General features: G+C 63.7%; 87 protein-coding genes, 8 tRNA genes and 2 pseudogenes (1 of these 97 only partly in view). 71 read left to right on the top strand and 26 right to left on the bottom strand.

Going from position 1 to position 93,790, the window contains the following annotated elements; translation table 11 throughout:
- A protein-coding gene (locus tag CR917_RS07715; RefSeq protein ID WP_100634413.1) for an acyl-CoA dehydrogenase crosses the window boundary here: on the bottom strand, positions 1-557 show its 5' portion. The gene continues 1,891 nt to the left of window position 1, outside the view; the window shows 557 of its 2,448 coding nt (coding positions 1-557); the start codon lies at positions 555-557; its stop codon lies off the left edge, out of view.
- A 187-nt stretch (positions 558-744) separates the two neighbouring features.
- Here CR917_RS07715 and CR917_RS07720 point away from each other — a divergent pair, with 187 nt between their 5' ends.
- The 3 genes from CR917_RS07720 (at position 745) to CR917_RS07730 (ending at position 3,221) form a co-directional block, all read left to right on the top strand.
- Positions 745-1,368 carry a glutathione S-transferase gene (locus CR917_RS07720; RefSeq protein WP_100634415.1) on the top strand — a complete coding sequence of 208 codons (624 nt, stop codon included), beginning with the start codon at positions 745-747 and terminating at the stop codon, positions 1,366-1,368.
- A 144-nt stretch (positions 1,369-1,512) separates the two neighbouring features.
- Positions 1,513-2,445: an ABC transporter ATP-binding protein gene (locus CR917_RS07725; RefSeq protein WP_043862894.1), complete on the top strand. Its 933-nt coding sequence runs from the start codon at positions 1,513-1,515 to the stop codon at positions 2,443-2,445.
- On the top strand, positions 2,442-3,221 hold the full coding sequence (locus tag CR917_RS07730; protein ID WP_058541067.1) for an ABC transporter permease: 780 nt from the start codon (positions 2,442-2,444) through the stop codon (positions 3,219-3,221). Before CR917_RS07725 ends, CR917_RS07730 begins: the two co-directional genes overlap by 4 nt.
- Here CR917_RS07730 and CR917_RS07735 read toward each other — a convergent pair.
- Positions 3,189-3,728, bottom strand: a complete 540-nt coding sequence (locus CR917_RS07735) for a DUF2062 domain-containing protein (protein ID WP_043862892.1) — start codon at positions 3,726-3,728, stop codon at positions 3,189-3,191. The genes CR917_RS07730 and CR917_RS07735 overlap by 33 nt on opposite strands.
- A 140-nt stretch (positions 3,729-3,868) precedes the next feature.
- Here CR917_RS07735 and CR917_RS07740 point away from each other — a divergent pair, with 140 nt between their 5' ends.
- The 8 genes from CR917_RS07740 to murB all read left to right on the top strand — a co-directional run bounded on the left by CR917_RS07740 (position 3,869) and on the right by murB (position 10,691).
- Positions 3,869-6,091 carry a DNA internalization-related competence protein ComEC/Rec2 gene (locus CR917_RS07740; RefSeq protein WP_104572094.1) on the top strand — a complete coding sequence of 741 codons (2,223 nt, stop codon included), beginning with the start codon at positions 3,869-3,871 and terminating at the stop codon, positions 6,089-6,091.
- Positions 6,092-6,153: 62 nt separating this feature from the next.
- Positions 6,154-6,789 carry a MotA/TolQ/ExbB proton channel family protein gene (locus CR917_RS07745; protein ID WP_162484877.1) on the top strand — a complete coding sequence of 212 codons (636 nt, stop codon included), beginning with the start codon at positions 6,154-6,156 and terminating at the stop codon, positions 6,787-6,789.
- On the top strand, positions 6,786-7,217 hold the full coding sequence (locus CR917_RS07750; RefSeq protein ID WP_078479738.1) for a biopolymer transporter ExbD: 432 nt from the start codon (positions 6,786-6,788) through the stop codon (positions 7,215-7,217). The genes CR917_RS07745 and CR917_RS07750 overlap by 4 nt, the downstream gene beginning before the upstream one ends.
- Positions 7,217-8,227, top strand: coding sequence for a tetraacyldisaccharide 4'-kinase (gene lpxK, locus CR917_RS07755; RefSeq protein ID WP_043862889.1), 1,011 nt, complete (start codon positions 7,217-7,219; stop codon positions 8,225-8,227). Before CR917_RS07750 ends, lpxK begins: the two co-directional genes overlap by 1 nt.
- Before the next feature lie 37 nt (positions 8,228-8,264).
- Complete coding sequence (locus tag CR917_RS07760) at positions 8,265-8,450, top strand: Trm112 family protein (RefSeq protein WP_003247142.1); 186 nt, start codon at positions 8,265-8,267, stop codon at positions 8,448-8,450.
- Positions 8,447-9,211 (top strand): 3-deoxy-manno-octulosonate cytidylyltransferase, encoded by a 765-nt coding sequence (gene kdsB, locus CR917_RS07765; RefSeq protein ID WP_078479737.1) that lies wholly within the window; start codon positions 8,447-8,449, stop codon positions 9,209-9,211. The genes CR917_RS07760 and kdsB overlap by 4 nt, the downstream gene beginning before the upstream one ends.
- Positions 9,211-9,675: a low molecular weight protein-tyrosine-phosphatase gene (locus CR917_RS07770; protein ID WP_104572095.1), complete on the top strand. Its 465-nt coding sequence runs from the start codon at positions 9,211-9,213 to the stop codon at positions 9,673-9,675. The genes kdsB and CR917_RS07770 overlap by 1 nt, the downstream gene beginning before the upstream one ends.
- The gene (gene murB, locus CR917_RS07775) at positions 9,672-10,691 is read left to right on the top strand and encodes a UDP-N-acetylmuramate dehydrogenase (protein ID WP_043862886.1); all 1,020 of its coding nucleotides are present in this window, start codon (positions 9,672-9,674) and stop codon (positions 10,689-10,691) included. Before CR917_RS07770 ends, murB begins: the two co-directional genes overlap by 4 nt.
- Positions 10,692-10,818: 127 nt before the next feature.
- Here the strand turns inward: murB and rne are convergent, their stop codons facing one another.
- Positions 10,819-14,031: a ribonuclease E gene (gene rne / locus CR917_RS07780; RefSeq protein ID WP_104572096.1), complete on the bottom strand. Its 3,213-nt coding sequence runs from the start codon at positions 14,029-14,031 to the stop codon at positions 10,819-10,821.
- 743 nt (positions 14,032-14,774) lie between these two features.
- On the opposite strand from rne, the gene rluC reads away from it, so the two are divergent.
- From rluC to sppA, 3 genes are read left to right on the top strand one after another with little or no spacing between them, the layout of a single operon-like run.
- Positions 14,775-15,731 (top strand): 23S rRNA pseudouridine(955/2504/2580) synthase RluC, encoded by a 957-nt coding sequence (gene rluC / locus CR917_RS07785; protein WP_043862884.1) that lies wholly within the window; start codon positions 14,775-14,777, stop codon positions 15,729-15,731.
- Positions 15,721-16,398 (top strand): HAD-IA family hydrolase, encoded by a 678-nt coding sequence (locus CR917_RS07790; protein WP_054915813.1) that lies wholly within the window; start codon positions 15,721-15,723, stop codon positions 16,396-16,398. Before rluC ends, CR917_RS07790 begins: the two co-directional genes overlap by 11 nt.
- Positions 16,399-16,404: 6 nt before the next feature.
- Positions 16,405-17,388, top strand: coding sequence for a signal peptide peptidase SppA (gene sppA, locus CR917_RS07795; protein ID WP_058541100.1), 984 nt, complete (start codon positions 16,405-16,407; stop codon positions 17,386-17,388).
- A gap of 64 nt (positions 17,389-17,452) precedes the next feature.
- Here the strand turns inward: sppA and CR917_RS07800 are convergent, their stop codons facing one another.
- A complete protein-coding gene (locus CR917_RS07800; protein WP_043862881.1) occupies positions 17,453-18,031 on the bottom strand; it encodes a nucleoside triphosphate pyrophosphatase in 579 nt (192 codons plus the stop codon).
- A gap of 95 nt (positions 18,032-18,126) precedes the next feature.
- On the opposite strand from CR917_RS07800, the gene CR917_RS07805 reads away from it, so the two are divergent.
- The 16 genes from CR917_RS07805 to CR917_RS07880 all read left to right on the top strand — a co-directional run bounded on the left by CR917_RS07805 (position 18,127) and on the right by CR917_RS07880 (position 31,296).
- Positions 18,127-18,654, top strand: a complete 528-nt coding sequence (locus CR917_RS07805) for a YceD family protein (RefSeq protein ID WP_054915811.1) — start codon at positions 18,127-18,129, stop codon at positions 18,652-18,654.
- Positions 18,655-18,667: 13 nt separating this feature from the next.
- The gene (rpmF, locus tag CR917_RS07810) at positions 18,668-18,850 is read left to right on the top strand and encodes a 50S ribosomal protein L32 (protein ID WP_010223221.1); all 183 of its coding nucleotides are present in this window, start codon (positions 18,668-18,670) and stop codon (positions 18,848-18,850) included.
- Positions 18,851-18,853: 3 nt separating this feature from the next.
- Complete coding sequence (gene plsX, locus CR917_RS07815; protein WP_078479736.1) at positions 18,854-19,861, top strand: phosphate acyltransferase PlsX; 1,008 nt, start codon at positions 18,854-18,856, stop codon at positions 19,859-19,861.
- A gap of 126 nt (positions 19,862-19,987) precedes the next feature.
- Positions 19,988-20,926, top strand: coding sequence for an ACP S-malonyltransferase (fabD, locus tag CR917_RS07820; protein WP_104572097.1), 939 nt, complete (start codon positions 19,988-19,990; stop codon positions 20,924-20,926).
- 16 nt (positions 20,927-20,942) lie between these two features.
- Positions 20,943-21,683 (top strand): 3-oxoacyl-ACP reductase FabG, encoded by a 741-nt coding sequence (gene fabG / locus CR917_RS07825; RefSeq protein WP_043862877.1) that lies wholly within the window; start codon positions 20,943-20,945, stop codon positions 21,681-21,683.
- A gap of 195 nt (positions 21,684-21,878) precedes the next feature.
- Positions 21,879-22,115 carry an acyl carrier protein gene (gene acpP, locus CR917_RS07830; RefSeq protein ID WP_003175607.1) on the top strand — a complete coding sequence of 79 codons (237 nt, stop codon included), beginning with the start codon at positions 21,879-21,881 and terminating at the stop codon, positions 22,113-22,115.
- A 104-nt stretch (positions 22,116-22,219) separates the two neighbouring features.
- On the top strand, positions 22,220-23,464 hold the full coding sequence (fabF, locus tag CR917_RS07835) for a beta-ketoacyl-ACP synthase II (protein WP_043862876.1): 1,245 nt from the start codon (positions 22,220-22,222) through the stop codon (positions 23,462-23,464).
- The gene (gene pabC, locus CR917_RS07840; protein WP_104572098.1) at positions 23,464-24,279 is read left to right on the top strand and encodes an aminodeoxychorismate lyase; all 816 of its coding nucleotides are present in this window, start codon (positions 23,464-23,466) and stop codon (positions 24,277-24,279) included. Before fabF ends, pabC begins: the two co-directional genes overlap by 1 nt.
- A 3-nt stretch (positions 24,280-24,282) precedes the next feature.
- Positions 24,283-25,434 (top strand): endolytic transglycosylase MltG, encoded by a 1,152-nt coding sequence (gene mltG, locus CR917_RS07845; RefSeq protein WP_054915808.1) that lies wholly within the window; start codon positions 24,283-24,285, stop codon positions 25,432-25,434.
- 19 nt (positions 25,435-25,453) lie between these two features.
- On the top strand, positions 25,454-26,086 hold the full coding sequence (gene tmk, locus CR917_RS07850) for a dTMP kinase (protein WP_054915807.1): 633 nt from the start codon (positions 25,454-25,456) through the stop codon (positions 26,084-26,086).
- Complete coding sequence (locus CR917_RS07855) at positions 26,079-27,065, top strand: DNA polymerase III subunit delta' (RefSeq protein WP_104572099.1); 987 nt, start codon at positions 26,079-26,081, stop codon at positions 27,063-27,065. Before tmk ends, CR917_RS07855 begins: the two co-directional genes overlap by 8 nt.
- A 43-nt stretch (positions 27,066-27,108) precedes the next feature.
- Positions 27,109-27,897: a TatD family hydrolase gene (locus tag CR917_RS07860; protein ID WP_054915805.1), complete on the top strand. Its 789-nt coding sequence runs from the start codon at positions 27,109-27,111 to the stop codon at positions 27,895-27,897.
- 434 nt (positions 27,898-28,331) lie between these two features.
- Entirely contained in the window at positions 28,332-28,970 is a 639-nt protein-coding gene (locus CR917_RS07865) for a TetR/AcrR family transcriptional regulator (RefSeq protein WP_054915804.1), read from the top strand.
- Positions 28,971-29,075: 105 nt separating this feature from the next.
- Complete coding sequence (locus CR917_RS07870; RefSeq protein ID WP_043862869.1) at positions 29,076-30,044, top strand: GTP 3',8-cyclase MoaA; 969 nt, start codon at positions 29,076-29,078, stop codon at positions 30,042-30,044.
- 78 nt (positions 30,045-30,122) lie between these two features.
- Positions 30,123-30,725 carry a DUF4823 domain-containing protein gene (locus tag CR917_RS07875; protein ID WP_104572100.1) on the top strand — a complete coding sequence of 201 codons (603 nt, stop codon included), beginning with the start codon at positions 30,123-30,125 and terminating at the stop codon, positions 30,723-30,725.
- 10 nt (positions 30,726-30,735) lie between these two features.
- On the top strand, positions 30,736-31,296 hold the full coding sequence (locus CR917_RS07880; protein ID WP_043862867.1) for a DUF1285 domain-containing protein: 561 nt from the start codon (positions 30,736-30,738) through the stop codon (positions 31,294-31,296).
- 124 nt (positions 31,297-31,420) lie between these two features.
- Here the strand turns inward: CR917_RS07880 and CR917_RS07885 are convergent.
- Positions 31,421-31,496, bottom strand: a tRNA-Asn gene (locus tag CR917_RS07885).
- Positions 31,497-31,557: 61 nt separating this feature from the next.
- The gene (locus CR917_RS07890; RefSeq protein WP_078479732.1) at positions 31,558-32,754 is read right to left on the bottom strand and encodes an amino acid aminotransferase; all 1,197 of its coding nucleotides are present in this window, start codon (positions 32,752-32,754) and stop codon (positions 31,558-31,560) included.
- 294 nt (positions 32,755-33,048) lie between these two features.
- On the opposite strand from CR917_RS07890, the gene uvrB reads away from it, so the two are divergent.
- Entirely contained in the window at positions 33,049-35,064 is a 2,016-nt protein-coding gene (gene uvrB / locus CR917_RS07895; protein ID WP_043862865.1) for an excinuclease ABC subunit UvrB, read from the top strand.
- 103 nt (positions 35,065-35,167) lie between these two features.
- Here the strand turns inward: uvrB and CR917_RS07900 are convergent, their stop codons facing one another.
- Both CR917_RS07900 and CR917_RS07905 read right to left on the bottom strand, forming a co-directional pair.
- Positions 35,168-36,658: an MDR family MFS transporter gene (locus tag CR917_RS07900; protein ID WP_173925078.1), complete on the bottom strand. Its 1,491-nt coding sequence runs from the start codon at positions 36,656-36,658 to the stop codon at positions 35,168-35,170.
- Positions 36,659-36,707: 49 nt separating this feature from the next.
- Positions 36,708-37,748, bottom strand: coding sequence for an HlyD family secretion protein (locus tag CR917_RS07905; RefSeq protein WP_043862863.1), 1,041 nt, complete (start codon positions 37,746-37,748; stop codon positions 36,708-36,710).
- A gap of 143 nt (positions 37,749-37,891) precedes the next feature.
- Between CR917_RS07905 and gltX the strand changes: the two genes are divergently transcribed.
- The 10 genes from gltX (at position 37,892) to CR917_RS07955 (ending at position 43,748) form a co-directional block, all read left to right on the top strand.
- Positions 37,892-39,373, top strand: coding sequence for a glutamate--tRNA ligase (gene gltX, locus CR917_RS07910; RefSeq protein WP_043862862.1), 1,482 nt, complete (start codon positions 37,892-37,894; stop codon positions 39,371-39,373).
- Between the two features lie 297 nt (positions 39,374-39,670).
- Positions 39,671-39,746: transfer RNA gene (locus CR917_RS07915), tRNA-Ala, on the top strand.
- Positions 39,747-39,824: 78 nt separating this feature from the next.
- Positions 39,825-39,900, top strand: a tRNA-Glu gene (locus CR917_RS07920).
- A gap of 53 nt (positions 39,901-39,953) precedes the next feature.
- Positions 39,954-40,029: transfer RNA gene (locus CR917_RS07925), tRNA-Ala, on the top strand.
- Between the two features lie 44 nt (positions 40,030-40,073).
- Positions 40,074-40,149: transfer RNA gene (locus tag CR917_RS07930), tRNA-Glu, on the top strand.
- A 161-nt stretch (positions 40,150-40,310) separates the two neighbouring features.
- Positions 40,311-40,850: a TetR/AcrR family transcriptional regulator gene (locus tag CR917_RS07935; RefSeq protein WP_078479730.1), complete on the top strand. Its 540-nt coding sequence runs from the start codon at positions 40,311-40,313 to the stop codon at positions 40,848-40,850.
- A gap of 14 nt (positions 40,851-40,864) precedes the next feature.
- Complete coding sequence (locus CR917_RS07940) at positions 40,865-41,698, top strand: alpha/beta fold hydrolase (RefSeq protein ID WP_043862860.1); 834 nt, start codon at positions 40,865-40,867, stop codon at positions 41,696-41,698.
- A 44-nt stretch (positions 41,699-41,742) separates the two neighbouring features.
- Positions 41,743-42,180 carry a thioesterase family protein gene (locus CR917_RS07945; RefSeq protein WP_043862859.1) on the top strand — a complete coding sequence of 146 codons (438 nt, stop codon included), beginning with the start codon at positions 41,743-41,745 and terminating at the stop codon, positions 42,178-42,180.
- A gap of 49 nt (positions 42,181-42,229) precedes the next feature.
- On the top strand, positions 42,230-43,189 hold the full coding sequence (locus CR917_RS07950) for a tRNA-dihydrouridine synthase (protein WP_104572101.1): 960 nt from the start codon (positions 42,230-42,232) through the stop codon (positions 43,187-43,189).
- A 115-nt stretch (positions 43,190-43,304) separates the two neighbouring features.
- Positions 43,305-43,748, top strand: a complete 444-nt coding sequence (locus CR917_RS07955) for an Hsp20 family protein (RefSeq protein ID WP_043862857.1) — start codon at positions 43,305-43,307, stop codon at positions 43,746-43,748.
- 110 nt (positions 43,749-43,858) lie between these two features.
- On the opposite strand, the gene CR917_RS07960 is transcribed toward CR917_RS07955, so the two are convergent.
- Positions 43,859-47,155 carry a PAS domain S-box protein gene (locus CR917_RS07960; RefSeq protein WP_043862856.1) on the bottom strand — a complete coding sequence of 1,099 codons (3,297 nt, stop codon included), beginning with the start codon at positions 47,153-47,155 and terminating at the stop codon, positions 43,859-43,861.
- Between the two features lie 62 nt (positions 47,156-47,217).
- Positions 47,218-48,096 carry a LysR family transcriptional regulator gene (locus CR917_RS07965; RefSeq protein ID WP_104572102.1) on the bottom strand — a complete coding sequence of 293 codons (879 nt, stop codon included), beginning with the start codon at positions 48,094-48,096 and terminating at the stop codon, positions 47,218-47,220.
- A gap of 142 nt (positions 48,097-48,238) precedes the next feature.
- Between CR917_RS07965 and leuC the strand changes: the two genes are divergently transcribed.
- From leuC to CR917_RS08060, 19 genes are all read left to right on the top strand, one after another.
- Entirely contained in the window at positions 48,239-49,672 is a 1,434-nt protein-coding gene (gene leuC / locus CR917_RS07970; RefSeq protein ID WP_043862854.1) for a 3-isopropylmalate dehydratase large subunit, read from the top strand.
- Positions 49,669-50,313 carry a 3-isopropylmalate dehydratase small subunit gene (gene leuD, locus CR917_RS07975; RefSeq protein WP_043862853.1) on the top strand — a complete coding sequence of 215 codons (645 nt, stop codon included), beginning with the start codon at positions 49,669-49,671 and terminating at the stop codon, positions 50,311-50,313. Before leuC ends, leuD begins: the two co-directional genes overlap by 4 nt.
- 44 nt (positions 50,314-50,357) lie before the next feature.
- Positions 50,358-51,125 carry a class I SAM-dependent methyltransferase gene (locus tag CR917_RS07980; protein ID WP_043862852.1) on the top strand — a complete coding sequence of 256 codons (768 nt, stop codon included), beginning with the start codon at positions 50,358-50,360 and terminating at the stop codon, positions 51,123-51,125.
- A gap of 55 nt (positions 51,126-51,180) precedes the next feature.
- Positions 51,181-52,263 (top strand): 3-isopropylmalate dehydrogenase, encoded by a 1,083-nt coding sequence (leuB, locus tag CR917_RS07985; protein ID WP_043862851.1) that lies wholly within the window; start codon positions 51,181-51,183, stop codon positions 52,261-52,263.
- A 64-nt stretch (positions 52,264-52,327) separates the two neighbouring features.
- Positions 52,328-53,440, top strand: coding sequence for an aspartate-semialdehyde dehydrogenase (gene asd, locus CR917_RS07990; RefSeq protein ID WP_043862850.1), 1,113 nt, complete (start codon positions 52,328-52,330; stop codon positions 53,438-53,440).
- Positions 53,441-53,588: 148 nt separating this feature from the next.
- Positions 53,589-54,599: an aspartate-semialdehyde dehydrogenase gene (locus tag CR917_RS07995; protein ID WP_043862849.1), complete on the top strand. Its 1,011-nt coding sequence runs from the start codon at positions 53,589-53,591 to the stop codon at positions 54,597-54,599.
- A 175-nt stretch (positions 54,600-54,774) separates the two neighbouring features.
- The gene (locus tag CR917_RS08000; RefSeq protein WP_104572103.1) at positions 54,775-57,669 is read left to right on the top strand and encodes a FimV/HubP family polar landmark protein; all 2,895 of its coding nucleotides are present in this window, start codon (positions 54,775-54,777) and stop codon (positions 57,667-57,669) included.
- A gap of 119 nt (positions 57,670-57,788) precedes the next feature.
- Positions 57,789-58,634 (top strand): tRNA pseudouridine(38-40) synthase TruA, encoded by an 846-nt coding sequence (gene truA, locus CR917_RS08005; protein WP_054916657.1) that lies wholly within the window; start codon positions 57,789-57,791, stop codon positions 58,632-58,634.
- Between the two features lie 38 nt (positions 58,635-58,672).
- Positions 58,673-59,293 carry a phosphoribosylanthranilate isomerase gene (locus CR917_RS08010; protein ID WP_054916652.1) on the top strand — a complete coding sequence of 207 codons (621 nt, stop codon included), beginning with the start codon at positions 58,673-58,675 and terminating at the stop codon, positions 59,291-59,293.
- A gap of 283 nt (positions 59,294-59,576) precedes the next feature.
- On the top strand, positions 59,577-60,497 hold the full coding sequence (accD, locus tag CR917_RS08015; RefSeq protein ID WP_043862846.1) for an acetyl-CoA carboxylase, carboxyltransferase subunit beta: 921 nt from the start codon (positions 59,577-59,579) through the stop codon (positions 60,495-60,497).
- Entirely contained in the window at positions 60,494-61,801 is a 1,308-nt protein-coding gene (gene folC / locus CR917_RS08020) for a bifunctional tetrahydrofolate synthase/dihydrofolate synthase (protein ID WP_104572104.1), read from the top strand. The genes accD and folC overlap by 4 nt, the downstream gene beginning before the upstream one ends.
- Positions 61,785-62,429 (top strand): SPOR domain-containing protein, encoded by a 645-nt coding sequence (locus CR917_RS08025; RefSeq protein WP_058541082.1) that lies wholly within the window; start codon positions 61,785-61,787, stop codon positions 62,427-62,429. The genes folC and CR917_RS08025 overlap by 17 nt, the downstream gene beginning before the upstream one ends.
- Positions 62,430-62,530: 101 nt before the next feature.
- Complete coding sequence (locus tag CR917_RS08030; RefSeq protein ID WP_043862843.1) at positions 62,531-63,085, top strand: CvpA family protein; 555 nt, start codon at positions 62,531-62,533, stop codon at positions 63,083-63,085.
- Positions 63,086-63,126: 41 nt separating this feature from the next.
- Complete coding sequence (gene purF / locus CR917_RS08035) at positions 63,127-64,632, top strand: amidophosphoribosyltransferase (RefSeq protein ID WP_043862842.1); 1,506 nt, start codon at positions 63,127-63,129, stop codon at positions 64,630-64,632.
- A 16-nt stretch (positions 64,633-64,648) separates the two neighbouring features.
- The gene (locus CR917_RS08040; RefSeq protein ID WP_043862841.1) at positions 64,649-65,860 is read left to right on the top strand and encodes an O-succinylhomoserine sulfhydrylase; all 1,212 of its coding nucleotides are present in this window, start codon (positions 64,649-64,651) and stop codon (positions 65,858-65,860) included.
- A gap of 11 nt (positions 65,861-65,871) precedes the next feature.
- Positions 65,872-66,630, top strand: a complete 759-nt coding sequence (locus CR917_RS08045) for an SDR family oxidoreductase (protein ID WP_173925079.1) — start codon at positions 65,872-65,874, stop codon at positions 66,628-66,630.
- Between the two features lie 181 nt (positions 66,631-66,811).
- Positions 66,812-66,887 (top strand) — tRNA-Val (locus tag CR917_RS08050).
- Positions 66,888-66,964: 77 nt separating this feature from the next.
- Positions 66,965-67,041 (top strand) — tRNA-Asp (locus CR917_RS08055).
- A 95-nt stretch (positions 67,042-67,136) separates the two neighbouring features.
- Positions 67,137-67,213, top strand: a tRNA-Asp gene (locus tag CR917_RS08060).
- A gap of 158 nt (positions 67,214-67,371) precedes the next feature.
- Here CR917_RS08060 and CR917_RS27985 read toward each other — a convergent pair.
- Both CR917_RS27985 and CR917_RS27990 read right to left on the bottom strand, forming a co-directional pair.
- Positions 67,372-68,085, bottom strand: a complete 714-nt coding sequence (locus CR917_RS27985; protein ID WP_371920448.1) for a methyl-accepting chemotaxis protein — start codon at positions 68,083-68,085, stop codon at positions 67,372-67,374.
- Positions 68,086-68,229: 144 nt separating this feature from the next.
- Positions 68,230-69,189 (bottom strand): annotated as a pseudogene (locus CR917_RS27990) (methyl-accepting chemotaxis protein); the annotation flags it as partial.
- Positions 69,190-69,552: 363 nt separating this feature from the next.
- Between CR917_RS27990 and CR917_RS08070 the strand changes: the two are divergent.
- Positions 69,553-70,431, top strand: a complete 879-nt coding sequence (locus CR917_RS08070) for a DUF2242 domain-containing protein (RefSeq protein WP_104572107.1) — start codon at positions 69,553-69,555, stop codon at positions 70,429-70,431.
- Between the two features lie 287 nt (positions 70,432-70,718).
- Here the strand turns inward: CR917_RS08070 and CR917_RS08075 are convergent, their stop codons facing one another.
- Positions 70,719-71,759, bottom strand: a complete 1,041-nt coding sequence (locus CR917_RS08075) for an AraC family transcriptional regulator (RefSeq protein ID WP_043862838.1) — start codon at positions 71,757-71,759, stop codon at positions 70,719-70,721.
- A 3-nt stretch (positions 71,760-71,762) separates the two neighbouring features.
- A complete protein-coding gene (locus tag CR917_RS08080) occupies positions 71,763-72,884 on the bottom strand; it encodes a carbon-nitrogen hydrolase family protein (RefSeq protein ID WP_078479725.1) in 1,122 nt (373 codons plus the stop codon).
- Positions 72,885-73,072: 188 nt separating this feature from the next.
- Here CR917_RS08080 and CR917_RS08085 point away from each other — a divergent pair, with 188 nt between their 5' ends.
- The gene (locus tag CR917_RS08085; RefSeq protein WP_104572108.1) at positions 73,073-74,209 is read left to right on the top strand and encodes a hypothetical protein; all 1,137 of its coding nucleotides are present in this window, start codon (positions 73,073-73,075) and stop codon (positions 74,207-74,209) included.
- Positions 74,210-74,226: 17 nt separating this feature from the next.
- Positions 74,227-75,279 (top strand): hypothetical protein, encoded by a 1,053-nt coding sequence (locus CR917_RS08090; RefSeq protein WP_104572109.1) that lies wholly within the window; start codon positions 74,227-74,229, stop codon positions 75,277-75,279.
- A gap of 25 nt (positions 75,280-75,304) precedes the next feature.
- Here the strand turns inward: CR917_RS08090 and CR917_RS08095 are convergent, their stop codons facing one another.
- The 3 genes from CR917_RS08095 to CR917_RS08105 all read right to left on the bottom strand — a co-directional run bounded on the left by CR917_RS08095 (position 75,305) and on the right by CR917_RS08105 (position 78,253).
- Positions 75,305-75,685 carry a RidA family protein gene (locus CR917_RS08095; RefSeq protein ID WP_043862834.1) on the bottom strand — a complete coding sequence of 127 codons (381 nt, stop codon included), beginning with the start codon at positions 75,683-75,685 and terminating at the stop codon, positions 75,305-75,307.
- 465 nt (positions 75,686-76,150) lie between these two features.
- A protein-coding gene (locus CR917_RS08100; protein ID WP_104571780.1) for an IS3 family transposase occupies positions 76,151-77,370 on the bottom strand; the annotation gives its coding sequence in 2 pieces (ribosomal slippage) (positions 76,151-77,022 and positions 77,022-77,370; 1,221 coding nt in all).
- A gap of 103 nt (positions 77,371-77,473) precedes the next feature.
- Positions 77,474-78,253 (bottom strand): exodeoxyribonuclease III, encoded by a 780-nt coding sequence (locus CR917_RS08105; RefSeq protein ID WP_043859862.1) that lies wholly within the window; start codon positions 78,251-78,253, stop codon positions 77,474-77,476.
- Between the two features lie 80 nt (positions 78,254-78,333).
- On the opposite strand from CR917_RS08105, the gene pyrE reads away from it, so the two are divergent.
- The gene (gene pyrE / locus CR917_RS08110) at positions 78,334-78,975 is read left to right on the top strand and encodes an orotate phosphoribosyltransferase (RefSeq protein WP_043859861.1); all 642 of its coding nucleotides are present in this window, start codon (positions 78,334-78,336) and stop codon (positions 78,973-78,975) included.
- 86 nt (positions 78,976-79,061) lie between these two features.
- Here pyrE and argB read toward each other — a convergent pair whose 3' ends face one another.
- The 5 genes and pseudogenes from argB to coaBC all read right to left on the bottom strand — a co-directional run bounded on the left by argB (position 79,062) and on the right by coaBC (position 83,923).
- A complete protein-coding gene (argB, locus tag CR917_RS08115) occupies positions 79,062-79,967 on the bottom strand; it encodes an acetylglutamate kinase (protein ID WP_043859860.1) in 906 nt (301 codons plus the stop codon).
- Between the two features lie 29 nt (positions 79,968-79,996).
- Positions 79,997-81,373: pseudogene (locus CR917_RS08120) on the bottom strand (phosphomannomutase/phosphoglucomutase); the annotation flags it as partial.
- A gap of 169 nt (positions 81,374-81,542) precedes the next feature.
- A complete protein-coding gene (locus CR917_RS08125) occupies positions 81,543-82,256 on the bottom strand; it encodes a hypothetical protein (RefSeq protein WP_058541940.1) in 714 nt (237 codons plus the stop codon).
- Complete coding sequence (gene dut, locus CR917_RS08130) at positions 82,253-82,708, bottom strand: dUTP diphosphatase (RefSeq protein ID WP_043859857.1); 456 nt, start codon at positions 82,706-82,708, stop codon at positions 82,253-82,255. Before dut ends, CR917_RS08125 begins: the two co-directional genes overlap by 4 nt.
- Before the next feature lie 6 nt (positions 82,709-82,714).
- The gene (gene coaBC / locus CR917_RS08135) at positions 82,715-83,923 is read right to left on the bottom strand and encodes a bifunctional phosphopantothenoylcysteine decarboxylase/phosphopantothenate--cysteine ligase CoaBC (RefSeq protein WP_058541939.1); all 1,209 of its coding nucleotides are present in this window, start codon (positions 83,921-83,923) and stop codon (positions 82,715-82,717) included.
- Between the two features lie 135 nt (positions 83,924-84,058).
- Between coaBC and radC the strand changes: the two genes are divergently transcribed.
- Positions 84,059-84,739 (top strand): DNA repair protein RadC, encoded by a 681-nt coding sequence (radC, locus tag CR917_RS08140; protein WP_043859855.1) that lies wholly within the window; start codon positions 84,059-84,061, stop codon positions 84,737-84,739.
- A gap of 21 nt (positions 84,740-84,760) precedes the next feature.
- Here the strand turns inward: radC and CR917_RS08145 are convergent, their stop codons facing one another.
- Positions 84,761-85,567, bottom strand: coding sequence for a hypothetical protein (locus CR917_RS08145; protein ID WP_104572110.1), 807 nt, complete (start codon positions 85,565-85,567; stop codon positions 84,761-84,763).
- Positions 85,568-85,715: 148 nt separating this feature from the next.
- Entirely contained in the window at positions 85,716-87,305 is a 1,590-nt protein-coding gene (locus CR917_RS08150) for an ABC transporter substrate-binding protein (RefSeq protein WP_054916672.1), read from the bottom strand.
- Positions 87,306-87,667: 362 nt separating this feature from the next.
- Between CR917_RS08150 and rpmB the strand changes: the two genes are divergently transcribed.
- Positions 87,668-87,904, top strand: coding sequence for a 50S ribosomal protein L28 (gene rpmB / locus CR917_RS08155; protein WP_043859852.1), 237 nt, complete (start codon positions 87,668-87,670; stop codon positions 87,902-87,904).
- Between the two features lie 11 nt (positions 87,905-87,915).
- Positions 87,916-88,071, top strand: a complete 156-nt coding sequence (rpmG, locus tag CR917_RS08160) for a 50S ribosomal protein L33 (protein WP_010225867.1) — start codon at positions 87,916-87,918, stop codon at positions 88,069-88,071.
- A gap of 68 nt (positions 88,072-88,139) precedes the next feature.
- On the opposite strand, the gene CR917_RS08165 is transcribed toward rpmG, so the two are convergent.
- Together CR917_RS08165 and CR917_RS08170 are read right to left on the bottom strand one after the other, a co-directional pair.
- Entirely contained in the window at positions 88,140-88,388 is a 249-nt protein-coding gene (locus CR917_RS08165) for a hypothetical protein (RefSeq protein ID WP_370409248.1), read from the bottom strand.
- Between the two features lie 90 nt (positions 88,389-88,478).
- A complete protein-coding gene (locus CR917_RS08170) occupies positions 88,479-88,841 on the bottom strand; it encodes a cupin domain-containing protein (protein ID WP_043859851.1) in 363 nt (120 codons plus the stop codon).
- 193 nt (positions 88,842-89,034) lie between these two features.
- On the opposite strand from CR917_RS08170, the gene CR917_RS08175 reads away from it, so the two are divergent.
- The 4 genes from CR917_RS08175 to tssI form a co-directional block, all read left to right on the top strand.
- The gene (locus CR917_RS08175) at positions 89,035-90,528 is read left to right on the top strand and encodes an aldehyde dehydrogenase (protein ID WP_043859850.1); all 1,494 of its coding nucleotides are present in this window, start codon (positions 89,035-89,037) and stop codon (positions 90,526-90,528) included.
- Positions 90,529-90,646: 118 nt separating this feature from the next.
- The gene (locus tag CR917_RS08180; RefSeq protein WP_043859849.1) at positions 90,647-91,786 is read left to right on the top strand and encodes an MFS transporter; all 1,140 of its coding nucleotides are present in this window, start codon (positions 90,647-90,649) and stop codon (positions 91,784-91,786) included.
- 360 nt (positions 91,787-92,146) lie between these two features.
- Positions 92,147-92,665: an Hcp family type VI secretion system effector gene (locus CR917_RS08185; RefSeq protein WP_043859617.1), complete on the top strand. Its 519-nt coding sequence runs from the start codon at positions 92,147-92,149 to the stop codon at positions 92,663-92,665.
- Between the two features lie 220 nt (positions 92,666-92,885).
- Positions 92,886-93,790: type VI secretion system tip protein TssI/VgrG (tssI, locus tag CR917_RS08190; protein ID WP_146095048.1), on the top strand; the 905-nt coding region annotated here is incomplete at its 3' end.

Here is a 93,790-nt window from a genome sequence, read left to right on the forward strand (position 1 = left end):
TGAGCGAAGGCGGAAAAGCCCTTGCCACCGTATTCCTTGGGAATGATCAGGGCAAAGAAGCCATGGGTCTTGATGTGCGCCCAGGCTTCGGCGGGAAGGTCCATGTCCTGGCCGATCTGCCAGTCGCTGACCATGGCGCAGAGCTCCTCGGTGGGCCCGTCGATGAAGGCTTGCTCTTCTGCGCTCAGTTGCACCTTGGGATAGGCCAGCAGGGTGTTCCAGTCGGGGCGGCCACTGAAGAGCTCGCCGTCCCACCAGACCGTACCGGCATCGATGGCCTCACGCTCGGTCTGCGACATCGGCGGCAAGGTTTTGCGAAACCAGCCGAACAGCGGGGCAGTCAGCCATTTGCGGCGCAGATCGGGCAGCACCAGGGGCACGGCAGTGGCCACCAGCAGCAGCCAGAAGATCGTCAACAGCCACCCGGGGGCATGGCTGAATGCGCCCATCGCCACCAGGTAGACGGCAACCACGCCCAGTGCGGGCAGGGGGGCAACCCGCCGGTGCGCCAGGTAGGCAATACCGACCACCAGCACCACTAACCACAACAGCAACATATGCTTTCCTCCGTGAGCTCCAGAAATAGCTATCCGACAGAGCTTAGACCGCCTGTGCCAAACAACCCGTCAGAACAGTGACAGGACGTGACCTGTGGAAGTTCGCGTTTTCGGGCCGCGGGCCAGCGATTGTCAGCCTCGCCAGCTCGGGTAGACTGAGTGCCCACCGCCTATGTCAGGAGCCGTCATGCTGAAGATCTGGGGACGCAAGAACTCGTCAAACGTCAGGAAGGCGCTGTGGTGCGCCCAGGAGCTGGGCCTGGATTACCAGTCGATCGATGCCGGTGGCGAGTTCGGCGTGGTCGATGAGCCGCACTACCGTGCCCTCAACCCCAACGGCCGGGTGCCGATGATCGAGGATGGCGAGCTGGTGCTGTGGGAATCCAATACCATCGTGCGCTACCTGTGTGGCCGGTATGCCCCAAACACTGACTGGTACCCCGCCGACCCGGCGGCCCGGGCCAGCGCAGACAAGTGGATGGACTGGACCACGTCATCGCTGGCTACGCCATTTCGCCCGTTGTTCTGGGGCATCCTGCGTACCCCGTCTGACCAGCAGGACTGGGTGCAGATCAACGCCGCGCACAAGCAATGCGCCGAACTGCTGTCGATCGCCGATCAGGCCCTGGCCACGCAACCCTACCTGTCGGGGGAAGCGATCGGCATGGGCGACATCCCGCTGGGCTGCTTCGTGTATGCCTGGTTCGAGATGCCCATCGAGCGTCCGGAAATGAAGCACCTGCGTGCGTGGTACGAGCGCCTCAGGCAACGGCCGGCCTACCAGGCGGCGGTAATGACCGCGCTGACCTGAACCTGTCGATTACCCTGATAGTCAATATCGATACACTTCACTGTACTTGCGTGGCCTGGGCAAGCACCATGGCCACATTCGTCGCGGTCGGCCCTGTCTGACCGCCTGCCTTGTGAACCCTTCAACCTGGTGTGTAGACCTGCTATGAGTTCTGCTCTGTCCATTCGGCAGCTAACCAAGACCTACGGCAATGGCTTCCAGGCCCTCAAGGGCATCGACCTGGATGTCGCCGAAGGTGATTTCTTCGCCTTGCTCGGCCCCAATGGCGCCGGCAAATCCACCACCATCGGCATTCTCTCGACCCTGGTCAACAAGACCAGCGGCACGGTGAATGTGTTCGGCCATGACCTGGACCGAGAGCCAGCCGCGCTCAAGCGCTGCATCGGCGTGGTGCCCCAGGAGTTCAACTTCAATCAGTTCGAAAAGACCTTCGATATCGTCGTGACCCAGGCGGGTTACTACGGCATCCCGATGAAGGTGGCCAGGGAGCGCGCCGAGCAGTACCTGACCCAGCTGGGCCTGTGGGACAAGCGTGACGTGCCATCGCGCTCGCTGTCCGGCGGAATGAAGCGCCGCCTGATGATTGCCCGCGCGCTGATCCACGAACCGCGCCTGCTGATCCTCGACGAGCCTACCGCTGGCGTCGACATCGAGCTGCGCCGTTCGATGTGGAGCTTTCTGACCGAGCTCAACCAGAAGGGCATCACCATCATCCTGACCACCCACTACCTGGAAGAGGCCGAGCAGCTGTGCCGCAACATCGGCATCATCGACCACGGCACCATCGTGCAGAACACCAGCATGCGTCAGTTGCTGGGCACGTTGCATGTGGAGACCTTCCTGCTCGACCTCAAGCATGACCTGGCCCAGGCGCCGCAACTGGCCGGCTACCCGTGCCGGCTGATCACCCCGCACACCCTGGAAGTGCAGGTGGACAAGGACGTGGGCATCACCGCGCTGTTCGGCCAGTTGGCCCTGCAGAACATCGAGGTGCTGAGCCTGCGCAACAAGACCAATCGTCTCGAGGAGCTGTTCGTGTCCCTGGTGGAAAAAAACCTGGCGAAGGTGGCGGTATGAGTTCGGAACTGCGCGCCAACCTGGTTGCCCTCAATACCATCGTCTATCGAGAAGTGCGGCGGTTCACGCGGATCTGGCCGCAGACCCTGCTGCCCCCGGCGATCACCATGGTGCTGTACTTCGTGATCTTCGGGAACCTCATCGGCCGGCAGATCGGCGACATGGGTGGCTTCACCTATATGGAGTACATCGTGCCGGGCCTGATCATGATGTCGGTGATCACCAACTCCTACGGCAACGTGGTGTCGAGTTTCTTCGGCAGCAAGTTCCAGCGTTCGATCGAGGAGCTGATGGTGTCGCCGGTGTCGCCGCACACCATCCTCATCGGCTACACCCTGGGCGGCGTGCTGCGCGGGTTGGCGGTGGGAGTGATCGTGACCCTGCTGTCGCTGTTCTTCACCCATCTGCAGGTGCATCACCTGGGCGTGACGGTGCTGGTGGTGGTGCTGACCGCGACGATCTTCTCGCTGCTGGGCTTCATCAACGCAGTGTTTGCGCGCAACTTCGATGACATCTCGATCATCCCGACCTTCGTGCTCACGCCGCTGACGTACCTGGGTGGGGTGTTCTACTCCATCACCCTGCTGCCGCCATTCTGGCAGACCGTGTCGCTGGCCAACCCGGTGCTGCACATGGTCAACTCGTTCCGCTACGGCATCCTGGGCGTCTCGGACATCCGCATCGGCGTGGCCATCACCTTCATGCTGGTGGCCACCGCGGTGCTGTACATCGGCTGCGTGCGCCTACTGGTCAGCGGGCGAGGAATGCGCAGCTGATTTCTGCTTGCGCCTGCGCCACTGCCTGCCCACCCACCAGCGCCAGTAGAGCATGGTCAGGCAGTAGGCCAGCGCCCCCAGCAGCACGCCGCACACCACCGAGCCCAGCAGAAAGGGCTGCCACAGCGTCGACAGCTGGTCGGTGATCCATTCGAAGGTGAGTTCCTCAGGCAGCGTGCGTGGCGGTATCTGCATCAGCCATGCCCCCACCTGGTAGGTGCAGTAGAACACCGGCGGCATGGTGATGGGGTTGGTCAGCCACACCAGGCTGACGGCGATGGGCATGTTGCCACGCACCAGAACCGCCAGGCTGGCGGCCAGCAGCATCTGCATCGGGATAGGGATGAAGGCTGCGAAAAGGCCTACGGCCATGGCCCGTGCCACCGAATGGCGATTCAGGTGCCAGAGGTTGGGGTCGTGCAGCAGCCGGCCGAGAAAGCGTAAGGATTTATGTTCCCGAATGCTCGTCGGATCTGGCATGTAGCGTTTGAAAAGTCGACGCGGCATGTGGGCTCTCGGCGTTCTGAAGTGGCCAGTATGCACGGATTGTAAACAGCGCCAATTCAGACTTTGTGACAATTAATAAGCAAGGTGCGGGCCTGGGTGATCTAAGCCTCTGGGGTGAGATCTGCTCAGGAGCTTTACCCATGCGCACAAGGATGTTGGCGCTGGCCTTGGGGCTGTTGGCGCTCAACGTGCTACCTGCCTTGCCGTCGGTCGGCTGGCTCTGGGGCATCGGCATGACGGGAATGTTATGCCTGGTGTGTCGATGGGCAGTGCCCGGTCTGTTCCTGCTTGGTTTTGCCTGGGCCTGTTGCTCGGCGCAATGGGCGCTGGACGATCGACTGCGGCCCGAGCTGGAGGGGCGCACCCTGTGGCTGGAAGGTCGGGTAGTGGGCCTGGCGCAGCAGGGCCCACATTCGGTGCGTTTCGAGCTGGCCGAAGCCTCCTCGCGCCGCGCCCAGTTGCCGCAGCGGCTGAGCCTGAGCTGGTTTGGCGGGCCGCCGGTCAACAGTGGCGAGCGTTGGCGCCTGGCGGTACAGCTGCAGCGCCCCTCCGGCCTGCTCAACCCCCATGGGCCTGACCAGGAAGCCGCCATGCTGGCCCGGCGAATCGGTGCCACCGGCCGTGTAAGGGCAGGTGAACGACTGGCCCCGGCCAGCCATGCGTGGCGTGATTCGGTGCGCCAACGCCTGCTCGTGGCTCAGGCCCATGGGCGCGAAGGTGCGCTGGCGGCGCTGGTGCTGGGTGACGGCGGGGCGCTGGCACAGGAGGACTGGCAGGTGCTCCAGGCAACCGGCACGGTGCACCTGCTGGTAATTTCCGGTCAGCACATCGGCTTGCTGGCCGGTCTGGTGTACGGCCTGGTGGCCGGGTTGGCACGTGTGGGGGCATGGCCCAGGGCGCTGCCCTGGCTACCCTGGGCGTGCGGCCTGGCGTTTGCGGCGGCCCTGGCGTACGGCTTGATGGCGGGCTTTCAGGTACCGGTACGACGCGCCTGCATCATGCTGGCGGTGGTGCTGTTGTGGCGCCTGCGTTTTCGCCACCTGGGGGCCTGGATTCCCTTGCTGCTCGCCCTCAACGGTGTATTGCTGGTGGAGCCATTGGGCAGCCTGCAGCCGGGGTTCTGGCTGTCGTTCGCGGCGGTGGCGGTGCTGGTGTATGTGTTCGGCGGCCGGCTGGGGGCCTGGAACCCCTGGCTGGCATGGTGCCGGGCCCAATGGCTGATCGCGATCGGCCTGTTGCCGGTGCTGCTGGCGCTGGGGCTGCCGATCAGTCTCTCGGCACCGCTGGCCAATCTGGTTGCGGTGCCTTGGGTCAGTATCGCGGTGTTGCCCCTGGCGCTGGCCGGCACACTGCTGCAGGGGCTCCCGTTGCTGGGGGAGGCCCTGTTGTGGCTGGCTGGAGGTTCGCTGGCAGCCTTGTTCTGGACACTGGCACAGGTGGCGCATTGGCAACCGGCCTGGACACCGGTCGCCTTGCCGATATGGGCATGGTTGATGGTGGGCGGTGGCACGGTACTGCTGTTGTTGCCGGGCGGGCTGCCGATGCGGGTGCTGGGCTGGCCCTTGCTGCTGCTGGCCGGCTGTGCGCCTCGCAACGAGATCGCCCATGGGCAACTGGAGGTGTGGCAGCTGGATGTCGGCCAGGGCCAGGCATTTGTGCTGCGTACCCGTCACCATGCGATGCTGTATGACGCAGGCCCGGCCACCCGTGGCAGCGACCTGGGGGAGCGGGTGGTCGTGCCGACTCTGCGCAAGCTGGGGGTGCGCGAGCTGGACCTGGCGCTGATCAGCCATGCCCATGCCGACCATGCCGGCGGCGCCCTGGCGGTGCAGCGCAGCGTGCCGCTGGTGCGCGTGGTGGGCGGCGACCCGGATGAGCTGCCCGGGCAACTGCAGGCCCAGGCCTGCGCCAGTGGCGAGCAATGGCAGTGGGATGGCGTGCTCTTCAGCCTGTGGCGCTGGCAGCAGGCCGGCGACAGCAATCAGCGCTCCTGTGTGTTGCACGTGGATGCCGGCGGGGAAACCCTGCTGCTGACCGGTGACATCGATGCCCAGGCCGAGCGCGCCTGGCTGCGCGAGTCGACAGCCGGCCCGGTCGACTGGTTGCAGGCGGCCCATCATGGCAGCCGCACCTCGTCGAGCCAGGCCTTTCTCGAGCGAACCCGGCCCCGGGGCGTGCTGATTTCGCGAGGGCGCCACAATGCATTCGGGCATCCGCACGCACAGGTGATGGCGCGTTACCAGGCGCTGGGTATCACCGTGCACGACAGCGCCCTGCACGGGGCGGTGCGCCTGGTGCTGGGCAGCTTTGGCCAGGCGGTCGGGCAACGCAGCCAGCGCCGCTTCTGGCGGGAGCCGACATGACGCTGTTCGGCCCCGTGGCCCCCTATGGTAAAGTGGCGGACTTTTTCGAGGGGGTCGCTACTGTGTGGGAATTGGTCAAGTCCGGTGGCTGGATGATGCTGCCGATCATTCTGAGTTCCATCGCTGCCATGGCTATCGTCGCCGAACGCCTGTGGACCCTGCGCGCCAGTCGTGTCACCCCGCCGCACCTGCTTGGCCAGGTGTGGCGCTGGATCAAGGACAAACAGCTCACCAGCGAGAAGCTCAAGACCCTGCGCGCCGACTCGCCGCTGGGCGAGATCCTGGCCGCAGGCCTGGCCAACTCCCGCCATGGTCGCGAAATCATGAAGGAGTGCATCGAGGAAGCCGCCGCCCGTGTCATCCACGAGCTGGAGCGCTACATCAACGCACTGGGCACCATCGCGGCCATGGCGCCGCTGCTGGGCCTGCTGGGCACCGTGCTGGGCATGATCGATATCTTCAGTGCCTTCACCGGGTCCGGCATGACCACCAATGCCTCGGTATTGGCGGGGGGGATCTCCAAGGCGTTGATCACCACCGCAGCCGGCCTGATGGTGGGTATCCCGGCAGTATTCTTCCATCGTTTCCTGCAACGGCGCATCGATGAGCTGGTGGTGGGCATGGAGCAGGAGGCCATCAAGCTGGTGGAAGTGGTCCAGGGGGACCGTGATGTCGACCTGAGCGAGGGCAAGGCGTGAAATTCCGGCGCAAGCCACGGGAGACCGTGGACATCAACCTCGCTTCGCTGATCGACGTGGTGTTCATCCTGCTGCTGTTTTTCGTGGTGACCACCACCTTCACCCGTGAAACCCAGTTGCGTGTCGAACTGCCCGAGGCGGTCAGCGGCGCTCCGGCGCCCGACACCGAGGCCAAGCAGCTGGAAATCACCATCAGCGCCGAAGGCGTGTACTCGGTCAACAACCACCTGTTGCCCAAGAGCGACCTGGGCACCCTGACCGAGGCCCTGCAGAAGGAATCACAGGGCGACACCAAGATGCCGCTGTCGATCAGCGCTGACGGCAAGACTCCGCACCAGGCCGTGGTCACCGCCATGGATGCCGCTGGCAAGCTCGGCTTCAGCCAGTTGCGCATGACCACGGTCGAGGCCGCCCAGGGGACACCTTGATGGCGCTTGCCGATCGCCTGTTGCATGCCTGGTATGCCGGCCACCCGGCATTGGTATTGTTGCGCCCGCTCGAGGCCCTGTACCGTCGGGTGGTGCGGGGCAAGCGCGAGCGTTTTCTGGCCGGGCAGGGCGACATCTATCGCGCACCGGTGCCGGTGCTGGTGGTGGGCAACATCACCGTGGGTGGCACCGGCAAGACCCCGCTTATCCTGTTTCTGATCGAGCACTGTCGCCAGCGCGGCCTGCGCGTGGGGGTGGTCAGCCGAGGCTATGGGGCCACTGCGCCGCAACTGCCGTGGCGCGTGCGTGCCGATCAACCGGCCGAACAGGCCGGTGACGAACCCTTGCTGATCGTGCAGCGCACCGGCGTGCCGCTGATGATCGACCCCGATCGCAGCCAGGCCGTGCGGGCCTTGCTCGACGCCGAGCCGCTGGACCTGATCCTGTGCGACGACGGCATGCAGCACTACCGCCTGGCGCGTGATCTCGAGCTGGTGCTGATCGACGCGGCCCGCGGCCTCGGCAATCGCCGCTGCCTGCCTGCCGGGCCGCTGCGTGAGCCGGTGGAGCGCCTGGATGAAGTGGACGCCGTGCTCTACAACGGCGCCCTCAGCGACCGTGATGATGGCTTTGCCTTCACCCTGGCCCCTACGGCACTGGTCAACCTGCGCAGCGGCGAGCGACGAGGCCTTGAGCATTTTGCGCCGGGCCAGGCATTGCACGCTGTGGCCGGCATTGGCAACCCTCAGCGATTTTTCAACACCCTGCAGGGGCTGGGCTGGCAGCCTGTGCCGCATGCGTTTGCCGACCATGCGGCGTACAACGCCCAGGCCCTGAGCTTCACCCCGTCATTGCCGCTGGTCATGACTGAGAAGGATGCGGTGAAATGCCGTGCTTTCGCCGCCGATGACTGGTGGTATCTTGCGGTCGACGCACTGCCTTCGCCGGCCTTCGTGGCCTGGCTCGACGCGCAGCTGGCGCGTCTGCTGCCCGGGCCTCGCCAGCCCTGACATTTTCTTTTTCCGGCCACAGGCCTGAGGAATATCCATGGACACCAAATTGCTCGACATCCTTGCTTGCCCGATCACCAAAGGCCCGCTCAAGCTCAGCGCCGACAAGACCGAGCTGATCAGCAAGGGGGCCGGCCTGGCGTACCCGATTCGTGACGGTATCCCGGTGATGCTCGAGAGCGAAGCCCGAACCCTGACCGATGACGAGCGCCTGGACAAATGAGCCTGGATTTCACCGTTGTGATTCCAGCGCGCCTGCGCTCCACCCGTCTGCCGGGCAAGCCATTGCTGTCGATTGCCGGCAAGCCGATGGTGCAGCACGTCTGGGAGCAGGCGCGCAGAAGCAGCGCCACCCGCGTGGTGATTGCCACCGATGACCCGAGCATCGTCGCTGCATGCCAGGGGTTTGGCGCCGAGGTGCTGCTGACCCGTGAGGACCACCAGTCGGGCACCGACCGCCTGGCCGAAGTCGCCACCCAGCTGGGCCTGTCGGCAGATGCGATCGTGGTCAATGTGCAGGGTGACGAGCCGTTGATTCCCCCGGCGATCATCGACCAGGTGGCGGCCAACCTGGCGGCGCATCCTGAAGCGGGCATTGCCACGCTGGCCGAGCCGATCGAAGACGTCGAAGTGCTGTTCAACCCCAATGCGGTCAAGGTGAGCACCGACCGCAACGGCCTGGCCCTGACCTTCAGCCGTGCGCCCTTGCCGTGGGCGCGTGATGCGTTTGCCCAGAGCCGCGAGCAATTGCCGGCGAGTGTGCCTTATCGCCGGCATATCGGCATGTACGCCTATCGCGCAGGCCTGTTGCAGGACTTCGTCGCCTGGGGCCCGTGCGGCCTGGAGCAGACCGAGTCGCTGGAGCAGTTGCGTGCGCTGTGGAATGGCGTGCGCATCCACGTGGCCGATGCCTTGCAGGCGCCGCCTGTGGGCGTCGACACACCTGAAGACCTGGAGCGCGTTCGGCGCTTGCTGGAGGCCTGATGCGCGTCCTGTTCGTATGCCTGGGCAACATCTGCCGCTCGCCGACGGCCGAGGGCGTGTTGCGCCATCAGTTGAAGCTGGCAGGCCTCGAGGATCAGGTCGAAGTGGCCTCGGCGGGTACGGGAGACTGGCATGTGGGCAAGCCGCCCGACAGCCGAACCCGCCGCGCTGCGCTGGCGCGCGGCTACGACCTGTCCGCACAGCGTGCACAGCAGGTGAGCGCGCAGGACTTCAGCCGGTACGACCTGATCCTGGCAATGGACACCAGCAATCTCGGCCACCTCAAGGCGCTGCAACCGTCTGCCGGTACCGCCGAACTGGACCTGTTCCTGCGCCGCTACGAGGGTGAGCTGGATGAAGTGCCCGACCCGTACTACGGCGGCGAAGAGGGCTTCGAACAGGTGCTTGATCTCATTCAGCTGGCTTGTAGCAAGCTGGTGGTCGAGCTGAAGGGCCGGCTATGAGCGTGCAGGTGCAATCGCAGGTTTCACTCAAGCCTTACAACACCTTCGGAATCGAGGTGAAGGCGCAGTATTTCGCCCAGGCACACAACGATGACGAAGTGCGCCAGCTGCTGGCGCACGCAGCCGAACAGCACCTGCCGGTGCTGGTGATCGGTGGCGGCAGCAACCTGCTGCTGACTGCCGATATCCAGGCGCTGGTGCTGCGCATGGCCAGTGTCGGTGTGCGGATACTGTCGGATGATGGCCAACGCGTGGTGGTCGAGGCAGAGGCGGGTGAGCCCTGGCATCCCTTCGTGCAGTGGACCCTGGCCCAGGGACTGTCGGGGCTGGAAAACCTCAGCTTGATCCCCGGTACCGTCGGGGCGGCGCCGATGCAGAACATCGGCGCCTATGGCGTGGAGATCAAGGACGTGTTTGCCGGGCTTACGGCACTGGATCGGGAAACCGGCCAGTTGCACGAGTTCGCGCTGGAACAGTGTGATTTTGCCTACCGTGACAGTGTGTTCAAGCGTAATCCCGGGCGCTGGCTGATCCTGCGGGTTCGCTTCGTGCTCAATCGCGCCGAGCACCTGCACCTGGACTATGGCCCGGTACGCCAGCGGCTGAGTGAGCAGGGCATCGGTCAGCCGACCGCACAGAATGTCAGCGATGCCATCTGCAGCATTCGTCGCGAAAAACTGCCAGACCCGGCCGAGCTGGGCAATGCCGGAAGCTTCTTCAAGAACCCGGTGGTGAGCGCCGAGCTGGCGCAGCGCGTGCGCGAGGCGTATCCGGATGCGGTAGGTTATCCACAGGCCGATGGTCAGGTAAAGCTGGCGGCGGGGTGGTTGATCGAGCAGGCGGGCTGGAAGGGGTTTCGCGAGGGCGATGCCGGGGTGCACCGTTTGCAGTCGCTGGTGCTGGTGAACTACGGGCAGGCCAGTGGCAAGCAGTTGCATGCGCTGGCGCAGCGGATTCAGGCTGATGTGCTGGCGCGCTTCGGCGTGGCGCTGGAGATGGAACCCAACTTGTATTGACTGGGCGGCTTGTTCGCTGGCAAGGCCGATTCCTGCGGGTTCGGCGTTGTCGGTGACACATCCACCACCAGGCATCAGGCAATAAAAAGCCCCGCCAGTTTGCACTGGCGGGGCTTTTTAATGGCCGTCAGACGAGCGGTTTATGCTCTTCTGCAGCTTCCTGCGACTGCTCGGCAGCAGCAGCGGCCGCTGCGGCTTCAGCTTCGCGCTTGCGGCGACGCACTTCACGCGGGTCGTTCGGTGCACGGCCGTTGGCCAGCGTGACGACCGGTGCCTCAACCTCGGCAGGCTCGGCGATCGGTGCCTGTGCCTCGGCGACCGGTGCTGGCTCAGCGGCAATGACCGGCTCGGCTTCGACTGCAGCCGGCGCTTCAGGCTCGCTCGGCAGGGCGATGACCGGCTCGGCAGCTACAGGTGCCTCGACGGGCGCTTCGACAGCTGGCGCCTGCTCAGGGGCTTGAGCCGGTGCTTCCACCAGAGCCTCTACCTTGGCCTCGGCCTCGATCTGGGCCTCGACTGGTTGCGGAGCAACTTCGACGACAGGCTCGATGCTCGACTCGACTGCCTGCACCGGTGCTTCGAACGGTTGTTCGATCACAGGGGCGATGGCCGCTTGTTCAGCAACAGCTTCTTCGGCAGCGGGCTGTTGAACGGTTTCGTTCGACTCGGTGCTGGTTTCGACAACCACTGGCTCGACGGTGCCGGCCTCGAAAGGCGTTTCGGCCACGACGGCTGGGGTGTCATCGACAGCAGCAGTTGCACGCTCGGCCTGAGCGTTGGCCTGGGCCTCGGCGTCGGCACTGATGTTGCTGGTGGCAACGGCGGCAGTCACGGCCAGGCCGGCAGCCAGTTCCACGCCCGAAGGCTGCGCATTGCCTTCGCTGCGTTTTTCCGCGGCAGCAGGTTGTTCGCCAGCTTGTTCGGCGCCTTCTTCGGTGCCGTCTTCGCTGCCTTCGACCACATTGCCGTTGGCATCACGCTGACGCTCACGACGGTTGCTGCGACGACGCTGACCGCGCGAGCGACGACGTGGACGATCGCCTTCGGCGCCTTCCTGGTTGTCATCCTGCAGCAGCTCTTCGTTTGGCAGTTGCTCTTCGGCCGCATCCTCGACCGGCTCGGCCGGGCGTGGCTGACGCTCTTCGCGTGGCGGACGCGGTGCGCGCTCCTCGCGAGGGGCACGTTCTTCACGTGGTGCGCGCTCTTCACGCGGTGCACGCTCTTCACGTGGCTGACGCTCTTCGCGCGGGGCGCGCTCAGGACGTTCTTCGCGAACGGCCGGGGCCGGGGTGGCATCCAGAGGCTCACGCAGTTCGCGTACCGGGCGATCTTCGCGTGGGCGACGGTCTTCGCGTGGGGCACGCGGCTGACGTTCTTCACGCGGGGCGCGTGGTGCGCGTTCTTCGCGGGTCGAGGTCTCTTCACGGGCTTCGCGAGGCTGGCGTTCTTCACGCGGCTCACGTGGCGCGCGCTCGGCACGCTCTTCGCGTGGCTTGCGCTCTTCATCGCGACGACCGTTGCGGTTGCGGCTCTGCTGGCGACCGTTGCGACGCTCCTCGTTGCGCTGAGGACGCTCGGTGGCAGGCTTCTCGGTTACCACCGGTGCGGCGGCCACAGGTTCTTCCTTGCCGGCGAACAGGCTGACCAGCGACTTGACCAGGCCCTTGAACAGGCTTGGCTCTGGCAGGGCGTGTACCGGGGCGGCTGGGGCAGCAGGGGCTTCCGGAGCCGGTACCGGAGCATTGGCGCGGGCCGGTGCAGTCTTGACCGCGGCTTCCTGGCGAACCAGGGTGCGGGTGGCGGCAGCCGGTTGCACTTCTTCGGTTTCGGTCGCAGCGATTTCGTAGCTGGACTGGTTGTTCAGGGCTTCCGGGCTGTCGTCGCGCAGGCGCTGCACTTCGAAATGCGGGGTTTCCAGGTGGTCGTTCGGCAGAATGACGATACGCGCCCGGGTGCGCAGTTCGATCTTGGTGATCGAGTTGCGTTTTTCGTTGAGCAGGAACGCGGCGACCGGGATCGGCACCTGGGCACGCACCTCGGCAGTGCGATCCTTCAGGGCTTCTTCCTCGATCAGGCGCAGGATTGCCAGCGACAGCGACTCGACGTCACGGATGATGCCGGTGCCGCTGCAGCGCGGGCAGACGATGCCGCTGCTTTCGCCCAGAGAAGGGCGCAGGCGCTGGCGGGACATTTCCAGCAGGCCGAAGCGCGAAATGCGGCCGACCTGTACGCGGGCACGGTCGGCTTCCAGGCACTCGCGCACCTTTTCTTCGACGGCGCGCTGGTTCTTGGCCGGGGTCATGTCGATGAAGTCGATGACGATCAGGCCACCGATGTCACGCAGACGCAGTTGGCGGGCGATTTCCTCGGCCGCTTCCAGGTTGGTCTGCAGGGCGGTTTCCTCGATGTCGCTGCCTTTGGTGGCGCGCGCCGAGTTGATGTCGATGGACACCAGGGCTTCGGTCGGGTCGATCACGATCGAGCCGCCCGATGGCAGGTCGACGACGCGCTGGAAGGCGGTCTCGATCTGGCTTTCGATCTGGAAGCGGTTGAACAGCGGCACGCTGTCTTCGTACAGCTTGATCTTGCTGGCGTACTGCGGCATCACCTGGCGGATGAAGGTCAGGGCTTCTTCCTGGGCGTCGACGCTGTCGATCAGCACTTCGCCGATGTCCTGGCGCAGGTAGTCGCGGATGGCGCGGATGATGACGTTGCTTTCCTGGTAGATCAGGAACGGCGCTGCGCGGTCGAGGGACGCTTCCTTGATGGCGGTCCACAGTTGCAGCAGGTAGTCCAGGTCCCACTGCATCTCTTCGCTGCTGCGGCCCAGGCCGGCAGTGCGAACGATCAGGCCCATGTCGGCAGGGGCAACCAGGCCGTTGAGCGCTTCGCGCAGTTCGTTGCGCTCTTCGCCTTCGATGCGACGGGAGATGCCGCCGGCACGCGGGTTGTTAGGCATCAGGACCAGGTAACGACCGGCCAGGCTGATGAAGGTGGTCAGGGCGGCGCCCTTGTTGCCGCGCTCTTCCTTCTCGACCTGGACGATGACTTCCTGGCCTTCGCTCAGCACTTCCTTGATGTTCACCCGGCCTTCGGGCGACTTCTTGAAGTATTCGCGGGAGATTTCCTTGAGGGGCAGAAAGCCGTGGCGCTCGGAGCCGAAATCGACGAAGGCGGCTTCAAGGCTGGGCTCGATGCGGGTGATCTTGCCCTTGTAGATGTTGGCTTTTTTCTGCTCGCGTGCACCGGACTCGATGTCCAGATCGTAGAGGCGCTGGCCGTCTACCAGAGCAACACGCAACTCTTCGGGTTGAGTCGCGTTAATCAGCATTCTTTTCATGTAGTACCGTCGGTTTCCGGGCTGCCGGAAACGGCGTTCGGCACACACGACTTCTCACGGTCGGTGTCAGGGTGCGTCAGGGGTGGCGGACCATCCCGTGTCCAGCGGCTTGCGGTCGGACTGGTCGCCCAGTGCTGCCGAAGTCGCGACGACGCGTCCTGCTAGCTGTGGTGTCAAATGCACTCAGTCAGGAGGAGGAATCAGCCTTCGGCCGTGGACACCCTGGGGCATCTTGATCAAGACCGGGTCCGGTCGCGGGCCAGAGGGCCTGTGGACTGGACGCAGTGCTACACGGTCCGACGGTTGTGCATCTCCACCCTACACGTATCCCTGATAATTCGGGTGCTGCCGCGCGCTGAATCCGCAACGGGTTGCAGTTATCGCCAGCTCCATACGGGAGCCCGCGCTTTCTATGGCTAAGGCTGGTATTTCCGAAGCATTCGCCGTGACTGCGTGAAAGCGACTGCACTGAAGGAGTGGGCATCGAAAAAAACGTGCAGGAGGGTCAAACACCGCTCTTGTTGTTTTTTATCGGTCTTCTCTCATCGGCGCTGGTAGCGATTCCAGGCACTTCTGTAAACTGGCGAAAGCCCCGTCGGACGGCCTCGCGTCCTCGAGAATTGCGTAGGTCAGGGCCGGCTCAAAGCCATTGGTCCGCTGGCCAGCCGCTTTTGGCGGCGTTCGCGACTATAGCAGCAATCATTAAGTGCTTCAAATCCATAAAAAATTGTTATGATTCGCAAATGACGACTACTACCCCTCCGACCTCCGGCGTCCAGCTGATCGAGGTCGCGCCGGAACTTGCCGGCCAACGGATCGACAACTTCCTGATCACTGCACTCAAGGGCGTTCCCAAGACCTTGATTTATCGCATTTTGCGCAAAGGCGAAGTGCGGGTGAACAAGGGACGGATCAAGCCAGAGTACAAATTGCAGGCCGGCGATATCGTGCGCGTGCCGCCCGTTCGTCTGCCTGAGCGTGACGAGCCGGTGCCGCTGGCACAGGGCCTGCTTCAGCGACTCGAAGCGGCCATCGTGTACGAAGACAAGGCCCTCATCGTGCTCAACAAGCCTGCTGGCATCGCCGTGCACGGCGGCAGCGGGCTGAACTACGGTGTGATCGAAGCCTTTCGTCAGTTGCGCCCGGATACCAAGGAGCTTGAGCTGGTGCATCGGCTCGATCGCGATACCTCCGGTCTGCTGATGATCGCCAAGAAGCGCAGCATGTTGCGCCATCTGCATGCCGCGTTGCGCGGTGACGGCGTCGACAAGCGCTACATGGCGCTGGTGCGTGGTCACTGGGCCACGGCCAAGAAGCAGGTCAATGCGCCGCTGCTCAAGAGCAACCTGCGTTCCGGCGAGCGGATGGTGGAAATCAACGACGAAGGCAAGGAGGCGCTCACCCTGTTTCGCGTGCTGCGCCGTTTCGGCGATTTCGCGACCATGGTCGAGGCACGCCCGATTACTGGCCGTACCCACCAGATTCGCGTGCATACCCTGCATGCCGGGCATTGCATCGCCGGCGACAGCAAGTATGGCGACGAGGATTTCACTCGCGAGATCCGCGAGCTGGGCGGCAAGCGCCTGTTCCTGCATGCCTATGCGCTGACCGTGCCGTTGCCCGATGGCGGCGAGCTGAAGCTGGAGGCGCCGGTGGACGACATGTGGGCCAAGACCGTGGAGCGTTTGAGTGCGCCGTGATTACGACCTGCTGATCTTCGATTGGGACGGCACGCTGGCCGATTCGATCGGGCGCATCGTCGAAGCGATGCATCGCTCGGCCGAGCGTGCCGGCTATGCGCTGTGCTCGGACGAGGCGGTCAAGGGCATCATCGGCCTGGCGCTGCCCGAGGCGATCAGCACGCTGTACCCGCATCTGGATCAGCCTGAAGTCATGGCGTTTCGTCAGCATTACGCCGACATCTATATGGCCCTGGATACCCAGCCGTCGCCGTTGTATCCCGGCGTGGTCGAGGCCCTCGAGTCGTTCAGGGCCGATGGCTATCGCCTGGCAGTCGCTACCGGCAAGGCGCGTCGCGGCCTGGACCGGGTGCTGGTGGCCAATGGCTGGGAAACGTTCTTCGACATTACCCGGGCTGCCGACGAAACCATGGGCAAGCCGCACCCGCGCATGCTCGAGGAGATCCTGGCCCATTGCCAGGTGCCAGCGAGCCGTGCGTTGATGGTGGGCGATTCGTCGTTCGACCTGCTGATGGCGCGCAATGCCGGCATGCATTCGGTGGCGGTGGGGCATGGGGCGCTCTCGCTCGAGGCATTGAGCGTTTACGAGCCGCAGTTGTCCATACAGCACTTTTCACAATTGCAGGCGTGGCTAGGCCGAACCGCTGCAATCGAATTTCCAGGGTAGGTGAGCATGACTGACGAGTGGAAGGCGCCTGACGCCGAAAAGAACGAAGAGCGCACCAGCTGGAAGCTGCTCGAGAAGACCTTGCTGGCGGGCGTGCAGGAGCAGCGTCGGGCCCGGCGCTGGGGTATTTTTTTCAAGCTGCTGACGTTCGTGTACCTGTTCGGCATCCTGGCACTGTTTTCGCCGCTGATGGATATCGACAAGACCGCCGCCCGTGGCGCGAGCCATACGGCGTTGATCGAGGTGCGCGGGATCATTGCGGACAAGGAGCCGGCCAGCGCCGACAACGTGATAGCCAGCCTGCGTGCGGCCTTCGACGACGCCAAGACCAAGGCGGTGGTGCTGCGTATCAACAGCCCGGGCGGCAGCCCGGTGCAGTCTGGCTACATCTATGACGAGATTCGTCGTCTGCAGGCCGCCAAGCCGTCGGTCAAGGTGTACGCGGTCATCAGCGACCTGGGTGCGTCGGGTGCCTACTATATCGCCAGTGCGGCTGACCAGATCTATGCCGACAAGGCCAGCCTGGTGGGCTCGATTGGTGTGACGGCAGCTGGCTACGGCTTTGTCGGCACCATGGAGAAGCTGGGTGTCGAGCGTCGTACCTATACGGCGGGTGAGCACAAGGCCTTCCTTGATCCATTCCAGCCGCAGAAACCGGACGAAACGGCCTTCTGGCAGGGTGTGCTGGACACCACCCACAAGCAGTTCATTGCCAGTGTGAAGCAGGGGCGCGGCGAGCGGCTCAAGGACAAGGAGCATCCCGAGCTGTTCAGCGGGCTGATCTGGTCGGGTGAGCAGGCCGTGCAGCTGGGGCTGGTGGACGCCCTGGGCAATGCCGATTATGTGGCGCGTGAGGTGGTGGGAGAGAAGACCCTGGTTGATTTCACCGTCGAAGAGTCGCCGTTTGATCGCTTCTCCAAGCGCCTGGGTGCCAGCGTCGCCGAGCACCTTGCCATGTGGATGGGCTTTCAGGGGCCGGCACTGCGCTGAGAGTGCTGATTAATGAAAAACCGGCCAGATGGCCGGTTTTTTTATTGCCGGTATTGCCTTGCCCTCACGGTATGCTCACCCCTTCCTTGAGCAGCATGTCGACGAGTCGGATCAGCGGCAGTCCCACCAGGCTGGTGGCATCGCAGCCGTGGGTGCTTTGGAACAGGCTCACCCCCAGCCCTTCGCACTTGAAGCTGCCGGCGCAGTCATAGGGTTGCTCGGCGTGCAGGTAGCGTTCGATGCGTGGCAGGTCCAGTTCGCGCATGTGCACGGTAAATGGCACGCAATCGACCTCGCAATGGCCGCTCTGAGTATTGAGCAGCGCCACGCCGGTCAGGAAGGTGACGTGATTGCCGCTCGCAGCCAGCAATTGCTCGCAGGCCTTTTCGAAGGTGTGTGGCTTGCCCAGAATCTGTTCGCCCAGCACGGCAACCTGGTCGGAGCCGATGATAAGATGCCCCGGATGGCTGGCAGCCAATGCCTCGGCCTTGTGCCTGGCCAGGCGCTTGACCAGCTCTGGGGCGGGCTCTTCGCCGATGCGCTGTTCGTCGATATCGGGCGCTGCCCAGGCAAAGGGCAGTTGCAGTCGCGCCAGCAATTCGCGCCGGTAGGGTGAGCTGGAAGCCAGTAACAAGGGCAGCATGATGAACTCCTGAGCAGGTGCGCCGATTCTAACATGTTGAACGGGGCCGAATTTCCTTTGACAGGGGCGGGGGGCATCCCTAGAATGCTGCGCCTATGTTGAATGACCCGATTCCACCTCACGTTGACCCGCGCAAATTGGCCGATCGTGGTGTTTCTCTCGAAGGAACGCTGCTACTCGCCGATTTGGAGAGACTCTGCGACCCGCTTTCCGACGATGTCGGTACGGTGCAGGCTAAATTCGATTTTGAGCGAGACGAACAGAAAACCGTGGTTATCCACAGTGCTCTGACCGTCGAGGTCAAGATGGTTTGCCAGCGTTGTCTTGAGCTGGTCACCCTGCCGATCCACAGCGAATCTACATATGCTGTGGTGAAAGAGGGTGCGAATACCCAGTCGTTACCGAAAGGTTATGACGTGCTGGAACTGGGCGAAGATCCTTTGGATCTGCAAGCATTGGTCGAGGAAGAGCTTCTGCTCGCCTTGCCCATCGTGCCTGCTCATCATCCGGAAGAATGCCAGCAGCCGGCGGGCGCCGATGAGCCCGAACCGAGCAAGGACGAGGTAACGCGGTCCAACCCGTTCAGTGTATTGGCGCAGTTAAAGCGTGACCCAAACGTTTAGGAGTTAATCAATTATGGCTGTTCAGCAGAACAAAAAATCCCGCTCTGCCCGTGACATGCGCCGTTCGCACGACGCTCTCTCGGAAAACGCTCTGTCCGTAGAGAAAACCACTGGTGAAGTGCACCTGCGTCACCACGTATCGCCAGAAGGCGTATACCGTGGTCGCAAAGTGATCGACAAGGGCGCTGACGAGTAATCCTTGTCCGCTCAGATCGCGATTGACGCAATGGGCGGGGACTTCGGTCCCCGCAGCATTGTTCAGGCCAGCATTGCTTGCCTGTCGGCTACTCCCTCGCTGCACCTGACCCTCGTCGGTCAACCTTCCCTCCTTGAAGATCTGATCGCTGGCCAGTCGGCAGCGGATCGCGCGCGCCTGCATATTGTGCCGGCCAGCGAAGTGATCGGCATGGACGAGCGGCCGTCCCAGGCGCTGCGTGGCAAGCCCGACTCGTCGATGCGCGTGGCCCTCGAACTATTGCGTGATGGCAAGGTGCAGGCCTGCGTGAGCGCCGGCAACACCGGCGCGCTGATGGCATTGTCACGCTATGTGCTCAAGACCCTGCCCGGCATCGATCGGCCTGCGATGGTGGCGGCCATACCGACCCAGACTGGCTATTGCCAGCTGCTTGACCTGGGGGCCAACGTCGACTGCAGCGCCGAGCACCTGTTCCAGTTCGCCGTGATGGGCTCGGTGGCGGCGCAAGCGCTGGGCATTTCCCGACCGCGTGTGGCGCTGCTCAACATCGGTACCGAAGACATCAAGGGCAACCAGCAGGTCAAGCTGGCTGCGACGCTGCTGCAAAATGCCCGCGGCCTCAACTACATCGGCTTTGTCGAGGGCGATGGCCTGTACCGTGGCGAAGCGGATGTGGTGGTGTGCGACGGCTTTGTCGGCAATATCCTGCTCAAGTCCAGCGAAGGCTTGGCCACCATGATCGGTGGGCGCATCGAGGCGCTGTTCAAGCGTGGCCTGATGGCGCGGGCGGTGGGGGCCCTGGCGATGCCGCTGCTCAGTCGCCTGAAGGCCGACCTTGCGCCGGCGCGCCACAATGGCGCGAGTTTTCTCGGCCTGCAGGGCATCGTCATCAAGAGTCATGGCTCGGCGGGTGTGCAGGGTTTCCAGAGCGCGATACAGCGGGCGCTGATCGAGATCCAGGAGAACTTGCCGCAGCGCTTGCACGGCCGTCTGGAGGATCTGCTGCCTTAGGCATCGGCACAACGACGTGCATAAATGTGACCGCTTGGTTCTCGTTACCATCCAATTGTCAGTTTTCTCGCGCTCAGCCCCGGCTGGGCGCTATTTTCGACGACAAGATCATTAGGGGCTTGTTCAATGTCTGCATCCCTCGCATTCGTCTTTCCTGGCCAAGGTTCGCAGTCGCTCGGCATGCTTGCCGAGCTGGGCGCCCAGTACCCGCTGGTCATCGATACCTTCCGTGAGGCCTCCGAGGCTCTCGGTTACGACCTGTGGGCACTGACCCAGCAGGGCCCGGAAGAACAACTCAACCAGACGGACAAAACCCAGCCGGCCATCCTGACCGCCTCGATCGCCCTGTGGCGCCTGTGGCTGGCCGAAGGTGGCGCGCGCCCTGCATTCGTTTCCGGGCACAGCCTGGGTGAATACAGTGCGCTGGTGGCTGCCGGCAGCCTGAGCCTGGGTGAGGCGGTCAAGCTGGTCAAGCGTCGCGGCGAGCTCATGCAGGAGGCCGTGCCGGCCGGGCAGGGCGCCATGGCTGCGATTCTGGGCCTGGATGACGCCGTGGTCGTGGACCTGTGTGCTCAGGCTGCGCAGGGTGAGGTGGTCAGTGCGGTCAACTTCAACTCCCCGGGCCAGGTTGTCATTGCCGGTGCCAAGGCTGCTGTAGAGCGCGCCATGGAAGCCTGCAAGGCCGCCGGCGCCAAACGTGCGCTGCCGCTGCCGGTCAGCGTGCCGTCGCACTGCGAGCTGATGCGCCCGGCCGCCGAGCGGTTTGCCGAATCGGTGAACGCCATCGACTGGCAGGCCCCGCAGATCCCGCTGGTGCAGAACGTCAGTGCGGGCGTGGCTGGCGATCTCGAAACCCTCAAAAGCGACCTGCTGGAGCAGCTGTACAAGCCGGTACGCTGGGTCGAATGCGTGCAGACCCTGGCTGCCAATGGCGCGGTGCAACTGGTCGAGTGCGGCCCCGGCAAGGTGCTGGCCGGCTTGAACAAGCGCTGCGCCGACGGCGTGAACACCTTCAACCTCAATACCCCGGATGCTTTCGCCGCCACCCGTGCGGCGCTGGCCTGATTTAGGAGAAACTTGCATGAGCCTGCAAGGTAAAGTTGCACTGGTCACCGGCGCCAGCCGTGGCATTGGCCAGGCGATCGCCCTGGAACTGGGGCGTCTGGGCGCCACCGTCATCGGTACCGCCACGTCCGCCTCCGGCGCCGAGCGTATTGCCGCGACCCTCAAGGAGCACGGCATCGCCGGTACCGGGCTGGAGCTGAACGTGACCAGCGACGAGTCGGTCACCGCCACCCTCGCTTCTATCCAGGTGCAGTTCGGTGCGCCGACCATCCTGGTCAACAACGCCGGCATCACCCGCGACAACCTGATGCTGCGCATGAAAGACGACGAGTGGTTCGACGTCATCGATACCAACCTCAACAGCCTCTACCGTCTGTCCAAGGGCGTGCTGCGCGGCATGACCAAGGCGCGCTGGGGTCGTATCATCAGCATCGGTTCGGTCGTTGGGGCCATGGGTAACGTCGGCCAGGTCAACTACGCCGCCGCCAAGGCCGGCCTGGAAGGCTTCAGCCGCGCTCTGGCGCGTGAAGTCGGCTCCCGTGCGATCACCGTGAACTCGGTAGCGCCGGGTTTCATCGATACCGACATGACCCGCGAACTGCCAGAGGCGCAGCGTGAAGCGCTGCAAAACCAGATTCCGCTGGGTCGTCTGGGCCAGGTCGACGAAATCGCGAAAGTGGTTGCGTTCCTGGCCTCTGACGGCGCAGCTTACGTGACCGGTGCGACTGTCCCGGTCAACGGCGGGATGTACATGTAGTTAAATGTGACGGATTGCTTCAAAAAAATGTCATACGAGCTGTCTAAAATCCGTTATAAAGCTGCAACCAAATTCTAGGCGGCAGGTGGGTGTGAAGTTCGAGGGATGCATTACGCTTGAAAAGCGGGCGTCTTTCTATAAACTTACACACCGGCCAGCTGCCTGACATATATCCATTAGGAGTGAAAACTAGGTATGAGCACCATCGAAGAACGCGTCAAGAAAATCGTCGCCGAGCAACTGGGCGTTAAAGAAGAAGAAGTGGTCAACACCGCTTCCTTCGTAGAAGATCTGGGTGCCGATTCCCTTGACACCGTTGAGCTGGTGATGGCTCTGGAAGAGGAATTCGAGACCGAAATCCCTGACGAAGAAGCCGAGAAGATCACTACTGTTCAAGCAGCCATCGACTACGTCACCAGCCACCAGGCTTAAGACTTTGTAGTCGTCGCTTCTTGTCATGGAAAAACCGCACTGCCGTTACTGGCGTGCGGTTTTTTCTTTGCATGAGATGTAGACCATAGAATAAGGAGAGTGCTGTGTCGCGTAGACGCGTCGTGGTCACCGGTATGGGTATGCTGTCGCCACTGGGCACGGATGTGCCAAGCAGTTGGCAAGGCATTCTGGCTGGCCGCAGTGGCATAGGTCTGATCGAGCATACTGACCTGTCTGCCTACTCCACCCGTTTTGGCGGCTCGGTAAAGGGCTTTGAAGTCGAGCAGTACCTGTCGGTCAAGGAAGCCCGCAAGCTCGATCTGTTCATTCAATACGGCCTGGCGGCCGGGTTCCAGGCGGTGCGCAATGCCGGGCTGGAAGTCACCGATGCCAACCGTGAGCGTATCGGCGTGGCCATGGGTTCGGGCATCGGCGGCCTGACCAATATCGAAGAAACCAGCCGGACCTTGCACGAGCAAGGCCCGCGGCGCATTTCGCCGTTCTTCGTGCCAGGCTCGATCATCAACATGATTTCCGGTTTCCTGTCGATCCACCTGGGTGTACAGGGGCCCAACTACGCCATTGCCACTGCCTGCACCACGGGCACGCACTGCATCGGCATGGCGGCGCGCAATATCGCCTACGGCGAAGCCGACGTGATGATCGCCGGTGGCGCAGAGATGGCGGCCTGTGGCCTGGGTATGGGCGGTTTTGGCGCTTCGCGTGCGCTGTCGACGCGCAACGACGAGCCAACCCGTGCCAGCCGGCCGTGGGACAAGGGCCGTGACGGTTTCGTGCTGTCCGACGGTGCCGGTGCGCTGGTGCTCGAAGAGCTCGAGCACGCCAAGGCGCGGGGCGCGACCATCTATGCCGAACTGGTTGGTTTTGGCATGAGCGGCGACGCCTACCACATGACCTCGCCTCCCGACAACGGCGCCGGTGCGGCCCGCTGCATGGCCAACGCCTTGCGCGATGCGGGCGTGAACCCCAGCGAAGTCGGCTACATCAACGCCCACGGTACCTCGACGCCTGCCGGCGACCTGGCCGAAGTGGCAGCGATCAAGTCGGTGTTTGGCGAGCACGCCTACAAGCTGGCCGTGAGCTCGACCAAGTCGATGACCGGTCACCTGCTGGGGGCTGCCGGCGCGGTAGAGGCGATTTTCAGCGTGCTGTCCATCAATGGGCAAGTGGCGCCGCCGACCATCAACCTCGATGAGCCGGATGAAGGCTGCGACCTGGACTTCGTGCCGCACCAGCCGCGCAACATGCCGATCGAGGTCGTGCTGTCGAACTCCTTCGGTTTTGGCGGTACCAATGGCTCGCTGGTGTTCCGCCGGTTCGCCGAGTGATGCACAGCTGGGTCGATGGCCTGCCGGCTGACGCCCTGACGTTGAGCAGCCGCGGGCTGGCCTATGGCGATGGTCTGTTCGAGACCATCGCCGTGCGGGCCGGGCAGCCCTCGCTGCTGGCATATCACCTCGACCGCCTGGCGCTGGGTTGCCAGCGCCTGGCGATCGACGCCGATCACCTACTCATCCGCGACGAGGTATGCCGTTATGCCGGCTTGCTGGGTGATGGCGTGCTCAAGCTCATTCTCACCCGTGGCGACAGTCAGCGCGGCTATGCCCCGGCTGCCGGTGCACCGCCGCGTCGCATTCTTCAGGCCAGCCCCGCCGCCAGCTACCCGCCGCAGAACGCCGAGCAGGGGGTAAGGCTGTTTGCCTGCCAGACCCGCCTGGCCGAGCAACCCTTGCTTGCCGGGCTCAAGCACCTCAATCGCCTGGAGCAGGTACTGGCACGGGCCGAGTGGCAGGGCGCCGAGTACGCTGAAGGTTTGATGCGTGATGTTTCCGGGCGCGTGATCGAAGGTGTCTACAGCAACCTGTTCGTGGTGCGCGATGGCGTGCTGTACACCGCCGACCTGGCGCGTTGCGGCGTGGCCGGGGTAATGCGCGCTGCCTTGCTGGACGAGGCGCCGCGCCACGGTATCGCGGCCCGTGTGGTCGACCTGGCGCTGGCCGATCTCGAGCAGGCCGACGAAGTGTTGCTGTGCAACAGCGTGTATGGCGTATGGCCGGTGCGTGCATTTGCATCGCTGAACTGGTCGCCGGGGCCGCTCACCCGTAAACTGCAGGCCATTGCCCGTACGCTACTGGATGCCTGATTCGTGAGACGTAAATTGTTGGTGCTGCTGGAGACCGGGTTGATCCTGGCTGGCCTGCTATTGGGCTTCTCGGCCTGGAAGGTGCACTCGGCGCTGGAGCAGCCGCTGCACCTGACCGGCGAGCGGTTGCTCGATGTTCCTACCGGCACCACGCCCAACCGCATGTTCTACCGCATGCAGCAGGACGGCGTGATTCGCGACGCCTTCTGGCTGCGCCTTTACTGGCGCTTCAACATGCCGAGCGTGGCTTTGCATACCGGCGAGTACCGCATGACCCCCGGCATGAACGTGCGCGACCTGTTCGAGGCGTGGCGGCGTGGTGACGTGGTGCAGTACAGCCTGACCCTGGTCGAGGGCTGGAATTTCCGCCAAGTGCGCTCGGCACTGGCCAGACATGAAAAGATCCGCCAGACCCTGGATGGCCTGAGCGACAGCGAGGTCATGGACAAGCTCGGGCACCCGGGCGTGTTCCCCGAGGGGCGCTTCTTCCCTGATACCTATCGGTTCGTGCGCGGCATGAGCGATGTCGAGTTCCTGCAGCAGGCGTACGCGCGCCTGGAGGAGGTGCTGGCCAAGGAGTGGAACGAGCGCTCCCCGGCTGCGCCCTATCGCGACCCTTACCAGGCGCTGATCATGGCCTCGCTGGTCGAGAAGGAAACCGGCGTGCCACAGGAGCGTGGTCAGATCGCCGGCGTCTTCGTGCGTCGCCTGCAGATCGGCATGCTGCTGCAGACCGACCCTACCGTGATCTATGGCATGGGCGAACGCTACAACGGCAAGATCACCCGCGCCGACCTGCGTGAGCCCACGCCCTACAACACCTACGTGATCGCCGGCCTGCCGCCGACGCCGATTGCCATGGTCGGGCGTGAAGCCATTCACGCGGCCTTGAACCCGGAGCCGGGCAGCAGCCTGTACTTCGTCGCGCGGGGCGATGGCAGCCATGTGTTCTCCGACGACCTGGGGGCGCACAATTCTGCCGTGCGCGAGTACCAGATCAAGCGGCGTGCCGACTACCGTTCAAGCCCGGCGCCAAGCGCCGGCGACACCCCGAACGAGGTTCCTGCATCCGAGGCGCCCCAGGCTGCACCGCAGCCTGCCGAGCCCTCGGTGCAGCCGGATGTTCCCCCGGCCAGCGAACCTACCCCGCAATGACCCTGATTAAGGACTGCCTGTGAGCGGCTTGTTTATCACCCTGGAAGGTCCCGAAGGCGCGGGCAAGAGCACCAATCGCGAGTACCTGGCCGAGCACCTGCGCGCCCACGGGCTGGATGTGGTGCTGACCCGCGAGCCGGGCGGCACCCCGCTGGCCGAGCGCATCCGCGAACTGTTGCTGGCCCCCAGCGATGAGACGATGGATGCCGACACCGAGCTGTTGCTGGTGTTCGCCGCGCGCGCCCAGCACCTGGCCCAGGTGATCCGCCCGGCGCTTGCGCGGGGCGCCATCGTCCTGTGCGACCGTTTCACCGATGCCACCTATGCCTACCAGGGCGGTGGCCGCGGGCTGTCGGTCGAGCGCATTGCCACCCTTGAAACCTTCGTCCAGGGCGACCTGCGCCCCGACCTGACCCTGGTGTTCGACCTACCGGTGGAGGTCGGCCTTTCGCGCGCAGCGGCGCGCGGGCGGCTGGATCGCTTCGAGCAGGAAGGCCAGGCGTTTTTCCAGGCTGTTCGCCAGGCCTACCTGGCCCGCGCAGCCGCCGACCCGGCGCGCTATCACCTGGTCGATGCCGCGCAACCGCTGGCCCGGGTTCAACTCGCCCTGGATGCGTTGCTGCCGCAGATCCTGGAGCGTTGCCGTGGCTGAGGCCTACCCGTGGCAGGCGACGCTCTGGCAGCAACTGGCCGGGCGCACACAGCATGCCCATGCGTACCTGTTGCACGGCCCGCAAGGCATCGGCAAGCGGGCGCTGGCCGAGCGCCTGATGGCGTTTCTGCTGTGCCGCCAGCCCGAGGGGCTTGAGGCGTGCGGGCACTGCAAGTCGTGCCAGTTGCTGAAGGCGGGCAGTCACCCGGACAACTACATCCTGGAGCCTGAAGAGGCCGACAAGCCTATCAAGGTCGACCAGGTGCGCGACCTGGTCAGCTTCGTGGTGCAGACCGCGCAGATGGGTGGACGCAAGGTGATTCTCATCGAGCCGGTCGAGGCAATGAACATCAACGCTGCCAACGCCTTGCTCAAGAGCCTCGAAGAGCCTTCGGGCGATACCGTGCTGTTGCTGGTCAGTCACCAGCCCAGCCGGTTGCTGCCGACCATCAGGAGCCGTTGCCAGCAACAGGCCTGCCCGTTGCCAAGTCAGGCGCAGAGCGAGGCGTGGCTGGCAGCCGCGTTACCCGACAGTGACGAGGCCGAGCGCCACGAACTGCTGAGCCTTGCGGCAGGTTCGCCACTGCTGGCTGTCAGCCTGCAGGCCCAGGGTGTGCGCGAGCAGCGCGCGCAGGTGGTCGAGGGGGTCAAGAAGCTGCTCAAGCAGCAGCAGTCCGCGACCCAATTGGCTGAAGGCTGGAACAGCATCCCGCTGTTGTTGCTGTTCGACTGGTTCTGCGACTGGTCCAGCCTGATCCTGCGCTATCAGCTGACCCAGGACGAAGAGGGCCTGGGGCTGGCCGACATGCGCAAGGTCGTGCAGTACCTTGCCCAGAAAAGCCCGCAGGGCAAGGTGCTGGATATCCAGGACTGGATTCTTGTGCAGCGCCAGAAGGTGCTGAACAAGGCCAACCTCAACCGCGTGCTGTTGCTCGAAGCGTTGCTGGCCTCCTGGGCCCTGTTGCCGGGCCAGCGTTGAGCTGGCCTTTCGATCCTCCATTTTCAGTGTTGTCATTACGCCCATGCTTGTAGATTCCCATTGCCACCTCGACCGTCTCGACCTCGCCGCCCATGGTGGCTCCCTGGATGCCGCGCTGGATGCCGCGCGGGCACGGGGCGTCGGGCATTTCCTGTGCATCGGCGTAAGTGCCGACAATGCGGCCCAGGTCAGGGCGCTGGCAGCGCGCTACCCTGATGTGGACTGCTCGGTCGGCATTCACCCGCTGGACCTGGCGCCAGGCGAAGCGCCGGCGCTGGACTGGCTGCTCGGCGAACTGAACCACCCCGAGGTGGTGGCCATTGGTGAGACCGGGCTGGACTATCACTACGAGCCCGAGGCTGCACAGTTGCAACAGGCGTCGTTTCGCCTGCACCTGGAGGCGGCCAGGCTCACCGGCAAGCCGGTGGTCATCCATACCCGTGCGGCGCGCGCCGATACCCTGACCCTGCTGCGCGAGGCGGCATTGCCGCAGGCGGGCGTGCTGCACTGCTTCACCGAAGACTGGGAGATGGCCAAGGCAGCGCTGGACCTGGGGTATTACATTTCGTTGTCGGGGATTGTCACGTTCCGCAATGCCGACGCGTTGCGTGATGTGGCGCGGCAGGTGCCGGCAGATCGTTTGCTGGTAGAGACCGACTCACCGTACCTGGCGCCGATTCCGCACCGCGGCAAGCCGAACTTGCCGGAGTATGTGCGTGACGTGGCGGAGTTCATCGCGTTGGTGCGGGGGGAGCGTTACGAGCAGCTGGCGCAACAGACCACCGAGAACTTCAGGCGTCTGTTCCCCCTGGCGCGGGTGCGGGTGGCCTGACCCCGCTGCGCGGTCGCCGTGGCGGTCGCGCGGGCAAAAAAAACCCGGGTTCTGGGGGGGAATCCGGGTTAAGACCATTAGGAGTAAAACAAAGGCGAGCGGTCCGTGTTCACCCTTATCGGCGCGTCACTTGGGGGGATGCGTCGCGCCAACACCTCAAGTATTGGTCAGGTTCGCCGCGATTCCACCAAGGGTTGATCGTTTTTTAAACAGATTTGGAATACGTGCGGCCCTGCTGAGCACGCATTGCTCTGCCGTGCGCCTGACCGCCTGGATTGCACGTCTGGGGCAGGGAGAAGGGGAGGTCCGCTTCGGGCAACCGGGTCGCCGGCCTGCTCAAACTCATCAAGAAACATAGGCATGCGCGGATGATCCGTGCATTTTTGCGCAAGTTAGGCATAATAACGGGCTTCGATTTTGATCCAGTCCTTCTTATGCAGAAAGAACCTCGTAAGGTCCGTGAGTTTCGTCGCCGAGAGCAAGAGATTCTCGATACCGCGCTCAAGCTGTTTCTCGAACAGGGTGAAGACAGTGTCACCGTCGAGATGATCGCTGACGCCGTGGGTATCGGCAAAGGCACGATCTACAAGCACTTCAAGTCCAAGGCGGAGATCTACCTGCGCCTGATGCTCGACTACGAGCGCGATTTGAACGAACTGCTGCACTCTGCCGATGTGGATCGCGACAAGGAGGCCCTGTCGCGTGCCTACTTCGAATTCCGCATGCGCGACCCGCAGCGCTACCGCCTGTTCGACCGCCTCGAAGAGAAGGTGGTCAAAGGCAACCAGGTGCCGGAAATGGTCGAGGAGCTGCACAAGATCCGTGCCTCAAACTTCGAGCGCCTGACCCTGCTGATCAAGGGTCGCATCACCGAGGGCAAGCTCGAGGACGTGCCGCCGTATTTCCACTACTGCGCAGCCTGGGCCCTGGTGCATGGCGCGGTGGCACTGTATCACTCGCCGTTCTGGAGCAATGTGCTGGAGGACCAGGAAGGCTTCTTCCAGTTCCTCATGGACATTGGCGTGCGCATGGGCAACAAGCGCAAGCGCGACCCGGAGCCATCTGGCAGCTGAATGCTCGCTGGCGCCGTGCAGGCATATACTCAGGTAAGAGGCTTGCAAAAAACTGATTTCTGAGTCAGGTTTTGCAGGCCCGATTCACACTTGCCGGAGTGCTCCATGATCGTCGACCGTCAAGGCAGACGTTTTCGCAACCTGCGCGTCAGCCTCACCGCGGCGTGCAACTATGCCTGCACCTATTGCGTGCCGGACGGCAAGCGTCTGGTCGCAGCGCAGGATGAGCTCTCGGCCCAGGCCATGGTGCGTGGGGTGGCCTGGCTGATCGAAGCTGCCGGTATCGAGCGCCTGCGTATCACCGGTGGTGAACCCCTGGTCAGCCCCAAGCTCGAAGCCTTCCTGGCTGGCGTGTCGGTGCTCGGCCTCGATGACATCGCCCTGACCACCAATGGCCAGTTGCTCGCGCGCAAGCTGCCATTGCTGCTGGATGCCGGCATCCGGCGCCTGAACGTCTCCCTTGATACCCTCGACGCCGATGCCTTCCGCGGGATCTCCCGTGGCGGGGATCTGGCCAGCGTGCTCGATGGCATGCACAAGGCCAGCGACGCCGGCATGAAGATCAAGGTGAACATGGTGCCACTGCGCGGGCGCAACCTCGATCAGGTGCTGCCGCTGCTCGACTACTGCCTGGCCCGTGGCTATGAACTGCGCTTTATCGAACTGATGCGCATGGGGCACCTGGCCAGCGACCACAACGCTTTCCTGCAGCAGTTCGTGAGCCTGGAGCAGTTGCTGCAACTGATCGGCGAGCATCACGAGTACGCCCAGGCCGATGCGCCAGTGGACGCCACTGCATTGCGCTACCGGGTGCCGGGGCAAGGCCACTTCGGCGTGATCGCCAACGAAAGCGTGCCGTTCTGCCGAACCTGCTCGCGCCTGCGTCTGTCTTCTACCGGGTGGCTGCATGGCTGCCTGTCGTCGAGCAACCGGCATTTCATCGGTGACCTGCTCGACAAGCCGCGCCACCAGGCGTTGCCGGCCTTGCAGGGCATGTTGATGAAGGCCCTGGGCGACAAGCAGGCCGTGGCTTTTTCAGGCGGTGCCACGGTGATGAAGATCATCGGCGGTTGAGCCATACCCTCCAGCTGGCGCAAAACCTGCATCTGGCGGCTGTTCGCCGGTTTTCCGTCACCGGCTTCTGGAGGAAAGATGCGTAGCCTGGTTCTGCTGCTGGCGCTGATGGCGCTGGGTGGCTGCATGAATGTGAGCGATATGGGCGAAGGTGTGCGCTACCACATGAGCGACGCCGGCCTGCTCGACCATAGCGAAACCCGCCGTTCGTTGTCGGTGCGCCTGCAGCCCGACTCGTTCGTCTTCATCGGTCAGGGCGTGTTCGTGCCGCCGGGCAATGCCTATCCGCGGCCCAACGTGGTGGCCGAGGAAGCCTTCAAGGCCTTTGTCGAGTACTTCCCGCTGGTGCGACGTGCCGAGGGTCCGCTGGGGCTGGAGGATGCCTTGTCCCAGGCGCGCGACGTGGGCGCGCATTACCTGCTGTATGCGCGTTTTGCCAAGGCCGACAACCGTATCGGCAATGGTGACGAGTGGTACGACGAGCAGGCGGTGGACCGCCTGGGTGTCGACACCGGAAGAATTCAGCTGATGCTGATCGAAACCAGTACCCGCTATCTGATCGATACCGTGAGCATCCGCAGCCGTGGCGGTTTGCTGACGTTCCACGACAATCAGCCGCAGGATTTGCTTGCGGCACCGCTTGAGGATTACGCTCGCAGTTTGTTGGGCATGAGCCGCTGAGGAGCAGATGATGGTGGATACCGGCAAGGCCAATGACCTGTTGGCGCAACTCCCGAAGGTCGGCAAAGGCCCGGCGCCGGTCCACCTGTGGAATCCGGACTTCTGCGGCGACATCGACATGCGAATCGCCCGCGACGGTACCTGGTACTACCTGGGCACCCCGATTGGTCGCAAGCCGATGGTGCGTCTGTTCTCCACCATCATCCGTCGCGACGGGGATGACTACTTTCTGGTCACGCCTGTGGAAAAGGTCGGAATCCAGGTCGATGATGCGCCGTTCGTGGCGGTGCTCATGGACGTGCAGGGCAGTGGTGAGCAGCAGGTGCTGCGCTTCACCAGCAATGTGGAGGATGTGGTCGAGGCCGGGCCCGAGCACCCGCTGCGTTTCGTGATCGACCCGCTGACACAGGAGCCTTCGCCTTACGTGCACATGCGCAACAACCTCGAGGCGCTGATCCATCGCAGCGTGTTTTACCAGCTGGTAGAGCTGGCTGTAACGCGTGACATCGATGGGCAGCCATGGCTGGGCGTATGGAGTGCGGGGCAGTTCTTTCCAATCGGGCAGCAATAGCCTGTCGCAGCCTGTATCGCCCGGCAGCCCTGGTCCGGGCTGAAGACCAAAACGAAAAAACCCGCCAAAAGGCGGGTTTTTCGAGTATTTCAGAGGCTGTGCAAGCACGCTCTGAAATGATGTTTGGCTCCGCGACCAGGACTCGAACCTGGGACCCAATGATTAACAGTCATTTGCTCTACCGACTGAGCTATCGCGGAATCTGGAGCGTATCTTACTGATTGCTAAGGGGAAGTCAAGCTCCCCCTGAGCAATCAGGTGTTACAGGACCTCGACGATCGCCTTGGTCACCACGTGAATGTTGTTCTGGTTCAACGAGGCGACGCAGATACGACCGGTATCCAGAGCATAGATCGCATGCTCGTCCTTCAGGCGTGCCACCTGCTCGACGGTCAGGCCCGAGTAGGAGAACATGCCGCACTGACGCCCGACGAAGCTGAAGTCCTGCTGTGCGCCGTACTGGGCCAGCAGCTCGACCATCTGCTTGCGCATGCCGTGGATGCGCTGGCGCATCTCGGCCAGTTCCGCTTCCCACATTGCGCGCAGCTCGGGGCTGTTGAGCACGGTGGCGACAATGGTGGCGCCGTGGGTCGGCGGGTTGGAGTAGTTGGTGCGGATCACGCGCTTGACCTGCGACAGCACGCGAGTGGCCTCTTCCTTGGACTCGGTGACGATCGACAGGGCGCCGACGCGCTCGCCGTACAGCGAGAACGACTTGGAGAACGAGCTGGAGACGAAGAAGTCCAGGCCCGATTCGGCGAACAGGCGCACGGCAGCGGCGTCTTCGGCGATGCCCTGGCCAAAGCCCTGGTAGGCCATGTCCAGGAACGGGATGTGACCCTTGGCCTTGACCACCTCGAGCACGTTGTTCCAGTCGGCCGGGGTCAGGTCGACGCCGGTCGGGTTGTGGCAGCAGGCGTGCAGTACCACGATCGAGCCGGCCGGCAGCGCGTTCAGGTCCTCGAGCATGCCGGCACGGTTGACGTCATGGGTGGCGGCGTCGTAGTAGCGGTAGTTCTTGACCGGGAAACCGGCGGTTTCGAACAGGGCGCGGTGGTTTTCCCAGCTCGGGTCGCTGATTGCGACAGTGGCATTGGGCGACAGCTGCTTGAGGAAGTCAGCGCCGATCTTCAAGGCGCCGGTACCACCGACGGACTGGGTGGTGACCACACGGCCGGCGGCCAGCAGGGGCGAATCGGCACCGAACAGCAGCTTCTGCACGGCCTGGTCGTAGGCCACGATGCCGTCGATCGGCAGGTAGCCGCGGGAGGCGTGCTGGGCGGCGCGTTGGGTTTCGGCTTCGATGACTGCACGCAGCAGTGGGATACGCCCTTCTTCGTTGCAGTAAACACCAACGCCCAGGTTCACCTTGTGGGTGCGGGTATCGGCATTGAACGCTTCGTTGAGGCCCAGGATAGGGTCGCGGGGTGCCAGCTCGACAGCGGAAAACAGGCTCATTTTTACCTTGGCTCTGAATGGAGAGTGATAGAGGTCGCACGCTCCAGCCGAATGCACTGAAGCGGTGCACAAACGGGGAGTCAGTATAGTGATACCCATCGGTCACGGCGACAGTCTGTCGCAGCTTTTACTGCTGTTTTCGCGAATATTTTTCGACCGTCAGTCGCTTGCGCCGGTCAATACTGTGAAACAGTCCGTGGTTTGCCTTGAAACTGGCGCCGGGCACCACCAATTGGGTATAAGTACTGTCTATAAATACAGTTGCCTGTATCCGTTCATTTCCAGGGGTTCACCATGTCCGAGTTTCAACTCGTCACCCGTTTCCAGCCGGCGGGTGATCAGCCCGAAGCCATTCGCCTGATGGTCGAGGGGATCGAGGCCGGGCTGGCGCACCAGACCCTGCTCGGGGTGACGGGTTCGGGCAAGACCTTCAGCATCGCCAACGTGATTGCCCAGGTGCAGCGCCCGACTCTGGTACTGGCGCCGAACAAGACCCTGGCCGCCCAGTTGTATGGCGAGTTCAAGTCATTCTTCCCGAACAACGCGGTGGAGTATTTCGTTTCCTACTACGACTACTACCAGCCCGAAGCCTACGTGCCGTCCTCCGACACCTTCATCGAGAAGGACGCCTCGATCAACGACCATATCGAGCAGATGCGCCTGTCGGCGACCAAGGCGCTGCTGGAGCGGCGTGACGCGATCATCGTCACCACGGTGTCGTGCATCTATGGTCTGGGCAGCCCGGAAACCTACCTGAAGATGGTGCTGCACGTGGACCGTGGCGACAAGCTCGACCAGCGGGCCTTGCTGCGCCGTCTGGCCGACCTGCAGTACACCCGCAACGACATGGACTTTGCCCGCGCCACCTTCCGTGTGCGCGGCGACGTGATCGACATCTTCCCGGCCGAATCGGACCTGGAGGCCATCCGCATCGAGCTGTTCGATGACGAGGTGGAGAACATCGCGGCCTTCGACCCGCTGACCGGCGAGGTGATCCGCAAGCTGCCGCGCTTCACCTTCTACCCCAAGAGCCACTACGTGACCCCGCGCGAAACCCTGCTCGAGGCCATGGACGGGATCAAGGCGGAGCTCAAGGAACGCCTGGAGTACCTGCACAAGCACAACAAGCTGGTCGAGGCCCAGCGACTGGAGCAGCGCACCCGGTTCGACCTGGAGATGATCCTGGAGCTGGGCTACTGCAACGGCATCGAAAACTACTCGCGCTACCTGTCCGGGCGTCCGGCCGGCGCGCCGCCGCCGACCCTGTACGACTACCTGCCGCCGGATGCGTTGCTGGTGATCGACGAATCCCACGTCAGCGTTCCGCAGGTGGGGGCCATGTACAAGGGGGACCGCTCGCGCAAGGAAACCCTGGTGGAGTACGGCTTTCGCCTGCCTTCGGCGTTGGACAACCGGCCCATGCGCTTTGACGAATGGGAGTCGGTCAGCCCGCAGACCATCTTCGTCTCGGCCACGCCGGGCAACTACGAGGCCGAGCATGCTGGCCGTGTGGTGGAGCAGGTGGTGCGCCCGACCGGTCTGGTCGACCCCCAGGTGGAGGTGCGTCCTGCCACGACCCAGGTGGATGACCTGCTGTCGGAGATTCGCAAGCGTGTGGCGGTGGAGGAGCGGGTGCTGGTCACTACCCTGACCAAGCGCATGGCCGAAGACCTCAGCGACTACCTGGCCGATCACGATGTGCGGGTGCGCTACCTGCACTCGGACATCGATACCGTTGAGCGAGTCGAGATCATCCGCGACCTGCGCCTGGGCACCTTCGATGTGCTGGTGGGTATCAACCTGCTGCGCGAGGGCCTGGACATGCCCGAGGTCTCGCTGGTGGCGATTCTGGATGCGGACAAGGAGGGCTTCCTGCGTTCGGAGCGCTCGCTGATCCAGACCATCGGGCGCGCGGCGCGCAACCTCAACGGCCGCGCGATCCTGTACGCCGACAATATGACTGGTTCGATGGAGCGGGCGATCGGCGAAACCGAGCGTCGCCGCGACAAGCAGATGGCCTTCAACGAGGCCAACGGCATCGTGCCCAAGGGCGTGGTCAAGGACATCACCGACATCATGGAAGGCGCCAACGTGCCCGGCTCGCGCAGCAAGAAGCGCAAGGGCATGGCCAAGGCCGCCGAGGAGCGCGAGCGTTACGAGGCCGAGTTGCGTTCGCCTGGCGAGATCGCCAAGCGCATCAAGGCGCTGGAAGAAAAGATGTACCAGCTGGCGCGGGACCTGGAGTTCGAGGCTGCAGCGCAGATGCGCGACGAGATCGCGCAGTTGCGTGAGCGATTGCTCACGGTCTGACGGGCCTTTCGCGGGTCAAGCCTGCCCCCACAGGATCACATTGACGCCAAGGGCAATGGAGTACCTGCGGGAGCGGGCTTGCCAGCGAAGACTTCAACGCGGTCTAGTGCGCCTCGCCCGCCTTCAACCCCTGCGGCAGCTTCTTCGTCAACAGCACCGCCACCATGCTGATTGCCAGCCCGATGCCGACAAAATGGAAGGCATCGTTGTACGCCATGATCATCGCCTGCTGATGGGTGATCTCGCTCAGCCTGGCCAGTGCTGCCCCTTCGCTGCCCAGCTTCTCGGTCAGCAAGGTCAACCGCTCGGCCACTGCGGCGTTGGTCGGTACCACCGCCTCGCGCAGGTAGTCGAAATACACCTTGGTGCGCGCATCCAGCAGCGTGGCCAGCAGCGCAATGCCGATGGCCCCGCCCAGGTTGCGCAGGATGTTGAACAGGCTCGACGCCGAGCCTGCGTCCTGCGGCTGGATATAGGCCGTGGCAATCAGCGAGATGGTCACCATGATCATCGGCTGCCCCAGCGCGCGGATGATCTGGATATGGTTGAACTGGGTGCCGGCAAAGTCCGGGTTCAATACCCCCGAGCTGAAACTCGCCAGCCCGAACAGCCCGAAGCCGATGGTGCAGAGGATCTTCGGCGAAATCACCTTCATCAGTTGCGGCACCAGCGGGATCAGGAACAGCTGCGGCACCCCCATCCACATGATCACTTCGCCGATCTGCAGGGCGTTGTAGTTCTGGATCTGCGCCAGGTACAGCGGCAGCAGGTAGATCGAACCGTACAACCCCACGCCCATGCCCAGGCTGGCAATGCTCGACAACCCGAAATTGCGGTTCTGCAGGATGCGCAGGTTGATCAGCGGGTTGGGTTTCGAGAACTGCACGATCACGAAGGTAATGAGGCTGACCAGGGCAATGCTGCCCAGGGTGACGATCAGCCCCGACTCGAGCCAGTCCTTGCGATGCCCCTCCTCAAGAAACACCTGCAGGCAGCCAAGCCCGACGCCCAGCGTCAGGATGCCGGTGTAATCGGTGCTTTTGAGCAGCTCCCAGTGTGCTTCCTTCTTCTCCAGGCCGTACAGCAAGCCGCCGATCATGATCAAACCGGGCGGGATGTTGATGTAGAAGATGTATTCCCAGCCCCAGTTCTCGGTCAGCCAGCCGCCCAGAGTAGGGCCGATGGACGGGGCGAAGGTGGCGGTCATGGCGAACATCGCCATGCCCTTGGCGCGGTGATGCTCGGGCAGCTTGATCAGGGTCAGGGTGAAGGCCAGCGGGATCAGCGCGCCGCCGGTAAAACCCTGCAGGGCGCGGAACACGATCATGCTTTCCAGGTTCCAGGCCATCGAGCACAGCAGCGACGACACCAGAAAACCCGCCGACACCCATACCGCCAGACGCCGCGCCGACAGCAGCTGCACCAGCCAGGCGGTCAGCGGGATCATGATGATCTCGGCCACCAGGTAGGAGGTAGAGATCCACGAGCCTTCTTCCAGGGTCGCCGACAGGGCGCCCTGGATGTCCTTGAGCGACGAGTTGGTGATCTGGATGTCGAGCACTGCCATGAACGCGCCGAGCATCACGCTCATCACCGCGATCCAGTCGCGCCGGCTGGGTTCGCCGGCGGGACGGATCAGTTGATCACCGGCCATCGGTACGGATATCGACGGTGGCGGTCACCGACATGCCCGGGCGGATCTTGCCGTGCAGCGGGTTGTCGGCGGCAAAGGTCAGCTTGACCGGGATGCGCTGCACGACCTTGGTGAAGTTGCCGGTGGCGTTGTCGGGTGGCAGCAGGCTGAACTGCGCGCCGGAAGCGGCGAACAGGCTGTCGACGCGGCCTTCGATCGGCGTGTCGGGGTAGCTGTCGAACACCAGCTCGGCACGCTGGCCGGGCTGCATCTTGCCGATCTGGGTTTCCTTGAAGTTGGCCTGCACCCAGATGTCCTGATCGGGCACGATCGACAGCAGGTAGGCGCCGGCCTGCACGTACTGGCCGTTGCGTGCCGCGCGCTGGCCGATCATGCCGCTGATCGGCGCGCGAATTTCACTGCGGCTCAGGTTCAGCTCGGCCTGGGCCAGGTCGGTGCGGGCGGTGGCGATCTGGGCGTCCAGGCGCTTGAGTTCGGCAGCCAGTGCGTTGACCTGCTGGCGTTGACCCTGCAGATCGGCCTGGGCCTTGCTCACCTGGGAGCGTGCCACGTTGCTTTCGGCCGACAGGGTGGTCACCCGTTCTTCCGAGACAAAGCCTGGCTTGCGCAGCGCCTGTGCACGGTTGAGGTCCAGCTGGGTACGCCCAAGCGTGGCCTGGTTGGCCGACACCTGTGCCTGGCCGGCGGCGATCAGGCTCGCCTGCTGCGTCAGGCGGCTGTCGGCTTGCAGGCGCTCGGCCTCGCGGGTGGCCAGGGTGGCGCGGGCGCGCTCCACGGCAAACTGGAAGTCGTTGCCTTCCAGGCGCACCAGCAGGTCGCCCTTGGCCACATGCTGGTTGTCCTCGACCAGCACCTGCTCGATGCGCGCGCCCAACTGGCTGGAAACCCGGGTGATCTCGCCCTGCACGTAGGCGTTGTCGGTGCTCTCGTAGAAGCGCCCCTTGAAGTACCAGTGGGCCAGAAAGCCCAGGCCGATGAGCAGAACCAGGGTCAGGAAAATCAGCAGGCGACGCTTGAGTTGGGCAGGCATGGGTACGATCGTTCCAAAAATGTAAGCAAATTTAACAAGGTTTGCCTTGGCAAACACAAGCGCCGATCGTGCCCATTGCTGGAGCCGGGTGGCCCCGTGCTGTTAACATCCAGCCTTTGTTTCACCTCTTGTTCGAGACTCTCATGACCACCGTTCGCACGCGTATCGCGCCTTCGCCGACTGGCGATCCCCATGTCGGCACCGCCTACATCGCCCTGTTCAACTACTGCTTCGCCAAGCAGCACGGTGGCGAATTCATCCTGCGTATCGAAGATACCGATCAGCTGCGCTCCACCCGCGAGTCCGAGCAGCAGATCTTCGATGCCCTGCGCTGGCTGGGTATCGAATGGAGCGAAGGCCCGGATGTCGGCGGCCCGCACGGCCCGTACCGCCAGAGCGAACGCGGCGAGATCTACAAGCAGTACGCCCAGCAACTGGTCGATCTGGGCCATGCCTTCCCGTGCTTCTGTACCGCCGAAGAACTGGACCAGATGCGTGCCGAGCAGATGGCCCGCGGCGAAACCCCGCGCTATGACGGGCGCGCCTTGCTGCTCTCACCTGAAGAAGTGCAGCGTCGCCTGGCCGCCGGCGAGCCCCATGTGATCCGCATGAAAGTGCCGACCGAAGGCGTGTGCGTGGTACCGGACATGCTGCGCGGCGACGTCGAGATTCCGTGGGACCGCATGGACATGCAGGTACTGATGAAGACAGATGGCCTGCCGACCTACTTCCTGGCCAACGTGGTCGATGACCACCTGATGGGCATCACCCACGTATTGCGTGGCGAAGAGTGGCTGCCTTCGGCGCCCAAGCTGATCAAGCTGTACGAGTACTTCGGCTGGGAGCAGCCAACCCTGTGCTACATGCCGCTGCTGCGCAACCCCGACAAGAGCAAGCTGTCCAAGCGCAAGAACCCGACCTCGGTGACCTTCTACGAGCGCATGGGCTTCATGCCCGAAGCCATGCTCAACTACCTGGGCCGCATGGGTTGGTCGATGCCGGACGAGCGCGAGAAGTTCTCGCTGGCCGAAATGGTCGAGCACTTCGACCTGTCGCGTGTGTCGCTGGGCGGCCCGATCTTCGACATCGAGAAGCTGTCGTGGCTCAACGGCCAGTGGCTGCGTGAGCTGCCTGTCGCAGAGTTTGCCGCGCGCGTGCAGAAATGGGCGTTCAACAGCGACTACATGATGAAGATCGCGCCGCACGTGCAGGGCAGGGTAGAGACCTTCAGCCAGATTGCGCCGCTGGGTGGGTTCTTCTTCGAAGGTGCGCTCAAGCTCGACGCCAAGCTGTTCGAGCACAAGAAACTGTCGGCCGACCAGGTACGCCAGGTGATCCAGCTGATCCTGTGGAAGCTCGAGGGGCTGCGCCAGTGGGAGAAGGATCGCATCACCGGCTGCATCCAGGCGGTGGTCGAGGCGCTGGAGCTCAAGCTGCGTGACGCGATGCCGCTGATGTTTGCCGCGATTTCCGGCCAGGCCAGCTCGGTGTCGGTGCTCGATGCCATGGAGATCCTCGGGCCGGACCTGACCCGCTACCGCCTGCGCCAGGCGCTGGACCTGCTGGGTGGTGTGTCGAAGAAAGAAAACAAGGAATGGGAAAAACTGTTGGGCACCATTGCCTGAGCATTTTTCCCGTAGGAGCCGGCCTTGCCGGCGAACAAAGCGCTGCGGTACCCGGTATTGCGCAGCGCCTGTTTCGCCGGCAAGGCCGGCTCCTGCAAGGGCGAGACCCCCGAGTTTGCGGGGGCTCTCCTGACCCAGGCCGGTAAGTGTTTGTTATCTCGGAAATTTCTTTTGGATTTTGTTGAAAATTTATTTGACAGGTCTTCAATCCGATCTTAATATGCGCCCCGTCCACAGCGATGAACGAAACGAAGCGCGAAGCACCCAGCCAAGCGATTCAGTTCAAAGCAACATTGTGGGGCTATAGCTCAGCTGGGAGAGCGCCTGCATGGCATGCAGGAGGTCAGCGGTTCGATCCCGCTTAGCTCCACCAAATTCCCTATCCGGAGTTGGTCATACAACTCAGGGTTCAACCGGGTTCCAGCAGCCGGGTTGTGTGGTAAGAAGGTTCGTCCCCTTCGTCTAGTGGCCTAGGACACCGCCCTTTCACGGCGGTAACAGGGGTTCGAGTCCCCTAGGGGACGCCAGTTTTACACAAGTGATGTTGCAAGGCATCGCTGGGCCGCGAGGCTAGAAATCTGGGGCTATAGCTCAGCTGGGAGAGCGCCTGCATGGCATGCAGGAGGTCAGCGGTTCGATCCCGCTTAGCTCCACCAATTTTGCCAGGGTTCGTGAAAACGAGCCTGCACGAAGGTTACAAGTCCCCTTCGTCTAGTGGCCTAGGACACCGCCCTTTCACGGCGGTAACAGGGGTTCGAGTCCCCTAGGGGACGCCATTTTACCCGCTTTGCGGGATTTCAAGGCTCATTCGATTATTGAATGAGCCTTTTGTTTTTTCCCTCGAAAAAATTTCTTGCTCCCTTGGGCCGCAGGAGAAAGTGCTTGCCAATAAATATTATGAGTATAATATTACCTCCATAATATTTGGAGGCCTGCCATGCACGACAAAAAAGCCCAGACCCGCCAGCGCATTTTGGATGCGGCGCGCAGTGCGCTGATCCTTAACGGCCCGGCCGACCCCAGTGTGCAGCAGGTGATGGGCGCTGCGGGGCTCACCGTGGGTGGGTTCTATGCGCATTTCGAGAACAAGGATGCGCTGATGCTCGAAGCCTTTTGCCAGTTGCTTGGCGAGCGCCGGGCCTTGCTGGCACAGGTCGACGCGTCGCTGGACGGGGAGGCGCGTCGTGCTCTGGTGGCGGCCTTCTACCTGTCGCGCAAACACCGCGATGCCGTCGACAGCGGCTGCCCGCTGCCCAGCTCTCTGGGCGAAATCAATCAGTTGCCGGCGACTTTTCGCGCGGTGCTGACCGAGCATATCGAGTTGATGATGGCCAACCTGGCCGACACCCCCGAAGACGCCGACAAGGTGCTGGCCGACCTGGCCCTGATGGTCGGCGGCCTGGCCCTGGCGCGTGCGCTGGGTACCAGCGAATTGTCCGACCGTGTGTTGCGTGCCGCCAAGTCCGCGGTGATCTGATCTGGAGCGACGTGATGAACAGCCTGAGCTGGATTCGTGGTATCAACGCCACTGTTGGACGCCTGGCACCCAATCGGGTGGCCGGGCAGATGCGCCAGGCCTTCATGAGCCCGCGCACCTTGCCGCCACGCGACTGGGAACTGCCGCTGCTGGCGCGTGCCGAGCGCATTACCCTGCGCTTTGGCCTGAGTGCGCTGCGCTGGGGGCAAGGCCCCACGGTGCTGCTGATGCACGGCTGGGAGGGGCGCCCCACCCAGTTCGCCCATCTGATCGAGGCCCTGGTGGCCGCCGGCTATTGTGCGGTGGCGCTTGAAGGGCCGGCCCACGGCCGCTCGCGTGGAAACAAGGCCAACGTGGTGTCGTTCGCCCACGCCTTGCTCGAGGCGGCCGGTGAGCTGGGCCCATTGCACGGGGTGATAGGTCATTCCATGGGCGGTGCCAGTACGCTGCTGGCCCTGCAGTGGGGGCTGCGTACCGAGGTGGCGGTGAGCATCGCCGCGCCGGCGCGCCTGCTCGAGGTGCTGCGCGGCATGGCGCGGCACCTGGGGTTGCCGGCGCGGGCGCGGGCAGCCTTCATTCGCCAGGTGGAGCGAGAGGTCGGGGTGCCGATCTCGCGCCTGGACGTGGCCGTCTACCAGCTGGAACTGCCCGGTTTCATCGTGCATGCCGAGGACGACCCGCTGGTCGCCGTCAGCGAGGCGCGGCTGATTCATCAGGCGTGGTTCGACAGCCAGCTGCTGCTGTTGCCCCAGGGCGGGCATATGCGTGTGCTGTCCGACCCGCAACTGGTCGACGGCGTACTTGCGCTGCTGCAACGCAGTGCCCGGCCAGTGCGCCAATCGGCCTGAGCATCCGTTACACTCTGCCCGTTCACTACAGATCGGGAGCGGGCATGAGCTGGGATCGGGCAACGCCATTTACCATCGACCTGCAGGTCGGTGCCGAGGATATCGACGGCCTGGGGCACGCCAACAACGCGGTGTACGTCACCTGGCTCGAGCGCTGCGCCTGGCGTCATTCCCAGCGCCTGGGGCTGGACCTGGCCGAGTACCGGCGCCTGGACCGCGCCATGGCCGTGGTGCGTCACGAGATCGATTACCTGGCCAGCGCCTATGAGGACGACATCCTGCAGTTGGCCACCTGGATCGTCGACTGGGACCAGCGCCTGAAGATGACCCGTCACTTCCAGCTGGTGCGACCAAGCGATGGCACCACCTTGCTGCGGGCGCAGACCACCTTCGTGTGCATCGAGCTGTCCACCGGCAAGCCCAGGCGCATGCCGGCAGAATTCATCGAGGGCTACGGCGCCGCGATGGCCGGAGCCCGATAAGCCACGGTTTTTGCTAGACTGCCGGCCTTTTTCGCGCGAGACCCACGCCATGCAAATTGCCCTGGCCCCCATGGAGGGGCTGGTCGACAACATCCTTCGCGACGTACTGACCCAGGTGGGCGGCATCGACTGGTGTGTCACCGAGTTCATTCGCGTGTGCGACCGGTTGCTGCCGGCGCATGTGTACGAGAAGCTGGCCCCGGAGCTTGGCCGCGGTGCGCAAACCGCCGCCGGCGTGCCTTTGCGTGTGCAGTTGCTGGGCTCCGACCCGGCATGCCTGGCCGATAACGCGGTGCTGGCCTGCGAGCTGGGCGCCCCCGTCATCGACCTCAATTTCGGTTGCCCGGCCAAGACTGTGAACAAGTCCCGCGGCGGCGCGGTGCTGCTCAAGGAGCCCGAGCTGCTGCATGCCATCCTGCGCGAAGTGCGCCGGGCGGTGCCTGCGCATATCCCGGTCACCGCCAAGATGCGCCTGGGCTTCGACAGCCCGGACGGTGCGCTGGACTGCGCCCGCGCCCTGGCCGAAGGCGGTGCCGACCAGTTGGTGGTGCACGCACGCACCAAGGTCGACGGCTACAAGCCGCCGGCGCACTGGGAGTACGTGGCGCGGGTGCAAGAGGTGGTGAAGGTGCCGGTGTTCGCCAACGGCGAGGTGTGGACGCTGGAAGACTGGCGCCGCTGCCGCGAGGTCAGCGGCGTGGAGGACATCATGCTCGGTCGCGGCCTGGTGTCGCGCCCGGACCTGGCCCGGCAGATTGCCGCTGAGCGCCAGGGCATCGAGTTCGTGCCGCTGGACTGGCAGGCACTGCAACCGCTGCTGCAGGACTTCTGGGTGCAGGCCCGGGAACAGATGACCGAGCGTCAGGCACCGGGGCGACTGAAGCAGTGGGTGGCGATGCTGACCCGTACCTACCCCGAAGCCACGGCACTGTTTACCGAACTGCGCCGCGAGACCGACTGTGATCGCGTGGCGCGGCTGCTGGGTGTTCCGGTCAGCGAGGCGGCCTGAAAAAATTTTTGTGGTCGATGCTTGAAATGTTAGGGCGGGTCCTTATCTAGGGAGTACGCGATGCCGAAGTCGGGTCGCGCAATCACCAACTCGCTGATATTTCAGGAGATGTACCATGACTACCGCATTTTCTCTGGCTCCACTGTTCCGTCAATCCGTTGGCTTCGATCGTTTCAACGACCTGTTCGAATCCGCGGCACGTAGCGAGTCGGGTAGCACCTACCCACCCTACAATGTTGAAAAACATGGCGAAGACCACTACCGAATCGTCGTTGCTGCAGCTGGCTTCCAGGAAGAGGACCTCGACCTGCAAGTGGAAAAAGGCGTTCTGACCGTCAGTGGCGGCAAGCGTGACAGCAGTGGTGAAAGCGTCACCTACCTGCACCAGGGCATCGCCCAGCGGGCCTTCAAGTTGTCCTTCCGCCTGGCTGATCACATCGAAGTGAAGTCGGCGGGCCTGGCCAACGGTCTGCTCAGTGTCGATCTGCTGCGTGTTGTGCCTGAAGAAGCCAAGGCCAAGCGCATCCCGATCAACGGCGAGAAACCTGCGCTGAACTGAGTGTGGGCTGAGTGAAAGAGGGCACCTTCGGGTGCCCTTTTTTGTGCCCGGTTCGCGCGGCTCTTCACTGCAGGGGCCAGCCTTGCTGGCAACTGCCGTACTGCGGTGTGTCAGTAGTCCGCCGGTGCCTGCAGCAGCATCGCCCTGAACTCGTTCAGCGGCAATGGCCGGCTGTGCAGGTACCCCTGGTACAGATGGCACCCCAGCCGCTCCAGAAACTCCAGTTGCTCCGACAGCTCCACCCCTTCGGCAATCACTGCCAGGTCCAGGCTTCTGGCCATGGCCACGATGGCCTTGACGATCTCTGCATCATTGGGGTCCAGCGGTGCATCGCGCACGAACGACTGATCGATCTTCAGCGCATCCACCGGCAAGCGCTTGAGGTAGGTGAGCGACGAGTAGCCGGTGCCGAAGTCATCCATCGCAAAGCTCACCCCGAACGCCTTCAGCTCGCGCATCTTGCTGATGGTGTCCTCCAGGTTCTGGATCACGATGCCCTCGGTGATCTCCAGCTTGAGCATCTGGTAGGGCAGGCGGTAGTCGTCCAGGCTGCGCCGCACCCGCTCGACGAAATCGTTCTGGCGGAACTGGCGCGGGCTGATGTTCACGCACAGGCTGAAATCCATCGGATCGATCAGCCCGTCCTGCAGCATGCGCGAGCAAGCATCGCAGGCTTCGTCGAGTATCCAGCTGCCCACCTCCAGGATCAGCCCGCTTTCCTCCAGCACCTGGATGAACTGGCTGGGCGGCTGCTGGCCCAACAGCGGATGGTGCCAGCGCAGCAGAACCTCGGCCCCGACGATGCGGTTGTCACGGGCATCCACCTGGGGCTGGAAGTGCAGCGCCAGTTCGCCCCTGGCCAGGGCCATGCGCAGGTCGCTCTCCATGCGCAGGCGTTCACTGGCGGCCTTCTGCATGGTGGTGTGGAACAGTTGCGTGGTGTTGCGACCCGAATCCTTGGCGCGGTACAGCGCAATGTCGGCGCGCTTGAGCAGGTCGGCCGGCGTGGTGCCGTGGTCGGGGATCAGCGCCACGCCGATGCTGGGGGTTACCTGCAGGCGCTGGCCGTCCAGCGACATCGGCTCGGCCAGCAGCTCGCGCAAGGTGTCGGCCAGTTGGCGAACCTTGTCGGTGACCTCTTCGCGGCTGCCTTCCAGGCCGCTCAGCAGCACCACGAACTCGTCACCCCCCAGGCGCGCCACGGTGTCCTCCAGGCGCACGCTGGCTTCAAGCCGGGCTGTGATGATCTTGAGCACCGTATCGCCCACCGGGTGGCCCAGCGAGTCGTTGATGTGCTTGAAGTGGTCGAGGTCGAGGAACAGCAGGGCGCCGCGCAGGTTCTGGCGTTTGAGCAGGGCGATCTGCTGGCTCAGGCGATCCATCAGCAGGGCGCGGTTGGGCAGGTTGGTCAGCGGGTCGTGGTAGGCCAGGTGACGGATCTGCGCCTGGGCATTCTTGAGCTGGCTGACGTCGCGGGCAGTCAGTAGCAGGCAGTCTGTCTCGTTGAGGGTGATCGGCTCCATCGACACCTCCACGGTGAGGATTTCGCCGCGTTTGTTGCGCCCCAGCATTTCGCGGTGGTGCACCCGCCCGCGCTCACGCATTTCACCGAACAGCAGGGTCTGCTGCTTGTCGTCGGCCCACAACCCGATCTGAGCCATGCTCTGGCCGATCACCTCGTCGGCGCTGTAGCCGGTGAGCCGGCAGAAGCCGTCGTTCACCTCCAGGTAGCAGCCACTGTCGCGCTCGGTGATGGTGATGGCGTCGGGGCTGGAGTGGAAGGCCTTGGCGAACTTCTCCTCACTGGCCTTGAGTGCGGCTTCGCCGCGTTGCTGCTGGGTGATGTCGCGCAGGGTGGTGACGCTGCAGGGCTGGTTGTCGACCTTGATCAGGCGGCTGGAAATCACACAGGTCAGGGGCTGGCCATCCTTGTGATTGACCACCACCGCGACATTGTTCAACGCCTGGTCGCGAATCACCTGCTCGATGCGTCGTGCGCGGGCGGCCGATTCGGCCCACAGCCCCAGTTGTTCGGCGGTACGACCCAGTACCTGGTCGGCGCACCAGCCGAAGGTCTGGGTGAACGCCTGGTTGATCTCGATGAACTGGCCGGTGTCCTGGCGGGTGACGCAGATGGGGTCGGGGCTGACCTGGAACAGGCTGGCGAACTTTTCCTCCGAGCTGGTCAGGCGCTGTTCGCGTTCAACCTGTTCGGTGATGTCCAGCAGGGTGCCGGCCATGCGAAGCGGGTTGCCCTGGTCGTCACGGTACAGCCGTGCACGACTCTCCAGGTAGCGTGAGGCGCCGTTTTCCAGCTGGATGCGGTAGGTGATCTGGTAGTTGCCCGCGGGGCCTTCGCGCAGGCTGCGATAGGCCTGGCGCATGCCGCTGCGCTCAAGCTCGGGCACGCCTTCGAAAAACGCCTCGAACGACTCGTGGAACGGCACCGGCGCCAGGCCGTGCAGTTGTGCCGCGCGGGCCGAGCCGTACAGCATGCCGCTGGGGATGTGCCAGTCCCAGGTACCCAACTGGGCAGAGTCCAGTGCCAGGTCCAGGCGCTCCTGGCTGTCCTTGAGGGCTTGTTCGGCACGTTTGCGCTCGCTGGTGTCGACGAAAGTACTGAGCAGGTAGGTGACACCTTCGAGTTCGATGGCCTGGGTGCTGAGGATGCCATCGTGGACCTGCCCGCTGCTGGCGCGAAACTGCACTTCCAGGGTCACCGGGCCGTTGTTGCCGCTGGTGGCCTCCAGCACCTGGTCACGCTGCCTGGGGTTGGCCCACAGGCCCAGCTCCAGCGTGGTACGCCCGATCACCTGGGCGCCGGGCCAGCCAAGAATGTTCTCGAAGTGCTGGTTGACCTCATGGATCAGCCCGTCGGCGCGCCGGGTCAGCAGCACCACGTTCGGGCTCAGGTGAAAAAGCGTGGCAAAGCGCTTTTCGGAGTTGATCAGTGCGGTTTCGCGTTCGCGCTGGCGGGTGATCTCGCGCACCACCCCGATCATCTGCAGGCGCCCGTCGCGGTTGGTGGCCAGGCTGCCGTTCACTTCCAGCCAGTGCAGGCTGCCGTCCGGCCAGCGGATGCGATGGCGCAGGGCCTGGTCCACCGGCTCGCCGTTGAGCACTGCATGAAAGGCCTGGCGCATGCGTGCGCGGTCCTCTTCCGGCAGCAGGTCGAGGTAGTCGATGTCGTGGGTCAGCGGTTGATGCGGATCGAAGCCAAACAGTGCCTGGGTGCCTCGTGACCAGTTGATGCGCCCGCTGCCCACATCCCACACCCAGGCGCCAAGGTGCGCACCATTGAGCGCCGCGAGCAACTGCGGCGCACTCTCCCAGGCCTGTTCCAGCTCCTGGGGGTCTGCTGCGTGGATACGGGGAAGGCGCGCAAAACGATTGGCTGACTTGGGCATCGGTACCAGACCTTTGGCGGGTGATACGTCCTTGGTGGCGGGCCGCCCGGGGCAGGGGCGGGCTACGCCGGGCTTGCGTGACTGTCGAGCAGGGCCATGAAGGCTCTGGCCGCATTCGATAACGTTCGTTCCGTGTGCAGAATGTAGCCTAGCTGGCGCGACAGCTGTATGCCCGGCAAGTCGATGGATGCAACCTGCTCATCGAACATTGTGCGCGGCAGCACACTCCAGGCCAGCCCGATCGACACCATCATCTTGATGGTTTCCAGGTAGTTGGTGCTCATGGCGATGTTGGGGACCAGGCCCTGGGCCTCGAACAGACGCTGCACAATATGGTGTGTGAAAGTGTTGCCGCCGGGGAACACGGCCGGGTGGTGGGCAATGTCCGCCAGGCCCACCGCGCCCTTGCAGGCCAGCGGGTGCTCGGGGGCAACCACGAAATCCAGCGGGTCGTCCCATACCGGCACCGCGCGCACCAGGCTGTGGGGCTCGGGGGCGAGGGTGATCACGGCGATTTCGGCGCGCCCGTGCAGAATTTCCTCGTAGGCCACTTCCGAGTCCAGAAACTGGATGTCCAGAGCCACCGCCGGGTACTGACGGGTAAACGCCCGCAACAGCGGCGGCAGGCGGTGCAGGCCGATGTGATGGCTGGTGGCCAGGGTCAGTCGACCGCTGACCTCGCCGGTGAGGTTGGTCAGGGCCCGCCGGGTGTCGTCCAGCACGTTGAGGATCTGGTAGGCACGTGGCAGCAGGGCACGGCCGGCTTCGGTCAGGCTCACCTCGCGGCCAAGGCGGTCGAACAGGCGCACATCCAGCTGCTGCTCCAGCCCGGCAATGCGCTTGCTGATGGCCGGCTGGGTCAGGTGCAGGCGCTCGCCGGCACCGGAAAAGCTCCCGGTTTCAGCGATGGCGATGAAGGCACTAAGGTTGGCCAGGTCCACGGAATGAGTTCCTCGGGTTTGGATTCCTGAAAGTTATCCAAAGCATAAAAAATATGAATTTGAGTTATTCAATCTAACCCCATAGCATCGTCCGTACAAGCCAAGGGGTTATTGGCATAGAAAGACTGATGAGGAAAGTCTGATGGCTGGCAAAACGCTCTACGACAAGCTCTGGGATTCGCACTTGGTCAAGCAGCGCGACGACGGTTCGGCGCTGATCTATATCGACCGTCACATCATTCACGAAGTGACGTCGCCGCAGGCCTTCGAGGGGCTGCGCCTGGCCAACCGCAAACCCTGGCGCATCGATGCCAACATCGCCACCCCCGACCACAACGTGCCCACCACGCCAGAGCGCAAGGGCGGCATCGAGGCCATCGCCGACCAGGTGTCGCGCCTGCAGGTGCAGACCCTCGACGAAAACTGTGACGAGTACGGCATCACCGAATTCAAGATGAACGATGTGCGCCAGGGCATCGTCCACGTCATCGGCCCGGAGCAGGGTGCCACCTTGCCCGGCATGACCGTGGTCTGCGGCGACTCGCATACCTCCACCCACGGCGCGTTCGGCGCCCTGGCCCACGGCATCGGCACCTCCGAGGTCGAGCACGTGCTCGCTACCCAGTGCCTGGTGGCCAAGAAGATGAAGAACATGCTGGTGCGCGTCGAAGGGCAATTGCCGTTCGGCGTCACTGCCAAGGACATCGTGCTGGCCGTGATCGGCAAGATCGGGACCGCCGGCGGCAACGGGCATGCCATCGAGTTTGCCGGCAGCGCCATTCGCGAGTTGTCGGTCGAAGGCCGCATGACCATCTGCAACATGTCCATCGAGGCCGGTGCGCGGGTGGGCCTGGTGGCCACCGACGAGAAGACCGTTGCCTACGTCAAGGGTCGTCCGTATGCGCCCAAGGGCGAGCAGTGGGACCTGGCCGTCGAAGCCTGGAAAGACCTGGTGTCCGACAGCGACGCGGTGTTCGACACCGTGGTCGAGCTGGACGCGGCGCAGATCAAACCGCAGGTCAGCTGGGGCACCTCGCCCGAGATGGTGCTGGCGGTCGACCAGCGCGTGCCGGACCCGGCGGCCGAGGCCGACCTGGTCAAGCGCGGTTCCATCGAACGCGCCCTCAAGTACATGGGCCTGAACGCCAACCAGGCGATCACCGACATTCAGCTCGACCGCGTGTTCATCGGTTCGTGCACCAACTCGCGCATCGAAGACCTGCGCGCCGCGGCCGTGATCGCCAAGGGTCGCAAGGTGGCCTCGACCATCAAGCAGGCCATCGTGGTGCCGGGCTCGGGCCTGGTCAAGGCGCAGGCCGAGCAGGAAGGCCTGGACAAGATCTTCCTCGAGGCCGGTTTCGAATGGCGTGAGCCGGGCTGCTCGATGTGCCTGGCGATGAACCCGGACCGCCTCGAAAGTGGCGAGCATTGCGCCTCCACCTCCAACCGCAACTTCGAGGGGCGCCAGGGCGCCGGTGGGCGTACCCACCTGGTAAGCCCGGCAATGGCGGCGGCTGCCGCAGTAACCGGTCGTTTTGTCGATGTACGCGAGTTGATCCAAGGGAGCGCAGCATGAAAGCCTTTACCCAGCACACCGGCCTGGTCGCCCCGTTGGACCGTGCCAACGTCGACACCGATCAGATCATCCCCAAGCAGTTCTTGAAGTCGATCAAGCGCACCGGGTTCGGCCCGAACCTGTTCGACGAATGGCGTTACCTGGACGTGGGTCAGCCCTACCAGGACAACAGCAAGCGCCCGCTGAACCAGGATTTCGTGCTCAACCATGCGCGTTACCAGGGGGCCAGCGTGTTGCTGGCGCGGGAGAACTTCGGTTGCGGTTCGAGCCGCGAGCATGCGCCTTGGGCGCTGGAAGAGTACGGCTTTCGCAGCATCATTGCGCCCAGCTACGCCGACATCTTCTTCAACAACAGCTTCAAGAACGGCTTGCTGCCGATCATCCTCGGCGACGAGGAAGTCGACGAGCTGTTCAAGCAGGTTGAGGCGGACCCGGGCTACCAGCTGACCATCGACCTGCAGGCGCAGACCGTGACGCGGCCGGACGGCAAGGTGCTCCACTTCGAGATCGACGCGTTCCGCAAGCATTGCCTGCTCAACGGCCTGGATGACATCGGCCTGACCTTGCAGGATGGCGATGCGATTGCAGCGTTTGAAGCCAGGCACCGTGCTAGCCAGCCCTGGTTGTTTCGCGACGCCTGAATGATGCAGTGATGTGCCGGCCAAGCCGCCCCAGGAGATCCATGATGACCCGCAGCACCGCCCACACCGAAGTCGTCCAGCGCCAGTTCGGCGAACAAGCCTCTGCCTACCTGAGCAGCGCCGTGCATGCCCAGGGTAGCGAATTCGCCCTGCTGCAGGCCGAGCTTGCCGGGCACGCCGACGCCCGCCTGCTGGACCTTGGCTGCGGTGCCGGTCACGTGAGCTTCCATGTCGCCCCGCTGGTGGCCGAAGTGGTCGCCTATGACCTGTCGCAGCAGATGCTCGACGTGGTCGGCGCCGCCGCCATCGAGCGCGGCTTGAACAACATCGTCACCGAGCGTGGCGCCGCCGAGCGCCTGCCGTTCGCCGACGCCTCGTTCGATTTCGTCTTCAGCCGCTACTCGGCGCACCACTGGAGCGACCTGGGCCTGGCCCTGCGCGAGGTGCGCCGGGTGCTCAAGCCCGGCGGCGTGGCGGCGTTCGTCGACGTCATGTCGCCGGGCAGCCCGCTGCTCGACACCTACCTGCAAAGCGTCGAAGTACTGCGCGACACCAGCCACGTGCGCGATTATTCTGCCGGCGAGTGGCTGCAACAGGTCAGCGAAGCCGGCCTGTGCACCCGCAGCCACACGCGCCAGCGCCTGCGCCTGGAATACACCTCGTGGGTGGAGCGCATGCGCACCCCCGAGCCGATGCGTGCGGCGATTCGCCAGTTGCAGCAGGCGATGGGCGACGAAGTTCGCCAGCATTACCAGATAGAAGCCGATGGCTCCTTCAGCACCGACGTGATCGTGCTCTGGGCCCAACGCTGAGTTTCCCCCGGTACGCCAGTGCGGCGCACCGCTTGAATTGAATGATGAGGAACCCATGAGCAAGCAGATTCTGATTCTCCCAGGTGATGGCATCGGCCCGGAAATCATGGCCGAGGCGGTCAAGGTGCTGGAACTGGCCAACGACAAGTTCCAGCTCGGCTTCAGCCTGGCGCACGATGTGATCGGTGGCGCGGCCATCGACAAGCACGGCGTGCCGCTGGCCGACGAGACCCTGGAACGTGCGCGCCAGGCCGACGCCGTGCTGCTGGGCGCGGTGGGCGGGCCGAAGTGGGACAAGATCGAGCGTGATATCCGCCCTGAGCGCGGCCTGCTGAAAATCCGTTCGCAACTGGGACTGTTCGCCAACCTGCGTCCGGCCATTCTCTACCCGCAGCTGGCCGATGCGTCCTCGCTCAAGCCAGAAATCGTCGCCGGCCTGGATATCCTGATCGTGCGCGAGCTGACCGGCGGCATCTACTTCGGCGCGCCGCGCGGCACCCGCGAACTGGAAGGCGGCGAGCGCCAGGCCTACGACACCCTGCCGTACAGCGAGAGCGAAATCCGCCGCATCGCCCGTGTCGGTTTCGACATGGCCCGCGTGCGCGGCAAGAAGCTGTGCTCGGTGGACAAGGCCAACGTGCTCGCCTCCAGCCAGCTGTGGCGTGAAATCGTCGAGGACGTGGCCAAGGACTACGCGGATGTCGAGCTCAGCCACATGTACGTCGACAACGCCGCCATGCAACTGGTGCGCGCGCCCAAGCAGTTCGACGTGATGGTCACCGACAACATGTTCGGCGACATCCTGTCGGATGAGGCTTCCATGCTCACCGGTTCCATCGGCATGCTGCCGTCGGCGTCACTGGATGCCAACAACAAGGGCATGTACGAGCCGTGCCACGGTTCGGCCCCGGACATCGCCGGGCAAGGCATCGCCAACCCGCTGGCGACCATCCTGTCGGTATCGATGATGCTGCGTTACAGCTTCAACCAGCAGGCGGCGGCCGAGGCCATCGAACAGGCCGTGAGCCTGGTGCTGGATCAGGGCCTGCGCACCGGCGACATCTGGTCGGCGGGCTGCAGCAAGGTAGGTACGCAGGAAATGGGCGACGCAGTAGTCGCAGCGCTGCGGAATCTGTAATCTCTCGGGCCCGCCGCTGGTTTCTTCCAGGCGGCGGCCCACTTTTAGCGAAGGTGTAGTTGCGATGAAACGTGTAGGTCTGATCGGTTGGCGCGGTATGGTCGGTTCCGTGCTCATGCAGCGGATGCTCGAAGAGCAGGATTTCGATCTGATCGAGCCGGTGTTCTTCACTACCTCCAATGTCGGGGGCCAGGGGCCATCCGTGGGCAAGGACATTGCTCCGCTCAAGGATGCGTACAGCATTGAAGAGCTCAAGACCCTCGATGTGATCCTGACCTGCCAGGGTGGCGACTACACCAACGAGGTGTTCCCCAAGCTGCGCGAAGCCGGCTGGCAGGGTTACTGGATCGATGCCGCTTCCAGCCTGCGCATGCAGGATGACGCGGTCATCGTGCTGGACCCGGTCAACCGCAAGGTCATCGACCAGCAGCTGGACGCCGGCACCAAGAACTACATCGGTGGCAACTGCACCGTCAGCCTGATGCTGATGGGCCTGGGCGGCCTGTTCGAAGCCGGTCTGGTCGAATGGATGAGCGCCATGACCTACCAGGCGGCCTCCGGCGCCGGCGCGCAGAACATGCGCGAGCTGATCAAGCAGATGGGCGCTACCCATGCGGCGGTTGCCGATGACCTGGCCAACCCGGCGGCGGCCATCCTCGACATCGACCGCAAGGTCGCCGAGGCCATGCGCAGCGACGCCTACCCGACCGAGAACTTCGGCGTGCCGCTGGCCGGCAGCCTGATCCCGTGGATCGACAAGGAACTGCCCAACGGACAGAGCCGTGAAGAGTGGAAGGCCCAGGCCGAGACCAACAAGATCCTGGGTCGTTTCAAGAACCCGATCCCGGTCGACGGCATCTGCGTGCGCATCGGCGCCATGCGTTGCCACAGCCAGGCGCTGACCATCAAGCTGAACAAGGACGTGCCGATCGCCGACATCGAAGGCATGATCAGCCAGCACAACCCCTGGGTGAAGCTGGTGCCGAACCAGCGCGAGATCAGCATGCAGGAGCTGAGCCCGACCAACGTCACCGGCACGCTGAACATCCCGGTAGGGCGTCTGCGCAAGCTGAACATGGGGTCGCAGTACCTGGGCGCCTTCACCGTGGGCGACCAGCTGCTGTGGGGCGCGGCCGAGCCGCTGCGTCGCATGCTGCGGATCCTGCTGGAGCGTTGATCGCTGCTGCGCGGTAGAACAGGCCCCCTCGTCTTGCGACGCAGGGGGCTTTTTTGTGGTGGCCTGATGCCTTTGCCGGCACCGGGTGGTCTCGCTGCGGCAATCCGAGTAAAGTGCCGCTCCCCCCGTTCTGCCAGAGGCACTGTCCATGACTCAGACCTACGATATCGCCGTGATCGGCGCCACCGGCACCGTCGGCGAGACCCTGGTGCAAATCCTCGAGGAGCGCGATTTTCCCCTGGGCACCCTGCACCTGCTGGCCAGCAACGAGTCGGCGGGCAGCTCGGTGAACTACCGTGGCAAGAACCTGCGCGTGCGCGAAGTCGATGCCTTCGACTTCAGCCAGGTCAAGCTGGCGTTCTTCGCCGCAGGCCCTGCGGTTACCCGCAGTTTCGCCGCCAAGGCGCGTGCCGCCGGGTGTGCGGTGATCGATCTGTCCGGCGCGCTGTCGGCCGAACAGGTGGCAGCAGTGGTGCCCGAGGCCAATCCACAGGCTATCGACAGTCAGAGCCTGCCCGTGCAACTGGTCAGCCCGAGCGCTGCCGCGGTTGCCCTGGCGGTGGTGCTGGCCCCGCTCAAGCACCTGCTGGAACTGGAACGGGTCAACGTGACGGCGTGCATGGCGGTGTCGGCCCAGGGCCGCGAGGCGGTGGGCGAACTGGCCCGGCAAACTGCGGAGTTGCTCAATGCGCGCCCGCTGGAGCCGCGCTTCTTCGATCGCCAGGTGGCGTTCAACCTGCTGGCCCAGGTGGGTACCAGCGACAGCGAGGGCCATGGCGCGCTGGAACGTCGCCTGGTGAGTGAGCTGCGTGAGTTGCTTGGCCTGCCTTCGCTGAAGATTTCCGTGACCTGTGTTCAAGTCCCGGTGTTTTTCGGCGATAGCTACACTGTGGCCGTGCACAGTCGCAAGGCGGTCGATCTGGCGGCGGTGAACGCCGTGCTGGAGCACGCCGACAGTGTCGAGCTGGTGGAGGCGGGTGACTATCCGACCCCGGTCGGTGATGCGGTGGCCCAGGATGTGGTGTATGTCGGGCGGGTGCGTGGCGGTGTCGACGAGGCCGAACAGCTCAATCTCTGGCTGACCACCGACAACGTGCGCAAAGGCGCGGCGTTGAACGCCGTACAGCTGGCGGAGTTGTTGATAAAACACCTTGCGTAAAAGATACTTGGCGACGATTTGCACATTGTTTCTGAAATACTGGAAGTGAGCGGCCGTCACGCGCTTGCGGGGCACCTTGCCAACATGATCCGGTGGTCATGCCAGTCAAATGCCTCACGGCGGTTTTTCACTTTCTTCTCGGTAGCCGGGGAAGGTTCATACAAAGGATGAGGTCATGCTTCGAATTCGCAAACTGGTGTTAGCAATAGCCGCGGCATCGGCGCTGTCCTCGGGTATGGCGCATGCGCTGGGGCTGGGCGAGCTGACCCTCAAGTCGGGGCAGAACCAGCCGCTGGATGCCGAGATCGAATTGCTCGATGTGCGTGACCTCACTCCCGCCGAAGTGGTGCCCAGCCTGGCGCCGGCCGAAGAGTTCAGCAAGGCCGGGGTCGAACGCCAGGCGTACCTCAACGACCTGACCTTCACCCCGGTGATCAACCCCAGTGGCAAGAGCGTGCTGCGGGTGACCTCCAGCCAGCCGCTGCCGGCCCCTATGGTCAAGTTCCTGGTGCAGGTGATGTGGCCCCAGGGCCGCCTGCTGCGCGACTACAGCGTACTGATCGACGCCTCCAAATTCTCTCCCGAAGCGGCCCAGGCGGCTTCGGGCGTCACCCCTGCGGTGACCGCGCCCGCCCGCCACACCACCGTGCGTCGCGACACTTTGTGGCAGATTGCCGCCAAGGCGCGCCAGGGTGGATCGGTGCAGCAGACCATGCTGGCGATCCAGGCGCTCAACCCCGATGCCTTCTACAACGGCAACATCAACCAGCTCAAGGTTGGCCAGGTACTGCGCCTGCCCGACCAGCAGCAGATCGCCGCCATCCCCCAGGGTCAGGCTGTCAAGGAAGTGGCCGAGCAGTATGCGGCCTGGCGTGAGGGGCGCCGTCTGGGCCCGCGTGCGCGCCAGCTCGACGCCACCCGGCGTGACGCGGCCGGCGCCGCCCCGGCGCGTATCGCCCAGCAGGACAACCTCAAGCTGGTGGCACCCGGCGGCAAAGGTGCGGCTGGCGACAGCAAGGCCCTGGCCGACAAGCTGGCGATGGCCGAAGAGAGCCTCGACACCACCCGGCGTGACAACGCCGAGCTGAAAAGCCGTGTGGCGGATCTGCAGAGCCAGCTGGACAAGCTGCAGCGCCTGATCGAACTGAAGAACGACCAGCTGGCGCGCCTGGAAGCCCAGAGCGCAGCGCCGGCGAGCGTGCCTGCGCCCGAGCAGCCGGCGATCGATGCCCAGTTGCAGCAGGCGGTACCGAGCGAAGCGGTGGTGTCCCCGGCGCCGGCTGCCGTGGATACCGCGCCGGTGGCCGAAACGCCGCCGGCTGCCGTTACCCCGAGCGATTCGGACAAGATGCTCGACGACCTGCTGGGCAACAGCTGGCTGCTGGCGCTGATCGCAGGTTCAGCCTTGCTGGTGCTGTTGTTGCTTCTGCTGCTGTTGGCGCGCAAGCGTCGTGCCCAGCAGGAGGCTGAAAAGCACATGCGCATGGCGCGAGCCCTGGCCGAGGAAAGCGACCTGGGCCTGGGGCCGGACATGGACCTGCCGCAAAGCAGTTTCGAGGGCCTGGAGGTCTCCGCGCCGAGCGTGACCCTGGCGCCGGGTGTGGTGGCGGCCTCCGCTGCAGCGGCTGCGGCTGCCGAGGTAGCACCCGCCTACGACAGGCTGGACCCGGAGTCCGAGCTGGAACTGGAGCCGGAATTGGAGCCCAAGCCGGCCCCCGTGGTCGAGCCCGCGCCCGAGCCGGTAGAGGTTCCGTCTCCGGCCCCGGCTGCGGTGGTGGCACCGGCCGTCATCGCGGCTGCCGTGCAGGCACCGGCCGAGGACGCCCCCGCGCCAAATGATGATGCCCTGCTGGCGGAAGTCGACCTGAGCATTGCCCGCGGTCGTCTGAACCATGCCGCCGAGCTGCTGGAGCCTGCGGTGGAGCAGGCCCCCGAGCGCGCCGACCTGCGCCTGAAGCTGATGGAAGTCTATGCCCGCCAGGGTGACCGTGACGCCTTTGTCGGCCACGAGCGCCAACTGGTTGCCAATGGTCAGAACCACGCCGATGTCGAGTCGCTCAAGCAGCGTTACCCGGCCATGCTCGGCGTGGCCGCAGCGGGCGTCAGCGCTGCGGCCCTGGCCGCCGAGCTGGATGCCCAGTATGTGCAGGACCTGCTGCAGGACGACCCGCAGCCCGAGCCGGAAATCGAGTTGCCGGGCGAAGACGACCTGGACAGCGCCTTCGACCTGAGCCTGGATGACCTGGAGGGGTTGGAAGGCCTTGAAGACCTCGAAGGTCTCGAGGGCCTGGCAGACCTGCAGATCGATGATCCTCAGGCCCCGCAGGCCACGCCGCCTGCCGATATCGCGGCGCTCGACGACCTCGATTTCGATACCCTGCTGCAAGAGCAGACCCAGACCCAGACCCAGGCCCAGGCCCAGGCCCAGGCCGAGACGCCAGCGCCGCACGTGCCCGACGTGCAGGAGCAGGCAGTGACTGAAGTGCCGGCCGAGACACCCGCCGAGGTGCCTGCCGAGCCGATGCCCGAACCTGCACCGGTCGAGCCCGAGCCAATCCTGGATGACCTGTCCGACTTCGACCTCGACATGGGCGCCGACCTTGCGCCACCGGCGCCTGAAGCTGCACCCGCCGCTACGCCTGAAGCGCCACTGGATATCGAGGCCCAGTTGGCCGCGTTCGATGACTCACTGGGGCTGGATGACAGCTTCCCGGACCTGGCTGATGATTTCGACCTGTCCCTGGCCGACGAGCCGGACCCGCTGGACGCCAGCTTTGCCGCCGAGCTGGACGACGTCAACGCCGAGCTCGACAAGCTCTCGCAGAACCTCGAGCAGCCTTCCATCGCGCCGCACTTCACCGCCGAAGACGCCTCCGACCTGATGCTCGACGAGCCGGAGTTCGACTACCTCTCCGGTACCGACGAAGCCGCCACCAAGCTCGATCTGGCACGTGCCTACATCGACATGGGCGACAACGACGGCGCCCGCGAGATACTCGATGAAGTGATGAAGGAAGGTACCGAGACCCAGCGCAAGGAAGCCATCGAACTGCGTTCGCAGATGAGCTGAACGCCCACCTGAAAGGCCAACGGCAGCCCTCGTGGCTGCCGTTGTCGTTATAATCCGCGCCATTGCGTAAACCGACAGGCTGTATCCCCTTGGAAATCATCGATAACGCCGCAGCCGAAATGGCCGCCGAAGGCTTTTTCAGAATCGCGCTGGGCGTGGAATACAAAGGCACCCGCTACCGTGGCTGGCAACGCCAGGCCAGTGGCGTGCCGAGCGTGCAGCAGACCCTCGAGGAGGCGCTGTCGAAGGTCGCCGACTCGCCAGTGTCGCTGCAGTGCGCCGGGCGTACCGATGCCGGCGTGCATGCCAGCGGCCAGGTGGTGCATTTCGACACGCGGGCGGTGCGCAGCATGAAGGCCTGGACCATGGGCGCCAACATCAACCTGCCGCATGACGTCAGCGTGTCGTGGGCCAGGCAGATGCCGGCGCACTTTCACGCGCGCTTCAAGGCCATTGCCCGGCGCTACCGCTACGTGATCTACAACGACCAGATCCGCCCGGCGCACCTGGGCGACCAGGTCACCTGGAATCACCGCCCGCTCGATGCCGGGCGCATGGCCGAAGCCGCAGCCTACCTGGTGGGCACCCATGACTTCAGCGCCTACCGCGCCGGCCAGTGCCAGGCCAAGTCGCCGATCAAGCAGATCCATCACCTGCGGGTGAGCCGGCATGGGCGCATGATCGTGCTGGATATCCGTGCCAGCGCCTTCCTGCATCACATGGTGCGCAACATTGCCGGCGTGCTGATGACCATCGGCGCCGGCGAGCGTCCGCCCGAGTGGGCCAGGGAAGTGCTCGAAAGCCGCGTGCGTCGTACCGGCGGGGTGACCGCGCACCCGTTCGGGCTGTACCTGGTGCAGGTGGAATACCATGACGAGTTCGAACTGCCCGAGCGTTTCATCGGGCCACATTTCCTTACGGGTTACGAGTCGTTGACGGCTGACGGCCCGCAAGGCATTTGCTAACATCCGGAGCTTTCCGGTTCAGCTGAGGTTCACAGGCCATGTCCGCCGTTCGCAGCAAGATCTGCGGGATTACCCGCATCGAGGATGCGCTGGCCGCGGCCGAGGCGGGCGCCGACGCCATCGGGCTGGTGTTCTACGCCAGAAGTCCGCGGGCGGTGAACGTGCAGCAGGCGCGGGCGATCATCGCTGCACTGCCGCCCTTCGTCACCACCGTGGGCCTGTTCGTCAACGCCAGCCGCTGTGAGCTCAACGAGATCCTCGACGCCGTGCCGCTGGACCTGCTGCAGTTTCATGGCGACGAAACCCCGGCCGACTGCGACGGCTACCACCGTCCCTGGATCAAGGCCCTGCGGGTTCGCCCCGGGGATGACCTGGAGGCCGGCTGCCAGCAGTACGCCAAGGCCAGCGGCATCCTCCTCGACACTTTCGTGGCCGGCGTTCCGGGCGGAACCGGCGAGGCGTTCGACTGGTCCCTGATACCCGAGCACCTGAGCAAGCCGATCATCCTGGCTGGCGGCCTCTCGGCCGACAATGTCGGGGCGGCCATCGCCCAGGTGCGTCCTTATGCAGTGGACGTCAGTGGTGGGGTGGAGCAGGCCAAGGGCATCAAGGACCCGGCCCGCATCGAGGCGTTCATGCGCGCGGTGCGCCAGGCGTGAGGGGCGGGCGAATGCTCGATGTGACGGCTGGCGGTGCGCCATCGTCCATAGCTTTCGCAGCCCGTTGCTGCCGGATCGCGCCCACGGGCCGATCGAAATTACCGGGCGGCGCCACCGGCGTCGCCTTTACAGGTTGACGATGAAGCTGGGGCAGGGTGGTACCGCGCTGAACGCGCACCGCCGGCCACGGTTCATCATCGCGTCATACACGAATTGAGCTCAAGGGCATACGCGTGACCCGGCAACTTTTGCCTGCCGGTCGCCGCTACTGGAGAAAGAAAGCATGAGCAACTGGTTGGTAGACAAACTGATCCCTTCGATCATGCGTTCCGAGGTGAAGAAGAGCTCGGTACCCGAAGGGCTGTGGCACAAATGCCCGTCCTGCGAGGCCGTGCTGTATCGTCCGGAGCTGGAAAAGACCCTGGATGTGTGCCCCAAGTGCAATCACCACATGCGCATCGGCGCACGTGCACGCATCGACATCTTCCTCGACGCCGAAGGCCGCAATGAGCTGGGTGCCGACCTGGAGCCGGTCGACCGCCTGAAGTTCCGCGACGGCAAGAAGTACAAGGACCGCCTGGTTGCTGCGCAGAAGCAGACCGGCGAAAAGGACGCCCTGGTTTCCATGAGCGGTACCCTGCTGGGCATGCCGGTGGTGGTCAGTGCGTTCGAGTTCTCCTTCATGGGCGGTTCGATGGGTGCCATCGTCGGCGAGCGTTTCGTGCGTGCCGCCAACTATGCCCTGGAAAACCGTTGTCCGATGGTCTGCTTCTCGGCCTCGGGCGGCGCGCGCATGCAGGAAGCGCTGATCTCGCTGATGCAGATGGCCAAGACCTCCGCCGTGCTGGCGCGCCTGCGCGAAGAAGGCATCCCGTTCATCTCGGTTCTCACCGACCCTGTTTACGGCGGCGTTTCGGCCAGCCTGGCAATGCTCGGCGACGTGATCGTGGGCGAGCCCAAGGCGCTGATCGGCTTTGCCGGCCCACGGGTTATCGAACAGACCGTGCGCGAAAAACTGCCTGAAGGCTTCCAGCGCAGCGAGTTCCTGCTGGAGCACGGTGCTATCGACATGATCATCGCCCGATCCGAACTGCGCCCGCGCCTGGGCAATCTGCTGGCGCAGATGATGGGCCTGCCGACGCCGAAGTTCGTCGCCCCCGTGATCGAGCCGATCGTGGTACCACCGGTGCCTGCCAACGTATGACCCAGCGCACCCTGGGCGAGTGGCTCGCCTACCTCGAGCAGTTGCACCCGTCGACAATCGACATGGGCCTGGAGCGTTCGCGGCAGGTCGCAACGCGCCTCGGGCTGGGCCAGCCCGCGCCTCGGGTGATTACCGTTACCGGCACCAATGGCAAGGGCTCTACCTGTGCCTTCGTGGCCAGCCTGCTGCAGGCCCAGGGCCTGAAGGTCGGGGTCTACAGCTCGCCGCACCTGCTGCGCTACAACGAGCGGGTGCAGATCGACGGCCAGCAGGCCAGCGATGCGCAGCTGTGCCAGGCATTCGCCGCCGTCGAGGCGGCGCGTGGCGAGACCTCCCTGACCTACTTCGAGGCCGGTACCCTGGCGGCGTTCTGGCTGTTCCAGCAGTCGGCGCTGGACGCCGTGGTGCTTGAAGTGGGCCTGGGCGGGCGGCTCGATACCGTCAACCTGGTGGACGCTGACCTTGCCGTGGTCACCAGTATCGGTGTCGACCATTGCGATTTCCTTGGCGATACCCGTGAGTCGGTGGCCTTCGAGAAGGCCGGGATTTTCCGTGCCGACAAGCCGGCGCTGTGTGGCGACCTCGACCCGCCGCAGCCGTTGCTGGACAAGGCACGCGAACTAGGCTGCCGGTTCCTGCTGCGCGGACGCGACTTCGACCTGTCCAGCACCGACCAGTACTGGCAGTGGCGGGGCGTGGATGCGCACGGCATTGCCGTCGAGCTGCACGACCTGCCGTTGCTCGATCTGCCCATGGAAAACGCGGCGCTGGCGCTGCAGACCTACCTGCTGACCGGCCTGCCCTGGAATGCCGCGCAGATCGCCCAGGCACTGCGCGACACCCGTATCGTCGGGCGTCTCGACCGTCGCCAGTTCATCTGGCAGGGCAAGCACCTGAGCATTCTGCTCGACGTCGGCCATAATCCACATGCGGCCCAGTACCTCGCTCAGCGCCTGGCTTCGCGCCCGGTGCCCGGCAGGCGCCTGGCGGTGTTCGGCCTGCTGGCCGACAAGGACCTGGCCGGGGTGATCGAACCGCTGCATGCGCAAGTGGCCCACTGGGCGGTTGCGCCTCTGGATACCGCCCGCAGCCGGCCTGCAAGCGAGTTGCAGGCCGCGTTGCAGAACCTTGGCGCCGACGTGAAGTCGTATGCAAGCGTCGCCGACGCCCTTGACGGGCAGTGCGCGCAAGCGACGGCAGGCGACCAGATCCTGCTGTTCGGATCATTTTTCTGTGTCGGCGAGGCCCTGCAGTGGCTGAGCCGGCAGACCATGGAGGACGGGGCAAATGGCGTTGCTGGATAAAGTCGTCAAGCAGCGGATGGTGGGCGCGCTGGTGCTGGTGGCACTGGCGGTGATCTTCCTGCCGATGCTGTTCACCCGTGAGGACGAGCTGCGCCAGGTGCATGTCGAGGCGCCCGCCGCCCCGGCTGTGCCGGCCTTGCCGCAGGTGCAGGTGGAGCCGGTGGAGGTGCCCGAGCCGCAGGTGATCCAGGATGAGGCGCTCACCGCCCAGGAACCCAGCGCACCGAGCACGCCCATTGCCCCGGCACCGGTGGTGACTGCACCCACCCCAGCGCCCGCCGCGCCGGTGGCGGAGGCCAAGCCGGCCACGCCTGCGCCGGTCAGCAAGCCTGCGGCGGCCCCGGCCAAGCCGGTTGCCAGTGCACCTGCCAAGGTCGATGGCAATGGTCTGCCGGTGAGCTGGTCGGTGCAACTGGCCAGCCTGTCCAACCGCGCCAATGCCGAGAACCTGCAGAAAACCCTGCGCAGCCAGGGCTACAACGCCTATATCCGCTCGGCCGAAGGTACCAACCGGGTGTTCGTCGGGCCGCTGATCGAGCGTGCCGAAGCCGAGCGCCTGCGCGATGTGATCAACCGCCAGCAGAACCTCAAGGGTTTTGTGGTGCGCTTCCAGCCCGAACGTAGCTGACCCCCCCCGCCGTCCGGCCGCCGCCGGACGGCAAATCACCGCTTACCGATAGCCCACCGCTCTGGTAAAATGCGCCGCCTTATCCGTTTGCAGGCAGCACTGTGGCATTTACCTGGGTCGACTGGGCGATTCTCGCGATCATCGCCGTTTCTTCGCTGATCAGTCTCAAGCGCGGTTTCGTCAAGGAAGCCTTGTCGCTGCTTACCTGGATCATCGCCGGTGCGGTCGCCTGGATGTTCGGTGGCGGTATCTCGCAGTACCTTGAAGGCTACATCCAGACGCCGTCGGCGCGGGTGATAGCCGGATGTGCCATTCTTTTCGTCGCCACCTTGCTGGTGGGGGCAATGATCAATTTTCTGATCGGCGAGCTGATTCGCGTCACCGGGTTGTCCGGGACCGATCGCTTCCTGGGCATGGCGTTCGGCGCCGCTCGCGGGGCCCTGCTCGTCGTGGTGGCGGTCGGGCTGCTGAGCCTGGGGCCGGTACAACAGGACCCGTGGTGGCAGGAGTCTCGCCTGCTGCCACAATTTCTATTGGTGGCTGACTGGTCGAAAAACCTCATTCTGGGGCTGACCAGCCAGTGGCTAGCCAGCGGAATCAGCGCACCGGCTGATCTCCCGTTTCAAGAACAGTTGCTTGGGCCCAAAGCGCCCTGAGTGCTGATCCGTCAAGTTTCATAATGTAGGGGTTGCGTCGCATGTGTGGCATCGTCGGTATCGTCGGTAAGTCGAACGTCAATCAGGCGCTGTATGACGCGCTAACCGTGCTCCAGCACCGCGGCCAGGATGCTGCCGGTATCGTTACAAGCCATGATGGCCGACTATTCCTGCGCAAGGACAACGGCCTGGTACGTGACGTGTTCCAGCAGCGTCACATGCAGCGTCTGGTGGGCCACATGGGCATCGGTCATGTGCGCTACCCGACCGCGGGCAGCTCGACCTCGGCCGAGGCCCAGCCGTTCTACGTCAACTCGCCGTATGGCATCACCCTGGCGCACAACGGCAACCTGACCAACGTGGAGCAACTGGCCAAGGAGATCTACGAGTCCGACCTGCGCCACGTCAACACCAACTCCGACTCCGAAGTGCTGCTCAACGTATTCGCCCATGAGCTGGCGGTGCGCGGCAAGCTGCAACCGACCGAGGAAGACGTGTTCGCCGCCGTGACCGACGTGCACAACCGTTGCGTGGGTGGCTACGCGGTGGTGGCGATGATCACCGGCTACGGCATCGTCGGCTTCCGCGATCCGAACGGCATCCGCCCGATCGTGTTCGGCCAGCGTCATACCGACGAAGGCGTCGAATACATGATCGCCTCCGAAAGCGTCTCGCTGGACGTGCTCGGCTTCACCCTGATCCGCGACCTGGCGCCGGGCGAAGCGGTGTACATCACCGAAGAAGGCAAGCTGCACACCCGCCAGTGCGCCATCGCGCCCAAGCTTTCCCCCTGCATCTTCGAGCACGTTTACCTGGCCCGCCCGGATTCGATCATCGACGGTGTGTCGGTGTACAAGGCGCGCCTGCGCATGGGCGAGAAGCTTGCCGAGAAGATCCTGCGCGAGCGTCCCGAGCACGACATCGACGTGGTCATCCCGATTCCCGACACCAGCCGTACCGCGGCGCTGGAACTGGCCAACCACCTGGGCGTGAAGTTCCGTGAAGGCTTCGTCAAGAACCGCTACATCGGCCGTACCTTCATCATGCCCGGCCAGGCCGCGCGCAAGAAGTCGGTACGCCAGAAGCTCAATGCCATCGAGCTGGAGTTCCGCGGCAAGAACGTGATGCTGGTCGACGACTCGATCGTGCGCGGCACCACCTGCAAGCAGATCATCCAGATGGCCCGCGAAGCCGGCGCGAAGAACGTCTACTTCTGCTCCGCCGCGCCAGCGGTGCGTTTCCCCAACGTCTACGGCATCGACATGCCGAGCGCTCATGAACTGATCGCGCACAACCGCAGCACCCAGGACGTGGCCGAACTGATCGGCGCCGACTGGCTGGTCTACCAGGACCTGCCGGACCTGATCGAGGCTGTAGGTGGTGGCAAGATCAAGATCGAGCATTTCGATTGCGCGGTATTCGATGGCCAGTACGTGACTGGCGACATCGACGCCGCCTACCTGGACAAGATCGAGCAGGCGCGCAACGACGCCTCCAAGGTCAAGAACCAGGCGGTCAGCGCGATCATCGACCTTTACAACAACTGACAAGGGGAGCAACGGCATGACACAGCAATGGGATGCCGGGCGCCTGGACAGCGACCTCGACGGGGTCGCTTTCGATACGCTGGCGGTACGCGCCGGCCAGCATCGCACGCCGGAAGGTGAGCACAGCGACCCGCTGTTCTTCACCTCCAGCTACGTGTTCCGTACGGCGGCCGATGCCGCTGCGCGGTTCGCCGGCGAGGTTCCAGGCAACGTCTATTCGCGCTACACCAACCCGACCGTAAGGGCCTTCGAGGAGCGCATCGCCGCCCTGGAAGGCGCCGAGCAGGCGGTCGCCACCTCCACCGGCATGTCCGCGATCCTGTCGCTGGTGATGGCCTTGTGCAGCGCTGGCGACCATGTGCTGGTCTCGCAGAGCGTGTTCGGTTCGACCATCAGCCTGTTCGAGAAGTACTTCAAGCGCTTCGGCGTGCAGGTCGACTACGTGCCGCTGGCCAACCTGGCTGGCTGGGAACAGGCGATCAAGCCCAATACCAGGCTGCTGTTCGTCGAGTCGCCGTCCAATCCGCTGGCCGAGCTGGTGGACATCGGCGCGCTGGCCGAGATCGCCCATGCCCGGGGCGCGCTGCTGGTGGTGGACAACTGCTTCAGCACTCCGGCCCTGCAACAGCCATTGAAGCTGGGCGCGGACATCGTCATGCATTCGGCGACCAAGTTCATCGACGGCCAGGGCCGCTGCATGGGCGGCGTGGTCGCCGGACGCAACGAGCACATGAAGGAAGTGGTGGGCTTTCTGCGTACTGCGGGGCCGACGCTGAGCCCGTTCAACGCCTGGGTGTTCCTCAAGGGCCTGGAAACGCTGAACCTGCGCATGCGCGCCCACTGCGCCAATGCCCAGGCCCTGGCCGAGTGGCTGGAGCAGCAGGACGGTGTCGAGAAGGTGCATTACGCGGGCCTGCCAAGCCACCCGCAGCACGAGCTGGCCAAGCGCCAGATGCGCGGCTTCGGTGCGGTGGTGAGCTTCGAGGTCAAGGGTGGCAAGGAGGGCGCATGGCGCTTCATCGACGCCACGCGGCTGATTTCGATCACCGCCAACCTGGGTGACAGCAAGACCACCATCACCCACCCGGCCACCACCTCCCACGGCCGTCTGGCGCCGCAGGAGCGTGAGGCCGCCGGGATTCGCGACAGCCTGATCAGGGTTGCCGTGGGCCTGGAAGACGTGGGCGACCTGCAGGCCGACCTGGCGCGCGGTCTGGCGGCGCTGTGATCGACTGGTCGGTGAGCGAGAGCAGCCACAACGGGCGTGTGGCGCTGGTAACCGGCGCTGCACGCGGGATCGGCCTGGGCATCGCGGCCTGGCTGATCAGCGAGGGCTGGCAAGTGGTGCTCACCGACCTGGATCGGGCCCGTGGCGCGAAGGTGGCCAAGGTGCTCGGTGACAACGCCTGGTTCGTCGGCATGGACGTGGCCGACGAGGCCCAGGTGACGGTGGGCGTGGCCGAGGTGCTGGGGCAGTTCGGACGCCTGGATGCGCTGGTGTGCAACGCGGCGATTGCCGACCCGCACAATACCACCCTCGAAAGCCTCAGCCTGAACCACTGGAACCGCGTGCTGGCGGTCAACCTGGGTGGCCCGATGCTGCTGGCCAAGCACTGTGCGCCTTACCTGCGCGCGCATTGCGGCGCCATCGTCAACCTGGTGTCCACCCGTGCGGCACAGTCCGAACCCGATACCGAGGCCTATGCTGCGAGCAAGGGCGGGCTGCTGGCCCTGACCCACGCACTGGCCATGAGCCTGGGCCCGGAGATCCGCGTCAACGCTGTCAGCCCTGGCTGGATCGATGCGCGGGACCCTTCGCTGCGCCGTTCCGAGCCCTTGAGCGAGGCCGACCATGCGCAGCACCCGGCGGGCAGGGTAGGGACCGTGGAAGATGTGGCGGCGATGGTGGCATGGCTGTTGTCGCGCAACGCGGGTTTTGTCACCGGCCAGGAGTTCGTGGTGGACGGTGGCATGACCAAGAAGATGATTTACACGTAAGCGGCAGGCTTCACGCGACACGCTGCAAGAACCTGTGCAATCGGCTTTTGATTCTGCTTTTACTTGCAGCTTGTTGCTTGAAGCCTGCAGCTGTTTTTTTACGAAAGTGAAAAAAACTTCAACACTGGTATTGACTTAGGTTCGATACCTGCGTAAATTTCACCACCTCAGCGAAGCACACGGGTGATTAGCTCAGCCGGGAGAGCATCTGCCTTACAAGCAGAGGGTCGGCGGTTCGATCCCGTCATCACCCACCACTTCCTGAGATGTTCCTGGCCCGACACTTTCGAAAGACGGTGTTACCAGAGAGGAACAGGACGCAAGTCCACTATGCGCAGCGGTAGTTCAGTCGGTTAGAATACCGGCCTGTCACGCCGGGGGTCGCGGGTTCGAGTCCCGTCCGCTGCGCCACTTTTCTCCAGATCGGTTCAACAACCGGTTTGAGGTCCGAAGCCAAGGCTTCAGGCCAGATCCCAGTTTCAAACAGGTGAAAGCCTGTGCGATACGCAGCGGTAGTTCAGTCGGTTAGAATACCGGCCTGTCACGCCGGGGGTCGCGGGTTCGAGTCCCGTCCGCTGCGCCATATCCGCCTCGAGGCCCTTGAACTCCTCGAAGCAACAAAAAAAGCGACCTTAAGGTCGCTTTTTTTGTGCCTGCAGAAAAGCCTGGCCGCCAAGGCTGGCACCTGCTGGCGACGTACTGCCTGCAGGTGCCGGCCTTGCTGGCGAAAGAATATGCCCCTCAGACCTTGAAGCGCGAAAGCAGCCCTTGCAGCTCAGTGCCCAGGCGCGCCAGCTCTGCCGCCGAGGTGGCAGTGTGCGCCGAGGCGGTGGACGTCTGTTCGGCCACATCACGCACACTGATCACGCTGCGACCGATCTCTTCGGCTACCGCGCTCTGCTGTTCGGCGGCGGTCGCGATCTGCACGTTCATGGCCTGGATGTGCGTGACCGTGTGTGTGATGGCCTGCAGCTCCACGCCTGCCTCATTGGCCAGCCCGACTGTCGTACCGACCATGCCCTGGCTGGTGTGCATGCGTTCTGCAGCCCTCTGCGCACCCTGCTGCAATGACCCGATCAATGTCTCGATCTCTGCGGTGGACTGCTGGGTGCGTTGGGCCAGCCCGCGCACCTCATCGGCCACCACGGCGAAGCCACGCCCGGCCTCGCCGGCACGTGCCGCCTCGATGGCGGCGTTGAGCGCCAGCAGGTTGGTCTGCTCGGCGATGGCATTGATCACCGTCATCACACTGCCGATGCGTTCGCTCTCTTCGGACAACCTGCCGACGGCGTCGGCGGAGGTGCCGATGTCGTCGGCCAACTGGTCGATCTGGGTCAGTGCGCGCTGTACCACCAGATTGCCCTGGCTGGCCTGGCTGTTGGCCTGGCGGGTGGCGGTACTGGCCTGCTCGGCATTGCGCGCCACTTCCTGCACCGTGGCTACCATTTCGCTCATGGCCGTGGCGACCTGGTCGGTCTCCAGTTTCTGGCTGTCGACGCCGGCACGGGTCTGTTCGGTGATGGCCGAGAGCTGCTCGGCCGCCGCTGACAACTGAGCGGTAACGGTGCCCACCTGGCCCAGCACACCGCGCAGGTTGTCGCCGCTTTGGGAGAGGGCTTGGAGCAACTGGCCAAACTCGTCACGGCGCAGCTCGCTGCTGTTATCCCTCAGGTCGCCGGCGCCGATACGACGTGCGATCACTACGGCCTGCTGCAACGGCTGGGTGATCTGGCGGATGATCACCCAGCCGATCGCACCGCCCAGCAGCATGGCGCCAACCAGCAGCCCGAGCATCAACGCACGGCTGTGGCTGGATTCGTCGACGCTGAGCTGATTCTGGCGTGCGATCAGCGTATTGATCGCTTCCAGGCTGGTTTCGATATTGCTCACCAGCACTTTACGGCTGCGGGCCTGTTGCTCGACATCGCGGGCAAAGCGCTCGGCCAGTTGCAGGTACTGGTCCAGGTCGGAGGGCAATCTACCCAGTTGCGGGTGACGGCTGCCCAGGCGCTTCACGCTGTCATTGGCGTGCGTGTGGGCCTCACGCACCGTGTCCAGGCGTTTGGTGCTGCCCTCGCGCATCATGGCCAGGCTGTTCTGGCGCAGGTCGCTCAGGGCGTCGTTGAGGGTGGCAAGGTCGCGACGGACGTTGCTGGCGTCGTCCTGGTACAGCGCCTGGGTCAGTGTACGTACATCGTTCTGCAGGCTGCTGCCCAGGCGCTCGGAATCGGCCTGGATGCGGCCTATGTCCTGCTGGGCGGTTTGCAGCTGGCGAAACTGCTGCATATAGCCCTGCATGTTTTCCAGCACGTGTTGCAACTGCTGCCTGGACACTGCGTCGTCCAGGCGCTGGAGGTTCTCCTCGATCAGCGCCACCAGGGTGCTGTAAGAGGTGTTCAATTGCGCCGCAAGGTTTTCGTCGGCGTGGTTTTCATACGACAGGCGCGCGGCGCGAATGTCATTGGTGTGGTCGAGCACGTGATTGACCGACACCAGCCGATCGGCACGGGTGGTCAGGGTGTTGAGGCTGCGAATGCCGATCACGGCGAGGAGCGCCATCAGCAGCACGATACTCGCGAAACCGAGGGCCAGCTTCACTTTCACCGATATGTTTTTCACCTTGAATGCTCCTGGGTCGATGGTCAGTGGCTGACGTAGTGGCGTATTGCCATTTTCTGTCGCATGCCGGGCCAGTATCGATGGGCTCAAGGTGTAGCGGGGAGTCAGACATTTCCCGGTATGACGTGGGAAAGCTGGTTAAATAGTGAACGAAAAAAATCGCGACCAATGGTTCAGGACGGCTGTGTAGTGCAGGCCAGCCGCTGTGCAGGTGAAATTTAGTGCCGGATCGCCCGGTTGCGGTTTCAGTCATCTGCGGATGTGATGCACAATAGGCGCCGACCGTTTTTCGCAGGATTTTCAATGTCAAAGTCAACCGTCTTCACTGCGCTCGGGCTGGCCCTTGTGCTGGCGGGCGTTGCCGGCTGTTCCTCGAAGAAAGCCGCCATCTACGAACACGAGAACTTCGACGACTCGGGCACCTTCTCGCGCAGCTTTCCGGTCAGCGAAGCAGGTACCTGCGAGGCTGCCCGGCGCGCGCTGCTCAGCCAGGGCTACATCATCACCACCAGCGAACCGGGCCAGGTCAATGGCAACAAGAGCTTCCAGCAGACGGGCGACTCGCACCTGCAGATCAGCTTCAACGTGGTCTGTGCCAACGACACCGGTTCCGGTCAGCGCTCGACCATGTTCGCCAATGCCCTGCAGGACCGTTATGCGCTGAAAAAATCTAACACTTCGGCCAGCCTCGGGGTGGGTGTGCTGGGGTCGGTGTCGATGCCGATCGGCTCGTCGGACGACTCCATGGTCAAAGTGGCCAGCGAAACGGTGACCTCGCCCAAGTTCTACGAGCGCTACTTTGCGTTGGTCGAGAGTTTCCTGCCCAAGCCGAGCAAGAAGGCCAAGGTCGAGCCCAAGGCCGAACCCGCCAAGCCGGCTCTCGACCTGGGAGTGCCCGAACCTGCGCCTGCTGCGCCAAGCGCTCCGGCCGTCGAGGCTGCGCCGGTGCAGCCTCCGGCCCCTGCGGCACCTGCCGAGGTTGCAGCGCCGGTGGTGGCGGTACCGGCAGCGCAAGCGCCGGCTGCACCGCTGGTCGACGACAGCAAGAGCTCGCAGCCTGTGGCGCCGCCCCAGGATGCGGCGCCGATCACGGTCGAACAGACTGCACCGCCCACCGAGCCTGCCGCCGCACCGGCGCAGCCTCCAGCGGCCCCGACGGCCGACGCGCCTGCGCCGCTGTGACGCATCGGATAAATCATCGATTGCCTGCTACGTTTATCTCAATGGGCTGAGCGCTTGTAATTTTCGCTGGCTTGCCAGCGAAGGGCGAGCCACCTTGCGCCAGCCTGTCACGTCACGGTCATTTTTTCTTCACCTGGGCACTTTAGGGTGAAGCACGACTCAATGACATGATCGAGAAAACCAAGGAGCAGGCAATGGACGACTATCAAGAAGAACTGCTGGAATACCGCGCATTCGAACTCGACCCGCCAGAGCCGGCCGAAGACGCTACCGAGCTCTGATCGGGCTCATGCGCCCCGCCGCTGGCTGCGGCGAAAGTCCCCCGGCGTCACGCCGTTCCAGCGCTTGAATGCGCGCTGAAAGGCCTCTGCCGACGCAAACCCCAGCAGGTAGGCTATTTCGCCAAAGGCCAGCTCCGTGTCGCGGATGTAGGTCACAGCCAGATCGCGGCGCGTGTCGTTCAGAATCGCCCGAAACTGCGTGCCTTCCTCGGCCAGCTTGCGCCGTAAGGTCCAAGTGGGCAGTTGCAGCTGCGCCGCCACTTCACCCAGGTCCGGTTCACGTCCGCCGTTGAGCAACGGCCCCAGCAGATGGGCGATACGCTCAGCCAGGCTGCGCATGCGCGTGCGCTCCGCCAGTTCCTGCTCGCATAGCTGCAACAGGTGCTGCCAGGTGCTGGGGCAATGGGCCGGGTTGCGCAGCGCCAGGCTGGCGCGGTCCAGGCGCAACTGATTATGTGTGGCCCCGAACTGCACCGGGCTGCTGCACAGGGCCTGGTAACGGTCGGCATAGGCGGGCGCGCAAAACTCGATCTCCATGCGCTCTGCCTGCACTGCCACCCCCACCAGCCCCGACAGTTGTGCCAGCCAGCCGGCCAGTACCGAGTCGACCACGAAGCGGTTGTAGTCGTTGTACGGGCTGATCGAATAGAAGCGCAGCCAGGCGCCCTGATTGTCCTCATGGAGGCTGGACTGGCCACGGTAGTTGGCGGCGTACAGCGGCTCGAACCGCACCAGCGTACGCGCGGCCTCGCCCAGGGTAGGGGCCTGGGCGGCGGCTACACCGGCCAGGCCGGCCTGGTTCAGGCGGCTCAGGCGGCCCATGTGTAAGCCCAGCGCCGGTTCGTTGCTGAGTGCAATGGCGGCATGCCCCAGGTGCATGTAGCGCGGAATCGACAGGCGCGCACCGGCTTCGGCCAGCCGTGCAGGCACAAGCCCGTAGCGTTGCAGAAGGGGGGCCGGATCATGCCCCAGTTGCTGCAGCGCCTGCGCAAGGCTCTGGATGAACCCCACCGACAGATCCCCCAGGCGTACCCGTGGTCGGTTCATCGGTTACAGCCAGAGGTTGAGCAGGCGCGCGCCGGGATGACTGCTGGCACTGACGTAGTGCCCGTCGCGGCTGGTGAAGCCCAGGCCGTCGCCGGCAATTTCCCAGAACTGGCCGCGCAGGAACACGCTCAGCAGGGCGGTATCGGCGCTTTGGCCGTGGCCGATCAGGCGCTGCCAGGCCTGGCCTTCCTCGACCTGGCCGGCCTTGAGCGGCAGGCTCACGGCCATCGGCTGGTGGCGGTTGCCGCGCCAGGGGGCGGTCCAGCTGTCTCGGCCGCTGATGAAGGCGGGTACCGCGATCAGTTGTGCCGACTGCGCGGCCAGTTGCTGGTAGTTGGCCGGGTACCAGCTGTCGCTGCCCACCAATACGCCGAGGCGGCCTGCGGGTGTATCGAATACTTGCAGCGGATAGGCATCGCCGCTGCGGATGAAGCGGCGCACTTCACTGTCGGGGTATTGCTGGCGTTGCGGCTGGCCGATCACCTTGCCGTCGCTGGCGAATACCACGCCGTTGTTGTACAGCGCGCCGCTGCCGCTGTGAAGGATGCCTTGCTCTGCATACGGGGTGGGCAGCACGATGGAACCGGCCACCAGGGTCACGCCGAACTCCCTGGCCAGGCCGCCGAACAGTTGCTGGTAGTCGGCTGCCATCTGCGTGGCCTTCATGCGCAGGTGCGCATCGGCGCGGCGGTCGTCGCCCTCGGCGTTGAACATGGCCAGCCCGTAGCGCAGCGGGTTGCTCAGCTCCAGCCATTGCCAGGCCTCCTGCAGGCGGGTGACCTGGTACAGCTCTTTCTTTTCGCCGCGGGCCCACAGCCAGGTGCCGATATGCTCGGGCAGCACCACGATCGTGCGCGGGCCGACCAGGCCCTGGGTGCGAGCGTGTTCAAGGTAGGCGGCGAGCTTGCGGTGCAGCAGGGCCAGGTTCTGGTAGTCGCCCGGATACAGCAGTGGCTCGATGCCCAGCAGATTGCCCTTGTCGGCGGGCACGCCCTGGTTCAGCGCCACTTCAACGCGAAGGTCGGACAGGTAGTGGCCGGCCGGGCGTTGTTCGGTCCACAGGCCATAGCCCAGGAGCATGGCAGTCAGAACAAGCGCCAGGGCGCCGAGCAGAAGTTTTCGCATGGAATCAGATGTATGTCCGCAGTTGCGTCGAGGGTACTGGAAACGGGGGGTTGGTGAAACATATCCTGCTCGCACTGGGCACTGAGTCGAAGCATAGGACAGCTGCAGGCGTCTTAAATACTGGCGCACTTGCTATTTGCCATGGCGGATCTATCGTCGTTGTTACAGCCTTCCAAAGGATTGGCATCATGACGATACGGCTGGTCAGACTGCTGGTCATGGGCGGGGCCGCGCTGCTCGCATCCTGTGCGCTGTTCAACCCTTATGTGCAGAGTATCGCGCCTGAAACAAAGACTGCCACTGGCTCGCAACTGGCCAGCAAGATCCGCATGGAGCTCCAGGGCAAGACCAACGGATTGGCCTACTGGCAGTCGGGATCGTCATTGGCGCTGGCAGGTGCGCTGGGTCTTGGGGGCTACAAGGCCGTCACTGCAGGCAACGGTCACCAGGTGGCAGCGCTTGCGGCTGGCAGTGCATCGCTCTATGGTTTTTCCGCTGCGCAGTACAAACCCACCAGAGAGCAGCTTTATCACCGTGGCGTGCAAGCGGTGATGTGTGTCGAGTCGATATACGAGCGGGCCAGCCTGGAGGAGGGTAACGAGCTGATAAGGCGCATCGCCCAGCTGAAGGCTGGTTCTGGAACCGTGTCGATTACCAATGCCTACTCGTTGTATGGCGCGATTTCCAGGGCGAAGGCATTCGACAGGGTGTACAAGGAGAAACTGGTCGAAATCGTCGCGGCGCTCAACAACTACCTGGCTGCATTGCAGCCTGCCCCTGAGGTGACGTACCGGATCATCTCCGACGCGATCGGGTCACGGCCGGTTCCCCCGCCGGACGGCACGAAGAACGCGTGGTCAGCCGGCCTGGCGCCTATTTCCATCAATGGACGTTTCAACGCCCAGCAGCAGCTCCAGGCGGCCTTGCTGGCCGATGAGGCCAATGAATGGATTGCGCGCATCTACACCACTGCACCGGGCTTTGACAGTGATGCTCCCGGTTGCAACCCGTTTCAGGGGCAAGTGCCCTCGATCAAAGGGCTGCCATCCGGATCCACACTGGACATGGTGGCAGGCGGGCAGGAGCGCTTTCTGATCCTGAACTCCTCCGGCGACCTGCGCATCACCTACGCAACCCAGGACTCATCCGATCAGGGCGCTGCCGAAATCAGAGTGATTACTGAAAACAGAAGCTACTGGGTGGAGGTCAAGGCGCTCAGGCAGACCCGGAAACCGCTGAAGGCCTATCTGACGGATAGCCAGAAGGGCGAAGTCACCATCGACTTCTACATCAGTATCTCCGCCGCTCCTGCGGCTGGTCCTTGAGCTGGGAGGGATCGAGAATGTCTGGCGCAACGGTACTGTCCGGGCTTGCTGCGGGCTTTCTGCTCGCCGCGTCAATGGCTGCAGGCGCCGAGGATTGCGGTACGCCTGGCACACTGACCAGCAGCAAGGGTGATTCCCGAGTGTTGGTGACGCGAGTGTTCAAGGATGGCTCGATCGCCGTGCGTGCGCGGCTGGCAGTGAATCCGGATGGTGGCAAGGGCGCCTACACCGTTGGCGATCATGGGTTCACCTATATCGCCAACGGCCTTTCGATCATGCGCAAAGGTGTCCGCTATCGATGCGACCTTGATTGCCGAAACGCTTTTCTGAAGGCGGAACTCAAAGGGTTTGCCGAGCACACGCCCGAGTTCTGCGTGTATGCCATGGAAGTCGAGCCCTTTGCGCCAGGGCAGGCCAGAACATCCTGCGGCAATGGGCGCTACCTCATCGGAAATGGCAAGGGCCGCCTGCGCAAGGGGCCGCTGCTTGACACCGTGAGCGGCGCCACGGTGCAGAGCTATGTTTCCACTACCTCATTGCGCCACAAGGTGGATGGCCAGGTGCAGCCTCTGGACTCCGAGTCACTGCCCATAGCGGTGGCCGCCAAGGCGAGCATGCTGGGATCGATCGTCTGGGTCGCAGGCAAGGGCCTGCACGGCACGTTCGCGCTTGTGGGCGAAAGCGGGCCGGCTTTTGGCGAAGGCTCAATCGCGCTGCACCAGTTGTTGCACACCAATGCAATCACCGCACAGGCATCCGGCCCTATCCCTGTGGGGCAGCGCTGCAGCGCTGTCGAGTCAGGCCTGACGCCCCCTTTTCGGTCCTCCCCGGACAAGCCGGGTGACGGCTGCCGGAAAGGGCGAGCAGCCAGCAGCGCCAGCGATATCCGTGCCTACAACGGTATCAGCGAGCCAGTCGATTTCGTCGTGCTTGGCCAGGCCGGATTTTCCCGCAAAGGCGGGTTGATCGAGCAGACGGTGACTCGGCAGTCGATCGATGAGGCGGCTGCGCGAGCCGGCTATACCCAGCAGCGTATTCGTCAGATGCTGGCCTGCCTGCCGCGGTCCTGAGCCAGGTGACCGCCTACGGCTGGTCTCAGCCCTTGGCCGCCATGGCCGTCACTTCCACGCGCATGCCTTCGACCGCAAGGGCGGCCACGCCAACTGCGGCCCGCACTGGCCATGGTTTGGCGAAAAAGCGCTGGTACACTGCATTGAAGGCGGCGCGGTCGGCCATGTCGGTGAGGTAGATGGTCAGATGCATGACCCTGTCCATCGAGCTGCCGGCGCGCTCCAGTGCCACCTTCAGGGCTTGCAGGGTGCATTCGCTCTGCAGGGTGATATCGCCCAGTTCCAGGCTGCCGTCTGCCCGGGTCGGGATCTGGGTGGAGACCAGCACGCCGCCGAAACCGACAACGTCGGAGGAGATGGAGTCGGCATCGAGATCGGGAACGAAGGTGAGGTCGTGGTTGGCCATGGGCAGCTCTCGTTTGAGGGGGGGACAAGTTGGCCGACAGTTTACAGGGTCATGGCGCATGAGGTGCGATGGCGAGCGCATTCAGTCGTCAGTGAGTGGGTGCCTGTCGGCGACGATCGATCGGTCAGTCGACGCTCGTTTTGCCTCTTGAAATGCTCGCGGCCGATTTCCCCAACTGCGCAACTTCTTGCGCACTCAAATGTGGATAACCCTGTGCATACATTGCTGCAGGCCATACTCAACGTGGCCTGCAGCCAACTGCGCAACTTCTTGCACAGTACTGCGCAAGAAGTTGCGCACTTTTTCGGGTTTTCTCGCGTAAAAGTGCTCAAAAAACGTACAGTAAAAACACAAGCTACTGATTAACAACAACTAAATTTAAGTTGGCACGGGTCTTGAACTGTCTCCTTGCAGCCTGTCTAGTCCTGAAATAGGTTTACACCTGTTCAGGTAGGCCGATAGGCCTCAAAACGCCCGATGCACCGCATCGGGCGTTTTGTTTTTCAGGGCCATATGGGGCCGTTCTGTGTTGTAGATCTGCACTGCCTCATCAACCATCTGCCTCGCTTGCTCCAGATCTTCAGGTCTGCTTAACAGCAGCTCCATCTTGAGGATTCCGTTGATTCGCTCAGCCAGCGCGTTCTGGTAGCAGTCATACCCATCAGTCATGGAGCACTGAACGCCGTGCCGTTGGTGCAGTGACTGGTATAGCGCCGAGCAATATTGGATGCCTCGATCCGAATGGTGGACTAATGGCTGGCGACGACGTCGCTTTCGTAAGGCCTGCTTGAAGGCTTGCGCTACTGACTCGGCATGCAGGCTTTCATGGACGTGGTGACCAACAATTTTCCTGGAGTACGCGTCCGTTACCAGGCTCAGGTACAGCGGGCCGTTACGTGCGGGCAGATAAGTAATGTCGGCAACCCAGACGTGCTCCGGCCTTGTCGGAACGACTTGGCTTGGACCGGGCTTGATTAAGTTGGGATGGCGGTAGAAGCGATGAAAGCTCTGTGTTGTCTTGTGGTATGCCCGCTTGGGCAGTACCAGCAAACGGCGCTCTCCCAAGACCTGAAACAGCCTATCTCGGCCGACCTGGAATCGTTTGTCAGGTTGGCAATGCAGCAAATAGTGCAGCTTACGGGTACCCAGACGGGGCTGGCGCAGCCGGACTTGCTGAACAAACTGAACCACCCGATCTGCCTGGCGCTCTTTGCCATCAGCAGCTCGGTTGCGCTTGTAGTAAGCCTGTCGACTGATGCCTAGAAACTGACAAGCCCTGGCAATGCTCAGTCCTGCGACTTGACCTTGCGAGAGGACTTGCCGGATCGCTTTTTTACGACCGAGACACCATAGTCATTTTTCAGAACATCAACGACCGTTTCAAAGAACTGGGCCTTCTGGCTCATCAGCTCAAGCTGCTGCTCAAGCTCTTTGATTCGCTGCTCTGGAGTGAGCATTTTGGGGTCAGACATCGCGCAGCTCCTCTCGTCGCGGATCGAGGCCCCCTGGCTCCAATCCTGCCGACCGTGCTTACGCAACCATACCAGAACCGTCGACCGTCCCTGGATGCCATACCGCACCTGGGCCTGCTTGTAGGTCAGTTCGCCTTTTTCAATCTGATCAACCACCGCCAATTTAAAAGACAGTGAGTAATCACGCTGTGTGCGCTTTACACCTTGCTCCATCTGACTCTCCGGAAATTCGGGATGGGAGGTGTAAACCTTATTCAGGACGGGACACCAGATACGAAAAAGCCGACACGCAGTCGGCTTTTTTGTGGCTGAGCGATCAGATCGTCAGCGTCCAGTCATAGTCCACGATCAGTGGCGCATGCTGGGAGAAGCGTGGCTGACGCGGCAGGCGAGCGCTTCGTACGAAGCGGCGCAGGCCCGGGGTCAGCAGCTGGTAGTCGAAACGCCAGCCCAGGTTGAGCATCTCGGCCTGCTCGTTGTCCGGCCACCAGCTGTACTGGTCGCCCTCACGGCTGACTTCGCGCAACGCATCCACATAGCCCATGTTGCCGACGATCTCGTCCATCCAGGCCCGCTCTGGCGCCAGGAAACCCGGCGACTGCTGGCCGTCGCGCCAGTTCTTCACGTCGAGCTTCTGCTGCGCCACATACAGCGAGCCGCAGTAGATGTACTCGCGACGCTTGCGGCGCTGCTTGTCCAGGTATTTGCCGAAGTCGTCCATCAACTTGAATTTCTGGTTGAGGTCTTCGTCACCGTTCATGCCCGAAGGCAACAGCAAGGTGGCAATACTGACTTTGTCGAAATCGGCCTGCAGGTAACGCCCGTAGCGATCGGCTGTCTCGAAGCCCAGGCCGCTGATGACTGCCTTGGGCTGCAAACGCGAGTAGAGTGCCACGCCGCCTTGGGCTGGAACTTCTGCATCGCAGGCATAAAGGAAGTAGCCATCGAGCTGGAAAGCTGGGTCGTCGAGTTCAAAGGCCGAGGCGCGGGTATCCTGAAGGCAGATGACGTCGGCATTCTGGGCTTGTAGCCAGCTGAGCAAACCACGCTCGACTGCAGCCTGAATGCCATTAACGTTCACACTGATGATCCGCATAAATGGCCCCAAAAATCTCGTGCGTGTATGATACCCGAGCTGTACTCATTTAGCTAAATCTGTGGTAGCCGGGACTCTTCATGCAGCCGTATCAGCGCGAATTCATTCGTTTTGCCATCGATCGTGGGGTTCTGCGCTTCGGTGAGTTCACCCTCAAGTCGGGCCGCATCAGCCCGTATTTCTTCAACGCCGGCCTGTTCAACAGTGGCGCTGCCCTGGCTCAGCTCGGTCGGTTCTATGCGGCGGCGATCGTCGACAGCAAGATCCCGTTCGACGTGCTGTTCGGCCCGGCCTACAAGGGCATCCCCCTGGCTGCCGCGACGGCGGTGCAACTGGCCGAGCACCATGGGCTGGATGTGCCGTGGTGCTTCAACCGCAAGGAAGCCAAGGCACACGGCGAGGGTGGCAGCCTGGTGGGCTCGCCACTGGCAGGCGACGTGCTGATCATCGACGACGTGATCACTGCCGGCACGGCCATCCGCGAGGTGATGCAGATCATCCAGGGCCAGCAGGCTAGGGCGGCGGGCGTACTGATCGCGATGAATCGCCAGGAGCGTGGCAACGGCGACCTGTCGGCGATCCAGGAAGTGGAGCGTGACTTCGGCATTCCGGTGGTCAGCATCGTATCGCTGACCCAGGTGCTGCAGTTCCTCGCCGATGACCCGGCGCTCAAGCAGCACTTGCCGGCCGTCGAGGCCTACCGGGCCCAGTACGGTATCTGAGGCAAACAAAAAGGCGACCCGCGGGTCGCCTTTTTTGTACCTGTGGTGGCCCGCTCCTGTAGGAGCCGGCCTTGCCGGCGGATGCCTCAGCGCGGTTCGTGATTGGTAATCAGGGTACCCACGCCACTGTCGGTGAAAATTTCCAGCAGCACCGCATTCGGCACGCGGCCGTCGATGATGTGCGAGCTGTGCACGCCGCCCTGTACTGCTTCCAGTGCGCAACGGATCTTGGGCAGCATGCCGCCGTAGATGGTGCCGTCCGCGATCAGTTCGTCAACCTGCTCGGTGGTCAGGCCGGTGAGCACGGTGCCCTGCTTGTCCATCAGGCCGGCGATGTTGGTCAGCAGCATCAGCTTCTCGGCCTTGAGCGCTTCGGCCACCTTGCCTGCCACCAGGTCGGCGTTGATGTTGTACGACTCGCCGTTGGCGCCCACGCCGATTGGCGCGATCACCGGGATGAAGTCGCCCTTGACCAGCATGTTCAGCAGGTCGGTGTTCACCCCGACCACTTCGCCCACATGACCGATGTCGATGATTTCAGGGCTGGTCATCTCTGGCGTCTGGCGGGTGACGGTGAGCTTCCTGGCGCGAATCAGCTCGGCGTCCTTGCCGGTCAGACCGATGGCGCTGCCGCCATGACGGTTGATCAGGTTGACGATGTCCTTGTTCACCTGGCCGCCGAGCACCATCTCCACCACGTCCATGGTCTGCGCATCAGTGACGCGCATGCCATCGACAAACCGGCTTTCGATGGACAGGCGCTTGAGCAGGTCGCCGATCTGCGGGCCGCCGCCGTGCACCACCACCGGGTTGATGCCGACTGCCTTCATCAGCACCACGTCGCGGGCGAAGCCGGTCTTGAGCTCTTCGCTCTCCATCGCGTTGCCGCCGTACTTGATCACCAGCGTCTTGCCGACAAAGCGGCGGATGTAGGGCAGCGCTTCGGACAGTACCTGGGCGACATGGGTGGCGGCATCACGATCAAGGGTCATGCAGGGCTCCAGTTGGAACAAGGGGTCGGTCAGAACGTTGGTTGCAGATCAGGGGCTGCGCGCTTGAGCTGGGCAAGGAACACGTCCTTGATTCGCTGCAGCTCGGCTTCGCTGTCGGCCTCGAAGCGCAGTACCAGCACCGGCGTGGTGTTGGAGGCGCGAACCAGGCCCCAGCCGTTGGGGTAGTCGACCCGTACACCATCGATGGTGGTCAGGTTGGCGTCTTGGCCCCAGTCGGCGTCGCGTTGCAGTGCCTCAATGATGCTGAATTTACCCTCGTCCGTCACATCAATGTTGATTTCAGGGGTACAAATATCGTTCGGGAACGCCGCGAACAGCGTTTCGGCATCGCTATCGGCCTTGCTCAGGATCTCCAGCAGGCGCGCGGCGCTGTAGATGCCGTCGTCGAAACCGTACCAGCGCTCCTTGATGAAGATGTGCCCGCTCATCTCGCCGGCCAGCAGGGCGCCAGTCTGCTTCATCTTCTTCTTGATCAACGAATGACCTGTCTTCCACATCAGCGCGCGGCCGCCGTACTGTTCGATCAGCGGGGTCAGGCGGCGGGTGCATTTGACGTCGAAGATGATCTCGGCGCCCGGGTTGCGCGCCAGCACGTCCTGGGCGAACAGCATCAGCAGGCGATCGGGGTAGACGATGTTGCCAGTGTTGGTCACTACGCCGACACGGTCGCCGTCACCGTCGAAGGCCAGGCCCAGGTCGGCGCCGCTTTCCTTGACCTTGGCGATCAGGTCCACCAGGTTTTCCGGCTTGCCCGGGTCGGGGTGGTGGTTGGGGAAGTTGCCGTCGACCTCGCAGAACAGCGGGATCATCTCGCAGCCCAGCGCCTCGATCAGCTGCGGGGCGATCACCCCGGCGGCGCCGTTTCCGCAGTCCACCACCACCTTGAGCTTCTTCGCCAGCTTGATGTCGCCGGTGATCTGGGTGAAGTAGCGGTCCAGGATCTCGACCTTCTCGACGCTGCCTTCGCCGCGGGTGAGGTCGTTGGTCTGCAGGCGAATCAGGAGGGCCTGGATCTGCTCATTGGCCAGGGTGTCGCCGGCGATGACGATCTTGAAGCCGTTGTAGTTCGGCGGGTTGTGGCTGCCGGTGAGCATCACCCCGGACTTGCCGGCCAGCACGTTGGCGGCGTAGTACAGGGCGGGCGTGGGGACCAGGCCGACATCGCTGACCTTGCACCCGGCCTCGACCAGGCCCTTGATCAGTTGCTCGACCAGCATCGGGCCGGACAGGCGACCGTCGCGGCCAACCGATACGTGCGGCTCGCCCTGGGCCAGGCTCTGTGCACCGATGGCGCGGCCGATCCAGTAGGCGGTTTCGGCGGTGAGGCCTTCGCCGACCACACCTCGGATATCGTAGGCGCGGAAGATGCTGGCGGGGAGGTTCGGGGTCATGCGTTCCATGTTGCTCACCTGGGGAAACTCCAATTGGAAGGGGCTATGTTGGGTCGACGGTCGGCATGCGCTGCAGGCATCCGGCGCGCCGCGCGGCTAAAGATGTCCGGCTTTGACGGCATTTTCGACATAGAGTTCTTGAGCCGGGCGATTCATCCGTCGATCACCTCTGGAAGATCGACCCGGGCTGAAAGTGCAGGCTCCATGCATCGTTGAAGGTCCCTATCGGGGTTATTGCCGGGCTATCACTTTCGCCTGCGCTGGCCAGTACGGCCTGAGGGTCGTCGAACACGCCTTGCACGAGGCTGGCCTTGCCGATTTCCGGCATGTCTATTTTCAGAGCAGCACTTACACGTTGCAGCTCGAAAGTCATGAGCAGCACGGCCTGCACCGGGCCTGTCGCACTGCCTCGAATGGGCGTGACACTGTGGATATGCAGTTGCCCGTTGGTCGGGTGGGCCTCCAGGTTCGGTGGTACCCCGCGTTCGGCTCGCCCGATCATGTCCAGCAATGGCGGGCTGAGTGAGCGGTCGTGGAGGCTCTCGCGCCTGGCCTGGCCGGGCGTGAGCAACCGACTGCTGACCAACCCTTCGAGGTAGCTGAAGTCGTCCAGCACCTGGCGCGCCTGGCGGGCGTCAGCCGCCTTGGCGGCGGCAAGCAGGGCTGGATGGCGGGCCACGGTGTCGACCTCGGACACCAGACGGGCGATCTGCTGGTCGAGCGCAATGACCAGCCCAAAGGCCGGAAAATACGTCTGCAGGTTACGTTGCTCGCGTTGCAGAGGGATTACCAGCGTCAGCCACACCGCGAGCCCGGCGACGAGCATGCCGGCCAGGCCCCAATACAGGCCTGGCAGCAGGGCTCGCGCGTTATTCAATGGCTGCCCGAATGGCCGAAGCCGCCAGCGCCACGCTGAGTTTCGTCGAAGGTTTCGACGATGTCGAAGTGCGCCTGTACCACCGGTACCAGCACCAGTTGCGCAATGCGCTCGCCGATGGCGATGGTGAAAGGGGTCTGGCCGCGGTTCCAGCACGACACCATCAGCTCGCCCTGGTAGTCCGAATCGATCAGGCCGACCAGATTGCCCAGCACGATGCCGTGCTTGTGGCCCAGGCCCGAGCGCGGAAGGATCAGCGCGGCCAGGCCCGGGTCGCCGACGTAGATCGACAGGCCGGTAGGGATCAGTATGGTCTGGCCCGGCTCCAGGACGGTCTCTTCCTTGAGCATGGCGCGCAGGTCGAGGCCGGCAGAACCGGGGGTGGCGTATTGCGGCAGCGGGAATTCGCTGCCAAGGCGCGGATCGAGAATCTTGGCTTGTAAGGCGTGCATGCAGAGTTAAACCTGGTTGAGACGTTCGGCGATGAAGGCTACCAGCTGACGGGCGATCTTGCCCTTGCTGGTCTGTGCAAAGAGTGTTGCTTGAAGTTGGCGATCGATCACGCTGCAGGCGTTCTCCTCGCTGTTGAAGCCGATGCTGGGGTTGGCCACGTCATTGGCGACGATCAGGTCGAGGTTCTTGTCCTTGAGCTTGCGCGCGGCGTAATCGAGCAGGTGTTCGGTCTCGGCGGCAAAGCCGACGCTGAACGGGCGGTCGGGGCGGGTGGCGATGGTGGCCAGAATGTCCGGGTTGCGCACCATCTGCAGCAGCAGGCCGTCACCTGTCGTAGGGTCTTTCTTGAGCTTTTGCGGGGCGACGACTTCGGGGCGGTAGTCCGCAACCGCAGCCGATGCGATGAACACATCGCACGGGATCGCCGCTTCGCACGCGGCGAGCATGTCCCGCGCGCTCACCACGTCGATACGGGTCACCCGGTCGGGTGTGGGCAGGTGCACCGGCCCTGTCACCAGGGTTACCCGAGCACCGGCTTCCACCGCCGCTTCGGCCAGGGCAAAGCCCATCTTGCCCGAGCTATGATTGGTGATGTAGCGCACCGGGTCGATGTTTTCCTGGGTCGGGCCTGCGGTAATCAGCACGTGCTTGCCGGTCAGCGACTGGCGCTTGAAGGTTTCGGCGGCGCACCAGGCCAGGTCGGTGGCTTCGAGCATGCGGCCAAGGCCCACGTCGCCACAGGCCTGGCTGCCGGAGGCCGGGCCGAACACCTGGATATCGCGGCTTTGCAGCAGCTGCAGGTTGGCCTGGGTGGCCGGGTCGCGCCACATGGCCTGGTTCATGGCCGGTGCCAGCGCCACGGTGGCGTCGGTAGCCAGTACCAGGGTGGTCAGCAGATCGTTGGCAACGCCTTGCGCCAGGCGCGCGATCAGGTCGGCGGTGGCAGGTGCGATCAGCACCAGGTCGGCCCACTTGGCCAGTTCGATATGGCCCATCGCCGCTTCGGCGGCAGGGTCGAGCAGGTCCATGTGCACGGGGTGCCCGGATAGGGCCTGCATGGTCAGCGGGGTGATGAATTCGGCCCCGCCGTGGGTCATGACGACGCGCACTTGCGCGCCGTGCTCCAGGAGTCGGCGAACCAGCTCGGCGCTCTTGTAGGCAGCAATGCCGCCGCCGACGCCAAGAACGATGCGTTTCCGATACAGCCGCTGCATAGGCTTGCCTTTCTTTGATCAGTGTTTGCACGCGGCGACGACGCCTCCCCAGGCCGAATCGTCGCGTAAAAAGAGGGGGCTACGATAGCACAGGGCTGAAATGGGGAGCAGCCACACACAGACAGAGGGACAGCTATGGGTATCAGGGATTGGCCGTCGGCGGAACGCCCGCGGGAGAAGTTGCTGGAGCGAGGGGCCGGGAGCCTGTCGGACGCCGAGTTGCTGGCGGTGTTCCTGCGCACCGGTGTGGCAGGCAAGAGCGCGGTGGACCTGGCGCGCCACCTGTTGCAGCAGTTTGGCGGCTTGCGGCAACTGCTGGAGGCCGATCAGCCGACGTTTCAGCGTGAGCTGGGGCTGGGCCCGGCGAAGTATGCGCAACTGCAGGCGGTGATGGAGATTGGGCGCCGGCACTTGGCCGAAACCATCATCCGCGACCCGGCGTTGCAGAGCCCGGGGGCGGTCCGGCGTTACCTGAAATCGATGCTGCGTCATGAAGAAAGCGAGGTGTTCGGCTGCCTGTACCTGGACAACAAGCACCGTCCTCTAGGGTTCGAGGCGTTGTTCCGCGGGTCCATCAGCAGTGCCAACGTCTACCCTCGGGAAGTCATCAAGCGTGCGTTGGCCAGAAATGCCGCAGCATTGATCCTTTGCCACAATCATCCGTCAGGTGTTTCCGAGCCAAGCCAGGCAGATATCAATCTGACCCTGCGCTTGCAGAAAGCCCTGGGCCTGATCGAGGTGCGGGTGCTGGATCACATCATCATCGGCGATGGGGAGCCATTGTCGATGGTGGAGCGGGGCTTGTTCGCTGCCTGACGCTGCTGTGCGTGGGCGGTACTAGTCGATCAGCTTTGTTGCAACAAACGACGCAGCCAGCCCGACAACCGAAGCCAGCAGCAGGTAGTGACGCACCACAAGCTCGGTTCTGATCGTGGCTGGAAAGGACTCCACGTCTGCGGCCTGCAGCGATCCTGTTCTGATGAAGAGCTTCGCATGAGCCAGAAGCGCAGCGATGCATACGGTAAACACGATTCTGCCAAACACCGTGTTGTACATCACCGGGCGCTGTCGATTCACCACCGCCTTGCAGTTGGCAAGGTACTGGGATGCACTGGTCATGTAGCGCATGCCAGCCTGTGCGTACTGGGTGGCGACCCACCCCAGGCCGGCGATGCAAGGCAGTTGCAGTGCAAGGGGCAGCCAATAGGGTGAATACCCGCCGAGCCCGAACTCCGTCGGCTCGCCCTGGTGCTGAACGGCTTTGAGCACCTGCAGGGCAAGGGCCAGCAGCACCAGAACAGCCAGCGTTGCCAGCCTGAGGTGGTGGCTAAGAACCAGCAGCGTTCTGAGGTTGCCGGGGAAGCGCTTGATGTCCTCTGCGCTCAGGCCCCCGAACTCGACCGGGCAATCGGGGTAGGCCAACAGGCCGGCAATGTCGCCCACTGCCCTGAATCGTTGGCGCAGGCCCAGGTTGAGGCTGTACCGATGAGTGTCAACCAGCGGCGAGTTGTGAAGGTGCTCGAGTGCTTCGGCCAATCGCTGGGTAGCAATGTAGAGAAGCAGTGCGCCGAAGACCACCGGGCCGAGTATCAGTGCCACGGTGAGGCCGGCGATAGCCGCTTCGGTCCAGTATTCAATATCCAATGCGGCTATCCGTACGGTGCGGTTCGCTGGGCAACCATCGTAAGTCGATGGCGAGAGTCGCCTGGCGGCCTGAACACGCGGTGCAGGCTGCTGCAGTGTCCTTCGGGCTACCAGAGGACGCTGTCAGGAGCCTGCAGGCGCGAGTCGTTCAGCGTGCGGTCTTCACCGTGGCAAAGTCCTGCCGGCCGAACGGGCTGACCGTGTAGCCCTCCACATCCTTGCGCATCAGCACCGCTGCCGTGGGGTGCGCCAGTGGCAGCCACAGCGCCTGCTGCTGGATCAGCCCCTGGGCCTGCTGGTACAGGCGGCTGCGCACGCTCTGGTCGTTGGTGGTCTTGCCGGCACTGATCAACTGGTCCAGGCGCTTGTCGCAGTACCGCGCGAAGTTGGTCCCCGACTCGACTGCCGGGCAGGCAAACTGCGGGCTGAGGAAGTTGTCGGGGTCGCCGTTGTCGCCGGCCCAGCCCATGAACAGCAAATCGTGCTCACCGGCCTTGGCGCGACGGATCAGCTCGCCCCATTCGATCACGCGAATCTCGGCCTTGATGCCGACCTTGGCCAGGTCTGCCTGCAGCAGTTGTGCCCCCAGGCTCGGGTTGGGGTTGAGCAGGCTTCCCGAAGGGCGCGTCCAGATTGTGGTGCTGAAGCCGTCCGGCAAACCGGCCTTGACCAGCAGCGCCTTGGCTTTGGTCGCGTCGGTCGGGTAACCCGGCAAGTCCTTGGCGTAGCTCCAGGTGTTGGGCGGCAGGGGGCCTTCAGCGGCGACTGCGGTGCCTTCGAACACGGCCTTGAGGTAGCTGGTCTTGTCGAACGCCAGGTTGATCGCCTGCCGTACCTCGACCTTGTCCAGCGGCGGGTGCTGGCTGTTGATCGCGACGAACGCGGTCATGAACGCCTCGGTCTTCTCGACCTTCAGGTTTGCGTCTTCGGCGGCTGCCGCAACGTCCAGCGGCTTGGGCGACAGGGCGATCTGGCACTCGTTGCGCCGCAGTTTCTGCAGGCGCACGTTGGCGTCGGGGGTGATCGCGAAAATCAGCGGGTCGACGCTCGGCTTGCCGGCAAAATAGTCGGCATTGGCGCGGTAGCGGATCACCGCGTCCTTCTGGAAACGCTGGAACACGAACGGGCCGGTGCCGATCGGCTGGCTGTTGAGCTTCTCCGGGGTGCCGGCCTTGAGCAACTGGTCGGCGTATTCGGCCGAATAGATCGAGGCGAAGCCCATGCTCAGGGTGGCGAGGAAGGTTGCGTCCGGATGGTCGAGGGTAAAGCGCACGCTCAGCGGATCGGGTGCCTCCACCTGCTTGATCAGGCTGGGCAGCTGCAACGACTGGGCATGCGGGTAGCCGCTCTGGGTGATCTTGTGCCAGGAGTGGGCGGGGTAGAGCATGCGCTGGAAGCTGAACAGCACGTCGTCGGCGTTCAGCACGCGGCTGGGCTTGAAGTACGGCGTACTGTGAAACTTTACCCCCGGGCGCAGCTTGAAGTCGTAGACCAGGCCGTCGGCCGATACCGTCCAGCTTTCGGCCAGGCTCGGCACCACCTTGCCGCTGGTGGCGTCGAATTCCACCAGCCGGTTCATGAGCACATCGGCAGAAGCATTGGTGGTGGTCAGCGCGTTATACTGCACCACGTCAAAGCCTTCGGGGCTGGCCTCGGTACATACGCTCAAGGCGCCTGCCTGGGCCAGTGCGGGGCTTAGCAGCGCTGCGAGCAACAGGGGTAAAGCGGCACGACGCATGGTGACTCCTTGGCTGATCAATGGCCCATCTGCCCGTGCAGTCTGGAAAACTCCTACCCTAGTGCGCAAGGCCGTAAATGGCCAACTCCTTTTTCAAGGAATATTGCGACGAGCGGTTTTGTCGCTGGAAGCCCTGCATCCGGGCGGCCTGGGTTGATTCATGCATCGTGCGATCACATCAAATGTTGTTGTACCCCGGCCTTTCTGGTATAAAGCAGCGCTCTTTTCTAGGGGCTCGGTTTGTCGCATCTGCAGATCTTGCCGATAAGACCCTGAAGAAACACGGCGCCTGGCGCCAAAGACTGAGAGATTAAGCGGCCAACCCATGCCGGGTTGGGCATGTGGTTTTAGAGGGCTGAGGCATGTCGAGAGTCTGTCAAGTTACCGGTAAGGGTCCGGTAACCGGGAATAACATTTCCCACGCGAATAACAAAACCCGTCGTCGTTTCCTGCCGAACCTGCAGCATCACCGCTTCTGGGTCGAGTCGGAGAAGCGTTTCGTGCGTCTGCGCGTTTCTGCCAAAGGCATGCGTATCATCGACAAGCGCGGCATCGATGCCGTTCTGGTCGAAATTCGCCGTAACGGCGCCAAGGTCTAAGGGAGAAAATCATGCGTGAATTGATCCGTCTGGTGTCGACCGCTAATACCGGCCACTTCTACACCACCGACAAGAACAAGCGCACCACTCCGGACAAAATCGAAATCAAAAAATTCGATCCGGTTGTTCGCAAGCACGTGATCTACAAGGAAGCCAAGATCAAGTAATTGATCCCGGCTTACGAAAAAAGGCCCGCATCTCACGATGCGGGCCTTTTTTTATGGCGATTTTCTGTTCAGCCGAAATGGAAACCGCTGATCAGGCCCGCCTCGTTGCCGCTGATGTTCACGCGTTGCGGGTCCATTTCGCGGGTCGACATCTCGCCGATGCCGACCACGCGCTGGCGCCCGGTCAGTTCGCTGATGTAGGCCTTCACGGTCGGCACGTAGCGGGTGCCGACCAGGCGGCCGATGCAGGTGAGCACTTCGTCGTTGCTCAGTTGCAGCGCTTCGATGGGGCAGACGACCGGTTGATCCTTTTGCATGGTGAGGCTCCTTGAGTTCAGGTGGGTCCGGATAAGGACCCCGCCATGCTCGCGCCAGGGAGGGCTGGCGCGGCGGTATCTATCTATGGCCTATGCCTTGGGCTCGAACATCACGTAGATCTTGCGGCAGGTCTCCAGCACCTCCCAGGTGCCCTTGAAGCCGGCCGGGATCACGAAGCGGTCACCGGTGCGCAGGGTCTTGGCGTTGCCTTCTTCGTCGCGCAGCACCGATACGCCGTGCACGATCTCGCAGTATTCGTGTTCAGTGTAATTGACGGTCCATTGCCCGGGCGCTCCCTCCCACACGCCAGCGGCGAATTGCCCGCAAGGGCTGGCGTAATGGTTGTAGACCGCCTGCTCCGGGTCGCCCTTGAGCACTTTTTCGGCAGCCGGGCGGTAGCGCTCGGCCTCGGTCAGTACCTGTGCGAAGTCGACAATCTGCTGGATATTCATGTCTGGGTCCCCTGATTGTTAAATAAAGTGCACATCACTAGGCATTTGGCCATGTATTGTCAAATATATTGATAATTCAGGTGCCAGAGTTTAGGGTGTCGAGTGCCGTAGAGCGACAATCGCTCCGGCCGTATTCTGACAGCGCCCTGGCCCCTCGTGCGGCGCTGCATTTCAACAACAGGAGGAGTTTCGTATGACCACCCTGACTCGTGCGGACTGGGAACAGCGTGCCCAGCAACTCAAGATCGAAGGCCGTGCTTTCATCAATGGTGAATACACCGCCGCCGTTTCCAACGCCACGTTCGAGTGCCTGAGCCCGGTTGACGGACGCCTTCTGGCGCAGGTCGCCAGCTGCGACGAGGCCGACGCCCAGCGCGCCGTGGAAAACGCCCGCGCCACCTTCGAGTCCGGCGTGTGGTCACGCCTGGCCCCGGCCAAGCGCAAGGCTACCCTGATCCGTTTCGCCGCGCTGCTCAAGCAGAACGTCGAGGAGCTGGCCCTGCTCGAAACCCTCGACATGGGCAAGCCGATCAACGACTCGCTGAACATCGACGTGCCGGGCGCTGCCCAGGCACTGAGCTGGAACGGCGAAGCCATCGACAAGATCTACGACGAAGTCGCGGCCACCCCGCACGACCAGCTAGGCCTGGTAACCCGCGAGCCTGTGGGTGTGGTGGCGGCCATCGTGCCGTGGAACTTCCCCCTGCTGATGGCCAGCTGGAAACTCGGCCCGGCGCTGGCCACCGGTAACTCGGTGGTGCTCAAGCCGTCCGAGAAGTCCCCGCTGACCGCCATCCGCATCGCCCAGCTGGCCATCGAGGCCGGTATCCCGGCCGGCGTGCTGAACGTGCTGCCTGGCTACGGCCACACCGTCGGCAAGGCTCTGGCCCTGCACATGGACGTCGATACCCTGGTGTTCACCGGCTCGACCAAGATCGCCAAGCAGCTGATGATCTACGCCGGCGAATCGAACATGAAGCGCGTGTGGCTGGAAGCCGGCGGCAAGAGCCCGAACATCGTGTTCGCCGATGCCCCGGACCTGAACGCCGCTGCCGCCGCCGCGGCCAGTGCCATCGCCTTCAACCAGGGCGAAGTGTGCACCGCAGGTTCGCGTCTGCTGGTCGAGCGCTCGATCAAGGACAAGTTCCTGCCGCTGGTACTGGAGGCCCTCAAGGCCTGGAAGCCTGGCAACCCGCTGGACCCGGCCACCACCGTTGGTGCCCTGGTCGACACCCAGCAGATGAACACCGTGCTGTCCTACATCGAGGCTGGCCACACCGATGGCGCCAAGCTGCTGGTGGGCGGCAAGCGCATCCTCGAAGAAACCGGTGGCACCTATGTCGAACCGACCATCTTCGACGGCGTGAGCAACGCCATGCGTATCGCCAAGGAAGAGATCTTCGGCCCGGTACTGTCGGTGATCACCTTCGACAGCGTCGAAGAAGCCATCCAGATCGCCAACGACACCCCTTACGGCCTGGCCGCAGGTGTATGGACCGCCGACATCAGCAAGGCGCACAAGACCGCCAAGGCCCTGCGTGCCGGCAGCGTGTGGGTCAACCAGTACGACGGTGGCGACATGACTGCGCCGTTCGGTGGCTTCAAGCAGTCGGGCAACGGCCGTGACAAGTCGCTGCACGCACTGGACAAGTACACCGAGCTCAAGGCCACCTGGATCAAGCTGTAAGGCCATGGGTGCGGCCTGGTGCCGCGCCCCGAGCGATCCGCGCCACAGCCGGGCCCTGCGTTAGCGCAGGCCCGGCTGTGTTGCTTGTGGCGATCCATCATTCTGCGAGGAAGTACACATGCGTTGGGCTACCTACTTCGCCGTGCTGTCGTCGGTTCTGAGCGTCGGCCTTGCCCTGGGCGTGAGCATGCCGTTGGTATCGCTGCGTCTGGAGAGCTGGGGTTATGGCAGCTTTGCCATTGGCGTGATGGCGGCGATGCCGGCAATTGGCGTGCTGGTTGGCGCCAGCCTGTCCAGCCGCCTGGCGGCGTATTTCGGCACCGCCACGCTGATGCGCCTGTGCCTGCTGGCCGGTGCGTTGTCCATCGGCCTGCTGGCGCTGCTGCCCAGCTATCCGGTGTGGCTGGCGTTGCGCCTGCTGATCGGGGTGATCCTGACCATCGTGTTCATCCTTGGCGAAAGCTGGATCAACCAGCTGGTGGTCGAGCAATGGCGTGGCCGCCTGGTGGCGCTGTATGGCAGCAGCTATGCCCTCAGCCAGCTGGCCGGGCCGCTGCTGCTGGGCGTGCTGGGTTCGGAGGATGACCTGGGCTTCTGGATCGGGGCCGGGTTGCTGGTGGTGGCACCGCTGGTGCTGATCGGCCGCAGCGGGGCGCCCAGCGCTGAAGCCTGTGGTGTGGGCCTGCGTGACCTGGTGGGCTTCTGCCGGCGCTTGCCGGTAATCGCCTGGGCCATTGCGCTGTTCGCCGCGTTCGAGGCGATGATCCTCACCCTGTTGCCGGTGTACTGCCTGCAGCAGGGCTTCACCACCGAGCTGGCGCTGTTCATGGTCAGTACCGTGGTGGTGGGCGATGCGGTACTGCAACTGCCGATCGGGGCGCTGGCCGACTACATGTCGCGCCGCACGCTGTTCACCGGCTGCGCCATGACCCTGCTGGTGTCGAGCCTGGCCATTCCGGTGCTGATGCACACGCCGGCGATCTGGCCATTGTGGGTGCTGTTCGGCGCCAGTGCCGGTGGCCTGTTCACCCTGTCGCTGATCCTGATCGGCGAACGCTATCGCGATGATGCGCTGGTGCGCGCCAACGCCCACGTGGCGCAGCTGTGGGGCATCGGCTGCCTGATCGGGCCATTGGCTGCAGGGGCCGGCAGCCAGTGGGTGAGCGGGCATGCGTTGCCGCTGCTGATGGCGGCAGGCGCGTTCGGGCTGGTGCTGTTGGCGATGCGGCCGAATGCCTTCGAGCCTGCCACGGCCTAGGGCCGCTTTGTACCGGTTGAATCCCCTCGAGGAGCGCTCTTCTCGGGGGATTTCATCTTTCACCCAGCTGCGCAACTTCTTGCGCACCAAAATGTGGATAAACCTGTGCATATATTGCTGCAGGCCATAATAAACGTGGCCTGCAGCCAACTGCGCAACTTCTTGCACAGTACTGCGCAAGAAGTTGCGCACTTTTTCGGGTTTTCTCGCGCAAAAGTGCTCAAAAAACGTACAGCAAAAACACAAGCCACTGATTAACAACAATTAAATTTCAGTTGGCACGCGTCTTGAACTGTCTCCTTGCAGTCGCACGGCATTTTTCGCCTGTTCGGCTTCACTTTCTGCAAGGAGCAAACCCCCATGGCAACACCTGCCTACATGTCCGTCACCGGCACCAAACAAGGCCTGATCACCGCCGGTGCCTTCACCGCCGATTCGGTCGGCAACACCTACCAGGAAGGCCACGAAGACCAGGTCATGGTCCAGGGCTTCAACCACGAAGTGATCATCCCGCGCGACCCGCAGTCCGGTCAGCCGACCGGCCAGCGCGTGCACAAGCCGGTGGTCATCACCAAGGTCTTCGACAAGGCCTCGCCCCTGCTGCTGGCCGCGCTGACCTCCGGCGAGCGCCTGACCGAAATCGTCATCCACTGGTACCGCACCTCGGCGGCCGGCACCCAGGAGCACTATTTCACCACCAAGCTCGAAGACGCGATCATCGTCGACATCAAGGACTACATGCACAACTGCCAGGACCCGGCCAACGCGCACTTCACCCACCTCGAAGACGTGCACTTCACCTACCGCAAGATCACCTGGACCCACGAAGTGTCCGGTACCTCCGGCTCGGACGACTGGCGCACCCCGGTCGCCGGCTAAGCCTGCGTTAGTTCACTGCCCCGGCCAGCCAGCATGGCCGGCCGGGGCAGCCTGTCACCCCAGTTTTTGCAGCGGGAGGAACANCGGCTCGGACGACTGGCGTACCCCGGTCGCCGGCTAAGCCTGCGTTAGTTCACTGCCCCGGCCAGCCAGCCAGCCAGCCAGCATGGCCGGCCGGGGCAGCCTGTCACCCCAGTTTTTGCAGCGGGAGGAACATCGGATGTTCTCAGCGGCCAACCAGCCCCATTTCACCCTGACCCTGGACGGGGTCGACAGCGACTTTCAGGTGCTGTCGTTCAGCGGGCGCGAAGCGCTCAGCCAGCCGTTCGAATTCGAACTGGAGCTGGTCAGTGAACGGGCGTCGCTGAACCTCGAATCCCTCCTGCACACGCTCGCCTTCCTGCAGCTGTCGCCCAGCGGCAGCGGCATTCACGGGCTGGTCTACAGCGCCGCGCAGGGCGAAGCGGGGCGGCGCCTGTCGCGCTACCGGCTGGTGCTGCGCCCGCAGCTGGCGTACCTGGCACACCGCATCAACCAGCGCATCTTCCAGCACAAGACGGTGCCGCAGATCATCGCCCAGGTGCTCGAGGAGCACGGCATCCTCGCCAGCGACCACCGCTTCGTGCTCGGCGCGGTGTACCCCGAGCGGGTGTACTGCGTGCAGTACGACGAGTCCGACCTGCACTTCATCCAGCGCCTGTGCGAGGAGGAGGGTATCCACTACCACTTCCAGCACAGCCCGCAGGGCCATGCGCTGGTGTTCGGCGACGACCAGACCGTATTCCCCACCCTGGCCCCGGTGGCCTACCAGCAGGACACCGGGCTGGTGGCCGACGTACCGGTGATCAAGCGCTTCGGCCTGCGCCTGGCCACGCGCACCAGCCGCACCACGCGGCGCGACTACGACTTCACCAAACCGCGCATCCAGCTCGAAAGCGACGCCGACAGCGGCGCCGCGCCGGACCTGGAAGACTACGACTACCCGGCCCGCTTCAGCGACCGCGCGCGCGGCAAGCACCTGGCCACCCGCGCCCTGGAGCGCCACCGCAGCGACTACCGCCTGGCCGAGGGCCGCAGCGACCAGCCGAGCCTGGTCAGCGGGCATTTTCTGAGCCTGACCGAGCA

It is taken from the genome of Pseudomonas sp. BRM28 (assembly GCF_002939405.1).
Classification (GTDB): domain Bacteria; phylum Pseudomonadota; class Gammaproteobacteria; order Pseudomonadales; family Pseudomonadaceae; genus Aquipseudomonas; species Aquipseudomonas palmensis.

Coding starts and splice junctions, on each gene's coding strand:
- CR917_RS08165 (WP_370409248.1), bottom strand. CDS start 88,388: ATGCAAAAGGATCAACCGGTCGTCTGCCCCATCGAAGCGCTGCAACTG.
- lpxK (WP_043862889.1), top strand. CDS start 7,217: ATGGCGCTTGCCGATCGCCTGTTGCATGCCTGGTATGCCGGCCACCCG.
- leuB (WP_043862851.1), top strand. CDS start 51,181: ATGAGCAAGCAGATTCTGATTCTCCCAGGTGATGGCATCGGCCCGGAA.
- CR917_RS08040 (WP_043862841.1), top strand. CDS start 64,649: ATGACACAGCAATGGGATGCCGGGCGCCTGGACAGCGACCTCGACGGG.
- CR917_RS27985 (WP_371920448.1), bottom strand. CDS start 68,085: ATGAGCGAAATGGTAGCCACGGTGCAGGAAGTGGCGCGCAATGCCGAG.
- CR917_RS07980 (WP_043862852.1), top strand. CDS start 50,358: ATGACCCGCAGCACCGCCCACACCGAAGTCGTCCAGCGCCAGTTCGGC.
- coaBC (WP_058541939.1), bottom strand. CDS start 83,923: ATGCAGCGGCTGTATCGGAAACGCATCGTTCTTGGCGTCGGCGGCGGC.
- CR917_RS07865 (WP_054915804.1), top strand. CDS start 28,332: ATGCAGAAAGAACCTCGTAAGGTCCGTGAGTTTCGTCGCCGAGAGCAA.
- radC (WP_043859855.1), top strand. CDS start 84,059: ATGGGTATCAGGGATTGGCCGTCGGCGGAACGCCCGCGGGAGAAGTTG.
- asd (WP_043862850.1), top strand. CDS start 52,328: ATGAAACGTGTAGGTCTGATCGGTTGGCGCGGTATGGTCGGTTCCGTG.
- CR917_RS07770 (WP_104572095.1), top strand. CDS start 9,211: ATGCGCGTCCTGTTCGTATGCCTGGGCAACATCTGCCGCTCGCCGACG.
- CR917_RS07735 (WP_043862892.1), bottom strand. CDS start 3,728: ATGCCGCGTCGACTTTTCAAACGCTACATGCCAGATCCGACGAGCATT.
- CR917_RS07720 (WP_100634415.1), top strand. CDS start 745: ATGCTGAAGATCTGGGGACGCAAGAACTCGTCAAACGTCAGGAAGGCG.
- CR917_RS07800 (WP_043862881.1), bottom strand. CDS start 18,031: ATGCTGCCCTTGTTACTGGCTTCCAGCTCACCCTACCGGCGCGAATTG.
- pabC (WP_104572098.1), top strand. CDS start 23,464: ATGCACAGCTGGGTCGATGGCCTGCCGGCTGACGCCCTGACGTTGAGC.
- acpP (WP_003175607.1), top strand. CDS start 21,879: ATGAGCACCATCGAAGAACGCGTCAAGAAAATCGTCGCCGAGCAACTG.
- CR917_RS08170 (WP_043859851.1), bottom strand. CDS start 88,841: ATGAATATCCAGCAGATTGTCGACTTCGCACAGGTACTGACCGAGGCC.
- CR917_RS08150 (WP_054916672.1), bottom strand. CDS start 87,305: ATGCGTCGTGCCGCTTTACCCCTGTTGCTCGCAGCGCTGCTAAGCCCC.
- CR917_RS07860 (WP_054915805.1), top strand. CDS start 27,109: ATGCTTGTAGATTCCCATTGCCACCTCGACCGTCTCGACCTCGCCGCC.
- folC (WP_104572104.1), top strand. CDS start 60,494: ATGACCCAGCGCACCCTGGGCGAGTGGCTCGCCTACCTCGAGCAGTTG.
- leuC (WP_043862854.1), top strand. CDS start 48,239: ATGGCTGGCAAAACGCTCTACGACAAGCTCTGGGATTCGCACTTGGTC.
- CR917_RS07950 (WP_104572101.1), top strand. CDS start 42,230: ATGCAAATTGCCCTGGCCCCCATGGAGGGGCTGGTCGACAACATCCTT.
- CR917_RS07905 (WP_043862863.1), bottom strand. CDS start 37,748: ATGCCTGCCCAACTCAAGCGTCGCCTGCTGATTTTCCTGACCCTGGTT.
- CR917_RS08095 (WP_043862834.1), bottom strand. CDS start 75,685: ATGGCCAACCACGACCTCACCTTCGTTCCCGATCTCGATGCCGACTCC.
- accD (WP_043862846.1), top strand. CDS start 59,577: ATGAGCAACTGGTTGGTAGACAAACTGATCCCTTCGATCATGCGTTCC.
- rpmF (WP_010223221.1), top strand. CDS start 18,668: ATGGCTGTTCAGCAGAACAAAAAATCCCGCTCTGCCCGTGACATGCGC.
- CR917_RS07870 (WP_043862869.1), top strand. CDS start 29,076: ATGATCGTCGACCGTCAAGGCAGACGTTTTCGCAACCTGCGCGTCAGC.
- truA (WP_054916657.1), top strand. CDS start 57,789: ATGGCCGCCGAAGGCTTTTTCAGAATCGCGCTGGGCGTGGAATACAAA.
- CR917_RS07875 (WP_104572100.1), top strand. CDS start 30,123: ATGCGTAGCCTGGTTCTGCTGCTGGCGCTGATGGCGCTGGGTGGCTGC.
- CR917_RS08000 (WP_104572103.1), top strand. CDS start 54,775: ATGCTTCGAATTCGCAAACTGGTGTTAGCAATAGCCGCGGCATCGGCG.
- CR917_RS07740 (WP_104572094.1), top strand. CDS start 3,869: ATGCGCACAAGGATGTTGGCGCTGGCCTTGGGGCTGTTGGCGCTCAAC.
- CR917_RS07955 (WP_043862857.1), top strand. CDS start 43,305: ATGACTACCGCATTTTCTCTGGCTCCACTGTTCCGTCAATCCGTTGGC.
- CR917_RS07880 (WP_043862867.1), top strand. CDS start 30,736: ATGGTGGATACCGGCAAGGCCAATGACCTGTTGGCGCAACTCCCGAAG.
- rpmG (WP_010225867.1), top strand. CDS start 87,916: ATGCGTGAATTGATCCGTCTGGTGTCGACCGCTAATACCGGCCACTTC.
- rne (WP_104572096.1), bottom strand. CDS start 14,031: ATGAAAAGAATGCTGATTAACGCGACTCAACCCGAAGAGTTGCGTGTT.
- CR917_RS07890 (WP_078479732.1), bottom strand. CDS start 32,754: ATGAGCCTGTTTTCCGCTGTCGAGCTGGCACCCCGCGACCCTATCCTG.
- sppA (WP_058541100.1), top strand. CDS start 16,405: ATGACTGACGAGTGGAAGGCGCCTGACGCCGAAAAGAACGAAGAGCGC.
- rluC (WP_043862884.1), top strand. CDS start 14,775: ATGACGACTACTACCCCTCCGACCTCCGGCGTCCAGCTGATCGAGGTC.
- gltX (WP_043862862.1), top strand. CDS start 37,892: ATGACCACCGTTCGCACGCGTATCGCGCCTTCGCCGACTGGCGATCCC.
- uvrB (WP_043862865.1), top strand. CDS start 33,049: ATGTCCGAGTTTCAACTCGTCACCCGTTTCCAGCCGGCGGGTGATCAG.
- purF (WP_043862842.1), top strand. CDS start 63,127: ATGTGTGGCATCGTCGGTATCGTCGGTAAGTCGAACGTCAATCAGGCG.
- CR917_RS08025 (WP_058541082.1), top strand. CDS start 61,785: ATGGCGTTGCTGGATAAAGTCGTCAAGCAGCGGATGGTGGGCGCGCTG.
- CR917_RS08180 (WP_043859849.1), top strand. CDS start 90,647: ATGCGTTGGGCTACCTACTTCGCCGTGCTGTCGTCGGTTCTGAGCGTC.
- CR917_RS08085 (WP_104572108.1), top strand. CDS start 73,073: ATGACGATACGGCTGGTCAGACTGCTGGTCATGGGCGGGGCCGCGCTG.
- CR917_RS08175 (WP_043859850.1), top strand. CDS start 89,035: ATGACCACCCTGACTCGTGCGGACTGGGAACAGCGTGCCCAGCAACTC.
- CR917_RS08185 (WP_043859617.1), top strand. CDS start 92,147: ATGGCAACACCTGCCTACATGTCCGTCACCGGCACCAAACAAGGCCTG.
- CR917_RS07805 (WP_054915811.1), top strand. CDS start 18,127: ATGTTGAATGACCCGATTCCACCTCACGTTGACCCGCGCAAATTGGCC.
- fabG (WP_043862877.1), top strand. CDS start 20,943: ATGAGCCTGCAAGGTAAAGTTGCACTGGTCACCGGCGCCAGCCGTGGC.
- CR917_RS08105 (WP_043859862.1), bottom strand. CDS start 78,253: ATGCGGATCATCAGTGTGAACGTTAATGGCATTCAGGCTGCAGTCGAG.
- CR917_RS07995 (WP_043862849.1), top strand. CDS start 53,589: ATGACTCAGACCTACGATATCGCCGTGATCGGCGCCACCGGCACCGTC.
- CR917_RS08010 (WP_054916652.1), top strand. CDS start 58,673: ATGTCCGCCGTTCGCAGCAAGATCTGCGGGATTACCCGCATCGAGGAT.
- CR917_RS07730 (WP_058541067.1), top strand. CDS start 2,442: ATGAGTTCGGAACTGCGCGCCAACCTGGTTGCCCTCAATACCATCGTC.
- CR917_RS08080 (WP_078479725.1), bottom strand. CDS start 72,884: ATGCGAAAACTTCTGCTCGGCGCCCTGGCGCTTGTTCTGACTGCCATG.
- murB (WP_043862886.1), top strand. CDS start 9,672: ATGAGCGTGCAGGTGCAATCGCAGGTTTCACTCAAGCCTTACAACACC.
- leuD (WP_043862853.1), top strand. CDS start 49,669: ATGAAAGCCTTTACCCAGCACACCGGCCTGGTCGCCCCGTTGGACCGT.
- CR917_RS08075 (WP_043862838.1), bottom strand. CDS start 71,759: ATGAACCGACCACGGGTACGCCTGGGGGATCTGTCGGTGGGGTTCATC.
- CR917_RS08090 (WP_104572109.1), top strand. CDS start 74,227: ATGTCTGGCGCAACGGTACTGTCCGGGCTTGCTGCGGGCTTTCTGCTC.
- argB (WP_043859860.1), bottom strand. CDS start 79,967: ATGACCCTTGATCGTGATGCCGCCACCCATGTCGCCCAGGTACTGTCC.
- CR917_RS07945 (WP_043862859.1), top strand. CDS start 41,743: ATGAGCTGGGATCGGGCAACGCCATTTACCATCGACCTGCAGGTCGGT.
- fabD (WP_104572097.1), top strand. CDS start 19,988: ATGTCTGCATCCCTCGCATTCGTCTTTCCTGGCCAAGGTTCGCAGTCG.
- rpmB (WP_043859852.1), top strand. CDS start 87,668: ATGTCGAGAGTCTGTCAAGTTACCGGTAAGGGTCCGGTAACCGGGAAT.
- pyrE (WP_043859861.1), top strand. CDS start 78,334: ATGCAGCCGTATCAGCGCGAATTCATTCGTTTTGCCATCGATCGTGGG.
- CR917_RS07760 (WP_003247142.1), top strand. CDS start 8,265: ATGGACACCAAATTGCTCGACATCCTTGCTTGCCCGATCACCAAAGGC.
- CR917_RS08070 (WP_104572107.1), top strand. CDS start 69,553: ATGTCAAAGTCAACCGTCTTCACTGCGCTCGGGCTGGCCCTTGTGCTG.
- CR917_RS07940 (WP_043862860.1), top strand. CDS start 40,865: ATGAACAGCCTGAGCTGGATTCGTGGTATCAACGCCACTGTTGGACGC.
- CR917_RS07935 (WP_078479730.1), top strand. CDS start 40,311: ATGCACGACAAAAAAGCCCAGACCCGCCAGCGCATTTTGGATGCGGCG.
- kdsB (WP_078479737.1), top strand. CDS start 8,447: ATGAGCCTGGATTTCACCGTTGTGATTCCAGCGCGCCTGCGCTCCACC.
- CR917_RS07725 (WP_043862894.1), top strand. CDS start 1,513: ATGAGTTCTGCTCTGTCCATTCGGCAGCTAACCAAGACCTACGGCAAT.
- CR917_RS07960 (WP_043862856.1), bottom strand. CDS start 47,155: ATGCCCAAGTCAGCCAATCGTTTTGCGCGCCTTCCCCGTATCCACGCA.
- dut (WP_043859857.1), bottom strand. CDS start 82,708: ATGCACGCCTTACAAGCCAAGATTCTCGATCCGCGCCTTGGCAGCGAA.